The organism is Streptomyces buecherae (assembly GCF_014295035.1).
Lineage (GTDB): Bacteria > Actinomycetota > Actinomycetes > Streptomycetales > Streptomycetaceae > Streptomyces > Streptomyces youssoufiensis.
Map to the genome: position 1 here is coordinate 887,945 of NZ_CP060404.1, position 114,002 is coordinate 1,001,946.

At 73.5% G+C, this 114,002-nt stretch carries 99 protein-coding genes and 3 pseudogenes (2 of these 102 running past the window's edge); 49 read left to right on the forward strand and 53 right to left on the reverse strand.

The window, feature by feature from the left end; translation table 11 throughout:
- From H7H31_RS03080 to H7H31_RS03105, 6 genes are all read left to right on the forward strand, one after another.
- Positions 1-1,617, forward strand: partial view of a VgrG-related protein gene (locus tag H7H31_RS03080; protein ID WP_187060232.1) — the 3' portion only. It extends 210 nt beyond the left edge of the window; only the last 1,617 of its 1,827 coding nucleotides appear in the window; its start codon lies off the left edge, out of view; its stop codon occupies positions 1,615-1,617.
- A 105-nt stretch (positions 1,618-1,722) separates the two neighbouring features.
- Positions 1,723-2,043, forward strand: coding sequence for a PAAR domain-containing protein (locus tag H7H31_RS03085; RefSeq protein WP_187059974.1), 321 nt, complete (start codon positions 1,723-1,725; stop codon positions 2,041-2,043).
- Positions 2,040-2,462, forward strand: a complete 423-nt coding sequence (locus H7H31_RS03090; protein WP_187059975.1) for a GPW/gp25 family protein — start codon at positions 2,040-2,042, stop codon at positions 2,460-2,462. The genes H7H31_RS03085 and H7H31_RS03090 overlap by 4 nt, the downstream gene beginning before the upstream one ends.
- Positions 2,462-4,423, forward strand: a complete 1,962-nt coding sequence (locus H7H31_RS03095) for a putative baseplate assembly protein (protein WP_187059976.1) — start codon at positions 2,462-2,464, stop codon at positions 4,421-4,423. Before H7H31_RS03090 ends, H7H31_RS03095 begins: the two co-directional genes overlap by 1 nt.
- The gene (locus H7H31_RS03100; protein ID WP_187059977.1) at positions 4,420-4,989 is read left to right on the forward strand and encodes a phage tail protein; all 570 of its coding nucleotides are present in this window, start codon (positions 4,420-4,422) and stop codon (positions 4,987-4,989) included. The genes H7H31_RS03095 and H7H31_RS03100 overlap by 4 nt, the downstream gene beginning before the upstream one ends.
- Positions 4,986-6,194: a zinc ribbon domain-containing protein gene (locus H7H31_RS03105; RefSeq protein WP_187117727.1), complete on the forward strand. Its 1,209-nt coding sequence runs from the start codon at positions 4,986-4,988 to the stop codon at positions 6,192-6,194. The genes H7H31_RS03100 and H7H31_RS03105 overlap by 4 nt, the downstream gene beginning before the upstream one ends.
- 163 nt (positions 6,195-6,357) lie before the next feature.
- Here H7H31_RS03105 and H7H31_RS03110 read toward each other — a convergent pair whose 3' ends face one another.
- A complete protein-coding gene (locus tag H7H31_RS03110; RefSeq protein ID WP_187059807.1) occupies positions 6,358-7,665 on the reverse strand; it encodes a phytase in 1,308 nt (435 codons plus the stop codon).
- A gap of 496 nt (positions 7,666-8,161) precedes the next feature.
- Here H7H31_RS03110 and H7H31_RS03115 point away from each other — a divergent pair, with 496 nt between their 5' ends.
- The 3 genes from H7H31_RS03115 (at position 8,162) to H7H31_RS03125 (ending at position 12,619) form a co-directional block, all read left to right on the forward strand.
- On the forward strand, positions 8,162-8,656 hold the full coding sequence (locus tag H7H31_RS03115; RefSeq protein ID WP_187117728.1) for a YybH family protein: 495 nt from the start codon (positions 8,162-8,164) through the stop codon (positions 8,654-8,656).
- A gap of 244 nt (positions 8,657-8,900) precedes the next feature.
- Entirely contained in the window at positions 8,901-10,943 is a 2,043-nt protein-coding gene (locus H7H31_RS03120; RefSeq protein ID WP_187060842.1) for a hydantoinase/oxoprolinase family protein, read from the forward strand.
- Positions 10,943-12,619 carry a hydantoinase B/oxoprolinase family protein gene (locus H7H31_RS03125; RefSeq protein WP_187060843.1) on the forward strand — a complete coding sequence of 559 codons (1,677 nt, stop codon included), beginning with the start codon at positions 10,943-10,945 and terminating at the stop codon, positions 12,617-12,619. Before H7H31_RS03120 ends, H7H31_RS03125 begins: the two co-directional genes overlap by 1 nt.
- Here the strand turns inward: H7H31_RS03125 and H7H31_RS03130 are convergent.
- The 6 genes from H7H31_RS03130 to H7H31_RS03155 all read right to left on the reverse strand — a co-directional run bounded on the left by H7H31_RS03130 (position 12,576) and on the right by H7H31_RS03155 (position 18,774).
- Positions 12,576-14,315: a helix-turn-helix domain-containing protein gene (locus H7H31_RS03130; protein ID WP_187060844.1), complete on the reverse strand. Its 1,740-nt coding sequence runs from the start codon at positions 14,313-14,315 to the stop codon at positions 12,576-12,578. The two genes, H7H31_RS03125 and H7H31_RS03130, sit on opposite strands and share 44 nt — an antisense overlap.
- Positions 14,312-15,418, reverse strand: coding sequence for a DUF917 domain-containing protein (locus tag H7H31_RS03135; RefSeq protein ID WP_187060845.1), 1,107 nt, complete (start codon positions 15,416-15,418; stop codon positions 14,312-14,314). Before H7H31_RS03135 ends, H7H31_RS03130 begins: the two co-directional genes overlap by 4 nt.
- Positions 15,415-17,082 carry a hydantoinase/oxoprolinase N-terminal domain-containing protein gene (locus H7H31_RS03140; RefSeq protein ID WP_187117729.1) on the reverse strand — a complete coding sequence of 556 codons (1,668 nt, stop codon included), beginning with the start codon at positions 17,080-17,082 and terminating at the stop codon, positions 15,415-15,417. Before H7H31_RS03140 ends, H7H31_RS03135 begins: the two co-directional genes overlap by 4 nt.
- A 214-nt stretch (positions 17,083-17,296) precedes the next feature.
- A complete protein-coding gene (locus H7H31_RS03145; protein ID WP_232109657.1) occupies positions 17,297-17,938 on the reverse strand; it encodes an SMI1/KNR4 family protein in 642 nt (213 codons plus the stop codon).
- 54 nt (positions 17,939-17,992) lie between these two features.
- Positions 17,993-18,457 carry a hypothetical protein gene (locus H7H31_RS03150; RefSeq protein ID WP_187061682.1) on the reverse strand — a complete coding sequence of 155 codons (465 nt, stop codon included), beginning with the start codon at positions 18,455-18,457 and terminating at the stop codon, positions 17,993-17,995.
- Positions 18,458-18,627: 170 nt separating this feature from the next.
- Positions 18,628-18,774 carry a hypothetical protein gene (locus H7H31_RS03155; RefSeq protein WP_232109658.1) on the reverse strand — a complete coding sequence of 49 codons (147 nt, stop codon included), beginning with the start codon at positions 18,772-18,774 and terminating at the stop codon, positions 18,628-18,630.
- A gap of 6 nt (positions 18,775-18,780) precedes the next feature.
- Here H7H31_RS03155 and H7H31_RS03160 point away from each other — a divergent pair, with 6 nt between their 5' ends.
- A complete protein-coding gene (locus tag H7H31_RS03160) occupies positions 18,781-18,984 on the forward strand; it encodes a hypothetical protein (protein WP_232109659.1) in 204 nt (67 codons plus the stop codon).
- A gap of 71 nt (positions 18,985-19,055) precedes the next feature.
- Here H7H31_RS03160 and H7H31_RS03165 read toward each other — a convergent pair whose 3' ends face one another.
- The 6 genes from H7H31_RS03165 to H7H31_RS03190 all read right to left on the reverse strand — a co-directional run bounded on the left by H7H31_RS03165 (position 19,056) and on the right by H7H31_RS03190 (position 26,427).
- A complete protein-coding gene (locus H7H31_RS03165) occupies positions 19,056-19,523 on the reverse strand; it encodes a hypothetical protein (protein ID WP_232109660.1) in 468 nt (155 codons plus the stop codon).
- Between the two features lie 200 nt (positions 19,524-19,723).
- A complete protein-coding gene (locus tag H7H31_RS03170) occupies positions 19,724-20,662 on the reverse strand; it encodes a cyclase family protein (RefSeq protein ID WP_187061683.1) in 939 nt (312 codons plus the stop codon).
- Between the two features lie 127 nt (positions 20,663-20,789).
- On the reverse strand, positions 20,790-22,298 hold the full coding sequence (locus H7H31_RS03175; RefSeq protein ID WP_187061684.1) for a carboxylesterase/lipase family protein: 1,509 nt from the start codon (positions 22,296-22,298) through the stop codon (positions 20,790-20,792).
- A gap of 281 nt (positions 22,299-22,579) precedes the next feature.
- Positions 22,580-23,173, reverse strand: coding sequence for a hemerythrin domain-containing protein (locus H7H31_RS03180; protein WP_187061685.1), 594 nt, complete (start codon positions 23,171-23,173; stop codon positions 22,580-22,582).
- Positions 23,174-23,187: 14 nt separating this feature from the next.
- Entirely contained in the window at positions 23,188-24,390 is a 1,203-nt protein-coding gene (locus H7H31_RS03185) for a hypothetical protein (protein ID WP_187061686.1), read from the reverse strand.
- Positions 24,391-24,768: 378 nt separating this feature from the next.
- A complete protein-coding gene (locus H7H31_RS03190; RefSeq protein ID WP_187061687.1) occupies positions 24,769-26,427 on the reverse strand; it encodes a catalase in 1,659 nt (552 codons plus the stop codon).
- 738 nt (positions 26,428-27,165) lie between these two features.
- On the opposite strand from H7H31_RS03190, the gene H7H31_RS03195 reads away from it, so the two are divergent.
- On the forward strand, positions 27,166-27,366 hold the full coding sequence (locus H7H31_RS03195) for a hypothetical protein (RefSeq protein WP_187117730.1): 201 nt from the start codon (positions 27,166-27,168) through the stop codon (positions 27,364-27,366).
- Positions 27,367-27,486: 120 nt separating this feature from the next.
- Here H7H31_RS03195 and secD read toward each other — a convergent pair whose 3' ends face one another.
- The 3 genes from secD to H7H31_RS03210 all read right to left on the reverse strand — a co-directional run bounded on the left by secD (position 27,487) and on the right by H7H31_RS03210 (position 31,478).
- Positions 27,487-29,931, reverse strand: a complete 2,445-nt coding sequence (secD, locus tag H7H31_RS03200) for a protein translocase subunit SecD (RefSeq protein ID WP_187117731.1) — start codon at positions 29,929-29,931, stop codon at positions 27,487-27,489.
- A 75-nt stretch (positions 29,932-30,006) separates the two neighbouring features.
- Positions 30,007-30,579 carry a hypothetical protein gene (locus H7H31_RS03205; RefSeq protein ID WP_187117732.1) on the reverse strand — a complete coding sequence of 191 codons (573 nt, stop codon included), beginning with the start codon at positions 30,577-30,579 and terminating at the stop codon, positions 30,007-30,009.
- A 275-nt stretch (positions 30,580-30,854) separates the two neighbouring features.
- Positions 30,855-31,478 (reverse strand): LysE family translocator, encoded by a 624-nt coding sequence (locus tag H7H31_RS03210; protein WP_187087627.1) that lies wholly within the window; start codon positions 31,476-31,478, stop codon positions 30,855-30,857.
- Positions 31,479-31,907: 429 nt separating this feature from the next.
- Between H7H31_RS03210 and H7H31_RS03215 the strand changes: the two genes are divergently transcribed.
- From H7H31_RS03215 to H7H31_RS03240, 6 genes are all read left to right on the forward strand, one after another.
- The gene (locus tag H7H31_RS03215) at positions 31,908-32,966 is read left to right on the forward strand and encodes a FecCD family ABC transporter permease (protein ID WP_187087628.1); all 1,059 of its coding nucleotides are present in this window, start codon (positions 31,908-31,910) and stop codon (positions 32,964-32,966) included.
- Positions 32,963-34,027 (forward strand): FecCD family ABC transporter permease, encoded by a 1,065-nt coding sequence (locus tag H7H31_RS03220; protein ID WP_187117733.1) that lies wholly within the window; start codon positions 32,963-32,965, stop codon positions 34,025-34,027. Before H7H31_RS03215 ends, H7H31_RS03220 begins: the two co-directional genes overlap by 4 nt.
- 35 nt (positions 34,028-34,062) lie before the next feature.
- Positions 34,063-34,905 (forward strand): ABC transporter ATP-binding protein, encoded by an 843-nt coding sequence (locus tag H7H31_RS03225; protein ID WP_232109661.1) that lies wholly within the window; start codon positions 34,063-34,065, stop codon positions 34,903-34,905.
- Between the two features lie 244 nt (positions 34,906-35,149).
- Entirely contained in the window at positions 35,150-36,199 is a 1,050-nt protein-coding gene (locus tag H7H31_RS03230; protein ID WP_187117734.1) for an iron-siderophore ABC transporter substrate-binding protein, read from the forward strand.
- A 46-nt stretch (positions 36,200-36,245) separates the two neighbouring features.
- Positions 36,246-38,033 carry an ABC transporter ATP-binding protein gene (locus H7H31_RS03235; RefSeq protein ID WP_187117735.1) on the forward strand — a complete coding sequence of 596 codons (1,788 nt, stop codon included), beginning with the start codon at positions 36,246-36,248 and terminating at the stop codon, positions 38,031-38,033.
- Positions 38,034-38,221: 188 nt separating this feature from the next.
- Positions 38,222-39,844 carry an ABC transporter transmembrane domain-containing protein gene (locus tag H7H31_RS03240; protein ID WP_187118205.1) on the forward strand — a complete coding sequence of 541 codons (1,623 nt, stop codon included), beginning with the start codon at positions 38,222-38,224 and terminating at the stop codon, positions 39,842-39,844.
- A gap of 117 nt (positions 39,845-39,961) precedes the next feature.
- Here H7H31_RS03240 and H7H31_RS03245 read toward each other — a convergent pair whose 3' ends face one another.
- Together H7H31_RS03245 and H7H31_RS03250 are read right to left on the reverse strand one after the other, a co-directional pair.
- Positions 39,962-40,744, reverse strand: a complete 783-nt coding sequence (locus tag H7H31_RS03245) for a polysaccharide lyase family 7 protein (protein ID WP_232109662.1) — start codon at positions 40,742-40,744, stop codon at positions 39,962-39,964.
- A gap of 210 nt (positions 40,745-40,954) precedes the next feature.
- Positions 40,955-41,764 (reverse strand): FHA domain-containing protein, encoded by an 810-nt coding sequence (locus H7H31_RS03250; protein ID WP_187117736.1) that lies wholly within the window; start codon positions 41,762-41,764, stop codon positions 40,955-40,957.
- Between the two features lie 405 nt (positions 41,765-42,169).
- Between H7H31_RS03250 and H7H31_RS03255 the strand changes: the two genes are divergently transcribed.
- Positions 42,170-44,017 carry a serine/threonine-protein kinase gene (locus tag H7H31_RS03255; protein ID WP_187118207.1) on the forward strand — a complete coding sequence of 616 codons (1,848 nt, stop codon included), beginning with the start codon at positions 42,170-42,172 and terminating at the stop codon, positions 44,015-44,017.
- Between the two features lie 31 nt (positions 44,018-44,048).
- On the opposite strand, the gene H7H31_RS03260 is transcribed toward H7H31_RS03255, so the two are convergent.
- Entirely contained in the window at positions 44,049-44,372 is a 324-nt protein-coding gene (locus H7H31_RS03260) for a hypothetical protein (RefSeq protein ID WP_187117737.1), read from the reverse strand.
- A 228-nt stretch (positions 44,373-44,600) separates the two neighbouring features.
- Here H7H31_RS03260 and H7H31_RS03265 point away from each other — a divergent pair, with 228 nt between their 5' ends.
- The gene (locus H7H31_RS03265) at positions 44,601-45,467 is read left to right on the forward strand and encodes a calcium-binding protein (RefSeq protein WP_187117738.1); all 867 of its coding nucleotides are present in this window, start codon (positions 44,601-44,603) and stop codon (positions 45,465-45,467) included.
- Between the two features lie 195 nt (positions 45,468-45,662).
- On the opposite strand, the gene H7H31_RS03270 is transcribed toward H7H31_RS03265, so the two are convergent.
- A complete protein-coding gene (locus H7H31_RS03270) occupies positions 45,663-46,307 on the reverse strand; it encodes a TetR/AcrR family transcriptional regulator (protein ID WP_187117739.1) in 645 nt (214 codons plus the stop codon).
- A 157-nt stretch (positions 46,308-46,464) separates the two neighbouring features.
- Here H7H31_RS03270 and H7H31_RS03275 point away from each other — a divergent pair, with 157 nt between their 5' ends.
- Positions 46,465-47,427, forward strand: a complete 963-nt coding sequence (locus H7H31_RS03275) for a zinc-binding dehydrogenase (RefSeq protein WP_187117740.1) — start codon at positions 46,465-46,467, stop codon at positions 47,425-47,427.
- Between the two features lie 143 nt (positions 47,428-47,570).
- Here the strand turns inward: H7H31_RS03275 and H7H31_RS03280 are convergent, their stop codons facing one another.
- Complete coding sequence (locus tag H7H31_RS03280; RefSeq protein ID WP_232109663.1) at positions 47,571-48,374, reverse strand: NAD-dependent epimerase/dehydratase family protein; 804 nt, start codon at positions 48,372-48,374, stop codon at positions 47,571-47,573.
- A 354-nt stretch (positions 48,375-48,728) separates the two neighbouring features.
- On the opposite strand from H7H31_RS03280, the gene H7H31_RS03285 reads away from it, so the two are divergent.
- Positions 48,729-49,106 (forward strand): PaaI family thioesterase, encoded by a 378-nt coding sequence (locus H7H31_RS03285; protein WP_187118208.1) that lies wholly within the window; start codon positions 48,729-48,731, stop codon positions 49,104-49,106.
- A gap of 73 nt (positions 49,107-49,179) precedes the next feature.
- Here the strand turns inward: H7H31_RS03285 and H7H31_RS03290 are convergent, their stop codons facing one another.
- Positions 49,180-50,070 (reverse strand): MBL fold metallo-hydrolase, encoded by an 891-nt coding sequence (locus tag H7H31_RS03290; protein WP_187117742.1) that lies wholly within the window; start codon positions 50,068-50,070, stop codon positions 49,180-49,182.
- A gap of 186 nt (positions 50,071-50,256) precedes the next feature.
- Here H7H31_RS03290 and H7H31_RS03295 point away from each other — a divergent pair, with 186 nt between their 5' ends.
- Positions 50,257-50,682 (forward strand): MarR family winged helix-turn-helix transcriptional regulator, encoded by a 426-nt coding sequence (locus H7H31_RS03295; protein ID WP_187117743.1) that lies wholly within the window; start codon positions 50,257-50,259, stop codon positions 50,680-50,682.
- A gap of 378 nt (positions 50,683-51,060) precedes the next feature.
- Here the strand turns inward: H7H31_RS03295 and H7H31_RS03300 are convergent, their stop codons facing one another.
- Complete coding sequence (locus H7H31_RS03300; RefSeq protein ID WP_187117744.1) at positions 51,061-51,324, reverse strand: HU family DNA-binding protein; 264 nt, start codon at positions 51,322-51,324, stop codon at positions 51,061-51,063.
- Positions 51,325-51,620: 296 nt separating this feature from the next.
- On the opposite strand from H7H31_RS03300, the gene H7H31_RS03305 reads away from it, so the two are divergent.
- The 5 genes from H7H31_RS03305 (at position 51,621) to H7H31_RS03325 (ending at position 56,463) form a co-directional block, all read left to right on the forward strand.
- A complete protein-coding gene (locus tag H7H31_RS03305) occupies positions 51,621-52,505 on the forward strand; it encodes an SDR family oxidoreductase (protein ID WP_187118209.1) in 885 nt (294 codons plus the stop codon).
- Positions 52,506-52,876: 371 nt separating this feature from the next.
- A complete protein-coding gene (locus tag H7H31_RS03310; protein WP_187117745.1) occupies positions 52,877-53,800 on the forward strand; it encodes a Rieske 2Fe-2S domain-containing protein in 924 nt (307 codons plus the stop codon).
- Positions 53,797-54,339: a DUF1360 domain-containing protein gene (locus H7H31_RS03315; RefSeq protein ID WP_187087644.1), complete on the forward strand. Its 543-nt coding sequence runs from the start codon at positions 53,797-53,799 to the stop codon at positions 54,337-54,339. The genes H7H31_RS03310 and H7H31_RS03315 overlap by 4 nt, the downstream gene beginning before the upstream one ends.
- Positions 54,340-54,705: 366 nt before the next feature.
- A complete protein-coding gene (locus H7H31_RS03320; RefSeq protein WP_187117746.1) occupies positions 54,706-55,188 on the forward strand; it encodes an MSMEG_6728 family protein in 483 nt (160 codons plus the stop codon).
- 93 nt (positions 55,189-55,281) lie between these two features.
- Positions 55,282-56,463 carry a spore photoproduct lyase family protein gene (locus tag H7H31_RS03325; protein ID WP_372456005.1) on the forward strand — a complete coding sequence of 394 codons (1,182 nt, stop codon included), beginning with the start codon at positions 55,282-55,284 and terminating at the stop codon, positions 56,461-56,463.
- Between the two features lie 416 nt (positions 56,464-56,879).
- Here the strand turns inward: H7H31_RS03325 and H7H31_RS03330 are convergent, their stop codons facing one another.
- The gene (locus H7H31_RS03330; RefSeq protein ID WP_187117747.1) at positions 56,880-57,563 is read right to left on the reverse strand and encodes an SRPBCC family protein; all 684 of its coding nucleotides are present in this window, start codon (positions 57,561-57,563) and stop codon (positions 56,880-56,882) included.
- Positions 57,564-57,855: 292 nt separating this feature from the next.
- Positions 57,856-58,767 carry a LysR family transcriptional regulator gene (locus H7H31_RS03335; RefSeq protein WP_187117748.1) on the reverse strand — a complete coding sequence of 304 codons (912 nt, stop codon included), beginning with the start codon at positions 58,765-58,767 and terminating at the stop codon, positions 57,856-57,858.
- An 87-nt stretch (positions 58,768-58,854) separates the two neighbouring features.
- On the opposite strand from H7H31_RS03335, the gene H7H31_RS03340 reads away from it, so the two are divergent.
- Entirely contained in the window at positions 58,855-60,183 is a 1,329-nt protein-coding gene (locus tag H7H31_RS03340; protein ID WP_187087648.1) for an aspartate aminotransferase family protein, read from the forward strand.
- Positions 60,184-60,449: 266 nt separating this feature from the next.
- Positions 60,450-61,106: a TetR/AcrR family transcriptional regulator gene (locus H7H31_RS03345; RefSeq protein ID WP_187117749.1), complete on the forward strand. Its 657-nt coding sequence runs from the start codon at positions 60,450-60,452 to the stop codon at positions 61,104-61,106.
- Between the two features lie 69 nt (positions 61,107-61,175).
- On the opposite strand, the pseudogene H7H31_RS33635 reads toward H7H31_RS03345, so the two are convergent.
- Positions 61,176-61,457: pseudogene (locus H7H31_RS33635) on the reverse strand (hypothetical protein); the annotation flags it as partial.
- 249 nt (positions 61,458-61,706) lie between these two features.
- Between H7H31_RS33635 and H7H31_RS03355 the strand changes: the two are divergent.
- The gene (locus H7H31_RS03355) at positions 61,707-63,446 is read left to right on the forward strand and encodes a SpoIIE family protein phosphatase (RefSeq protein WP_187117750.1); all 1,740 of its coding nucleotides are present in this window, start codon (positions 61,707-61,709) and stop codon (positions 63,444-63,446) included.
- Between the two features lie 166 nt (positions 63,447-63,612).
- Here H7H31_RS03355 and rpsN read toward each other — a convergent pair whose 3' ends face one another.
- From rpsN to aztB, 6 genes are all read right to left on the reverse strand, one after another.
- The gene (gene rpsN / locus H7H31_RS03360; protein ID WP_187117751.1) at positions 63,613-63,918 is read right to left on the reverse strand and encodes a 30S ribosomal protein S14; all 306 of its coding nucleotides are present in this window, start codon (positions 63,916-63,918) and stop codon (positions 63,613-63,615) included.
- Complete coding sequence (gene rpmB / locus H7H31_RS03365; RefSeq protein ID WP_187087652.1) at positions 63,918-64,154, reverse strand: 50S ribosomal protein L28; 237 nt, start codon at positions 64,152-64,154, stop codon at positions 63,918-63,920. The genes rpsN and rpmB overlap by 1 nt, the downstream gene beginning before the upstream one ends.
- Positions 64,155-64,433: 279 nt before the next feature.
- Positions 64,434-65,636 (reverse strand): zinc metallochaperone AztD, encoded by a 1,203-nt coding sequence (gene aztD / locus H7H31_RS03370; protein WP_187117752.1) that lies wholly within the window; start codon positions 65,634-65,636, stop codon positions 64,434-64,436.
- Between the two features lie 90 nt (positions 65,637-65,726).
- Positions 65,727-66,689 (reverse strand): zinc ABC transporter substrate-binding protein AztC, encoded by a 963-nt coding sequence (aztC, locus tag H7H31_RS03375; RefSeq protein WP_187117753.1) that lies wholly within the window; start codon positions 66,687-66,689, stop codon positions 65,727-65,729.
- Entirely contained in the window at positions 66,686-67,924 is a 1,239-nt protein-coding gene (locus tag H7H31_RS03380) for a hypothetical protein (protein ID WP_187117754.1), read from the reverse strand. The genes aztC and H7H31_RS03380 overlap by 4 nt, the downstream gene beginning before the upstream one ends.
- Positions 67,925-67,934: 10 nt before the next feature.
- Positions 67,935-68,831, reverse strand: a complete 897-nt coding sequence (gene aztB, locus H7H31_RS03385; RefSeq protein ID WP_187117755.1) for a zinc ABC transporter permease AztB — start codon at positions 68,829-68,831, stop codon at positions 67,935-67,937.
- A gap of 14 nt (positions 68,832-68,845) precedes the next feature.
- On the opposite strand from aztB, the gene aztA reads away from it, so the two are divergent.
- Complete coding sequence (aztA, locus tag H7H31_RS03390; RefSeq protein WP_187117756.1) at positions 68,846-69,589, forward strand: zinc ABC transporter ATP-binding protein AztA; 744 nt, start codon at positions 68,846-68,848, stop codon at positions 69,587-69,589.
- A 167-nt stretch (positions 69,590-69,756) separates the two neighbouring features.
- Positions 69,757-70,227 (forward strand): annotated as a pseudogene (locus H7H31_RS03395) (permease); the annotation flags it as partial.
- 114 nt (positions 70,228-70,341) lie between these two features.
- On the opposite strand, the gene H7H31_RS03400 reads toward H7H31_RS03395, so the two are convergent.
- On the reverse strand, positions 70,342-70,980 hold the full coding sequence (locus H7H31_RS03400) for an HNH endonuclease family protein (protein ID WP_187117757.1): 639 nt from the start codon (positions 70,978-70,980) through the stop codon (positions 70,342-70,344).
- Between the two features lie 126 nt (positions 70,981-71,106).
- On the opposite strand from H7H31_RS03400, the pseudogene H7H31_RS03405 reads away from it, so the two are divergent.
- Positions 71,107-71,424: pseudogene (locus H7H31_RS03405) on the forward strand (transposase); the annotation flags it as partial.
- Positions 71,425-71,577: 153 nt separating this feature from the next.
- Positions 71,578-72,429, forward strand: a complete 852-nt coding sequence (locus H7H31_RS03410) for an NAD(P)H-binding protein (protein WP_187117758.1) — start codon at positions 71,578-71,580, stop codon at positions 72,427-72,429.
- A gap of 229 nt (positions 72,430-72,658) precedes the next feature.
- Here H7H31_RS03410 and H7H31_RS03415 read toward each other — a convergent pair whose 3' ends face one another.
- The 6 genes from H7H31_RS03415 to pqqA form a co-directional block, all read right to left on the reverse strand.
- On the reverse strand, positions 72,659-73,450 hold the full coding sequence (locus H7H31_RS03415; RefSeq protein WP_372456008.1) for an SDR family oxidoreductase: 792 nt from the start codon (positions 73,448-73,450) through the stop codon (positions 72,659-72,661).
- Between the two features lie 135 nt (positions 73,451-73,585).
- Positions 73,586-74,752, reverse strand: a complete 1,167-nt coding sequence (gene pqqE / locus H7H31_RS03420; RefSeq protein WP_187117760.1) for a pyrroloquinoline quinone biosynthesis protein PqqE — start codon at positions 74,750-74,752, stop codon at positions 73,586-73,588.
- Positions 74,749-75,087 carry a pyrroloquinoline quinone biosynthesis peptide chaperone PqqD gene (gene pqqD / locus H7H31_RS03425; RefSeq protein WP_232109664.1) on the reverse strand — a complete coding sequence of 113 codons (339 nt, stop codon included), beginning with the start codon at positions 75,085-75,087 and terminating at the stop codon, positions 74,749-74,751. Before pqqD ends, pqqE begins: the two co-directional genes overlap by 4 nt.
- The gene (pqqC, locus tag H7H31_RS03430) at positions 75,084-75,803 is read right to left on the reverse strand and encodes a pyrroloquinoline-quinone synthase PqqC (protein ID WP_187085171.1); all 720 of its coding nucleotides are present in this window, start codon (positions 75,801-75,803) and stop codon (positions 75,084-75,086) included. The genes pqqD and pqqC overlap by 4 nt, the downstream gene beginning before the upstream one ends.
- A gap of 92 nt (positions 75,804-75,895) precedes the next feature.
- Positions 75,896-76,951 carry a pyrroloquinoline quinone biosynthesis protein PqqB gene (gene pqqB, locus H7H31_RS03435; RefSeq protein WP_187117761.1) on the reverse strand — a complete coding sequence of 352 codons (1,056 nt, stop codon included), beginning with the start codon at positions 76,949-76,951 and terminating at the stop codon, positions 75,896-75,898.
- Positions 76,952-76,956: 5 nt separating this feature from the next.
- Complete coding sequence (gene pqqA / locus H7H31_RS03440) at positions 76,957-77,103, reverse strand: pyrroloquinoline quinone precursor peptide PqqA (RefSeq protein ID WP_187117762.1); 147 nt, start codon at positions 77,101-77,103, stop codon at positions 76,957-76,959.
- 919 nt (positions 77,104-78,022) lie between these two features.
- Between pqqA and H7H31_RS03445 the strand changes: the two genes are divergently transcribed.
- Entirely contained in the window at positions 78,023-79,225 is a 1,203-nt protein-coding gene (locus H7H31_RS03445) for a PQQ-dependent sugar dehydrogenase (RefSeq protein ID WP_187117763.1), read from the forward strand.
- 171 nt (positions 79,226-79,396) lie between these two features.
- On the opposite strand, the gene H7H31_RS03450 is transcribed toward H7H31_RS03445, so the two are convergent.
- From H7H31_RS03450 to H7H31_RS03480, 7 genes are all read right to left on the reverse strand, one after another.
- A complete protein-coding gene (locus tag H7H31_RS03450; RefSeq protein ID WP_187117764.1) occupies positions 79,397-80,920 on the reverse strand; it encodes an FAD-binding oxidoreductase in 1,524 nt (507 codons plus the stop codon).
- A gap of 220 nt (positions 80,921-81,140) precedes the next feature.
- Complete coding sequence (locus H7H31_RS03455; protein ID WP_187117765.1) at positions 81,141-82,550, reverse strand: cation:proton antiporter domain-containing protein; 1,410 nt, start codon at positions 82,548-82,550, stop codon at positions 81,141-81,143.
- A complete protein-coding gene (locus tag H7H31_RS03460; protein ID WP_187085158.1) occupies positions 82,547-84,331 on the reverse strand; it encodes an NAD(P)/FAD-dependent oxidoreductase in 1,785 nt (594 codons plus the stop codon). Before H7H31_RS03460 ends, H7H31_RS03455 begins: the two co-directional genes overlap by 4 nt.
- 3,563 nt (positions 84,332-87,894) lie before the next feature.
- Positions 87,895-88,497, reverse strand: a complete 603-nt coding sequence (locus H7H31_RS03465; protein WP_187117766.1) for a TIGR03086 family metal-binding protein — start codon at positions 88,495-88,497, stop codon at positions 87,895-87,897.
- A gap of 110 nt (positions 88,498-88,607) precedes the next feature.
- A complete protein-coding gene (locus H7H31_RS03470) occupies positions 88,608-89,948 on the reverse strand; it encodes an aminotransferase-like domain-containing protein (RefSeq protein WP_232109665.1) in 1,341 nt (446 codons plus the stop codon).
- Between the two features lie 3 nt (positions 89,949-89,951).
- A complete protein-coding gene (locus H7H31_RS03475; RefSeq protein ID WP_187117767.1) occupies positions 89,952-90,902 on the reverse strand; it encodes an alpha/beta hydrolase in 951 nt (316 codons plus the stop codon).
- 74 nt (positions 90,903-90,976) lie between these two features.
- A complete protein-coding gene (locus H7H31_RS03480; RefSeq protein ID WP_187117768.1) occupies positions 90,977-91,621 on the reverse strand; it encodes a TetR/AcrR family transcriptional regulator in 645 nt (214 codons plus the stop codon).
- A gap of 176 nt (positions 91,622-91,797) precedes the next feature.
- Between H7H31_RS03480 and H7H31_RS03485 the strand changes: the two genes are divergently transcribed.
- Together H7H31_RS03485 and H7H31_RS03490 are read left to right on the forward strand one after the other, a co-directional pair.
- Entirely contained in the window at positions 91,798-92,874 is a 1,077-nt protein-coding gene (locus H7H31_RS03485) for an alpha-hydroxy acid oxidase (RefSeq protein ID WP_187117769.1), read from the forward strand.
- 263 nt (positions 92,875-93,137) lie between these two features.
- Positions 93,138-94,574 (forward strand): class I adenylate-forming enzyme family protein, encoded by a 1,437-nt coding sequence (locus H7H31_RS03490; protein ID WP_232109666.1) that lies wholly within the window; start codon positions 93,138-93,140, stop codon positions 94,572-94,574.
- On the opposite strand, the gene H7H31_RS03495 is transcribed toward H7H31_RS03490, so the two are convergent.
- Positions 94,565-95,215: a 4'-phosphopantetheinyl transferase family protein gene (locus H7H31_RS03495; protein ID WP_187117770.1), complete on the reverse strand. Its 651-nt coding sequence runs from the start codon at positions 95,213-95,215 to the stop codon at positions 94,565-94,567. The two genes, H7H31_RS03490 and H7H31_RS03495, sit on opposite strands and share 10 nt — an antisense overlap.
- Positions 95,216-95,233: 18 nt before the next feature.
- On the opposite strand from H7H31_RS03495, the gene H7H31_RS03500 reads away from it, so the two are divergent.
- The 8 genes from H7H31_RS03500 (at position 95,234) to H7H31_RS03535 (ending at position 104,283) form a co-directional block, all read left to right on the forward strand.
- Positions 95,234-95,497 (forward strand): acyl carrier protein, encoded by a 264-nt coding sequence (locus H7H31_RS03500; RefSeq protein ID WP_187085145.1) that lies wholly within the window; start codon positions 95,234-95,236, stop codon positions 95,495-95,497.
- Positions 95,498-95,624: 127 nt separating this feature from the next.
- Positions 95,625-97,274 carry a class I adenylate-forming enzyme family protein gene (locus H7H31_RS03505; protein WP_187117771.1) on the forward strand — a complete coding sequence of 550 codons (1,650 nt, stop codon included), beginning with the start codon at positions 95,625-95,627 and terminating at the stop codon, positions 97,272-97,274.
- Entirely contained in the window at positions 97,271-98,569 is a 1,299-nt protein-coding gene (locus tag H7H31_RS03510) for a beta-ketoacyl-[acyl-carrier-protein] synthase family protein (protein ID WP_187117772.1), read from the forward strand. The genes H7H31_RS03505 and H7H31_RS03510 overlap by 4 nt, the downstream gene beginning before the upstream one ends.
- Positions 98,566-99,630 (forward strand): 4-hydroxyphenylpyruvate dioxygenase, encoded by a 1,065-nt coding sequence (gene hppD / locus H7H31_RS03515; RefSeq protein WP_187117773.1) that lies wholly within the window; start codon positions 98,566-98,568, stop codon positions 99,628-99,630. The genes H7H31_RS03510 and hppD overlap by 4 nt, the downstream gene beginning before the upstream one ends.
- 90 nt (positions 99,631-99,720) lie before the next feature.
- Positions 99,721-100,638 carry a phytanoyl-CoA dioxygenase family protein gene (locus tag H7H31_RS03520; RefSeq protein ID WP_187060372.1) on the forward strand — a complete coding sequence of 306 codons (918 nt, stop codon included), beginning with the start codon at positions 99,721-99,723 and terminating at the stop codon, positions 100,636-100,638.
- 175 nt (positions 100,639-100,813) lie between these two features.
- Positions 100,814-101,680 (forward strand): alpha/beta hydrolase, encoded by an 867-nt coding sequence (locus tag H7H31_RS03525; RefSeq protein ID WP_187060373.1) that lies wholly within the window; start codon positions 100,814-100,816, stop codon positions 101,678-101,680.
- 121 nt (positions 101,681-101,801) lie between these two features.
- Entirely contained in the window at positions 101,802-103,268 is a 1,467-nt protein-coding gene (locus H7H31_RS03530; protein ID WP_187060374.1) for a DHA2 family efflux MFS transporter permease subunit, read from the forward strand.
- A 43-nt stretch (positions 103,269-103,311) separates the two neighbouring features.
- Positions 103,312-104,283, forward strand: coding sequence for an acyl-ACP desaturase (locus H7H31_RS03535; protein WP_187060375.1), 972 nt, complete (start codon positions 103,312-103,314; stop codon positions 104,281-104,283).
- 44 nt (positions 104,284-104,327) lie between these two features.
- Here the strand turns inward: H7H31_RS03535 and H7H31_RS03540 are convergent, their stop codons facing one another.
- Positions 104,328-104,705, reverse strand: a complete 378-nt coding sequence (locus H7H31_RS03540) for an immunity 51 family protein (RefSeq protein ID WP_176165083.1) — start codon at positions 104,703-104,705, stop codon at positions 104,328-104,330.
- A gap of 276 nt (positions 104,706-104,981) precedes the next feature.
- On the reverse strand, positions 104,982-105,200 hold the full coding sequence (locus H7H31_RS03545) for a hypothetical protein (RefSeq protein ID WP_187062534.1): 219 nt from the start codon (positions 105,198-105,200) through the stop codon (positions 104,982-104,984).
- A 115-nt stretch (positions 105,201-105,315) separates the two neighbouring features.
- On the opposite strand from H7H31_RS03545, the gene H7H31_RS03550 reads away from it, so the two are divergent.
- Together H7H31_RS03550 and fabI are read left to right on the forward strand one after the other, a co-directional pair.
- Positions 105,316-106,179 (forward strand): alpha/beta hydrolase, encoded by an 864-nt coding sequence (locus H7H31_RS03550; protein ID WP_187062535.1) that lies wholly within the window; start codon positions 105,316-105,318, stop codon positions 106,177-106,179.
- Entirely contained in the window at positions 106,176-106,955 is a 780-nt protein-coding gene (fabI, locus tag H7H31_RS03555; protein ID WP_187062536.1) for an enoyl-ACP reductase FabI, read from the forward strand. The genes H7H31_RS03550 and fabI overlap by 4 nt, the downstream gene beginning before the upstream one ends.
- Positions 106,956-107,054: 99 nt before the next feature.
- Here fabI and H7H31_RS03560 read toward each other — a convergent pair whose 3' ends face one another.
- Together H7H31_RS03560 and H7H31_RS03565 are read right to left on the reverse strand one after the other, a co-directional pair.
- Positions 107,055-107,705, reverse strand: a complete 651-nt coding sequence (locus tag H7H31_RS03560) for a TetR/AcrR family transcriptional regulator (RefSeq protein WP_187062537.1) — start codon at positions 107,703-107,705, stop codon at positions 107,055-107,057.
- 132 nt (positions 107,706-107,837) lie between these two features.
- On the reverse strand, positions 107,838-108,731 hold the full coding sequence (locus H7H31_RS03565; protein ID WP_187062538.1) for an alpha/beta hydrolase: 894 nt from the start codon (positions 108,729-108,731) through the stop codon (positions 107,838-107,840).
- Positions 108,732-108,874: 143 nt separating this feature from the next.
- Here H7H31_RS03565 and H7H31_RS03570 point away from each other — a divergent pair, with 143 nt between their 5' ends.
- Positions 108,875-109,381, forward strand: a complete 507-nt coding sequence (locus H7H31_RS03570) for a hypothetical protein (protein WP_187062539.1) — start codon at positions 108,875-108,877, stop codon at positions 109,379-109,381.
- 163 nt (positions 109,382-109,544) lie between these two features.
- Here H7H31_RS03570 and H7H31_RS03575 read toward each other — a convergent pair whose 3' ends face one another.
- Entirely contained in the window at positions 109,545-110,990 is a 1,446-nt protein-coding gene (locus tag H7H31_RS03575) for a glyceraldehyde-3-phosphate dehydrogenase (protein ID WP_187062540.1), read from the reverse strand.
- 932 nt (positions 110,991-111,922) lie between these two features.
- On the reverse strand, positions 111,923-112,630 hold the full coding sequence (locus H7H31_RS03580) for a LuxR family transcriptional regulator (RefSeq protein ID WP_187062541.1): 708 nt from the start codon (positions 112,628-112,630) through the stop codon (positions 111,923-111,925).
- A 1,208-nt stretch (positions 112,631-113,838) separates the two neighbouring features.
- Here H7H31_RS03580 and H7H31_RS03585 point away from each other — a divergent pair.
- Positions 113,839-114,002, forward strand: the 5' end (the start) of a protein-coding gene (locus H7H31_RS03585; protein WP_187062542.1) for a helix-turn-helix domain-containing protein. The gene runs 709 nt beyond the window's last position; the window shows 164 of its 873 coding nt (coding positions 1-164); it begins with the start codon at positions 113,839-113,841; the stop codon falls past the right edge of the window.

A 114,002-nucleotide genomic window follows, 5' to 3' on the forward strand; every position in this document is an offset into this window, starting at 1 on the left:
CGGGTGTCGGTGATGACCGCGAAGAACCAGGCGCGCCAACCGCTGTTCAGCGGCGAGGTCACGGCCCTGGAGCTCGACCAGGACGGCACCGGCGCCTTCACCGTCCTGCGCGCCTACTCCAAGGCCCACCGCCTCCAGCGGGGCCGCAAGGTGGTGGCGTACCGGAACATGACGACCGCGGCGATCGTCCGCAAGGTCGCGGCCGGGGCCGGGCTCGCCTGCGGCAGGGTGCAGGCGCCGGCCATCACCCACCAGCAGTTGTCCCAGGCCAACGTCTCCGACTGGGATTTCCTGCAGTACCTGGCGCGTGAGAGCGGCGCCCACGTGCGCGTCGACGACAAGGGACTCCTCCAGTTCACCCAGCCCGCGAAGGCCGCCCGCGCGCCCGCGCCCACGACGTCGGCCGGGCACAACCCGTTGGTCTTGCAGTTCGGGAGCAACCTGCTGGCGCTGCGGGCCGGGCTCTCGGCCGCCGACTCGGCCGCCCGGGTGCAGGTCCGTGGCTGGAACACGACCACCAAGAAGCCCTTGGTCGCCGAGCAGCCGTCCGTGGTCAGCGGGACGGTGGCGCCCGGCCTGAAGCCGGCGACCGTCGCCACCAAGTTCGGCAAGGCCGCCCGGGTGGCCGTCACGGACACGCCGTACCGCACCCAGGCGGAGACGACGGCGGTGGCGCGGGCGACGGCGGAGCAGGTCGCGGCAGGGTTCGCGGAGTTGGAGGCGGTGGTCGAGGGGAACCCGGAGCTGCGCGCGGGCAAGCCGATCGCGCTGGGCAACGTGGGGCAAGCGTTCACCGGCCGGTACACGGCCACCGCTGTGCAGCACGTCCTGGAGCCGCACGGCGGGTACCGGACCACCCTGTGGGTCAGTGCCAGTCCGGACCGCTCGCTGAACGGCCTGGTGACCGGCGCCAACGCGCCCGACCGTGGGCCGCGCATGCCGGGGCTCGCCATCGGCGTGGTCACGGACGTCCGCGAGCCGAACCGGTCCGAACGCGGCGCGGTGCGGCTGAAGTTCCCCTGGCTCGACACCACGTACGTCTCCGACTGGGTGCGCACCGTCCAGTGGGGCGGCAAGGGCGGGGGCGGCGTCGTCAGCCCCGAGGTCAACGACGAGGTGCTGGTGGGGTTCGAGCAGGGGCTGCTGGACAGCCCGTACGTCATCGGCGGCCTCTACAACGGCGTGGACAAGCCGTCACCGCACGACGTTCCCCTCATCGACAAGGTCAGCGGCAAGGTCAACCGCCGCTCCGTCGCCTCGCGTTCGGGGCACCGCGTGGAGTTGCTGGACGCCCCGGCGCCCGGGCCCTCGGGGTTGCGCCTGGTCACCGGGGACGAGCGCCTGGAGGTGCGCATGGACGACCGTCGGGACCGGATCGAGGTGACCGTGTACGCGGGGCCCAAGCGGGCCGCGACCTCCGTCGTCCTGGACCGGCGGAGCATCACGTTGGACGCCGGGCAGGGAACCGTGACCCTCAAGGGCCGCCAGGTGGACATCAGCGGCAGCGCGGGCGTCAACATCGACGGGACCAGGGTCGGCGTGTCCGGCAGGACCCAGGTCACGGTCGACGGCGGTCTGCTCGGCGTACTCAAGGCGAAGCTCATCCGCATCAACTGAGGCCACGGCCCGACCCCTTCCGGTCCCCCGGCCCCGGCCCCGGCCCCCGTACTCCGTCCCGTCCCCTCCACCGGCCTCCAGCCTCTTCGACCCAAGGAGCACCCCATGCCCGCCGCAGCCCGCACCGGCGACGCCACCGTCCACGGCGGCCGGATCACCACCCCGCCGCCCCCGGCCGCCGCCACGGTGGTCCGCGTCCTGATCGGCGGCCGACCGGCCGCGGTCGTGGGCAGCCTGCACGTCTGCCCGCTCCTGCCACACGCGGCGATGGGCCCGGGCAACGTGGTCACGCCCGGACCGGGGGGCGCCGCCGGCGGCCTGGTGCTCATCGGCGGGCTGCCCGCCGCGCGGGTGGGCGACCGGACCACGTGCGGCGCGCAGATCATCACGGGCGCGCTGGACGTGCAGATCGGAGGGGCGCTGTGAGCGAGCGGTTCATCGGCCGCGGCTGGGCCTTCCCGCTGCGGGTCGGGCCCGCCGGGGGCATCGCCATGGTCGAGCGGGAACGGGAGATCGAGGAGGCCATCCGGCTCGTGCTCGGCACGGCGCCGGGCGAGCGTCCGATGCGGCCCGAGTTCGGCTGCGGCATCCACGACTACGTGTTCGCGCCCGGCGACGGCGCCACCGCCGGACGCATCGCCCAACAGGTGCGGGAGGCGTTGGAGCGGTGGGAGCCGCGGATCACGGTGACCGACGTGCTCGTGGCCTTCGACTCGGTGCGGGTCGGCACCCTCTACATCGACGTGCGCTACACGGTGCGCGCCACCAACGACCGGCGCAACCTGGTCTTCCCCTTCTACACCATCCCCTCCGACGAGGGCGCTGAGGAAACGGTCCCGAGCTGATGGCCCTGCCTTCCCCCAACCTCGACGACCGGCGCTTCCAGCAGCTCGTCGACGAGGCCAAGCGGTACGTCCAGCAGCGTGCGCCGGAGTGGACCGACCACAACGTCTCCGACCCCGGCGTCACGTTGATCGAGACCTTCGCCTACCTCGTGGACCTGACGCTCTACCGGCTGAACCGGGTGCCGGAGAAGAACTACCTGGCCTTTCTCGACCTGTTGGACATCCGGCTGTTCCCGCCCGGAGCCGCGAGCGCCGAGGTCGACTTCTGGCTGTCGGCGCCGCAGCCCGAGGCGGTGGTGCTCGCCGCCGGCACCGAGGTGACGACCGCGGCCGGCGAGACGGAGGAGGCCGTGGTGTTCGCCACCACGGACGAACTCCGCATCCTGCCCAGCGAGTTGACGCGCCTGGTGAGCGCGCCCCGCACGGGCGAACAGGCCGACCTGACCGGCGCGCTCGCGGAGGAACGCGACGTGCCCTGTTTCCAGGCCGCGCCCGAGCCGGGCGACGCGCTGCTGTTCGGCCTGCCGACGGCCGTTCCGCGCTGCGTGGTCGCCGTGCGGCTGGACAGCCGCGTCGAGGGCGTCGGGGTCGACCCGCGCCAGCCCCCGCTGGTGTGGGAGGCGTGGGACGGCGGACGCTGGCAGCGCTGCGAGACCGGCACCGACACCACCGGCGGCCTGAACCGGCCGGGCGAGGTCATCGTGTACGTGCCGGCCGCGCACACGGCCTCGGTGATCGGCGGCACCCGGGGCGGTTGGCTGCGCTGCCGGGTCGTGGAGCCAGAGCCGGGACAGCCCTTCTACTCGGTCTCCCCCACCGTGCGCGAGGCGACCGTGTTCACCGTCGGCGGCACCATGACGGTGGAGCACGCCGAGACGGTGACCGACGCGGCCCTCGGGATCTCGGAGGGGGTCGCGGGCCAGAGCTTCCGCCTTGACCGCCCACCCGTCCTGCTCGACGGCCCACCCCCGGTGGTCGAGGTCTCCACGGCCGACGGCTGGCAGCGCTGGGAGGTCGTCGACGACTTCGGCCGCTCGGGGCCCGATGACCGCCACGTACGCGTGGACGCCACGCGCGGTGAGTTCACCTTCGGCCCGGTGCTGCGCGAGCGGGACGGCACACTGCGCGCGTACGGCGCCGTGCCGCCCAAGGGAGCGCACCTGCGCGTGGCCCGCTACCGCACCGGCGGCGGCCCGGAGGGCAACGTGCCCCGGGGCGCCATCAACGTGCTGCGCAGCTCCGTCCCGTACGTGACGCAGGTCGACAACCGCGAGGCGGCCCGAGGTGGGGTCGCCGGGGAGAGTGTGGCCAACGCCCGGCTGCGCGCCCCGCAGGCGCTGCGGACGCAGGGGCGGGCGGTGACGGCGGAGGACCACGAGATCATCGCCCGCCAGGCGGCCCCCTCCGTGCGCCGCGTCCGGTGCCTGCCCGCGGCGGACTCGCCGGGGGCCGTCCGGGTGTTGTTGGTGCCCGACGCGGTCGCCGACGAGGGGGACCGGCTCAGGTTCGAGCAGTTGATCCCGACCGACCAGGTGCTCGCGTCGGTCACCAGGGCACTGGACGAGCGGCGCCTGATCGGCACCCGCCTCGTCGTCGAGCCCCCCGTCTACCAGGGCGTCACCGTGGTGGCCCGGCTGTCCGCGCGCGCCGGTGACGAGACCGACCAGGTGCGCGACGCCGCGCTCGCCGCGCTGTTCCGCTACCTCAACCCGCTGCACGGCGGGCCGGAGGGCGCCGGCTGGCCGTTCGGCCGGCCGGTGCAGTACGGCGAGGTGTTCGGCGTCCTCCAGGGCGTCGTGGGGGACGCGCTCGTGGAGGAGATCCGCATGTTCGCCGCGGACCCGATCACCGGGCGGCGCGGCGCGCCCGTCGACCGCATCGACATCGGACCGGGCGCGCTCGTCTTCTCCTACCGGCACCAGGTGATCGTGGGCCCCGCCGCGCCGGAGGGCCCGTCATGACCCGCGCCGCCGTGCCCGGCCTCCCCAGCCGGCACCCCATCGGAGCCCAACTGCCCGCCCTGTACGCCGACGACGACCTGGCCCAGCGGTTCACCGCCGGCCTCGACACGGTGCTGGCCCCCGTCTTCGCCACCCTCGACAACCTGCACGCCTACTTCGACCCACGGCTGACCCCGGCCGACTTCCTGAGCTGGCTCGCGTCCTGGGTCGGCGGGATCGACGACGTGAACTGGCCGCTCGCGTTGCGCCGCGAGGCCGCGACGCGCGCCGTGGAGCTGCACCGAGGTCGCGGCACGCGGCGCGGGCTGACCGAGGCACTGCGCCTGGTGCTCGGCGTGGGGTCGGACGTCGTGGGGGACGGCGGGGCGGTCTGGTCGCGCACGGCGGGCTCCGCGCTGCCTCCCCCGCCGGCCGCCGAGATCGTGGTCCGGGTGTGGCCTCGGGGAGCGGCGGCGGTCGAGGCGGAGCAGGTGCACGAGATCGTCCGGGCCCTGGTCCCCGTACACGCGGCGTACCGCGTGGAGGTCCTGGCCGGGCCGCCGTCGGACGAAGGAGGGTCAACGTGACGCGCGCGTGTCCGGCCTGCGGGGCCGCCAACGAGGACAACGACGACTTCTGCGGGAACTGCGGCGGCTACCTGGGCTGGTCCACTCCCCCACCGGCGGCGGGCGCGCGGAGCGCGCCAGGCGGTGCGGCGCCCCACGGCGCGGACGGCGCCCCCGGGGACGCGGACGCGGCGGCCCCGCCCCGCCCCCACGACCGCGACCCGGCCACGGACGCGGACGCGGGCCCGAACGCTCCCGACCCCGCTGCGCCCCAGGGGCACGCGGCCCCCGACCGCGCGGCACGGGCCGCCGAGTCCCCAGCCGGCTCGACGCCGTCGCGCCCCGGCCCGCCGCCCACGGACGCCCGACGCACCGCACGGGCGGCACGCTCGAACCCGGCGCCCGAACCCACCCGGCCCGGCCCGGCGAGCGCCCCGCCCGAGAGCGAGGCTCCCCGGCCGGTCAAGCCCGCGAAGGCGGTCGCACCGCGCCCCACCGTGCGGCCGGTCACGACGGACGACCCGACGACCGGCATCCCCTGCCCCGCCTGCCGCGCGCCCAACCCGCCCCACCGCCGGTTCTGCCGCCGCTGCGCGGCGCCGCTGGCCTCGGCCGCCGCGCAGGCCCCCCTCCCGTGGTGGCGGACCCTGTGGCCGCTGCGTCGTCGCAGCAGGGCGAGTTCGGGCCGACTGGTACGGCTGTTCGTGATCCTGACCGTGGTCGCGGCGCTGTGCGTCGGTGGCTACCTGCTGCTCCCCGTCGCACGGCACGTCTTCGAGGACACCCGCGACAAGCTGAAGAAACCCAAGGCGGTGACGCCGACGCGTGCCTCGGCCTCCGCGGAGGTGGCGGGCCACCCGGCGGGCAACACGACGGACGAGTTGCGCAACCGCTACTGGGGCGCGCCCTCGCCCGGCGCCACCGTCACGTACACCTTCGCCAAGCCGTTCCGACTGGTGGAACTGATGGTCACCAACGGCGCCTCGGCCTCCCGAAAGGAGTACACCCGTCAGGGGCGGGCGCTGCGCATGGACATGGAGGTGGTGGCCAAGGACGGTCAGATCACCCACAAGCGACTCGACCTGGCCGACAAGCCCGGGCCGCAGACGTTCCACGTCGGCGTCAGCAACGCGACGAGCATCCGCCTCACGCTCGCCTCCCCGGCCGGGCTGACCGCCGGCCGCCATCTCGCCCTGGCCGAGGTGGAGTTCTTTCGGCGCCCGTGACCGCGCTGACCCTCGGGTGCCGGCCGTCCGCCGCGCGCGGGCCCACCGCTGGCGCGGACCCGACCCACCGGGCGGGGCGCCGGCCGGTGTGCCCCGCCGACCGGTCCGGCGCACGGGTCGGTGCGCTGGCCGGCGGGGCGTCAGCCGGCCCGTGGTCCGTGGGTCAGTCGTCGAGCGCGTCGAGCACCGGGCCCAGGTCCACGAACTTGAAGTTGGTGGCGGGGCGATCGGTGGCGCCCGGTGTGTCGTGACCGTCCTGGACGACGAGCAGGCCGTGCGGGTACCGGCGGCCCAGCGGTTCGTTGAGCACGGCCGCGCCGTCGCACTCCTGCGAGCCGTCCAGCGTGGCGGAGGCCGCGCCGACGCGGAAGCCGCCCTCGTACTCGTTGCGGTCGGACAGTTCGCGGTCGTAGGCGGCGAAGGTGTCGTCGCCCTGGCTGGAGGCCAGCAGGTAGCCGTCGCCGTCCGCCTCACGCAGCAGCGTCAGGCCCTCGACGTCGGCCGCCAGGCGCTCGCCCCCGAAGCCGGGGTCGGCGCCCGCCACGCACTCCTCGCTCTCCTCGTCGTACGTGCCGGGCACGCCGTACTCGCGCACCTTGTCCACCAGGCGCGGCGTGCCGGTCAGGTCGGCACGCAGCCGCCAGATGCCGACGTCCTCCTGCCCGGCGTACAGCGTGCCGTTGGCCGGGTCCACGACCATGCCCTCGACCTGCGGCAGTTCGCCCGGCTCGGCGCACGGGGACCAGTCGGTGCCGTTCGGCAGCCGGAAGCTGGCCGGCAGGTCGAGCGTGCGCACCGGGCGGTAGCCGACCGTGCCGTCGGGGTTCGCGGTCAGTTCGAGGAGGCCGATACGGGTCCGCTCGCGCTGGCTGACCAGCGCGTAGCCACGGCCGGTGGCGGGGTCGGTCCAGGTCGCGAGGCCGTAGGCGGTGCGCTGCTCGTTGATCTCCTGCTGGGAGGCGGAGAAGACGGGCGGGGCCTTCGGGTCGGTGACGTCGACCAGCGGGCCGCCGACGCGGCGCGGGTCGACGCGGTAGACCCGCAGCCGGTCGCTGCCCCGGTCGCTGGTGACGGCCAGGTCCGCGCGGCCGGTCGACAGCCGCAGGCCGTGCACCAGGTCGACGTTGTTGAACCGGCCGGGCGCGTCGTCCGGACCGGGCGGCGGGGGCGCCGGCACCGACTGCACCTCGCGCGCGTCCAGGTCGTACACGCGCAGCCCGCCCTCCTTCGCGGTGGCGATGACCAGGCTGCGGTCCGGGTCGGCGGCGTTGCGCCAGATGGCCGGGTCGTCGGCGTCGGCGTTGCCGCCCGCCTCGTCGTCGTGGAGGGCGGGGGTCTCCGCGACCGGGACGACCGAGGGGAGCGCGGCGGCGTGGGCGCCCGGGGCGGACACGGTCGCGGCGAGCGCCGCGAGGGCGGCGGTGAGGGCGAGTCGGCCGAGGCGGGAGCGGGCTGCGCGGGTCTGGGCCATGGAGCGGAGTCCTTCCATGTCGCGAACATGACTAATCCACCCTGTGGTCGCCCCGTGAAGTCCTCGCGTCCGGTGAGGGGAGTTCAAGCTGTCCAGGGCATGAACGGCCGGCCCCTGCGATCCCGCCGCCGGCACGGTACCGGCAGCCGCTCCCGGAACCGCGCGGGCCGTGGGAGCGGCCGGCGGACGCAGCCCGGAGGCCCGCTGCCGGCGTTGGTAGGGTGCGCACCACCAGCGGCGGCAGCCCGTCGCCGGCCAGGCCCAGGGGCCCGGAGCCCCGCCCCGGATCGCCGGCCCCAGGCCGCACTCGGCCCCGGCCCCGACTGGCGCGTGCGACGGGTCAACGCCTCCCACGGACCGAAACGGGGACGTGGCCGACGACGCGGGCCGGCCGTCCGGGCGGTCGCGGCGCAACCGCCGGCCCCGCCTCGCGACGGCCTGCCGCCGAGCCCCCGAAACCCTGGAACCCCGAAACCCCCGACGACAGGTGCCAGCCATGCCCTCCGTACCCCCCGTGCCCTCCACACCACCCACCCCGACCACGTCATCCGCGCCGTCCGGGGAATCTCGCGGCGCCGCGCGCCCCGGCGGTTCGGCCGCCGACCTCGCCGCCGTGTGGGCGGTGTTCACCGACATGTACGAGGCGTACCTGTCGGGCGACCGGGCCCGGATCGACGCCCATCTCGACCCCGAGGCCACCATCTGGGACTCGGCCACGCCGCAACTCCTGCTCGGCAAGCCGGATCTCGACCGCATACGCGCGCGCCGGCCCACCGCCGAGGGGGCCGACGGCGGCCCCGTCGAGGCCGGACTGACCGCGTACGACCAGGTCGTCGACGTCTTCGGGGAGTTGGCCGTGTGCCGGCACTGGGTGCGCGTCGACTACCACGACCGGCCGTCGGCGCTGCTGCGCAACACCGCCGTACTGCGGCGCGCCGACGGGCGCTGGCTCATCACGCATCTGCACGAGGACCAGCAGGGCGCCGGCTGACCACCCCGCCCACCGGCGCGGGACACACGCCCCGCACGCCCCGTGCGCCCGTCGCGCGGGGGCGGCCAAGCCCCGGCCTGGTCGCCCCCGCGCCGGCACGGCCGCCGCCGGACACCCGTGCGAGCGTCCGCCGCGGGGGGTGCGGAGAGCACGGGCGGAGCCCGGCCGACTGTGCGGCGGGCACAGGGCGGCGTGCGAGGCACCTTCTAGCTTGCGGAGCAGGTTCCGCACTCAAGGAGGGTTCATGACCCGCTACCGCGTGTCCATGGACATCGGAGGAACGTTCACCGATGTCGTCACCTACGACGAGGAGACCGGCAGGTTCGCCGCGACCAAGGCGTCCACGACACCGGACGACCTCAGCCGCGGCGTCCTGTCCGGGCTGGCGTCGGTCGTCGCCTCCCCCGGCGACATCAGCTTCATGGTGCACGGCACCACCCAGGGGCTCAACGCCTTCCTGGAACGGCGCGGCGTGCGCGTCCTGCTGCTCGCCACCGAGGGGGCCGAGGACACGTACCACATCGCCCGCGGCCCGCGGGCGCGGCTGTACGACGTGCACTACCGCAAGCCGGAGCCGCTGGTCCCGCGCCGGGACGTGGTGGCGATCGGCGGGCGGCTCGCGCAGGACGGCTCGCAGGTGCGGCCACTGGACGAGGAGGCCGTACGGCAGGCCGCGCGCCGGGCGCGCCGCGAGGGGCACGGCGCGATCGCCGTCGCCTTCCTGTTCAGCTACAAGAACCCGGCGCACGAGCTGCGGGCCCGGGAGATCGTGGCCGAGGAACTGGGCGAGGACTTCACGGTCTCGCTCTCGCACGAGGCGGCCAAGGAGTGGCGCGAGTACGAGCGCACCTCGTCCGCCGTCATCGAGAGCTACACCGGGCCCGTGGTCCGCCAGTACCTCAGCCGCCTGGAGGAGGAGCTGCGCCAGGGCGGGCTGGCCGTCCCGCTGCACGTCATGCAGTCGTCCGGCGGCGTGCTCACCGCGCGGTCCGCGCGGCGGCGCCCGCTCCAGACGCTGCTGTCGGGCCCGGTCGGCGGGGCGATGGGCTCCCACGAACTGGCCCGGGTGACCGACCGGCCCAACCTCATCGGCGTCGACATGGGCGGCACCTCCTTCGACGTGTCGCTGATCGTGGACGGGGAGCCGGACGTGGCCGCCGAGGCCCGCCTGGAGGGCCTGCCGATGCTGATGAGCGTGGTCAACATCCACACCGTCGGGGCGGGCGGCGGCTCCGTGGCGTACGCCGAGGCGGGCGGGCTCCGGGTGGGCCCGCGGTCGGCGGGCGCGAGCCCGGGGCCGGCCTGCTACGGGCGGGGCGGCACCGAACCGACCGTCACCGACGCCAACCTGGTCCTCGGCCGGGTCGATCCGGAGGGCTTCGCCGCCGGCCGGATGACGTTGGACCAGGAGGCGGCGGTCAGCGCCGTCGACCGGCTCGCCGGCGAACTGGGCCTGGGCACCACCGCCATGGCCGAGGGCATCTGCGACGTCGCCAACTCGAAGATGGCGCAGGCCATCCGCACCATCACCGTCTCCCGTGGCACCGAGCCACGCGACTTCAGCCTGGTCGCCTTCGGCGGCGCCGGCCCCATGCACGCGGTCTTCCTCGCCCGCGAACTGGGCATCGCGGAGACCATCGTGCCCCGGTTCCCCGGCGCGTTCTCGGCCTGGGGCATGCTCCAGACGCAGATCCGCAAGGACTTCTCGGAGCCGTACTTCTTCCTCGACGAGGACCTGGACAGCGGCGACATGGCCGCCAGGCTCGCCGCCATGGAGGAGGAGGGCCTGGCCTCGCTGGCCGGTGAGGGCGTCGTCGCGGACCAGCGCACCGTCCAGCACGCCGTGGACATCCGCTACGCCGCCCAGGAGTACACCCTCACCGTGCCGCTCACCGACGCGGCCGAGCCCCGGCGGGAGGACTTCAGGACGGTGATGGCCGAGCGCTTCGCCGCGATGCACCACAGCCGCTACGGGCACGCCAACCCCGGGGCGCCGATCGAGTTCGTCACCCTGCGCGGCACCGCCCTCGGCGACCTCGGTCGCGCCGAGCCCGAGCCGCTGGAGAAGGCGGACGGGCCAAACTTCCCGCACCGCACCCGCCCGGTCGTCTTCGGCGGCCGGGAGACCGAGTCCGTCGTCGTACACCGCGACGACCTGCGGGCGGGGCACCGCTTCGAGGGGCCGGCGGTCATCGTCGAGGCCACCGCCACCAGCGTCGTACCGCCCGGGTACGACGTGAGCGTGGACGAGATCGGCTCACTGATCATCCGAGTGAAGGGCAAGTGATGACCACCACCACGGCAGTCGACCCGGTAACCGTCGAGATCATCCGCAGCGCGCTCAACTCGGCTGCGGAGGACATGAACGCGACGCTCATCCGCTCCGCGTACACGCCCATCATCTACGAGTGCGGCGACTGCGTGGTCGCGCTGCTCGACGCCCACCACCAGGTGCTCGGACAGTCGGCGGGGCTGCCCATCTTCCTCGGCAACCTGGAGACCTGCACGCTGGCCACCGAGGAGCGCTTCGGGCGGGAGGTGTGGCAGCCGGGGGACGTGTGGATCCTCAACGACAGCTACCTGGGCGGCACCCACCTCAACGACGTCACCATCTTCGGCCCGGTCTTCCACGAGGACCGCCTGATCGGCTTCACGGCCTCCCGGGCGCACTGGATCGACGTGGGGTCCAAGGACCCCGGCGGCTCGATGGACTCGGTCAACATCTTCCAGGAGGGGCTGCGGCTCGGCCCGCAGAAACTGGTGTCGGGCGGCGAGTTCGTCCGCGAGATCATCGACACGATCAGCACCAACGTGCGCTTCCCGTACCCCACCACGGGCGACATGCACGCGATGATCGCCTGCATCCAGATGGGTTCGGCCCGGCTGACGGAGATCGTGGACCGGTTCGGCCTGGACACCCTGGAGGGCGCCAGCGCCGAGATCTTCCGGCAGACCGAACTCCTGGAGCGCGAGGTGGTCGCCGCCATCCCGGACGGCGTGTACACGGCCGAGGGCGTGCTCGACAACGACGGCGTCGACCTGGCGACGCCGGTGCCGATCAGCCTGCGCGTCACGGTGGCCGGCGACACCATCGACTTCGACGTCACCGACTCGGCCGACCAGACGACGGGCCCCGTCAACTGCGGCGTCTCGCAGGCCGTCTCGGCGCTGCGGGTCGGCTACAAGCTGCTCGTGAGCCCGGACGTGCCCGGCAACGGCGGCTCGTTCCGCACCATGACCACCCAGGTGCGGGAGGGCTCGGTGCTCGGCGCCAAGGCCCCCGCCGCCTGCCAGTGGTACTTCTCGCACCTCGGGTTGCTCATCGACATGGTGGGCCGCGCGCTGGCGCCGGCCGTGCCCGAGCGCGTCGCGGCGGCCAGCCACGGCGACTCGATGATCGTGCTGCTCGCGGGCTTCGACCCGCGCGTCGCCCGGGAGTACGTCAGCCTGGAGGCCACGCTGGGCGGTTGGGGGGCCTGGCGCGGCTCGGACGGCGAGAGCGCGCTCATCAACAACGTCAACGGCTCCCTCAAGGACGTGCCGATCGAGGTCTTCGAGACCCGCTACCCGTTCCGCGTCACCTCCTACGGCATGCGGCCGGACAGCGGCGGCGCCGGCCGCTGGCGCGGCGGCAACGGCGTCGTCCGCGAGTACGAGGCGCTGGCCGACTGCACCGTGTCGCTGTGGTTCGAGCGCTCCCGGCAGCCCGCCTGGGGCCTGTTCGGCGGCGCCGACGCGATCGGCCCCGACGTCGTCATCAACCCGGGCCGCCCCGACGAGCGCCGGCTGCTCAAGGCCAACGGCCTGAGGCTGGCCCAGGGCGACGTCGTACGGTGCGCCACCGGCGGCGGAGGCGGCTTCGGCGACCCGGCCGAGCGGGACGCGGAGGCGGTACGCGCCGACGTCGCCGACCGGTACGTCAGCCCCGAGGCGGCGCTGCGCCAGTACGGCGTCGGCGACTGACACCCCACCCGGCCCGCGCGGGGCGGGCGCGCGGCACAGCGGTGACCCCCGCCGTCGGGCGCCCACCCCGCCGCCACACGGCCCGGCTGGCCGGCCGGCTACCGAGCCTGGCCCGGCCCGGTGGCGGGCGGCGGCGCCTCCGACTGCCGGGCGTCGCCCGGCCCGTCGGCCGCCAGCGCGTGGCACAGCACGTGCACGGCGAGCGGCCGGCCGGGTCGTCGTAGGCCAGGCCCAGTTCCTGCGCCCGCTTCAACCGGGCCAGCACCGTGTTGCGGTGCACCCCGAGCCGCGTCGCGGCCTGGTGCAGCGAGCCGCCGTGGTCAAGCACGGCCAGCACGGTCCGTACGATCTGCTCCCGGTCGCGGACACCCGCCAGGGCCGGGAACACCAGGTCGGCGACGGCCACCAGGCGGTCCACCGGCAGCGCGGCCAGCGCGGCGGCCACCCCCGCGTCGCCGAACTCCCGTACCCCACCCGGCCCGTCGGCCGCCGCGGCGCCCGCGGCCAACCGGGCCTCGCGCAGCGAGCGCAGCAGCCCGGCGGCGCCCGGCAGCGGCGAGCCGACGCCGACCGCCGCGCCGTGCGCGCGGGCCACGTCGCCGACGAGGGCGCGCAGCCGCTTCGGCGGCCCGCCGCCCGGTGCGCCGCGCGGCTGGTTCCACCAGCTCAGCCAGCCGCCCTGGTCGGCGACGAGCGGCAGGTCCGGCAGTCGCTCGGCCCACGCAGCGCGCACCATCGTGGTCCGCTCCGGTGCCGGCGAGCCCTGGGCGCCGGCGGGGTCGGCGATCCACACCGCCATGTTGACCCCCTCGACGCGCCACCCCAGCTCGCTGGTCCACACCGGCGGCTCCCGGTCGGGCGGCGCCGCGCCGGCGGACGGCGGCTCCCCGTCCACCGACCGCCCGTGCTCGGCGCTCTCCCGCAGCAGCCGGAACGCCGCCTGCTCCCGGGCGGTCCGCCGGGCCGTCTCGATACGCCCGCGGGCCGACGCCGCCAGCAGCGGGGCCCGCGCCAGCCGCAGCAGTGTGGGCACGTACTCGGCGTAGCCGTCCGACGGCTCGGGCACGGCGGCCACCAGCTCGGCCCAGCGCCGCCCGCCCGGCCCGGGAACGTCCACCCGTACGTCGGTACGGCCACGGCCGGGCCGCAGGGCGGCGGCGCGACCGGCGACGAGCCCGCCGTCCACGAGCAGGGCCACCGGAACGCCCGCCAACTCGGCGTTCAACACGCTCAGCACGCCGCGCACCGTGGACTCGCGCGCCAGCAGTTCGGCGCAGGCGGCCACCCGGCGGGCGCGTTCCGCCTCGGGCCGCGCCACCTCGGCGGCCAGGGCCAGCGCCACCTCCACCGGGTCCCGGTCGACGGCGAGCACGGTGATGCCCAGCCGCCGCGCCAACAGCGCGGCGGAGCGGCTGAGCGCGACCCGTGGGGTGACCACCGCCGCGGCATGGCGCTCCCAGGCCATGTGCAGGGCGCTGGCCAGCGACCAACCCCCGCTCGCCGCCTCGCCGTGCAGCACCACCACGGTGTCCGGCGCCAGCTCGCGCAGCCTCGGCAGCTCCCCGGCCAGCACCAGGTGCTCCACGGGGCCACCGCCGTCGGCCAGGAACACCTCCTCGGCGCCGCGCAGCGCGCCCACCGTCAGCATCTCGGCCACGGTCAGCCGGGCCCGCGGGCCGGTGGGGTGCGCCCTCACCGGGCCACCCGGGGGTGCTCGACCGGCAGGCCGAAGGCGCGCGGGCCCGCCAACGCGAGCCCCGCCGGGGAGTACCAGACCGGCGCCGCCGGCATCACCAACACCTCCACCACCTCACCACCGCCCAGGCTGTCCAGGCCGACGACGCCGCCCCGTACGGCGTCCAGCAAGCAGATCACGTCCGGTACGGCCGCCGTCAGCGCGCCGTCGGCGAGGACCAGCAGGATGTCGTTCTGCAACTCCAGTTGGAGCAGCCGCCCGGCCCCGCCGGACTCGGCCACCAGCACCGTCGAGGCGTGCGCGGGCTGGGCCCACTCCATCGGCCGGGTGAGCTGCTCGACCTCGACCACCCGGCCCCGCCCCACGCTGCGGCAGCCGGTGACGGCCGACAACTGGCTGACCACCCGGTCCACCGGGCCCCCCGCGAGCAGGACACGGCCCGCGGCCAGCAGCCGGGAGACCGTGCCGTGCAGGCCCGCGCGGCGCAGCTCGGCGGCGGCGCACGGGTAGCTGGCGGTGGCCGCCCAACCGCCCATCAGGTGCACCTGGGCCCGCAGCATCGTCTCCACCCGGTCGGCGGACGCCGCCTCCACGGTCAGGCTCTCGCCGGCCGGCCCCGCCGCGCACACCGGGCCGACCGGCAGGCCAGCCAGATGCAGCGAGGTGTACTGCACCAGCGGAAAGACCCGCCCCATGCCGTCGCTGTCGATCAGCGGCAGCCCGCGCAGGCAGGCCGCCACCAGCGGCGTCAGGGCGTTCAGGGCGGCGGCGGCGAGCGGGAACACGGCCTCGACCCGCTGGCCGAGCCGCCGTTCGATCCCGCTGAGCGCCGTGGTGAACTCGTCCCCGACGGGCGGCAGTTCGGCCAGCGCCGTGCCCGAGCCGACCAGGCCGAGCGCGGCGCACCGGGTGTCGGGCGGCAGGGCCTCGGCCCGTACCAGCGGGACGGGGCCGTGCTCGGCCAGCAGCGCGGTCACCCACTCCCGTAGCCCCTCGGCGCCGTCTTCGCCGAAGGCGGGGGCGTAGAACTGCGCGCCAGCCCACAGCGTGGGCACGTCCTCGGCGCCGATGGCCCGCACCGGCCCCGCCCCGCGCGCCGTCACCGGGACCCCCGCGGGCGCCGGCCACCGTGCGCGCCCTCGGCGGCCCGCGCGCCACGCCCCTCCCCCGCCCGGCGGGCCACTCCCGCCTCCCCCGCCTCCCGCGCCTCGCGCGCCCGCTGGCCGCCTACGCCTGATCGGCCCGCCACCCGCTCGTCACCGGCTCCGGACCCGTCTGGGGCGGCGTCGCGGGCGGCGTCGGGAGCGGCGGCCTCGTCGGCGGTCCACGGCTCGGCGTCACCGACGGCCCGCAGGTGGACCCGCATGGTGCCGGCCGGGCTGAACGGCAGCGCGACCACGGTGGTCTCCACCAGCCGCGCGCTGCCCGGCGCCGCGCCCTGCGCGGTGACCATCGCGATGGTGCGCTCCTCCGCGTCCCGCCGCACCGCCGCCAACTCGCGGGCGTCCTTGACCTGTACGACCTCGTCGACCCAGGCCATCGGCGGACACAGCGCGGTCCCGATCAGCGCCAGGTCGGCCGGCGGCGACAACGACACCCGCCCGTCGCGCCACGCCACCCGGTGGCCGGCCCTCGGATCGAGGCCGGAGACCGGCCCGGTCGCGGCGCCGGCGTCGGAGACCGGCCCGGTCGCGGCATCGGGACCGGCGGCCGGGGCGGGACGCGCGGGATGCCCGTTCCCGGCGGCGACCACCACCAGCGGTGGCTCGCCCCCGTCACCGTCACCGTCACCGGCCTCGGCACCGGCATCGGCGCTGTCGGCACCGCCGCCGGCCCCGTCCAGGGCCGTGCCCTTCGCGGAGAGGATCGCCATCGGCACCGAAAGACGCACGCCCCAGCCGGGCACCCGCCCCGGCCGCACCAGCGGCACCCCGTTGCGTACCTCGCCGAGCAGCGCGCCCTCCGGTCCCGGCAGCAGTACCCGGCACCGCTCACGTCCCGCCAGGCGCGCCGCGCCCAACAGCGCCGCGGCCTCGGCCGCGCCCACGGCCACGACCGGCAGCGTCCGCGCCCTGGCCAGCGGGGTGCGACCGCCGTCCCCGCGCGCGACGCCGTGCTGGGCCCGCGGGACGACCCGGCCGGCGGCGGCCTCGCAGGCGTCCAGCACTTCCTCGGCGACGTCGGCGAGCGCCGCGTTGAGCACGGCCGACGCCTCCCGGCCCGCCAGGTCCTGGCCGCCGAACTCGTGGGAGAGCGAGATCCGCAGGCCCGGGACGGCCGCCAGCAGCCGCTCGCCGACCGTCCGTTCGTGGGCCGGCGCGGCCAGCGATCCGCAGCCGGCGACGGCGACGGCGCGCGCACCGGTCGCGGCCAGCTCACGCGCCAGCTCCCCGACCCGCGCCTCGTCCAGCGCGGCCAGCTCGCGCCCCAGCAGGTCGTGGCCGCCCGGCAGGGTGACCGAGCGCGCCACCAGCCCGGCGATCGGCGCCGACGGGTGCCGGGCCAGGGCGGGATGCCGGGCCGGCCGGGGCGCGATCCGGACCGCGACCACCGGAACGGTGCGCGCGGCGCCCTCGCCCGACCCGTGCCCAGGACCGTCGGCCGGCTCCCGCACCGCCGCCAGCAGGGCGGGCCCGACGTCGAAGGTGACGTGCCGTACGGCCGCGGCGTGCGCGCCGCACACCTCGGCCAACACCCGGGTCAAGGCCGCTCGCCCGCGCCCCGGTGCCCGCGCGGCGGCCAGCACCCGGGAGCCGCTGAGCAGCACGGCGGAACACCCGTCGGGCCCCCACCTGGCTCCCACTCGCATGCCGCCGCGCGCCGCCTCTCCCTGCCCGTTTCCGCTCCCCGCCGTCCCACCCGGTGCGGGCGATCGTACCTTTCGGTGCGGGGCTGACCTGGTACGTCGCCGAGTACGCCGCGAAGGCCGGCGTCCGCGACCGGGCCCGCGCCGGCCGCGCGGGCCCGGGTCCGTCCCCGCGTCAGTGGAGGGGCCGCCAGTGCTCCAGCGCGTCGTCGAGCAGCGGCGCCTCGGGGTCGTCCCAGATGAGGCAGCCCCACACCAGGCCGGGCACGTCCGGGCCCATCGCGTCGGCCGGCCCCTCGGTGAGCGTGCGGTGCACGGCGTCGAGGTAGCCGGCGATCGACGGGTAGCTGGGCGGCCCGAAGCCCAGGTCGTCGGGGAGCGCCCAGGAGCCGACGCCGGCCGCGCCCACGTAGTGCCCGGACTCCGGGCCTGCCTCGTCGCGGGTCAGCCACGGCACCACCGGGGCGCCCCACACGTCGCGACGGCCGACCTCGGGCAGTCGCGGCCCGAGCGCCTCCGTCGGGCCGAGCAGGATCCCACCCGGCAGGAAGGCCCCCGAACCGACCTCGCCCTCCTCCTCGTTGGCCTCGATGTACTGGTGCTCCACACCACCGCACAGCCGCCACAGCTCGGCCAGCTCCGCGGGCAGCCCGAAGTCCGCGTGCCGTCGCAGTTGGGCGTCGGCGGCCTCGATGGCCCGCTCCGGGGCGGGCGGGAGCAGCGACGCGTACGAGAGCGGGGCGTGCGCCTTGAGCCAGGCGGTGAGACGGCCCCAGGCCGCCGCGGTGTTCCGGTGGTTGCTCATCCCGTCAGTCACCACGGCATCCTCCCCCACGCCCACCCAACGAGGGGGGTCAGCCCCGGGCGCCCGTCACCGGCCCCTGGCCAGCCGGGGGCTGAGCAGGTCGATGACCTCGTCCACGGCACCGAGCTTCCGGGACTGGTCGGTGGTGATGGTGTGTCCATCATGCGTGAGCCGGTACACGTACCGGTCGCCGCCGATCTCGCTGACGCTGCGCCGCGGCAGGTCGGCGAACCCGACCTCGCGCAGCAGGGCCCGCAGCCGGCTCAGTTCCGGGCCGGTGAGCCGGCCCTGGCCGCCGCGGGCGCCCTGGTGCTCGGTGCGCAGGGTGCCGTCGTCGTACACGGTGACCTGGTCCCAGTGGCCCGCGTAGCCACCCTCCCGGTGCAGGGAGACGAGTCCCCCGGAGTCGGCGGGCTCGTCCGCCAGGGCGCCGCAACCGCTCGCCGACACCGTGAGCAGCGCGGTGGTGATCAGGACGAAGAGCCAACGGAAGGGCACGCTTCCGGTCACGCGGGCGGTGGGTCGTCTCACGACAGCTCCTCAACCATGTGGTCCAGCGCTTCCGACACCGCGTCACCGCCCGGGTGGGGGCGTCCCTCGGGCCGTGTCCGCCGCGCGGTGGTGCGTCGTCCGCATCGTACGGGCCTGGGGCGGCGGGACGGGGCGGTTGGCGTGAAGGCGTGCCGACCGCCGCGCGGCCGTCACCAGATGGGACGCAGGGGCGGGACCGAGTCGCCCGCCATGATCCGGATGATGGCCGCGAGTTCGGCGCGCGGAACGCGCAGGCCCACCTCGTGCAGCCGCTCGGTCAGTTGCGCTTCCTGCTCGTGCAGGATCCTTCCGGCCACCGTCAGATGTTCCCGCGCCTGTTCGAGGCCGAGGTGGAGGGCAGGACCGAACAGGTCGGGGCGGGCCAGGCGCTCGTCCTCGGCGCCGGCGCGGTGCGGCGGCTGAGGACCGTCGGCGGCCCGGCGCAGGCCCTGGTCGCCATGGCCGTCGGCGGCCAGGCCACGGTGCCGGGCGGCGACGAGAAGATTCCGCTTCCCTGGGCGCGGTGACCGCGCCCTCCCGGCCGGGCCGCGCGGTGTGACGGATGCCGGCCCTCACGGCCGGACCCCGCGCCCCGCCGTCAGGTGTCGTCCGTGGTCGTCGGCATGCCCGAGGCGCGGGCGATGTTCTCCACTTCCCGCTGGTCAAGGGCGCGCTGGCGCTGCTGGGCGTCGAGGCGGTCGCGCATGGCGCGCAGGCGTTCGGGGTCCGCGGCGATGTCGGGGGGCACCAACGACATGGCACCCTTGGCGTGTTCGCCGTCTCCGAGCTGGGCCACCACGTGGTCGGCGCGGTCCTCGTGGCCGGGTTCGAGCGCCCCGATCAGCCCCATGAGGTTGAGCAACTCCTGCTGCATGGCCTGGGTGAACAGTTCCTTCTCCGGGCCGTCCAGGCTGAGCCGGATGGTGCCGCCACCGTGCTCGGCCCACATCCGGATCACCTCCATGAGGAGGTCGAACTGTTCCTTGGGCATGCGGGCGCGGAGCGTGTCCACGTAGAGCCGGTAGCGCGCCAACGCCACCTCGTGCGGGTCCTCCTGGTCCGCCACGACCGTCCCTCCTTCCAGCACCGTGCGGGGAACCGCGCCCTCCGGGCCCCGGGCCGATGCCGTCCTCGACGTCCCCCGACCGTACGGCACGACGCGCGGCACGGGTGCGGATTCGGGGGATTCAGGGGGATCGGGCACCGGGGCCTCGGGAGGGCGGCGGGCGGGCCCCGGTGCGAGGGCCCGCCGTGGCCCGGGTCGGGTCAGCGGTCCGCGTCGAGCAGGGCGTAGGCGCGTACCGGGAAGGTGCCCATGCCCTCGACGGGCGGCGGCACGGCGTGGAAGCGGAAGCCGCGCGGAGGCAGGTGCTCCAGTCCGCGCAGGTGCTCCACGATGGGGATGCCGGCCGCCAGCAGCGCGGTGTGCGCGGGGCGGGCGCCGTCGTCCGTGTCGTCGATGTTGAGGGAGTCGATGCCGACGAGGGCGGCCCCCTGTTCGACCAGCCAGTCGGCGGCTGCCGCGGTGAGGAACGGGTGGCCGCCCCCGTACTCCTCGGTGCCCCAGTGCCGCGCCCAGCCGGTGTGGATCAGCACGGCCCGGCCCGCGACGTCGTGCGGCAGCAGCGACTCGCGGCCCAGCGCGCGCCCTTCGTGGCCCGTCACCCGCACGACCACCCCGTCCAGGTCGGCCAGCTTCTCCAGCGGCAGGCCGGCGAGGTCGGGGCCGTCGGGGAAGCGGTGGAACGGGCTGTCGAGATAGGTGCCGGTGTTGGAGACCATCGTGATGCGGCCGATGGCGAACTCGGTTCCGGGCGCGTAGTGGTCGCGCGACGCCCGCCGCGAGAGGTGGTCGCCGATCTCGGGTCCCGGCAGGCCGGGGTAGGTGGTCATGCCGTGCCGGACGGTGTGGCTGAGTTCCACGAACCGGCGCTCCCCTGCCCGGCCCGCGCCCGTGGCCCCGCGCGCGTCGGCCGCGGTCCGCAGCCCCCGGTGCGGCTCGCGCACCGCCTCGCGTCCGCTGATCCGCACCTCGGCCACCATCAGCAGGCCGAGTTCGCGGACGAACAGGTCAGCCAGTGCCCGGTCGTCGATGTCCGGCGCCGGGACGTCCAACAGGAAACCCCGCGTCTGGAGGCCGCCCCCGTTACCGAAGGACACTTCGGCGTCGAACCGTACTCGCCACTGCTCAGCGCTCTCATCCATGATCCGATCCTCCGTGCGGGGCGGCGCGCGGACAAGCGTGTTTCCGGTGCTCGCCGCCGCACCGACCGCGTCCGGGGGCGGTGGGCGCGAGGGCGCCCACCGCCTCGCCCTGCCGTGGCTCCCTCTTTCAGCGCCGGCCCGCCCAGAGTTCGCGCGCGTCCGCGGCGGGGTCGTCGCACACGGCGGGCGCGGCGTCGCCCAGGAGCATGACCGACCGCCGCTCGCCGTACGCGGGCCAGGTCGGCGCCGCGTCGCCGCTGGTCACGGCGTCGGGGCGGCCGGTGCGGGCGAAGGAGATCCACGCCGCGCGCATCCGGTCACAGAGGTCGCGCGGGGCGTCGGGCCCGACGAGCGGGTCGGTGAGGTTGCCGAAGACGAAACCGATCTCCGCCATGTGGCACGCCCCGAGCGCGCCGTCCATGGCGGGGGACGGCCGGGTGAACTCGTACACGAAGGTCTCCGCTCCCGAGGCGGCGCGGGCCTCGGCGACGCGGACGGCGGGGACGCGGTAGGCGTGGTCGGTCATGGCGGCCGAGAACAGGTCACCGGGCGAGGCCCCGGGCCGGGCGGCGGCGTAGACGGCGCGGGCCTGGTCGGGGTCGAGGCCGAAACCGGCGAGGAAGCCGTGCAGCACCTCGTCCGTGATGCGCGACTGGATCCCCAGCGGGACGAGGAAGAGCCGGAACTCATCGGAGGTCGTTCCGGTGAGCACGTCGACGTCGCGGCCCGCGCCGGCGGCGATGGCGTCGATCGGCCGCTTGGGGAGGGTCGCCCCGTCCACCACGGGCAGCACGGTGGTGCCGCCGCCCGCCGACTCGCCCCACCGCGCCGGGTCCGTGTCCTGCGCGATCTCCCGGCTGAGGGCGGCGTCGGCGGCGACGAGGCGCTCGGGCGGCACGGCGGCCAGCGCCTCGCGCGTCGGCGCCACGCCGGCCAGGGCGGCCAGCCGCTCGGTGACGCGCCGGGCGATGTGTTCCGGGTGGCTGTGGTGGCCGGCGCCGCTCTGCGTGATCACGCGGCGGAACAGCCCGCGGGCCCGGGGCATGGTCAGGAGGGCGGTGATGCTGATGGCACCGGCGGACTGGCCGAAGACGGTGACGTTGTCGGGGTCGCCGCCGAAACCGGCGATGTTGTCCCGGACCCACTCCAGCGCGGCGATCTGGTCAAGCAGGCCCAGGTTGCTCGTGCCGTCGGGCAGCAGCAGGAACCCCTCGGCGCCGAGCCGGTAGTTGAGGGTGACGCAGACGACGCCGTCGGCGGCGAGCCGCGCTCCGTCGTAGCTGGGCAGCGAGCCGGCGCCGTTGCGGAACGCGCCGCCGTGCACCCAGACCATGACCGGCAGCCCGCCCTCGGCCCGGCCCGGGGACGGCGTCCACACGTTGAGGCTCAGACAGTCCTCGCCCACCTCCCCCGCCTCCCCCAAAAGGCCGACCAGCGCGGGGTGGTAGCCGGGCTGGGGTGCGGACGGGCCGGGGGCGAACGCGTCGCGCACGTCCGACCACGGTTCGGGTGGCTGGGGTGGCCGCAGCCGGCGCGGCCCGAACGGCGGCGCCGCGTACGGGATGCCCGCGAAGGCCGCGACCCCTCCCTTCCGGCGTCCGCGTACCGAACCTGCGGTGGTGGGGATGACGTCCATGGGGCCCTCACGGAGGAGACTGGTGCTTTCCCCGCCATCCTCACCACGCGCTCGCCGACGGGCAACACATTTACGCCGCTGACCAGGGCACATGCCCGGGCGCCCGGCCCGTACGCCGGAGCGCGGGCCGGCACGTGGGCCGAGCGCCGGGCCGCCGTGGGTCGGGCCGCCGTGGGTCGCCCCGGCGACCGCGCGGCCCCGTGGGCGCGCCGCGGTGGGCTTCGCGGTGGCGCCCCGCCGTCCGAGCCTGGCGTGGCGCCACCGCGAAGCCGGCGCTCGGGTCAGCCGTCCTTGCCCATGGCCTTGCGTACGGCGTCCTTCGTGCGGTCCATCAGGGCCGCGACGGGCCCGAGGGCCATGTTGGCCGCTCGGGACTCGACGCCGGGGTGCGGGCGGGTCGGGGCCATGGCCTCGGCCGCCTTGACGCCCTTGGCCATGGAGGCCAGGCGCGCAGTGTCGGCGCTGCGGCGGATGTGGGTGAACTCGTACCGTTCCTCGGCCCTGGCGTGGGTCTGGACGCTCTCGCGGAGCACGCGCAGCCGGGGGAGGAACTCCGGGTCCTCGGTGTCCAGGTCCTCCAGGGCCGCCAGGCTCTCCTTGGCCTTGTGCTCCTCGGCCAGGCGCTCGTCGACGACCTCCTCGGCGCCGGGGAAGGCGCGGCGGGCGAAGGGGTGGACCACCTCCTCCTCGGCCGTCTCGTGCACGGCGAGCAGGCGTACCAGGCGCCGGAAGGCGTCCTTGCGGTCATCGCCGGTCGACGCCTCGACCTCGTCGAAGAGGTTGCGGATATCGCCGTGCTGACGCATGAGGAGCGTCACCACGTCGGTGTCGGCGGCGTTGTCGTCGCCGGCGTGTGGTGTGTGGGTGTGTGTCATGGCGGGATCGCCCCTCACTGGTTCTCGGGCAGTGCGGCGACCGGGTGCTCGCCCTCGGTCTCCAGGCGGTACTGGCGGCCGAACACCTCCTGGTGCTGGTCCATGACCCGGTCGCTCGGCGCGGCCTCGCCCCCGTGGATCCGTGCCTGCATCTCCTCGAACCGCTCGTGTGCCTCACGGACGTACCCGGCGCCCAGGGTGGTGAGGTCGATCTGGGTGGCGAGCAGTTCCCGCAGGTAGCCCTTGTTCGGCTCGAAGGTGAGCACGTTGGGCAGCTCGGGGGCCAGCACCTCGGCCGGGTCGCGGTTGTCGTGGCGACGCATCAGGTCGCAGGCGATGTGCAGGTGCTCCAGTTCCATGTTCAGGTGCAGCTCCCACAGCGCCTTGACCTTCGGGTCGCTCTCCTGCTCCATGAAGGAGTAGTACAGGTAGCACTCGTTGTACTCGTGGTTGACGAGCTGCTCCCACCACGTCTCCCCCGGGTCGACCAGCGACTCGTAGTGCGTGACGTGCTCCTCCTCGATGAGCCCGATCTCCTGGTAGAGCTGTCGGGCGATCGGCTCCATGTAGGTGGGGCCGGTGTTCATGTAGAAGTTCATCGTCTGCTGCTCGGCGGAGAGGATCGTCAGCGCGTGCAGCTTGGAGAGCGGGTCGGTGCGCGTGCGGTCGTAGGGGTCGCGGACGTTGTCCACCGGGTTGCGGTGGTGGAGCCGGGTGGGCCGGCCCGGCATGACCTCCGTGAGGCCGTCGACGATCGCCTCGGCCTTGCGGTGCTCGATCATCTCGTACAGGTTCGCGTACCGGTACAGGTGGTCGAAGTCCTCCAGCACGCCGAACTGGTACGCCTGCTTCAGGTACGGGTCGGGCTCCATGCGTGCCACCCAGGCCGTCAGGTCCACGGCCACCTGCTCGTAGGCGATCGTCGTCTCCAACACCGACGACACCCCGGGGAGCAGCCAGTTGACCGCCTTCTGCTGCTGTGCCTCGACGTAGCGCGTCCGTGCCAGTTGCCGCTTGACCTCGGGGTCCTTCGTGTGGCGGGCCAACTGGTGGCTGAACATGATGGCCTCGACCTCGATGCCGTTCATGGTGATGACGCGGCAGCGGGTGTACGGGTCGCAGTGGTCCGGGTCGATCGGTTCGACGTTTAGCTCGCGCCAGCTTCTGACCTGGCGGTCCAGCGGGATTCCTCGATGCTCCAACGGGTTGAACGGCACCTGGATCTCCTCGTGGTGTGGGGCGGAATCTCCGAAGTACCCGCGAATGCCCGGCGGAACCGGCGGAGTGTGGGGGGACGCCGGGCCATCCTCGGTCTGGCCGACCACCCGGGCTCGCTGCCATGCCCTCGGGCCACGTCGACGTCACTCGACCGGCCCGCGTCCCCGCCTGGCCGACGGCTGCCGCCGCCGTCGGCCCGGGGTGGGGCCGCCGAGCGCGCGGTGGGCGGCCCTGGCACCGGTGGCCGGCCCCCGGGGCGCGGTCCGGCGCGGACGTGCCCCGGGCGGCCGGCCTGGCCGGGTCGCCCCGGCCGTGCGGCCTGACGCCGCTGGCCCGCCCCGTCGCGGCACGGGGCGGGAGCGGCGGCCGGTGGGTGGTTACCGGGTGACGACGTAGCGCTCGTCGGGGACGCAGTGGGTCATGGTGAGCCCGGACACGTCGCGCGGCGGGTTCTCACCCAGCCGGCTCAGGCGTTCGCGGTCCTCGTCCGTCAGGCTCTGGCCGGGCAGCGGTTCCAGGTGGGTCACGTCGGAGGGCCCGATGCCCAGGCCCTTGCCCACCCGGAGGCCGAGGTCGTTCTCGACCAGCAGGAAGTGCCAGACCATGCGTTCCTGCACCCGGCGGTCGCACTGGGAGATGAGGTTGACGAAGTTGGTGACCAGGTCGTCGCGCTCCCAGTCCTCCAGCAACAGGTAGCGCTGGCCGGCCTGCTGGTAGTCGTTGGCCAGCGGGATGCGCTTGCGGGTCAGCCGACCCCTGATCTCCGGGCCCTGGTCGTCGTGGGTGGGGTACTGGGCCTCGTGCAGTCCGCCGGTGATCGACGGCTCGTAGTTGACCTCGGGGTTCGCGTTGGCCGCGCGGTTGTCGTAGGCCATGAACCCGTCGCGCTGGTTGGTGCGCACCTCCGTGTTCTTGGCCTGGTTGACCGGGAGTTGCAGGTAGTTGGGGCCCACCCGGTAGCGCTGGGTGTCGCTGTAGGAGAACGTCCGGCCGACGAGCATCTTGTCGTCGGAGAAGTCGAGGCCATCGACGAGGACGCCGGTGCCGAAGGCGATCTGCTCGTTCTCCGCGTAGTAGTTGTCGACCGTGCGGTCGAGCACCAGGCGGCCGACGGGCTTGGGTGGGAAGTCCTGTTCCGGCCAGGTCTTGGTGTCGTCCAGCGGGTCGAAGTCCAGCTCGGGGTGGTCGCCGTCGGCCATCATCTGCACGAGCAGTTCCCACTCGGGGTACTCGCCCCGGCGGATGGCCTCGTACAGATCCTTCGTGGCGTGGCCCAGCTCGCCCGCCTGGACGTTCGCCGCGTCCTCCTCGGTCATGCTGCGCACGCCCTGCTTGGGCATCCAGTGGTACTTGACGAGAACGGACTGCCCCTCGGCGTCGATCCACTTGTAGGTGTTCACCCCGAAGCCCTGCATGTGCCGGTAGTCCGCCGGGATGCCGCGCGGGCTGAACAGGTTGACCAGCATGTGCATGCTCTCCGGCGTCTGCGACATGAAGTCGAAGATGCGGGCGGGCTTCTGCTCGTGGGAGACCGGGTCGGGCTTGAGGGCGTGGATGACGTCGGGGAACTTCACGGCGTCCCGGATGAAGAAGACGCCGAGGTTGTTGCCGACCAGGTCCCAGTTGCCGTCCTCGGTGTAGAACTTCACGGCGAAGCCGCGCGGGTCGCGGGCCGCCTCCGACGAGTCGCGGCCGCCGATGACCGTGGAGAACCGCACGGCCACGTCGGTGCGCTTGCCGCGCTCCTGGAACAGCTTGGCCCGGGTGTACTGGCTGATCGGCTCGTCACCCCAGGCCCCGTACGCCTCGAAGTAGCCGTAGGAGGTCACGCCCCGGGCGTGCACGACGCGCTCCGGGATGCGCTCCCGGTCGAAGTGGCTGATCTTCTCCAGGAAGTGGTAGTTCTCCAGGGTGGCCGGGCCGCGGGCGCCCACCGTGCGCTGGTTCTGGTTGTCGTAGATCGGGTGGCCCTGCCGGTCGGTGAGTACCGTCTGGGGGTCGTCCTCGGGTGAACCCAAGCTGGAAACGTCGGTCATGCCATTGGCTCCTCGGCGAGTGTCCGTGCGCCCGTACGCCCGCGTGCCGGACGGCGTACGGGCACGGTGGTTCCGTTCCAGTACCCACTTCGTCCGCGATCGCGCAGCGGATGTGAGCCCACGCGCCTGCCCGCGCGCGCAGGAGGCCGGCACCCGGCCCTGGGCTTACCGCAAGGCTGCGTCAGCGGGCCGGGGTCCGCATTCCGAGGACGCCGCGCCGATGGCCCGACCGGGGGGCGGGCGGAGGCGGTCGCACGGCCGGCGGAGGACGGAACCGGCGGGCGCGGGCGCCGGGGGCCGCGCGATCGGGAGGCGGGGGTACGGGCCCGTCGCGGCCGGCGAAACGGGCCGCCACCTGCGATCACGGCGGGTGGGGGCGGGCGCGGCAGGTGGCGGTGCGCGGGGCGCTGGCGGGCGCCGGGGACGCGGTCGCGGCGCGCCGGCAGCGGCCCGGCCGCGCGGCCTCGTAACGGCGCGGCGGCGTGGGCCGCGTGCCGCAATCGGGTCACGGCGGTGGCGCCGGGCGCGGGGTGAGGGCGGTGAGCGGGGTACCCGGGGTGGCCGGACGCGCCGGCCAACGCATCCGAAAAGCGCCGGCCGAAGTAGACCGGTGGCTCCAGCGGACGACGGGTGGCCTGCTGGTCTCGACCGGCCTCGCCCAGACGGCGTCCGGACGGCCCGACACGCGTCGTTCGTCCCCTGACCGGCGAGGGCACCCGGGGGCCGGAGGTGGTCGTCGTGCCGGAACCTGGAAGCAAGAAGTACGACACCCGGCGGGCGAGGCTGCGCAAGGACGCGGAGCGGTCGGGGATCTCCGACCAGGACGCCAACGAGGCGGCCAACGAGACCCTGCGACAGGACCCCGAGTACCGCAGCCGTGGCCCGCGCACCGAGCGGGGCCGGAGCCCCAAGGGCGAACGCCCCAAGGACACCGACTGACGCGCCCGCCGACCGCGCCGCGCGTCCGCGCGGAGGCCGGCGTCCGCGCGCCACGGATGGCGCGCGGACGCCGGCCTCATGCCACGGCAGCCGCGCCGTCGGGCGCGTCCCGCGCCGGTCTCAGCGCGGCAGGCCGGCGCCCGGTCGGGTGCGGGTCGGCGCCTTGGCGGCGTCGGCGGGCTCGCGGTCGCCGGTCTTCCCGTCGCCGCCGGGCGTGCGGGAGGTGGACAGGCCGCGCGCCTGGAGTTCCACCGCGAGGGGGGCCGCGGTGAACATCGAGGAGTACGTGCCGACGGCCACGCCGATCAACAGCGCGAGGGCGAAGTCGGTCAGCGAGTCGCCGCCCACCAGGGCGAGCGTGGCCAGGATGCACAGGGCGCCCATGCCCGTGTTGACGGTCCGTGGCACCGTCTGGACCAGCGCGGTGTTGGTCGTGCGCGCGTACGGCTGCTCCGGGTGGCTGGCCTGGAGCTGCCTGACCCGGTCGAAGATCACGACGGAGTCGTTCACCGAGTAGCCGATCACCGTCAGCAGCGCGGCCAGGAAGATCCCGTCGATGGGCTTGCCGAGCCAGGCGAAGGCGCCCACCACGATGAGCGCGTCGTGCACCATCGCCACCACGGCCGAGAAGCCGAGGGCGAAGCGGAACCGGATGGCGAGGTAGAGCAACTGGGCTCCCACCGCCAGCGCGAGGGCGATCAGCGCCCCGCGCCGCAGCTCATCGCCCATGCTGGGCCCGATGAGCTCGTCGCGGACTTTCTCCACCTTCTCCCCCGCGAGGGCCCCGATCGCCTCGCCGACCCGCGCTTCCTCGGCGTTCGACATCCCACCGGTACGTACCGTCAGCTCGCCGTCGCCCGACGCCTGCACGACGGCGCGCGGGAAGCCGACGTCGGCCACCGCGTCCCGGGCCCGGTCGACGTCCACCGGCTTGGTGGTCGCGTACTCCACGAGCCGGCCCCCGGTGAACTCCACGCCGAAGTCGAGGCCGCGCACCAGGATGCCCGCCGTGGCCAGCACCATGGCCACGGCCGAGCCGGCGAGCCAGCGCCGCCGGCGGCCCATCAGGTCCGGGTCGCGCCGGGTGAGGCGGGCGCGGACCGCGCCGATGTGGGCGATGCCGGTGATGCCCGGCCGCCGCCGCACCGCGCGCCGGGCCACCGCGAGGTCGGCCAGCGCGCGGGTGATCACCAGCGCGCTGACCATGGACGCCAGGACGCCGATGCCCAGCGTCACGCCGAAACCGCGGACCGGGCCCGAGGCGAAGAGGAACAACAGCGCGGCGGCGATGAGCGTGGTGATGTTGGAGTCGGCGATGGCGCTCAGCGCCTCGCGGAAGCCGGCCGCCAGCGCGGAACGCGGGGTCTTGCGTTGCCGTGTCGCGGTCGCGTACTCCTCGCGGGCCCGCTCGAAGACCAGCACGTTGGCGTCCACGGCCATGCCGATCGCCAGCACGAAACCGGCGAGCCCGGGCAGCGTGAGGGTGGCCCCCAGCCCGACCAGGGCGGCGTAGGAGATGACTCCGTAGCAAGCGAGGGCGATGACCGCCAGGCCGCCCAGGAGGCGGTAGACCGCCATGATGAACAGGCCGGTCAGGGCGGTGCCGATGATGGCCGCCCGCGCGCTCGCCTCGATGGCGGCGGCCCCCAGGGTGGGGCCGACGGTGCGCTGCTCGACGGCCTCGACCGGCACCGGCAGGGCGCCGCCGTTGATGAGCAGCGCGAGTTCGCGGGCCTCCTTACGGTCGAAGTCCCCGGTGATCTGGGTCGAACCCCCCGCGATGCCCTTGCCGCACTGGACACCGGGGTCCACCTGCGGGGACGAGATGACCTCGTCGTCCAGCACGATCGCCACCCGGCGGACGGGGTCACCCGGAGCGGCGCAGGCGGCCTCGCCGGTCAGGTCGGCCCACTTGCCCTTCCCACCCTTGTGGAAGTCGACGCTGACGAACCAACCGAGGCCCTGCTGCGGTTCGATGCGCGCCTCGGCCTCGGCGACCTCGCCCCCGTTCAGCGACGACGGGCCCAGCCGCAGCGGCCTGCCCTCCTCGTCGGGCAACACCAGCTCACGCCCGCTCCTGCCCGCCTCCTCGGCCTGCCCCGCCTTGCTCGCCTTGTCCGGCTTGCTCGCCTTGTCCGGCTTACCTGACTCACCCGGCTCACCCGGCTCACCTGGCTTACCTGATTCGCCCTTCTTGCCCGGCCGGTCCACGGTGTCGGGTGGCGCCTCGCCGAGTACGGGGTGGAAGGCGAGTTGGGCGGTGCGGCCCAGGACGTCGGCGGCCTCGCGCGGGTCCTGCACGCCGGGCAACTCGACGATGATGCGTTGGTCGCCGGAGCGGGTGAGGGTGGGTTCGGTGATGCCGAGCGCGTCCACGCGGCGGCGCAGTACCTCCAACGTCCGGTCGGTGGCCTCGGAGTCGGCCGTTGCGGTGGGTGTGTCACGGGTTTCGAGCACGATCTGCGTGCCACCCCGTAGGTCGAGGCCGAGACGGGCGGGCACGGTCACGGCGATATAAAGCGACAAAGCGACGATGGCGAGGGCGAGCAGGGCCCGCACTCGCATGGAGCGCGTCAAAGGATGCCTCCGGCAGGCATGCCGCGGCCGCGCGAGGCGGCGCGGAAAGGAAAGGGGAAAGGGTCAGCTGCCGAGTGGCGGCGGCGGTGCCCGTCCGGAGTAGGGAGTGAGGTGGCGCGTGTCGGGGGCGGTGTACGGCGCCGTCGGCGGCGCACGCCAGCCGACGGGCGGGGTGAACACCACCGGCACGGGCAGCAGCGTGGCGCCCGGGGGCGCCACGGTGTGCCGGGTGCCGGAGTGGTCCGCGTACAGCCGTGGCCAGGTGCCGCCGGGCCGGCCGTGCGACCCCCGCACCTCCGGCTCCGGCCCGCGGGTCTGGTCCGCGTCGCGCCCCACGGAGGCCGACCCGGCGGTGGGGCCAGCGGGGGCGGGGCCACCCGGGTTGGTAGCGCCTGGGTTGGTGGCGCCGCGTGGCGCGGGGGTCTCGACCGCGCCGGGTGAGCCCGTCGCGGCGGCGGCCTGCGTCGTGAAGGACGCGGGCGACAGCGCGGCGGAGGCATACGCGGGCTGGGAGGCCGACGACAGCAGGCCCAGGACGCCGACGAGGACGGCGACGACGGCCGCCCTCAGCGCCCGCGCCCGGTCCGCGCCGGCGCCCACCGGGCGGCGCGAGACGGCTGCCGTACGCCGTGCCATGCCGCCTCCCCTTCCGTCGGGCCCACCCGGTCGTCGCGTTGCCACGGGCCCGGGGACGGCGAACGCACGCGGGCTGACGAGGCTGCCGTCGCGGCCCCACCAGGTCAACGCCGCGGCGATCCGGGCGGCCATCGGCCCGGCCGCGCTGGTCGGGCCTGGGCGCTAGGTTAGCCCGCCGCCGGACGGCGGGGGCGCTACCACGGCCCCCGGCCGCTCTGGCACCGGGGACCGCCCCGCGCGGCCGGCTCCCGAGGTGGGCGCGCGGGGTGGCGGGGTCAGCGGCTGGCGAGGGCCAGTTGCAGGCCCAGGCCGACGAAGGCCGCGGCGAAGGTGCGCCGCATCCAGGCCAGCACCGTGGGGCGGGAGACGATGTGGTCGCGTACGGTCGCGGCGAAGGCGCCGTAGATCACGAAGACGACGAACGTCATGACCATGAAGACGGCCGAGAGCGCCAGCATGTGCGGCAGGGAGTTGTCGCTGTCGGCCGGGACGAACTGGGGCAGGAACGCCAGGAAGAACATGGACAGCTTCGGGTTGAGGAAGTTGATCAGAATGGCGGTCCAGGTGACGCGCGCCGCCGAGTTCTCCTTCGACGAGCCCCCGCCGTCCGTGTCGATCTTCATCGCCCCCTTCTCGCGCAGCGTCTGCCAGGCGAGGAAGAGCAGGTAGCCGACGCCGGCCCACTTGAAGCTCTCGAAGGCCAGCGCGCTGGTGTGCAGCACGGCGGCGAGCCCCGCGATGGCCGCGGCCAGGTGCGGGACGATCCCGAGGGTGCAGCCGAAGGCCGCCACGACCGACATGCGGAATCCGCGCGTCAGGCCCGTGCCGACGGTGTACACCGCTCCGGTTCCCGGCGAGACCACGATGATCAACGCGGTGATGAAGAACTCAACGCTCATGGGCAGGCGCTCCCTTGATGGCCCGGCAACTCGGCGGCGTCCGTCAGGGGTGACACTACTGCGGGTCTTCGCCGGTCGTTGGCGGGTACGCCCCCGGGGCGCCTGTGGCCCGGCGCGCCCGGAGCCCGCGCGCTCCGATGCCCACGCGCTCTAGGCCCGCTCGGGGCCCCACCGGCCCGGAGGGGTCATTCGGGCCGGCGGTCGACAGTATTGCGCCACTCGCTTAGGCTCGCCTAAGTTTAGTTGGCTCGCCCCGTCGGCGTGCTCGTTCCCCCTGCCCTCTCGCGGGTGGCGGGCTGAACACGGGCCCACTCCGCACGGCTTCGCCGGGCGGGCCAGCGCGCGAACGGTGGCGTGTCCCCGCCCGGTCAGGGCGGCGGGCGCCCAACTGGCGGGGCCCGGCAGACCGAAGGAACGACGAACCTCGACATGAGCACGACGACAGTGGAGCGCCCCGCTCCCAGCGGCCTCACGGCCGCCCGCCGACGGCGGAGCGTGGGCCTGGGCGCGCTGGTGGTGGTCCTCGTCGTCGCCGCGGGGCTCTCGTTGGCGGTCGGCGCACGCGCGCTCAGTCCCGCCGAGGTCTGGCACGGGCTGTTCGGGTCGCCCGACGCCGATCAGCGGCTCACCGAGATCAGGCTCATCATGCGCACCGTGCGGGTCCCCCGGACGGTGCTCGCGGTCGTGGCGGGTCTCGCGCTGGGGGTGGGCGGGGCGCTGATCCAGGGGTACACGCGCAACCCCATCGCCGACACGGGCCTGCTGGGGGTGAACGCCGGCGCCTCGTTCGCGGTGGTGACGGTGATCGCGGTGTTCGGGTTCACCGACCCGCTCCAGTACGTCTGGTTCGCCTTCGCCGGGGCGGCGGTCGCCGGCGTCATCGTCTTCGGCCTGGCGAGCATCGGCCGCGGGGCGGGCAACCCCCTGACACTCGTCCTGGCCGGACAGGGCATCACCGTCTTCCTCACCGCGATGACCACGGGCATCGCGCTGTCCGACCAGACGTCGCTGAACGCGCTGCGGTTCTGGAACTCGGGCTCGGTGGCCGGCGTCGGATTCGACGTCATCTGGCCGGTGGCCGGGTGCGTGGCCGCCGGCCTGGTGCTGGCGGCGATCACCCTGCCCGCCCTCAACCTGCTCAACCTGGGTGAGGACGTGGCGCGGGGGCTCGGGGTGAACATCGCGGCGAGCCGGACCCTCGGCATCGTGGCCATCACCCTGCTCGCGGGGGCGGCCACGGCGGCGTGCGGACCCATCGCGTTCCTCGGCCTGATGGTGGCCCACGTGGCGCGGTACCTGACCGGCCCGGACTACCGCTGGCTGGTGCCGTACGCGGGTGTGCTCGGCGCCGTCGTCCTGCTGGTCTGCGACATCGTGGGGCGCCTGGTGGTACGGCCGGGCGAGTTGGACGCGGGGGTGGTGGTCGCCCTCCTCGGCGCCCCGTTCTTCGCGGTGTTGGTGTGGCGAGGGAAGTTCAAGAGCGCATGAACGCGGCAGACGTGAAGACATCGGTGGCGCCGGGCGTGCGGCTCGGCCCCCTCTCGTTCGTGTGGCGGCCCTGGCTCGTACTGGTGACGCTGGTGCTGGCGGCGGCGACGTTCCTGCTGTTCTGCCTGTCCATCAGCGTCGGGGACTTCGCCATCAGCCTCCCCCGGGTGATCGCCACCGTCTTCGGTCGGGGCGAACAGATCGACGAGTTCGTGGTCATGGACCTGCGCATGCCGCGCGCCCTGGCCGGGGTCGTGGTGGGGATCGCGCTGGGGGTCTCCGGGGCGATCCTCCAGTCACTCGCGCGCAACCCGCTCGCCAGCCCGGACGTGCTGGGCATCACCGGCGGGGCCAGCGCGGTCGCGGTGTTCCTGGTGACGGTCTCCGGCGGCACCACGGCCGCGGTCGTCAGCTCGGTCGGCCTGTCGGCGGCGGCGCTCGCCGGCGGCCTCGGCACCGGGCTGCTCGTGTACTTCCTGGCCTGGCGGCGCGGGATCGACGGCCTCCGGCTCATCCTCATCGGCATCTCGGTGAGCGCCGTCATGGAGGCGGTGACGACCTGGCTGCTCGCCTCGGCAGACATCAGGGACGTGGCCAAGGCCCAGGCGTGGTTGGTCGGCTCGTTGGACAACCGCTCCTGGAGCGAGGTGCGGGTGGCGCTGTGGTGCACGCTCGTGCTGTGCGTCGTCGTGGCCGCGGTCGCCTTCCAGTTCAAGCCGATGCACCTGGGCGACGAGGTCGCCGCCGGCCTGGGCGTGCGGTACGGGCGGGTGCGGGCCGTCCTGATGTTGTGCGCGGTCCTGTTGGCCGCCGCCGCGGTGAGCGCGGCGGGACCGGTCCCGTTCGTCGCGCTGGTGGCGCCCCAGGTGGCGATGCGGCTGGCGCGCTGCCCGACGCCGCCGATGGTGGCCTCCGGCCTGGTGGGCGCGCTGCTGCTGATCGGAGCCGACCTGGTCGCGCGCACGGCCCTGCCGATCTCGCTCCCGGTGGGCGTGGTCACCGCCGCGATCGGCGGCCCGTTCCTCGTCTACCTGCTCGTACGGGCGAACCTCAGATCATGACAAGCGGCAATGGCGAAGCTCAGCAAGGGGGGCTTGTGGACGCTCAGTTCGGCACCACGACCGAGTCCGGCGCCGGGGGCGCCGTGCGGTTGGCCGCCAGGGACATCACGGTCGGGTACGGCGGCCAGACGGTCATCGACGGCCTGGACGTGGCGATCCCGCCCGGCGTGGTCACCACGATCATCGGGCCCAACGGGTGCGGGAAGTCGACCCTGTTGCGCACCCTGACGCGGCTGCTCAAGCCGGCCAGGGGGGCGGTCGTGCTGGACGGCGAGGACATCGCCAGGCTCAGGACCAGGGACGTGGCGAAGAAGCTCGGCCTGCTGCCGCAGGCGCCGGTCGCGCCGGAGGGACTGACGGTGTCCGACCTGGTCGCCAGGGGGCGGCACCCGCACCAGAGTTGGCTGCGGCAGTGGTCGTCGGACGACGCGGACATCGTGGAGAAGGCGCTGGCCATGACCGGGGTGTCCGAGTTGGCGCAGCGCCCGATCGACTCGCTGTCCGGCGGGCAGCGCCAGCGCGTCTGGATCTCGATGACCCTGGCCCAGGGCACCGATCTGCTGCTGCTCGACGAGCCGACCACCTACCTGGACCTGGCGCACGCGATCGACGTGCTCGACCTGGTGGACGACCTGCACGAGTCCGGGTGCACCGTGGTCATGGTGTTGCACGACCTCAACCTGGCCACGCGCTACAGCGACCACCTCATCGTGATGCGGGCGGGCTCGATCCTGGCGCAGGGGACCCCACGGGAGGTGATCACCGCCGAACTCCTGGAGGAGGCGTTCGGGTTGCGCGCCAAGGTGATCGACGACCCGGTGGGCGACCGGCCGCTCATCGTGCCGATAGGCCGTACGCACGTCCGGCTCGATCCGTAGGCCCGGCGCGCGGCAGACCGCACCCCGGCGGCCGGGCGCGCGAACCAGCCACCCGTACGACCGCCGCCGGCGGCCCATCCACGCCGACCGCCACCGGACTTGGCCTGGCCACGGGCCGGAACGAGCCCCCTGGGCGGGCCGACAGCGGAGGGCACCCGTTAGGCTAGGCTGGCCTAAATTAACGGCATATCGTATGGCCGCCCCGCGGGGTCGCCGTGGACAGTGCGAAAGCAAGGGATGACGCATGCCTTTCCCCCGAACGATGCTGGCAGGCCCACGGCGGCGGATAGCGGCGGCGCTGTCGGCCGCGGCCCTCGGCGTCACCCTTCTCGCGGGATGCGGTTCCGACACCTCGGACAAGGAGAGCGACGCCGGCCCGGCGGCCGGTGGCGGCACCTTCCCGGTCACCGTGGAGCACGCCTTCGGGTCCACGGAGATCACCAAGGCCCCGCGCCGCGTCGTGACCGTGGGCTACACGGACGACCAGGCCGTCCTGGCGCTCGGCGTCAAGCCGGTCGGCATGGTCGACCAGTACCCGAACCCGGCGGGCAAGTCCCCCGACATCAACACCCAGTGGCCGTGGGTGAAGGACAAGTGGGGCGACACCCGCCCCGAGGTCATCATGGAGAACGGCGACTCGGGCCCCAACTACGAGAAGATCGCCTCGCTCCGGCCCGACCTGATCATCGCCGTCTACTCGGAGATCGACAAGGCCGCCTACGACAAGCTCTCCAGCATCGCCCGCACGGTGGCCCGCACCAAGGGCGAGAAGGAGCCGTTCAGCGCCCCGTGGCAGGACAACGCGGTGCACATCGCCAAGGCGCTCGGCAAGGAGGACGAGGGCACCAAGCTGGTACGGGGCATCGAGGGCAAGCTCAGCGCGGCGAAGAAGGCACACCCGGAGTTCGCGAACCAGAAGGCCGTCGTGATGTCCTGGTACAAGGACTCGGTGGCCCCCTTCACCTCCACCGACGTGCGCGGACGACTGGTGACGGGCACCGGCTTCACGTACCAGACCGAGATCGACAAGATCGCCGGCGGTAGCTTCTCCACCGTGCTCTCCCCCGAGCGCATCGACCTGGTGAACGTCGACCGCATCTTCGTCATCAACGACAAGGCCGACACCGAGGCGCTCAAGAAGTTCAAGCTGTTCGCCAACCTGCCCGCCGTCAAGCAGAACAAGGTGTCGTACCTGTTGGACAGCGAGGGCCCGGCGGTCGGTGCCGCCATGTCCCAGGGCACGCTGCTGTCCCTGCCGTACGCGATCGACGAGCTCGTCAAGTCGGTCAAGTAGGGATGGCACGCCAACCCCTGGGCCGCCGGCCCGGCCCGGTGCGGGGATGACCGGCGCCGACCCCGGTGTCGCCGCGGCGACGCTGCGTACGGCGAGCGGGCGCGAGGCCACCCGTTGGGTGGCGGCGCACTGCCGACAGATCCCGTGGCTGACGGCCGCGACCGCTGCCACCACGGTGGCCGGGGCCGCGCTCCAGGTGCTGCCGCTGCTCCTGCTGGGCCGGGTGGTGGACGGGGTGGTGGCCGAGGAGTCCCGCTCGGTGCTGGTCACGGTCGGGGGCCTGATGGTGGCCGCCGCGCTGCTCGGCGCGGCGGCCACGGCCGCCTCGACCTACCTGATCGGGCGGTTGGGCGCCGATCTGCTCGCCCACCTACGTGAGGGCGCTGTCCGCGCGGTGCTCGGGATGCCGAGCGCGCGCGTCGAACAGGTCGGCCGGGGCGACGTGCTCTCCCGCGTCGGCGACGACGTGGCCATCCTGTCCAAGGGCATCCGCACGGCCGTGCCCACGGTGTTCTCGGCCGGCGTGCTGGTCACCATCGCCACCGTGGGCATGTTCGGGTTGGACTGGCGACTCGGCCTGGCCGGCGCCGCCGCGCTGCCCGCCTACGCCCTGGCCCTGCGCTGGTACCTGCCCCGCTCCGCGCCGCTCTACCGGCAGCAGCGGATGGCCCAGGCCGACCGCGCGCAGGCGTTGATCAGCGGCCTGAACGGGATCGACACGGTCCGCGCGTACCGCCTTGAGGACGCCGTCCGCGAGGAGGTGACCCGCGCGTCGTGGCGGGTGCGCGACCTCGGCGTCGAGGTGTTCCGCTTCTTCGGCCGGTTCGTCGGCCGGGAGAACCGCGCCGAGTTCATCGGCCTCACGCTGATCGTGGTGGTGGGTTACGCCCTGCTGGAGGCCGACGCGGCCAGCCTGGGCGAGGTGTCGGCGGCCCCGCTGGTCTTCCACCGGCTCTTCACTCCGCTGGGCGCCATCATGTTCACCTTCGACGAGGCGCAGAAGTCGGGCGCCAGCCTGACCCGCCTGGTCGGAGTGGTCAAGGAGCCCGCGGCGGACCGGTTGGTGGGTCACGCCGCACTCGCGCCCGCCGACGCCGGGCCCCAGCCGGTGACGGTACGCGGGCTGACCTTCCGCTACCCCGACACGGAACAGCCGGTGCTGCGCGAGGTGAACCTGACCATCCCGGCGGGCGGTTCGCTCGCCCTGGTGGGGGCGACGGGCGCGGGCAAGTCGACACTGGCCGCGCTGGTCGCGGGCATCGGCACCCCGCAGCACGGTTCGGTGCGCGTCGGACCGTACGACCTGGCCGAGTTGGACGAGGCGGGGGCGCGGGCGCTGGTGAGCATCCTGACGCAGGAGACGCACGTGTTCTCGGGCACGCTCGCCGACGACCTGCGGCTCGCCGCGCCCGAGGCCAGCGAAGCCCGACTGCTGGCCGCCCTACGCACGGTCGGCGCCGACGGCTGGGTGGACCTCCTCCCCGACGGGCTGCACACCCTGGTCGGCGAGGGCGGCGAACGCCTCGACGGCACCAAGGTCGCCCAACTCGCCCTGGCCAAGCTGACGTTGAACGACTCCCCGGTGGTGGTGCTCGACGAGTCGACCGCCGAGGCCGGCAGCGAGGGCGCCGCCGGCCTTGAGCGGGCCGTACGGGCCGCGTGCGCCGGCCGCACCGCGCTGTTCGTCGCGCACCGGCTGACCCAGGCGATAGCGGCCGACCGGATCGCCGTCCTCGACGCGGGGCGCGTGGTGGAGGAGGGCACGCACGACGAGTTGGTGGCCCTGGGCGGCCAGTACGCGCGGCTGTGGCGCGCCTGGCGCGAGGGCGGCTAGGTGCGGCCCCCGCGCACAGCGCCACCGAAGGCCGGGCCCGCCCGGTGGCCCGACGCCCGCACCCGACCCACACCGCGCACCCCGCACACCCTGGAGGCGATGGCCCCGTGCTGAAGACCGCTGCCCGCCGGCGGCCCCGACCCGGGGCGGACATCCTGCGGACCGCGCTGCGCCGCAACCTGGGCGCCATGGCCGGGGGCACCGTCCTGATGGGCCTGTACCAGGCGGGCGAGACGGCCTTCCCGATCGCGCTCGGCCTCATCGTCGAGCACGCGCTGCGGGACCGGAGCCCGGCCGCGCTCGGCCTGTCGATCGGCGCCCTCGCGGTGATCATCACGACGGTGTCGCTGTCGTGGCGGTTCGGGATGCGCGTCCTGCAGAAGGCCAACACGACCGAGGCCCACCACTGGCGCGTCCGGGTGGCCGGCTGCGGGCTCCAGCCAGTGGCCAGGGACGTGGACCTCAAGTCCGGCGAGGTGCTGACCATCGCCACCGAGGACGCCGACCAGACCGCCGACATCATCGAGGTGGTGCCGCTGCTGGTCAGCTCCCTGGTCGCGGTGGCGGTCGCGGCCGTCGCGCTGGGCCTGGCCGACCCGCGACTGGGCCTGCTGGTGATCGTGGGCACCGTCGCGATCCTGTCGATCCTGGCCGTCATGTCGCAGCGGATCGGCGCCAGCACCCGGGAGCAGCAGACGCGGGTGGCGCGGGCGGGCGCCAAGGTCGCGGACCTCATCATCGGCCTGCGCCCGCTGCACGGCTTCGGCGGCAACCACGCGGCGTTCGCCTCCTACCGGAAGGTCAGCACCGACGCGCGGGAGCAGGCGATCACGGTCGCCAGGGTGCACGGCGCCTACGAGGGCGTGGCACTGGGCCTGAGCGCGGTCCTGGCCACCGCCGTCTCCCTGACGGCGGGCTGGCTGGCCTTCGGCGGCCAGATCACCATCGGGGAGCTGGTCATGGCGGTGGGCCTGGCGCAGTTCATCATGGAGCCGCTCAAGCTGTTCTCGGAGATGCCCAAGTACGTGATGATCGCGCGCGCGTCGGCCGAGCGGATGGCGCTGGTGCTCACCGCGCCGCCGGCGATGGTGCCGGGCACCCGGCGCCCGGCCCCGGGTGGTGGGCTCGCCGTCGACGCCGTGCGCTACGGGTCGCTGCGCGGGCTGACGTTCGAGGTGCCGGCCGGCGACTTCGTGGCCATCGCCGCCTACCAGCCGCGCGCGGCGGCCGAGTTGGCGTCCGTCCTCGCGGTGCGCGTCGCGCCGGGGGCGTACGAGGGGGTGGTGCGGGTCGGCGGGCAGGCCCTCGCGGACCTCTCGATCGAGGCGGTCCGCGCGCACCTGCTGGTGAACCCGTACGACGGGGAGGTCTTCGCCGGCACCCTGCGTACGAACATCGACCCGTCGGGCACCAGCGCGTTGGTGGCCGAGGCCGTCGAGGCGTCCCTGCTGACGGACGTGGTGGCCCTGCACCGCGACGGCCTGGACTACGCGGTCCGCGATCGCGGGGCCAACCTCTCCGGCGGTCAGCGGCAGCGGCTGTCCCTGGCCCGCGCGCTCGCCGCCGACGCCGACATCCTGGTGCTGCACGACCCCACGACGGCCGTGGACGCGGTCACCGAGCAACTCATCGCGCGCAACCTGGCGCGGTCGCGCCGCGGCCGTACCACGATCGTCATCAGCGGTAGCCCGGCCCTCCTGGACGTCGCCGACCGCGTCCTGGTCCTGGACGACGGCGTCATCGCCGCCGAGGACACCCACCGCGCCCTGCTCGCCAACGACGCGCGGTACGCCGCGGCCGTCGCCCGCTGACGTACCCGTGTTCCTCGGGGAGTTGGCCGGGCTTGGTCACCAGGGCCGCCGCGCGAGGGGCCCCGCCGCCACCGCGGGTGGCGGCGGGGTGGTTCCCGCGAGCCGGCGGTCGGGCGGTCAGTCCTGGTGCCTGACGCGCACGTCGCGGATCTCGACCTCGCCGTAGTTGTCGTCGGCGCACGGGGACGAGTTGCCGCAGTGCGCCTGGGTGTAGGCGCCGGTCTTGAAGTAGTTGCTGGGGTCGGAGTGGGCGATGGTGGTCTCCAACCTGCCGTTGAAGTACACCTTGACCTTGCCCTTCGCGACCACGTAGCGGACGGTGAAGACCGTGCCGAGCTGGTAGTCGTCGGTGATCAGGTGGTGGTGGGTGGTGTCACCCTTGGTGACGTAGAGCTTGGTGCCCTCCAGGCGCAGGGCGGTGACATCGTCGTCGCCACCGTGGATCTGGGCGCCGACGACGTGCGGCTTGTCCTCGGGCAGGTGGGTGAAGGCCTCGCGGACGGTCATGGTGTGCTTGCCGGAGGTCGATGACCACTCGATCTCGTCCGAGCCGTCGCTCTCCATCTCCCGCAGTTCGGTACGGGGGTTCTTCGACCCGCTGGTCGTCACGCCGTTGACCGGGGCGCGGAACCTGACCGCCTTGCCGGACCTGGTGACCGTGAAGTATGGGTCCTTGGAGTAGCCGTCGAGTTCGGGTTGGAAGATCTCCGTGGGCTTCTCCTCCTCCCCGATGGGCAGCGTCACCTTCCAGTTGCCGAGGTCCAGCACCTCGGACGGCAGGTCGGCACGGCCGCCTTGGGTGGTGGCCCGCGCGCCGGGGCCGGCCGGCGCGTCGGCGGCCTGCACGGACACCGGCGCGACGAGCGCCGTCGTGAGGGCCGCGACCGGCAGGGCGGACACGAGAGCCAGCCGGCCGCGCCTGCCCCACCCAGAGCGTGCGGAGTCGTTGTGTGTCACGGGGTCTGTCCTCCGTCGTTACGAGGGGGATGTCGCCCCGGGTGGGCCTGCGCCAGGCCCACCCGGAACGTGTCGGGGGTGACGTTAGGACCGGGTGGTGGGGACGGGTCCCAAAACGCCGACGCCGTGGCCAAGGTGACCGGTGCGCGGGCGTCAGCCGGCGCCGGGGGCCTCACCGACGCGGGAGCTGGGCCACCCGAACTCGTCCTCCATCAGCTCCAGGTCCGGCGGCACCAGGGTGGTCGAGGCCACCAGCCCCCGGAGCAGGTTGTGCAGGAGGCTGTTGTCGGACGGGCGCTCCTCGGGGTTGTCGTGCATCAGCGGGTACTTGAAGCCGGTGCGATGCAGCCGGCGGCGTACGGCCTCCACCCGGTACTCGATCTTGCGGACGGTCCACCCGGCGTCCGGGCGCAGATAGGCGAGCTGCTCGGCGGCCCGGCCATACGTCAGCGGGCGCGGGTCCGGCTCGTACTCCAGGTAGTGCTGGCCCAACACGACCAGCAGCAGCCGCTCGTCGTCGCTCAGCGCCCACCGCTCCGGCTGGACGGTGTCCGCCGACCGGCTGGAGACGGGCCCCCGGTCGTCGTGGTCGGTGACGTACAGCTCGACGAGGTGTTCCCGATGGCCCGAGCCCTGTACGAACAGGGGCGTGTAGCCGGTGGCGAGCGGGATCGGCTCGGAGGTGGCGTGCATCATCCGGCCCCGGGGCAGCCGCACGAGCTGTTGCCCGATGTTCCGCAGCCACCAACCCCCCTGCCGGTACGTCAGCTCCCCGTGGCGCCGGCTCACCCGCCGGTCGTCCACGCCCACGCCCAGGTCCGTGCCCGGCTTGTCACCGCGTCCGAAGCGCACGGTCAGGCCCAGCCGGGGCGGGGCGGTGAGGTCGCCGCTGACCGTCCGCGCGTGCAGGGTGCCGGGCCGCCCGGGCGGGACACCGCGCGCCAAGCTGTCAGAGCCGCTCATCGCCCTCTCCTCAAGGTCGTCGTACCGCCTGAGCAAGGCGTCCGGGTCATGGTCCACCCGCCGTCGCGGGACCCCTCCCGACGGCGCGTCTCCCGGCCGGCGGACCCCACCCCTGACGGCGAACAGGGGTGTCCCCCTCGCAGTGTGCCAGCCGATCATGGCCCCGGGTGAGGGCCTGTTCGCCACCATGTGAGACACGCTCCGGGCCGATTGGGACAGGTGTGCCCAGGCACGGTGCGACAGCCCGGGGAATTACGTCGGAAACGGAGAGTGCCGCGCCCTGTACGCAGTACATTCGGTCCGCACCCGTGGCCCGCGTACCGGTCAACACCAGTGGTTCCGGCCTTTCGTGAGGGGAGTGTCGCTGTGCACCCGGGGGAGAAGGTGGGCAAGTACCGGCTCACGATGGGACCCGTGGAAGGCGGTCGGGGGGCCGTCTGGTTCGCCGTCGACACGGAGTTGGCCCGCAGCGTCGTCCTCAAACGCGCCCGGCTGGAGAACAGCGGCCCCGGGGCCTTCGAGGAGTTGCTGGCCGAGGCGCGCGCGCTGGCCAAGTTCAGCCACCCGCACGTGGTGACCCTCTACGACGCCGTCCGCACGGGCCGGGACAAGCGCGCCACGTTCTGGCTGGTGATGGAGCACGTGCGGGGCGGCAGCCTGGACGTCCCGGTGAAGCTGGCTCCCGAGCACGCCGCGGCCATCGGCGCGCAGATCGCCGACGCGCTGGCCGCCCTGCACGCCAAGGGGCTCGTGCACTGTGACGTCAAGCCGGGCAACATCGTGCTGACCGAGGACCGCGTGGCCAAGCTGGCCGACTTCGGCGCGGCGCACCGGGTGGACTCCAGCGCGACGATCACCCCCAACGGGCCGCTCAGCCTCACGCCCGCCTACGCCGCCCCCGAGGCGTTCCGTGGGGCTCCCGAACGGGCTTCCGACGTCTTCTCGCTCGGCGTCACGCTGTACGTGCTGACGACCGGGACCCCGCCGCTGCGCGGCCCCGGACACGTGGTGCGGCTGGAGGCCATCAGCCCGCACATCGGGCCGCTGAGCGCCCTGATCACCGCGATGCTGCACACCGACCCGCGGGCCCGGCCCACCGCCGCCGCGGCGCACCAGGCACTCACGGACCTCGCGGGCGGAGCGCGGGACCTCGCCACCCTCCCCCTGGGCCTGGTCGCCAGGGACTGGCCCGACCCGCCCGACGGGTCCACCCTTCCCGCACCGCCCCGCCTGCTCCCGCCGGCCGCCCTACGGCGCAACCCGCTGCTCGCGTTCGGCGCGCTGGCCGTGGCGGCACTCGCCGTCGCCGTTCCCCTGCTGTTGCTGAGCCTGTCCGACGGCGACGGCAACGGCGCCGAGGCCCAGGCCGCGCCGTCGCCGAGCAGTCCGTCCGCCACCGACCCGGCCTTCCTCGGCGAGCCCCGGACGGCCGACCCCTGCGCACTGCTGGACGCCAGGGGGTTCGACGCGTACGAGGCCACCGAACTCGACCGCCACCAGGGCAACTTCAACCGCTGTGACGTGCTCCTGCTTGAGGGCAACGACGACGTCGTGGACGTCCGGGTGGAGCTCGACGCCGACGAACTGCCCGAGGGCGAGAAGAGTCGCACCACGGGCCGGGTCACCGTCGTGGAACCCGCCGTCGAGCGGGACAAGTGCGAACGGGCCCTGTCGGTCACCGGCGCCCGCGACAGCAGCCTGCGGGTCACCGTGGCCGCGCGGGAACCCGACCAGGTCAAGCAACACCTGTGCGACACCGCCGAGATCGCCACCCGGTACGCGGTCAAGGTGCTGAACGACGGGGAAGTCCCCCGACGGGACGGCGACTTCGCGGCCAATTCACTGGCCCACCAGGACGCGTGCACGCTGCTCGACGTGGCGGCCCTGGCGAAGGTGCCCGGCGTCGACGCCGGGGACCCGGACGCCGGGTTCGGCCACTGGGCCTGTCAGTGGAAGTCGACTACCGCGGACATCGAGGTGGACCTCCAGTTCGACCAGGGCAGGCTGCCGAGCGGCAAGGACACCGAACGGACCAAGGTGGGCGACCGCTCGGCCGTCGTCCTGCCGGACTACGACGGCGCCGGCTCCTGCCGCATCGAGGTGGTCCACCGCCCGTACATGGGGCCGGATCGCATGGAGGGTACGGAGCGGGTGGCCCTCACCGCCAAGGGAGACGACCTCAAGGGCTCCGCCCCCTGCACGCTGGCCAAGGACCTGGCCCGTTCGGTCGTCGCGTCCCTCCCCCCGGCCTGACACCCCACGCGCCCGCTCCCACCCGCACGCCTCACCCCGTCACGGGCAGGGTCACCTGCCCGCCGCAGCGGTCACACCTCGGCAGGTAGGGGTTGTCGCTGGCCGCCAGCGCGCACGCGGAGCAGAGCAACTGACCGCACGCGGTGCAGATCAGGGCCACGCCCTCCAGCGCGCCGTCGTGGCTGACCGTCACGGACGACGCGAACTGCGGCGCGACCCTGAGCGTCCTGGCGCACCGGCCGCACTCCACGGTCTCGCCGTCGGCCAGGCCGTGGTCGACCCACGGCCTGGACCCGGCCGTTTCCCCGGACGGCGCGGGGCGCCTCTTCTTCCCGTTCCTCCGAAACAGGCCCATGGCTTCCTCCACTTGGTCGGGGGCCCATCACAGCCGCACCCGCTCGGGACCGGTCCGCAAGCCGGTCCCCCGCACTTCCGCGCACTCCCCCGAAACCCTCCACGCCCCGGCCACCGCTCGGCCGACGGCTGTTCACGAGCGGGGGCACAACTGTGCCGCTGGACAACTCGTCTCACCGGGTGACCACGAGCACCGTCGCGCACCGCATCCTCGAAGGGGCCCCACCGCATGCGCACTCACCGCACTCTCGCCGCCACAGCCGCCCTCACCCTCGCCCTGGCCGGCGCCACCCTCGCCGCGTCGGCCGCCGCCCAGGCCACCACGGCCACCACGGCCACCACGGCCACCACGGCCAGCGTCGTCCACCGGGACGGCGAACTCTGGTACAAGGCCACCCCCGGGCAGCGGAACGAGCTGACGGTGCGGGAGGAGATCGAGGACCGCGGGGAGTTCGAGTCGTACTACGTGCTCACCTTCCACGACCGCTACGAGATCGCCATCGACGCGAGCGCCGCGAGCACGGACGAGTGCGCGTACCCGACACCGGGCGACCGGACCACCGTGCGCTGCGCGGTCCTGATCCCGCAGAACTCGGACGACTCGGACAGCTACGACGTCAGCCTCGGCGACCTGGACGACACGGCCACCCTGGAGCCGGACAGCCACGCGTGGGCCGGGGTCTACGGGGGTCAGGGCAACGACGTGCTCAGGGCCTCCGCGTCCGCCATGCTGTACGGCGAGGAAGGCGACGACCGCCTCGACGGCGGCGGCGGCCCGTTCGGCTTCGGCTCCGACGGCGGCCCGGGCGACGACACCCTCACCCGCTGCGGGCAGGACTGCTTCGGCGGCCCCGGGAACGACGCCCTGACCGGCACCCACGAGGAGAACACCCTGCACGGCGACGACGGCGACGATGTCCTGCGCGGCGGGGGCGGCGCCGACGTCCTCTACGGCGGCAGGGACGACGACCAGCTCCACGGCGAGGCGGGGAACGACACGCTGTGGGGCAACAGCGGTGACGACGTCCTGTGGGGCGGCCAGGGCACCGACAAGCTCTCCGGCGGCCCCGGCCGCAACGAGCTGCACCAGGACTGAGCGACGACGACCGACGGGCGGGCGGTTCGCGGCGGGTGTGCTCGCCGGTTGGCGGATGTCGGCTGCCCCCTGCCCCTTCCTGCTTCCTGCGACCCGTAGCCCGTCCCCCGGCCGCCTCCCGCGTGGCCGCGGTCACGGGCTACGGGTGATGGGCTACGGGTGATGGGTTACGGGTTACGGGTTACGGGTTACGGGTTACGGCAGGGTGGGCGGGGACGCGGGGTGTAGGCGCGCGGCCGGCGGCAGCGGCGCGGGGGTTCCCGCGTCCGGCGCGGCGCGGAACGCCTCGACCAGGTAGGCGGCGAAGCGGCGGGAGGCCGCGAGGCGGGTGGCGGGCGGCGCGTCCTGGACGCCCCGGTGGGCCATGAGCATGAGGACCAGGTCGTCGACGACGAAGTCGGGGCGCAGTCGCCCGGCCCGCTGGGCGCGGCGGGCCACCTCGGTCACCGCGCGCAGCGTGTGCTCCCGGTCGGCGGCGAAGTCGGCGGCCTCCGGGAAGGCCGTCATGAAGGCGTCGGCGAACCCCCGGCTGTGCGCGTGGAGTTCGCAGATCCGCTCGACCAGCTCCCGGAACCCCTGCCACGGGTCCGGGTCCGCGAGGGCGTCCCGGACGGCGGTGTGGCAGGCCCGGCGTTGCGCGGCGAAGGTCTCCGCGATCAGCGCCCGCTTGGTCGGGAAGTGCCGGTAGAGCGTGGCCGGGCCGACGCCGGCGCGCCGGGCGACCTCGCGCATGGGCGCGCCCAGGCCCTCGTCGCCGAAGACCGCGCTGGCGGCCTCCACCATGCGCGCTCGGTTGTCGCGGGCGTCGGAGCGCGCCGGGTGAGACAAATGACCGGTCATCCCTTCTCACTTTAGCCAACCGGACGGGGGCGCCGGTTACGTTCGCGGCGCGGTGCCACCCCGCCCGCGCCGTGCGGTGCCGGGGTAGGACCGACGCGCTCCGCGCACGACCCTCTCGGCCGTGCGCCGCCCCCTTCCCCCGCTTCGAGGAGTCGCCATGCAAGCCGTCGTGATCAGGACGTTCGGAAGCCCGGACGGTCTGGAGGTGGTCGACGTACCCGTGCCCGACCCCGCGCCGGGCCAGGTGCGGATCGCCACGGAGGCGATCGGGGTGGGCGGCGTGGACGCCGTGATCCGCCGGGGAACGCTGGCCGCTCACGGCTTCCGGGCGGGCCACCTGCTCGGCAGCGAGGTCGCGGGCCGGGTGAGCGCCGTGGGAGAGGGCGTGGACGCCGCGTGGACCGGGCGGCGGGTATGGGCCTTCACCGGCCTGTCCGGTGGCTACGCCGAGCAGGCCGTCGCCGCGGTCGAGGAGGTCCTCCCGCTGCCCGCCGGCCTGACCTGCGCCGACGCGGTGACTCTGGGCGCCTCCGGCGTGGTCGCCCACTTCGCCCTGGACCGGGCCCGCTTCGCGCCCGGCGAGACGGTGTTGGTGCGCGGCGCGGCGGGCAGCATCGGGCTCACGACGGTCCAGCTCGCGGCCGGCGGCGGGGCCGGTGCGGTGGTGGTCACCACCGCGTCGGCCGAGCGCGGGGCCCGCCTGCGGGAGTTGGGCGCGACGCACGTCCTGGACCGGTCCGGCGCGGGAGGTCCGGACGCGCCGCACGGCTTCGACGTGGTGATCGACGTCGTGGCGGGCCCGCGACTCCCGCACTTCATCGACCGGTTGAACGCCAACGGGCGGTACGTGGCGGTCGGCGTGGTCGGCGGGCAACCGCCGGCGGACTTCGGCGGGCGGCTGGTGGACGCCTTCCGCAGGTCGCTGTCGTTCGCCACGTTCAGCTCCGACACCGTGCCCGGCCCCGCCCGACAGGCCGTGCGGTCGGCCCAGTTCGCCGATGCCGCCCGCGGGGTACTGCGCACGGTCGTGCACGAGGTCCTGCCGCTGAGCCGGGCGGCGCTGGCCCACCACGCGATGGACGCGGGCACGGTGTTCGGCCGGGTGGTGCTGACCCCCTGAGCGCGGCCGACGCGGCCCGTACGACCCGCGTCGTGCTCGGCCGGGCCACCACGGGTGCGCGTACGGCGTCTCGGCGACTCTTCGGAGGGCCCGGAAGAGACGCGGGGCCGCCGGGGAGTTCGCGGGCTCGCCGCCGGCGCGGGTCAGGGGTCGAGGTGTCGGAGGGTGAACTCGGGCAGGGCGTACGGGCCGGCCTGGGGTGCGGTCGGGTCGGCGGGGAGGTCGGCGCCGGGGATGTGCTCGCGGTAGCGCTCGGCGTCGTCGACGGGGACGTAGTCCAGGACCGCCGGGTCGGGCAGTTCCCAGAATCGGCGGGTGTTGGCGGACACGGCGTACACCGAGGCGAAGCGGGTGGTGGGTGGGGCCGTGAGCGCGGCCCGGACGTAGCCGACGGCGTCGCGCGGGCTCAACCAGGTCGCCAGGTGGCGGGGCTCGCTGGGCGTGGTCTCGAAGCTGCCGATCCGCAGGCAGACGACGGACAGGCCGAACTTGTCGGCGTAGAGCCGCCCGAGCGCCTCGACGGCCACCTTGCTCACGCCGTACAGGCCGTCGGGGCGCACCGGCTCCCCCGGGCCCGTGTGGTGGCCCGTGGGGTAGAAGCCGGTCACGCGGTTGCTGCTGGCCAGCACCACCCGCTCGATCCTCGCGTGCCGGGCCGCCTCCAGGACGTGGTGGGTGCCGAGCACGTTGGCCTCCACCAGGTCCGGCAGGGGCGCCTCGTCGGGGACGCCCCCCAGGTGCAGCACGCTGTCGGCCCCCGCGAGAGCCGACCGCATGGCGGACGCGTCGCGCAGGTCGACGGTGCGCACGTCCTCGTGCGGGCGCTCCGCCCGCAGCGGGACGCGGTCGATGAGGACCAGGCGTCGCGCCTCGTCCCGCAGGGCTTCCCGTACCACGGTCCCGATGGTCCCCGCGGCACCCGTGATCGCCACCGTTCCCAGTTCCACCGCGCCTCCCGGCGTTCGACACCTCCCGCATCCTCGCCGCTGGCGCGTTCGCCGGCAAGGCGGGCGCGGGGCGAAACCGGCAGGCTCGGGCCGGGCGGGCACGCGCATCAGCGCATGTCTGACACCGTCGACACCGTCTGCCGTGGCGCCGCACCCCGATGCCATGATGATCGGCTACGGCGGACCTCCGTGGGCGGGCGCCCGGCCGACCGGCGGTGGCGCCCGCCCACGCGCCCGCCTCCCGGACCGTGCCGCCCGACGGAGGAGAGCTACGTGACAGACCTGAAGCGACAGGAAGCGGCGAGTCCGGAGGTGCGGCGGCGCGTCCAGGAGAGCTTCGACCGCCAGGGGTTGATGAGCCACCTCGGTGCGCGGATATCGCACATCGCGCCGGGCCGCGTGCACATCGTGCTCCCGGCCCGCCCCGAAGTCACCCAGCAGAACGGCTTCTTCCACGCCGGAGCCACCAGCGCCATCGCCGACAGCGCCGGCGGCTACGCCGCGTACACCCTGTTCCCCGAGAACGCGGACGTGCTCACCGTCGAGTACAAGGTCAACCTGCTCGCGCCGGCCACCGGCGACCACATCGAGGCGGTCGGAACCGTCATCAGGTCCGGACGCACCCTGACGGTCTGCCAGTTGGAGGTGTTCGGCGTCCAGGGTGACGGCGAGCGAAAGCCCGTCGCCCACGGGCAGCAGACACTGATCCGGCTGGATCGCCCCGCGGAATAGGCGGTCGGCGCGGGCTGGGCAGGTGGGCGCCCGGCCGTGGGGCGGACTCCCGCGCGGGCCGAAGCGCCGTGGGTCACGCGTCGACGGGGTGCCAGGTGGGGCCGTCGTCGCCCGGGCGCACGCGTCCGAACACCACGTCGGCGAAGTGGACGCCGAAGCCGATCGTGCCGGGCTCCTGGAGTTCGGCGACAAGTTGGCGGCGGAAGTCGGCGGACTGCGCGCTGTCGTGGTCGGACCAGACGGACCACTCCGGGTGGCCGATCTGGATCGGCGAGTGCATGGCGTCGCCGAAGGCGATCAGCCGGCGTCCGCCCCCGCTGACGACGTAGGCGGTGTGGCCGGGCGTGTGGCCGAGGAGGAAGCGGACCCGGACGCCGGGGAAGATCTCCTGGCCGTCCGTCACCGTGCGCACCCGCGGCTCCAGCGCGGCCAACGTCTCGGGGCTGGTGCCGTGCGCCGCCAGCAGGTCGCGCTGGGCCCACTCGGGCTCGGCGACCAGGTAGTCGGCCCCGGTGAAGGCGGGCCGGTCGGCGCCCGGCGCGCGGTGCGCGGCCCAACCGAGGTGATCGACGTGCAGGTGCGTGAAGGCCACCGCCTCGATGTCCGCGGGGCGGTGGCCGAGGCGGGCCAGGTTCTCCAGGAGGGCGCCGCCGTACGTGGCGCCGATCGGGCCGTCCGGCTGGGCGGGCAGCGACCGAGGGCCGAATCCGGCGTCGATCAGCAGTGCGCGGCCCTCCGCCTCCACCAGCAGCCCGCCGATTCCGGCCACGAGGTAGCCGGCGTCGTCCAGGTACCCGGGGTGGGTGGCCCACACGTCCTCGGTGGTGTCGGGCAGCCAGCCGCGCGGGGCGAGTTGGACCGCCCCGTCCGGCACGTACGTCACCTTCGTCCCGCCCAGCTCCAGCGAGCGGAGTTCGGACGGCCGGCGCAGCCGCTCGGCCTGGTGCGATGCGGTGGTGCTCATGGGTGCTCGTTCCTTCCCGCGGACGACGTCTCCGCGAACGACTTCTGCGCACACGACAAGGGCGATCACCGCCGGCCGTTGGCCCGCTGGGCATCGGCCGGCGACGTCCCGGAAACCGTATGCATCAAGCTTGAACTATGCAAGCTTGCAATATTCAGGCTGGATGCTTTTGCTACGATTGGCCGCATGACACACCCGGAGACGCAGGCCATCGCCGAGCGGGAACTGTGCGGCCTGATCAACGGGATGGCCCACCAGATCGCGGAGCACGTACGGCAGCGCGCCGTCAGCCTGGGCCTGACCGCTCCCCAGGCGACGGCGCTGCGCGAGTTGACCGGGCCGATGACGATGCGCGAGCTGGCGGAGCGCATGAGTTGCGAACCCTCCAACGCCACTTTCGTCGTGGACAAGTTGGAGAAGCGGTCGCTGATCGAGCGCCACCCGCACCCCACCGACCGCCGCGCCAAGCAACTGGTCCTCACCCCGCAGGGCACCGCGCTGCGCGAGCGACTCCTCGAACTGCTCAGCTCGGAATCCCCGCTCGCCGGCCTGTCGCAGGAGGAGCGAGCGACCCTGCGACGCCTGCTCGCCCAGGCCACCACCCACCCCTGACACGACGCCGCCAGCGACGTCACGAGCGACGTCGCGAGCGAGCGCCGCCAGGTGGCCGACGCCAGGAGTCGCCGACGCCGCCGGCCGCGCCCGGGCGGCCGAGATCGCCGCCCGGCCGTCCGCGGCGCCCAACCCCGGCGACGCCCACACCTCTTCCGTGGATGTGCGAGGTCCCCACGGGCCCGCGATAGTTTCGGGATGTTCCCCCGCCCGCCCCAGAGGCCGGGGGTGGTGAGCGCCCGACCACCGGTCCGTACGGCCCCTTGGCGTCGACGCCGAGGGGCGCACACCGGTCCGGTAGATGCCCCAGACGTCCTCCCCTTCACCGACCTCTAGGCGCCTCCGGGGCCGTGCGGTCGAGCGGTCGTGTGCGTGGCGTCAGCCGGTCTCGTCGTGCAGGTATTCGGTGAGCGCCTTGCCGGGGCGGAAGGCGGCGGTTCCGTTCTGGTCGTGGAAGCTTCCGAAGCTCCCGAGGGTGACCGTCTCGCCCTCTCTGAGCGCGCCGGCGATGACCCCCGGGCGGTCCATGGTCCCGAAAACCGTGTCGAGTACCCGCTCGACCTCTTCCGGAGCGAGCCGCCGCCCGCCGCCGTCAGCGGCCGTCTCACCCGTGGTGGTGCTGACCAACTGGGACTTGTCCATCCGTGGCACCCGCTCCCGATCCGTCGTAGCCGTACGCCTTGCGCTCCACGATCGCGGCCGACCGGCCGCCGCGCACCTTCGACCGGGCGTGCGGTGGGACGCCAGGGCCACGAACGACGCCCGGGCCGGGCACGCCCCCGCCCGTGTCCGGCCGCGCGACGATACCGGGCGCGGGCGGGGCCAATCGGCGGATGTCGCGATGCGGGACCTTCCCCGGTGTGGCCAAGGTGGTCGTGTGCCGCCGGGGTCGGGTGGCCCGGTCGCGGAGCGTGGAGTGGGAGTCGCCGGTGACGAACATGAGCCCCTTGCGGGGACGGCTGGCCGTGGTCACCGGCGCCGCGCGCGGTGTGGGGGCCGCCACCGCGCGCGCGTTGGCGCACCGCGGCGCCCGGGTGGCGCTGCTGGGCCGCGAGGAGTCGACGCTGGCGGCGGTGAGCGGACCGTTGCCGGGCGATGTGCGGTGCTGGGAGGTGGACGTCACCGACGACGCCGCCATGGCGCGGGTCGCCCAGGACATCCGGGGCCGGATGGGCCCGCCGTCGGTGGTGGTCGCCAACGCGGGGATCGCCGAGGGCGGACCGTTCGTGACCTCCGACCCGGTGACCTGGCGCCGCACGGTCGAGGTCAACCTCATCGGCAGCGCCGTCACCGCCCGCGTGTTCCTGCCCGCGCTCCTCGACACCCGCGGCTTCTTCCTCCAGATCGGCTCCCTGGCCTGCTTCGGCACCTCGCCCCTGATGAGCGCGTACTGCGCCTCCAAGGCCGGCGTGGAGGCCATGACGCACGCGCTGCGCGCGGAAGTCGCGCATCGCGGAGTGGACGTGGGCATCGCCTACCTGAACTGGACCGACACCGACATGATCCACGACGCGGACCGGCACGCCGTGCTGCGGGAACTCCGAGCCCACATGCCGCGCCCGGCCCGACGGATCCATCCCGTCGAGGTGGTCGCCGCGCGGTTGGTGGGGCAGATCGAACGGCGGTCGGCCACGGTGTACATCCCCGCCTGGCTCCGGGCCGTACAGGTGGTGCGGGCCGCACTGCCCCCCGTGGTCACCTGGGTCTCCCGACGGGAGCTGCCCCGGCTGGAGCGGGAGTCGCACCTGGAGGCCACCGGCCCGCTGGGCCCCGGCGGTCACGCGGCCCGCGAGCGCGGCGGCTCCCCGGCCCCGCGCGGATGACGGGCCGCAGCGGCCCGGCCGGCCCCTGCGCCAGACCCCGGGCGCAGGCGCGCCCGCACGGGCAACCCGCGGGTTCCGCCAACCGGTGACAGGAGGAGCCCCACGCGAAAAGGGGAACCCGCGGCGTGTCCGGCCCGTGGGGCAGGAGGGTCCTGGCCGGGCCGACCGGGCCGCTCGTGTCGGGCGCGGTCGCCGTGCTGGTGCGCAAGCGCTGCTGAGCCGGTGGGTCAGCATCCGTGGGCGTCCCGTTCGCGGACTACGGCACCGTCAGGGCGCCGGACGGTGCCGCGGCTCCCACCCGACTGCGTTGTTTGCGGTGTGACCGGGCGGAAACCCGGCTGCCCATGACTACATGGCGACATCACCCTCGAATGCGGCAGAACCGTCTGCTGTGGCTGCTGGACCGTCTCGAACGGGAGCCACGGGCCGACCCGCTGATCGACCTCCTCGGCCGGGCAGTGCGTGCCCTGCCGCTGGGGCGCGGCCGGGACGCGCTGCACGGCACATGGCTCGGGCACCCGGTCCATCCGCTGATGGTCCAGGTGCCGATCGGTAGCTGGCTGTCCGCGGCCGTGCTGGACCTGCGGCCCGGCCGCTCCCGCGAGGCGGACCTGCTCGTGGCCGTCGGACTCGCGGCGGCCGCGCCCGCCGCGCTGACCGGCTCCGTCGACTGGGCGCGGCTGCACCGACAGCAGCAGCGCGTCGGACTGGCGCACGCCCTGTCCAACACCACGGCCGTCGCCCTGTACGCGGCCTCGCTCGCCTGTCGCCTCCGCGGGCGGACGGGACGCGGCCGGACGTACGGCTTCCTGGGGCTGACGGCGGTCGGCGTCGGCGGCATGCTCGGCGGCCACCTGGCCTATCGGCAGGCGTCCGGCGCCAACCACGCCGAGGAGGTCCCGCACGTCATCACCGAGGGCTGGCACCGGATCGGGACGATGGACGAGTTCCCGGCCGGCCGGCCCGTGCGGCGCAGCGTGGACGACGTGCCGGTCCTGGTGGTGCGCGAGACCGGCGGTACGGTCCACGCGCTGGCCGACCGGTGCAGCCATCTGGCGGGGCCGCTGTCCGAGGGCACGGTGGACGACGGGTGTGTGCGGTGCCCGTGGCACGGCAGTGTCTTCCGGCTCTCGGACGGCTGGAACGTGCGCGGCCCGGCGACCGCGCCCCAGCCCGCCTTCGACACCCGGGTCGTCGACGGCCACGTCGAGGTGCGCCTGCGCCGGCAGGACCGGGCGGAGCGGGCGAGCGACGATCGGGAAGCGGGCCGGGGCGGGAGCGTGGTGGCGCCATGAGCACAGGCACTGACGGCCGCCTCCGACGACGTGTGCGCGGGGCCCTCCGGCGCACCGAGCAGGACTACTCGGGTGCGCGCGACCGGCCGTTGGGCGGATACCTCGCGGCCATGGCGGGGTTCGGGGTGTACACCGCGGCCTGGGCGACAGCGGTGCGGCTCCGCGGGCGGCCCGTACCCGACCGGCCCGAACCCTGGGACGTGGTCCTGACCTCCGTGGCCACGTTCCGGCTCAGCCGGCTGCTCAGCAAGGCATCGGTGACCAGCCCGCTGCGGGCCCCGTTCACCAGGTACGTCGGTCCACGGGGCCCGGCCGAACTCCACGAGGAGGCGCAGTCCGAGGGCGGCAAGGACACGGTCGGCGAGCTGGTGACCTGCCCCTTCTGCGTGAGCGTCTGGGTGGCCTCGACGCTGACCGCCGGCCAGTTGCTCTGGCCGCGCGCGACCCGCACCACCATGGGCGCGCTCGCCGCGCTGGCCGGGTCGGACGCGTTGCAGCTGGCGTACGCCGCGCTGGTGGACAAGACCACCGGAGACTGAACTCGTCGCGGCGCGGTCGACGGTCCCGCGCCGCGGCGGCTGCCGGTGGAGCCCGCCAGGAGGGCCCGGGCGGCCTCCCGAGGACGTCGGCGGCGATCTCCGCCAACGTCCGCCCGGTGCGGAACGCCTCGGCACGCACGAGAGCCAGCGCGTCCTCGGGACCGACCCCCGGGTGCTCCGCCGCGAGGCGCTCGGGGGTGGCGCGGCAGTTCCCCTGGCCGCCGTCTCCCGCCCCGCCGGGGGGGAGGGCTCCCCGTACGTGACACGGCCGGAAGAGCGCGCCGCGTCTCCCGTCGGCCCGACCGCGCTTCCCGCCCCGGGTGACGCCTGGGTGAGTGGGCGCCCCGTCGTGGGGACAAGAGACGTATGCAGACATTTCTCCCCTATGCGAACTTCTCCGACTCCGCGGCCGTCCTGGACCCGAGGCGTCTTGGCAAGCAGCGCGTCGAGGCGCTCCAGGTGTTCCGGGGGCTGACCGTGCCGACGTACGGGTGGCGGCGGCACCCCGCGGTGCGGATGTGGGCCGGGTACGAGGAGGCCCTGGTGCGGTATGGCCTGGATGTCTGCGACACCTGGACGGCCGAGGGCCGGGCCGACACCTGTTCCCTCACCCTCGTCACCGACTACCGCGCCTGGCGCCCGTCGGCCGAGGTGCGCGAGCAGGCCGGGCTGGCGGCGGCGGGTGAGCTGCCACCCTGGCTCGGCGACCCCGCGTTCCACCGCAGCCACCAGTCGGCACTGGTGCGCAAGGACCCCGCGTACTACCGCCCCCACTTCCCCGACGTACCGGACGACCTTCCCTACCTCTGGCCGGCCTCCGACCGAGCCGGCGACGGCCAGGCGGAGTGATGGCGGAGACTTCGTAGACTGGGGCAAACGCCTCGGTATCGGTCACGGCTCAGGAGGCCGGGGAGGCGCGCGAGGAAGCGGAGTGGAGTGAACATGGGACGACCTCCCCAGGAGCCGGCCGGCGAGTCCGAGGGCCTGTTCGGCATGGCGGAGCTCATGGCCGCGGCCACGCCCACCCGAGCACGGGAACACCGGCCGTTCCGCGACGGACCCAAGGCGCGCGAACTGCTGCGGGTGGGGGAGATCCACGCGGAACCGGCCGCCGCCGCGTCCTGGCGGGGCCGGCAGATCATCGCGCGCTTCCCCGACGCCCGGGTCGTCGAGACGGACTCCCACTGGCGCATCCCGCACCTCCACGGCAACCAGGGAAACGTCGAGCGTTGGGTCAGGATCAAGCGGGAGACACTGGTCCTCGGCGAACGCACCTCCCTGGCCGTCCGCCCCAACGGACGGTCCGCCGACTGGATCGCCCCCGGCCTGTCCAACGGATGCGCCATGGCCTGCGCGTACTGCTACGTCCCGCGCCGCAAGGGGTTCGCCAACCCCATCACCGTCTTCACCAACGTCGACCGCGTCCTGAACGCCATCGGCCGTCACCTCGCCGCCACCGGGCCGAAGAAGGAGCCCAACCAGTGCGACGAGCGGGTCTGGGTCTACGACATCGGCGAGAACGGCGACTGCTCGGTGGACGACCTGATCAGCGACAACACCGCCGACCTCGTCCGCGCCTTCCGCCGCTGGCCCACGGCCAAGGCGTCCTTCGCGACCAAGCTGGTCAATCCCGACCTGTTGCGGCTCGACCCGCAGGGTCGCACCCGCGTCCGCTTCTCCCTCATGCCGCCGGACGACTCCCGCCTCCTCGACATCCGGACCAGCCCCGTCCCCGCCCGCGTCGAGGCGGCCGCCGACTTCCTGGACGCCGGCTACGAGGTGCACTTCAACCTGTCCCCGGTGGTGATCCGCCCCGGCTGGCGCGCGGCCTGGGACGACCTGCTGCGCATGATGGACGATGTCCTCCCGCACCGGGTGAAGGAGCAGGCCGCCGCGGAGATCATCATGCTCACCCACAACCAGGACCTGCACGAGGTCAACCTGGGCTGGCACCCCCGCGCCGAGGACGTCCTGTGGCAGCCGGACCTCCAGCAGCCCAAGAGGTCCGAGAACGGCGCCCTGAACGTCCGCTACCGCAGCACGGTCAAACCCCAGGCCGTCGAGACCCTGTCCCGCATGATCCGGACCCGCGCGCCCTGGCTGCGCGTGCGGTACGCCTTCTGACCACCTGGGAGAACCGGGCCCCGACCGCACACCCTCGGCGCGTCACACGCACGCTCCCGTAGCGAAAGCCCACGTCGCAGGGGTGGTCCCGCCGGCCGTCGGTGACCATGGTCGCGAGCGCGTCGACCGCCTCGGCCGCGGCCACCGAGGCGGGAGGAAACCCCGGGTCAGCGCGAGCCCGATGGAAGTGCCGCCCCTTCGTGGCCCCCGGATGGCCCGGAGTGACCAGGTCAGGGCGGCGAACCGTCGAGCCGGCGGGCGTTCCTCGCCGGCCGACGAGAGAGCGGCCGAGCGAGGGCCAGGCGGCCGGCCACCGTCGCGGGGTTCTCCGGCGTCCACCACGTGAGCCGAGGCGTGCCCGGTCCCCCGCCCCCGAGGGGCGAGGTGGGGCGGCGGCGCCGGGCCCGGTGGCCGCGTCAGCGCGGCCCGCACCCGCCACGAGCCTCGGCGGCGACCTTCAGGTCGCTCAGCCACGCCTTGAGCCCGGCCCCGAGGAGCGCGGTCGCGGTGGGGACGTCGGCCTCGACCTGGGCCCCGGTGTGGGTCTCCGCGGTACGCACCAGGACACCGCCCCTGACCTTGGTGAAGGTCCACACGTGGACGCCGTTGTCGATGCGTAGCCCCTCGCCGACGGCGGGGCCGGTCCAGCGGATGCAGGAGTGGCGCTTGAGCTGCTCGACGGTCGAGGTGATGCCGAGGGTGGTGTCGGGGATCGAGGGCACACCGCGTACGGGTGTCATCCAGTGGAAGGCCGAGCCCTCCCGGAACCGGCCGTGGTCGAGGCGGTCGGCGGTCTCGACGGGGCGCTGCCAGGACGGCCAACGCTCCACATCGGTCTGCACCTTCCAGATGGTGCTGAGCGGCGCGCGGATCACGGTCTCGGCCTGGTAGCGCACGACGGCCTTGGGGTCGACGCCCGCCCCGCGACACGTGACGGCGGCGCCCGGGCGCGACTCGCCGGACGGGGCCGCACCCGACTGGGGCGCGGTCGGCCGCGACGCGGCCCCGGCGGGCGTCGCGGCGGCGGCGAGGACGCCCGCGACGGCGAGCGGGAGGGCGAACAGGGCGGTGCGGGTACGGGTGTCGCGCGTGCCGGGCATGGTGGTCCCCTTGTCAGGTTTCGGTGCACAGGACTTGCGGGCGCGGGCGGGGCCACGGGGCGTCGATGACCGCCCCACCACCACCTACGGAACGCGCCGGGCGACCCGAGGGTGAGCCGCTCTGCCGTTCGTTATAAGTTCTAACTTCCGCGAATGGCTCACGTCAAGGGGGTGGGTGAGAACCTCTCACGGGAGCGCAGGCCCGTCACGCGGGCGGGCGGAGACGGCACGAGCCACGCCGTCGACTCCGCGGCACCGCCCCCGACTCCGGACGCCGACAGCCGACAGCCGCTCAGGCGTGGTCCCGCGGCACCGGGCCCGGGTGCTGGCGCAGGGCGTCCAGCACGGCGCGGACGGCCGGGCGCGGGGGCGTGCCGCGCCGGATGGCCGCGGTGATCGTGCGCGTCACGGGGGTGGCGAGCTGCCTGGTGGCGACGCGGTAGCGGCTGTGGTCGACGGCCAGGCCGGGCAGCAGCGCGATCGACAGCCCGGCCTCGACGTGTTGCAGGGTCATCAGGTAGTTGCCGAAGCGGCACCGCACCCGTGGCTCGAACCGGGCCTGGCGGCACAGCCGTAGCGCGAGGTTGGCCATGTACGACTGCGGCATGTCGAACGACCAGGGTTCGTCCGCGTACGCCGCGAGGTCCACGACCTCGTCCTCGGTCGCGGGATGCCCGGGCGGGACGACCAGCAGGATCGGGTCCGTCGCCAGCGGCACCAGGTCGAGGTCGGGCCCGAGCGGCAACTCGTCGAAGTCCGTGGTGGTGATGATGAGGTCCGCGTCGCCGCCGCGCAGCGCGGGCATGCTCTCGTGCGGCTCCAGTTGCAGCAGTTCCACGTCGAGGTGCGGGTGGGCGCGCGCGAGCCGGGTCACCGCCGGCACGGCCATGGTGTGGATCGCGCTCTGGAACGATCCGAGCCGCACCAAGCCGGCGGGCTCCGCGCCGAAGCCGCGCAGCTCCGCCTCGACGGTGCCCATGTGGTCGATGATCGCCCGCGCCCGCCGCGCCAGGATCAGCCCGGCCGGGGTCAGCCGCACGCGACGGCCGGTGCGCTCGATGAGCTGGGTGTGCGTCTCGGCCTCCAGCACGGCGAGTTGCTGGGACACGCTCGACGGGCTCAGGTTGGCGGCCTGGGCGACCGCGCGCACGGTGCCCAGCGCGTCCAACTGGCTGAGCAGCCGCAGCCTCCAGGGGTTCAGCACTCCGCCATTGTTGTGCGGCTTCGCCGAACAGGACAGTCGGAAGGCTGAGATGGACGCCCCGTGGGCCCCGCGCCTACCGTCGGCGGCATGGCTGCTACGACCCCCACCCCGTCGCCCACCGAGACCTTCTGGACCGACGCCGAGCGCCACCTCGTACGCTACGGCGGCGAGTTCACGCCCGAGATCATCGAGCACGCCGCCGGCAGCTTCCTGCGCACCGCGGACGGGCGGCGGATACTCGACTTCACCTCCGGTCAGATGAGCGCGATCCTCGGGCACTGCCACCCGGAGATCGTGGCCACCGTGCGACGACAGGTAGCGGACCTCGACCACCTCTACAGCGGCATGCTCAGCCGCCCGGTGGTCGACCTCGCCCGCCGCCTGGCCGGGACGCTGCCCGCCCCGCTGGAGAAGGTCCTGCTGCTGACGACCGGCGCCGAGTCGAACGAGGCCGCCGTCCGGATGGCCAAGCTCGTCACCGGTCGGCACGAGATCGTCTCGTTCGCGCGCTCCTGGCACGGCATGACGCAGGCCGCCGCGTCCGCCACCTACAGCGCGGGACGGAAGGGTTACGGGCCGGCCGCGCCCGGCAACTTCGCCATTCCGGCGCCGAACACGTACCGGCCCGACTTCACCACGCCCGACGGCGGGCTGGACTGGCGCCGCCAGCTCGACTTCGCCTTCGACCTGATCGACGCCCAGTCGACCGGCAGCCTCGCCGCGTGCCTGGTCGAGCCGATACTCAGCTCGGGCGGCATCATCGAGCCGCCGGTCGGCTACTTCGCGGCCCTGCACGAGAAGTGCCGGGAGCGCGGCATGCTGCTGATCCTCGACGAGGCCCAGACCGGCCTGTGCCGCACCGGGACCTGGTACGCGTTCGAGCGCGACGGCATCGTCCCCGACATCCTCACGCTCTCCAAGACGCTCGGCGCGGGACTCCCGCTGGCGGCCGTGGTCACCAGCGCCGAGATCGAACGGGAGGCGTACGAGCGCGGGTTCCTGTTCTTCACCACGCACGTGGCGGACCCGCTGGTGGCGGCCGTCGGCAACACCGTCATCGATGTCCTGGTCCGTGACGGGCTCGACGCCCGCGCGCGGGCGCTCGGGGACCTGCTCCGCCAGGGCCTGTGGGACCTCGCCGACCGGCACGCCGTCGTCGGCGACGTCCGTGGCCGGGGACTGCTCGCCGGGCTCGAACTCGTCGTCGACCGCGAGACCAAGGAGAGTTCGAGCGAGCTGGGCGCGCGGGTCACCCGGCGGTGCCTGGAACTCGGCCTGCACACCAACATCGTCCAGCTCCCCGGCATGGGCGGAGTCCTGCGCATCGCGCCGGCGCTGACCGTCACCGAGGACGAACTCGCACTCGGCCTGGACATCCTGGACCGGGCGATCGGCGCGGCCACCGCCACCCGCTGAGCCCGGCCCGCGCCCGCCCGCCCCGCACTCTCTCGCTGCCGCCGAGCCGGCCGGGGCGACCGGGGCGGGCGGCGCCCCCGCTCCCGCTCACAGCGGTGGCGACCAGGCCCTCCGCCACCGGGGCGCCCCCTTCCGCGCCGCCGGTCGGTCTATCCGTCGTGATCGTGCGAGCGGTAGCTTCTCGACCCCGAGCCACGAGCAGGCCGTGATAGCTTCTCACCCAAGCTTCAGCTTGTAGCTCCATGGGACCGGGAGGGTGGCAGGCCATGGCGGAGACCCACGCGACGACGACCCCGCGCGAGCGCTACCGCGCCCAGGTGCGCGCGGAGATCAAGGAACGCGCGTGGGAGCAGATCGCCACGACGGGGGCGTCCGCGCTGTCCCTGAACGCGATCGCCAAGCAGATGGGTATGAGCGGGCCCGCGCTCTACCGGTACTTCGCCAGCCGCGACGACCTGATCACCGCGCTGATCCGGGACGCGTACCGCAGCCTGGCCGACGCCTGCCGGCTGGCCGCCGAGGCCGGACCCGGCCCGGACCTCGCCGCCCTGGCGCACGCCCTGCGCGGCTGGGCCCTGGCCGACCCGCAGCGCTACTTCCTGGTCTACGGCACGCCCGTGCCCGGCTACCACGCGCCCGAGGACACCACGGCGATCACCCACGAGATCATGACCCTCATGCTCGACGCCTGCGCCGCCCTCCCCCCGAGCGGGCCCGCCTCACCGTTCGACGCGCACCTCGCGGACCACCGCGCGTGGACCGGCGACCATCCCGCGCCCCCGGCGGCCCTGCACCGGGCCCTCTCCTTCTGGACCCGCCTGCACGGCCTCCTCTCCCTGGAGCTCGCCGGCCACTTCACCGGCATGGACTTCGACCCCGCCGAGATGTACGCGGCCGAACTGGACGCCCTACTGGCGGGCTAGTTTTACCGCCCCGTGAGGTGGGGAAAGCGGCTGGCGGGTGGTTGGCCGGCTTCGCCGTGGATCCCGTGTCCACCGCAGGCGGATCTTGATGATGATGCGCCGCTCGGCGCGGGTGGGGGCCGGCGGGGGCGGCCGGAGCGGTCTGTCACGCCCGCCTTGCCCAGTCGGCCGGTAGCGCTCGGCCCACCGCTGCGCGATAGTGGGAGAAATCTGGAGGCGTTCAGCGGCTCGCCGTAGCGGCCAGTGCTCTTCGACCAGGCAGCGGGCCAGACGCAGCCGCCCGGTCTCGGTCAGGGGGCATGACGGTGGGGCACGAGGGCCTTTCCGGTCGGTGTTGACGGCGCGATCCACACCGAACCCGGAAGGCCCTCACCCATTCAAGATCGGTTCGCGCACGCGGTCGCCGTGCTGAGGGAGACCGGCCACCGCCTCGTACACTCTGTCGTCGCCCCCTTGGACCGGCTACGGCCCGCCTCCGCCGGGCATAACGTGGGCAGGCCCGGCGTCGGGGGGCTCGCAGCAGAAAACACGCGCCTTTCGTGCATGCCGGACACAAGACGGGGTACTCGGCTCCATTCGACGCGTGAACAGAGGAGGGACATGGACGACGTCGCCGCTCTCGGCAGGGACAGTGCTTCCCGGTCCGGGCATCAGGCGCGTTCTCACGCCCTGCTCGGCGGAACGCTGGAAAACCTACGGGCGTCCGCCATCACGGTCGATGACGATGGCCTCATCGTCGCGGTCAACAACGCGGCCCAGAGCCTGCTGGGCAGGGACGCCTCGGAACTCGTGGGTCAGGACTTCCACGACCTGCTGCACCGGGACAGATACGGGCACTCGGTGCCGCGCACGCGCTGCCAGATCAGGGAGGCGCTCCTCACGGGCGACACCAGGCATGGCGACGCCGAGTGGTTCGCCCGTGGGGACGGCACTCTTGTCCAGTTGTCCTGGCTGATGATGCCCTACTCACCCGATCGGGGTGGGACAGGTGGGCTGGCGCTGCTGTACGAGGCCAAGCAGCCAAACGATCGCCACAGCGACGGTGGCCACTCCGCGCCGCTGACGGAACTGGACCGACTGGCCCTGCTCGCCGAGACGACCACGCAGCTCACCTCCACCCTGGACGTCGACGAGGCGCTGCACCGGCTCGCGGCCCTGACCGTGCCCCGGCTCGCGGACTGGGCGGTGTTCGACCTGCTCACCGAACGTGACGAAGTGCGACGTGTTCTCGTGACGGAGCACAAGGACGGCATTCTCGTCGAGCGGGACGACCTGCAAGGCCCTATGCCTCCGGTGCCGACGGAATCGCCGATGCCCCTGTCACGGGCCCTGCGCGGCGCCGCCTCCTCCCTCGCCGGTCCCGCCACCTACCAAGGTCCGCCCGACTCCGGCATCGCCGTCGAGCAGCAACGCCTGTTCACCGCGACGGGTATGCACTCCGCCGTCATCGCGCCCATTCGGGGCCTGCGCGACGTACTCGGCGCCCTGACCCTCGGCCGCGCCCAGCGCCACGACGCCTTCACCTCTGCCGACCTGCCGCTGCTGGAGGACCTCACCCGCCGGGCGGGCCTGGCGCTGGACAACGCGCGCCTGTACCAGCGCCAGCGCAAAGTCGCCGAGACCATGCAACGCCACCTGCTGCCCCAACTGCCCGTCCTGCCCGGGCTGGAGATGACCGCGCGCTACCAGCCCGCTCCGGACGCCTCATCCGTTGGGGGTGACTGGTACGACGCCTTCGCCCTCGGCGCCCACGCCCACGCACTGGCCATCGGCGACGTCGTCGGACACGACCTCGACGCCGCGGCCGGCATGGCACAGGTCCGCAACATGCTGCGCGCCTTCGCCTGGTCCCATCCCGAGGCCCCGCCCAGCGCCGTCGTCACACGGCTCGACGACGCCGTGATGCACATAGCCGAGGTGTCCATGGCTACCATGATCTTCGCCAGGCTCACCCTCGGGAACGACGCACTGTGGCGCCTCCGCTGGACGAACGCCGGCCACCCGCCGCCCCTGCTCATCACCGACGACGGTCGGACCAGCTACCTCGACGGGGCTCACGGCATACTCCTCGGGACCGGAGTCACCAGACCCCGCCCCGACGCCGTCACCGTCCTGCCCCCACGGGTCACCCTCGTCCTCTACACCGACGGGCTGGTCGAATCCCCGCACCACTCCATCGATCACGGTCTTGACCGCCTGCGCCGACACGCGGCCTCCCTCGCCCACCGCCCCCTCGACTCCTTCTGCGACTTGCTGCTGGACCAGGTCCGCCCCAGCGACAACGACGATGACGTCGCCATGATCGCGCTGCGCACGCCCCCTTCCCCTGAACCTGTCTGACCCGCGTGGGGGGCAGATCGAGGAGGCGGAACGGGAGACAGGCGAAGCTCCTGAGCCGGTGGGCTGAGCGCCCGCCCCGGCATCCGCAGGCGCACTCAGCGGCCGGTCCGGCCGTGACTGCGCCGAGTCACGGCCTGACTCGCGGCCCGTCGCGCGAGCGGAGCGATCACCAGGAGGACTTGGTAACCCCGGGCAGGAAGCCGGCGTGGGCCTGCTCACGCACGCGGACGCGCGAGAGTCCGAACTTCCGGAGGTGACCGCGCGGTCGCCCGTCCACGCTGTCCCGGTTACGTACTCGGGTAGCGCTGGCGTTGCGGGGCTGGCGCCGCAGTTCGTCCACTGCGGCCTGGCGTTCGGTTTCGCTGGAGGACGGCCGACGGATGATCTCCTTCAGCTCCGCACGGCGGGCCGCGTATCGCTCGACGACCGCCCTGCGCTTCTCGTTCTGCGCGATCTTGCTCTTCTTGGCCATCAGACCTTCCCCCCTCGGGCGCGAATACGGGCCACGGCGGCCTCGATGCCGATGCTGTCGACGGTCTTGATCGCCTTAGCGCTGAGCGTCAGCCGGACATGCCGCCCCTCGCTGGGCAACCAGTAGCGCTTGCGCTGGATGTTGGGGTCGAAGCGGCGCGAAGTGCGCCGATGCGAGTGGGAGATGGCGTTGCCGAAACCCGGTTGGGCGCCGGTCAGTTGGCAGTGGGCGGACAAGGTCGCACCTACCTCTCATCTGGAACGGTAAGGAGAACGCCTTCACCAGGCGCTCGAAAACCTCTGCTGCGCCGCGGCCCGCAGCCGCGGACGGTTCTGGCTCGCCGACCGCCCCGGCACCCTGCTCGCCTGGGACGCGGCGCCGGGGGGCACCGGACATCCCCGGTGGCCGGGTGAGGGCAGGGGGTGGGCAGAACGGAACGCCCGCCGGAACACGGCTCGGCGGGTGTTCCCCCCTCGGACCGCTCGGCAGTCCGTGGAATCCTGGAGCGGGACCGGTCAGTGACCGACCACCGTGCCGGACAGTTCGTTGGTGCCCTTCGGCAGCGTCACGGACTTCCGCTTCTCGCCCGACTCCAGGTCGAAGGAGTGCAGTTGGCGCTTGCCCGGGTCGGAGACGTAGGCCGTGTGGTCACGGACGAACAGAGTGGGCCTGGGCTGCTGCCAGTCCAAAGGCTCGGTCCAGTCGCCGACGGCGTCGATCTTCTTCTCGACCTTGCCGGTCTCCGGGTCGATGACGTGCAGGACGCCGTTGGTGCCGAGCACGAGGGCCTCACCGTGCGGGCCTCGGGCGAGGGAGCGGAAGGAGTAGCTGGTGCCGAGGTCGACCAGCTTCATCTTCGCGGTGCGGGTGTCGATCAGGGATATGCGCGTCGGCCGCTCCAGCTCCGCCTCCGGGTCGGTCTTGTAGTCGCCCAGGAGGATCGGGGAGGCGTCGCTGCCCGCCTGGTTTCCGGTACGGGCGTAGTCACCCGGCGCGTCGACCTTGGTGAACCTGCCGTCCTTGTAGAGCAGTACGCCGTCCTCGCAGCCTAGGCCGACCACCTCGCCCTTGGCCGCGGCCTCGCCGTGCACGCCAGGGCAGTCCTCGGAGCGCGCGATCTCCTTGTCGCCCTTGTCCAGGACGAGGGCGCCGGTGCGCTTCTCCTCGGTGCCGAGGGTGGTGACGAGTTCGCCGTCGGCCAGTTCGATCGCCACACCGTGGTGGGGCTCGGCGGAGGTGTAGCTCCGGGTCTCAGGCCGCTTACCGCCGGCCAGCTCGGCGGGGTCGAGGACGTTCACCTCGCCCGTGCCGTCGGTGAACAGGGCCGTCTTGCCGCCGTGCCGCACGACGTGGCCCGGTTTGGCCCCCTTGAACTCGGCGTCGGTGAACTCCTGCCGGGCGGCGTCGAACACGCGGAAGCCGGTGTCGGTGGAGATGACGACGTGGTCCTCGTCCCCGGCCGGGTTGACCCGGTTGAATCCGGGCAGCTCGATCGTCTTCGCCAGCTTGAGGGTCTCGCCATCGATGACGTAGAGCCCCCCGTCGTAGGAGGCGACGACCGGGTTCTCGACGGCGGCGGCCTCGCCGCTCTTCGGCTGCTTCTTCGGCTCGGCGTCGGACGAGGCGTCGTCGTTGCCGCCGCAGGCGGTCAGCGCCATGGCCGTCGCCAGGGCGAGTGCCGTGCCCGTGAGCGTTCTGGCGCGTGTCGACCTGTTCATCGCGTGTCTTTCCTCTCCGGCCCTGAGGGCGCGGGGTTGTGTGGTGGATCGGTCGGCGTGTTCGGTTCGCCGGTCCGCGGGGACGCTTGTTCAGTCGCCGGTGAGGCCCTCGGCCATGGCCGAGGTGTTGGCGCGCATCATTTCCAGGTAGGTGCCGGCGCCCTTGCCCTTCTCGGTCAGCGACTCGGAGTAGAGGGAGACGACGTCGACATCGCCGCCCATCTCCTGGCGGAGGACCTCCGCGAGCTTGGTGGGCTGGGAGGAGTCGGCGAAGACAGTGCGCACACCGGCCTTCTCCATGGCCCGGGTGAGGGAGCGCAGGTCGGAGGAGCTGGGTGAGGCGAGGGTGGTACCGCTGGGGATGACGGCACCGATCACGCGAAAGCCGAAGCGGTCGGCGAGGTAGCCGAAGACGTGGTGGTTGGTCACCAGGGCGCGCCGGTCCTCGGGAACGGCGGCGAAGGACTTCTCCATCCAGGTGGTGAGATCGGCGAGTTGTCCGTCGTAGCGTGCCGCGTTGTTCCGGACGGCCTTCTCGTCCACGCCGTCCACGTGTTCGGCGACCTGGTCGGCGATCAGGCCGGCGGCCTTGCGCACCCGGTCGGGGTCGGTCCAGAAGTGCGGGTCGGGTTCGCCGGCCTGCTCCTCGGGGCCGCCCTCCTGCCCGATGTGGAAGGTGAGCGGGTCGGCCGCCTCGCCTGCCGCGAAGGTGGCCACCCCTGACTCGCGGGCCGCTTTCACGTGCCGCAGTACGTTCTCCTCCAGTCCCAGCCCGTTGTAGACGACCAGGTCCGCGTTCTCCAGCTCCGCGGCCTGCACGGCCGACAGGCCGAAGGAGTGCGGGTCGGCGTTGGGCTGCATCAGGACACTGACGTCCGCCTCGTCCCCGACGATCTCCCGGGTGATGTCGCCGAGAATGTTGGTGGTCACCACGATCCGGGGCCACGCGTCGTCGCCTCCCGCGCAGCCGCTGGTCGTGGCGGCGAGAACAGAGAAGCTGATCAGTGTCACCAGCAGGGCGCGGACCCGTGCCGCACCCACGCGCACGCTCATCGGCCCGTCTCCACCATCAGAGACGGCCGGACGTCCAGGTCGAACGTGCGGGCCACCCGGAGGTCGTCGTTGTAGTCGATCTCGTACACGCGCCTGCCCTCGGGGTCGTTGAGGTAGGCGCGGCTGCGGTCCACCTCGATCAGCGGCACCGCGGTGGCTCCGGACCCGGCTTCGGGGACGTCCTTCAGCAAGGGATCGGTGACCGTGATCTCCTTGCCCGCGGAGACGTCGTAGCCGTGCAGGGCTCCGTCGCTCTCCAGGACCAACAGTGGTGCGCCTTCGCCGGCCGTGTTGGCGGCGACCACCCGGCCGGTCTCCACCCGGGTCCAGGCACCCTCGGTGACGTCCAGGACCCAGACGGCGTCCTCACCCGCGGGCGCCGTGAGCGTGCTGCTGCCCGGACGGTGCCTGAACTCCGCGGCACGCTCCGCCTTCGGCACGTCCTCGCCGTAGGGGATCTTCTCGGCGGTGAAGGCGCCGTCGTCCTCGTGGACGAGCAGGGCGCCGTCGGCGCAGCCGAGGACGATCCCGCGCCGGGTGACCGCGTCACCCCCGGGGTCCTCGCACTCCGCCTGCGGGGTGGCGACGCGCTTGCCGGACCGGTCGAGCACGGCGACCTCAGCGGGGCCGCCGCTGTCGCCGGTGAGGGCGATCAGATGGTCCGCGTACGGCACGACGGCACCGGCGTAGGTACCGGGGAGCCGGGCGGGGGCGCCGAGGGAGCCCTTCTCCAGCTCCGCGCGCGGGTACACGCTCGCCTTCCCGTCGGCCGACGTGACCACGGTGACGCCCGCGTCGCCACGGACCTCCGTGCCGGTGCCGCCCGGAAGCTCGCCGACCTCCTGGATCTTCGCGCGGTAGTAGTGCACGTGGTCTCCGTGGTCGACCATCCACGCGCCGCTGTCGATGACCTGGATGCCGTCCGCGCCGTGGAAGTAGCCGAAGCGGCCGTCCGTCGTCAGTGCGGTGACACCGGCTCTGCGGGCGGAGTCGTGGACCTTGCCGGTGGTCAGGTCCAGCACCTGGGTGTCGCCGCTTTCGGGGTCGCCGAGCAGGAGTCGGGACTGCGGTTCGGCCGCCTCGGTGGCACCTTCCACGTAGCCGTGCGGGGTGGCGGAGGAAGCGGGGCTCCCGGCGCCGGACTTGGCGTCGTCCTGGCCCCCGCATCCGGCGGCCAGGATGGCCACGGCCACGAGTGCCGGGGCGAGCAGTGTGACGTTTCTTCGGACGAGCAACGGGATCGCCTCAGGTTTCGTTCGGTCGGGACGTGGTGGCCCTCGGGGCCAAGGGGGCCGCCGGGGCGAGGACGCCGTCACGGCGCGCACGGCGGCGGTGCTGGAGTCCGGACGCTAGGTGGGACAGGAAGAAGAGGCAGACGGCGAGGGCGGAGACGGTCGCTCCGGCCGCGGTGCTCAAGTGCCAGGAAAGGAGCAGGCCGCCGAAGGTGGCGGCGGCGCCGACGACCGCGGCCAGGACCATGACGCCGCCCACGCTGCGCGCCCAGGGCAGGGCCGCCGCCGGCGGGGCGATGAGCAGGCCCAGGACGAGCAGGGTTCCGACGACATGGAAGGAAGCGACGATGGCCAGCGCCAGCAGCCCCAGCAGGACGGCGTGCGCGAGCCGGGGGCGCAGACCCAGCGTCCTGGCCTTGCGCTCGTCGAACGCCAGCGCCAGGAAGGCCCGGTGCCCGAACGCCGAGACGCCCAACGCCAGCAAGAAGGCCACACCGAGAAGGGTCAGGTCGCTCTCGCGCACGGCGAGGACGTCGCCGAAGAGGAATCCGGTGAGGTCCACCGCGAAGGACTGCGAGCGGGACACGATGATGACGCCGAGCGACAGCATGCCGACGAACAGCAAGCCGATGCCGGTGTCCTGGGACAGCCTCGGAGCGCGTCCGATGACTGTGACGCCCGCGGTCATCACGGCCGCGCTCACTACCGCCCCCACCAGCAGGTTGCCCCCGAGCAGCGAGGCGACCGCGACGCCGGGAAGCAGTCCGTGGGACATGGCGTCGCCCAGGAAGGCCATCCCCCGGAGCACCACCCACGTCCCGGCGAGGGCGCATATCGCCGACACCAGGATCCCGGCCCACAGGGCCCGCTGCACAAAGGCCACCTCGAAGGGGACCGTCAACCACTCCATACGAGAACCTTATAATGACAATCATGTTCAACAACAACCCCCTGTCGCCGCCGGACGGCGAACCGAGGAACGAGCGCGTACGGTTCCACGAGCTGAACGCCGGCTATCCAGGCCGCCCCGTGCTCCACCAACTCAGCGCGGGAGTACCGGCTTTGGCCGTGACCGCACTCGTCGGGCCGAACGGGAGCGGCAAGTCCACGCTGCTGGGCGTCCTGGCCGGAGTGATCGCTGCCACATCCGGGCAGGTGCGGTACGCGGAGGGCTCGCCGCCGGCTTTCGTCCCGCAGCGCGGCGCCGTCGGTGACACGCTCCCCCTCACGGCGCGGCAGACCGTGGAGATGGCCCGCTGGGGCGAGCGTGGACTGTGGCGGCGGCTGGCCCGGCAGGACCGGACCGTGGTCGACTCCGCCATGGAGCGACTGGGCGTCGCCCACCTCGGCGCCCGTCAGCTCGGCGAGTTGTCGGGCGGCCAGCGCCAACGGGTCCTGATCGCGCAGGGCCTCGCCCAACAGTCCGACCTGCTGCTCCTGGACGAGCCGACCACCGGGCTCGACCCCGAGGCGCGGGAGCGGATCACGGCCCTGCTCACCGCCCTGGTCGCCGACGGCACGACCATCGTCCAGGCCACGCACGATCTCGAGGCCGCCCGCTCCGCCGACACCTGCCTGCTTCTCAGCGACGGACATCTGGTCGCGGACGGCCCGCCCGCAGCGGTACTCACCCCTCAGACGCTCTCCAGGATCTGGCAGCCGATGTGAGGACCGGGACCGGACGTGTGGCGGTCGGCAGGTGCGGATCACCGCGGCCTCGGCAGGCTGGGCTGGCCGGTGCCGCACGGTGGTCGTCGAACGGTGGAGCGCGTGACGTACGCGATCAGAAGTACGCCGGGGGGCGGGGCGGGCTCGCCGGCGCCGTACGCCTCACCGTGCGGGTGAGGGTGGATGTCCTGCTGGGCGGGGTTCGCTCCGCACGATCGTCACGGTCGCCGGCGTGCTCGGCCCGATGCTCGCCCTCGGTCTCCACACGCCTCCCGTAGCGGCCTGGTGGACGGTGTTCACCGCCGCCGTCCAGGGGGTGCCGTTCCTCCCGCTCGCTGCGCTGGCCTCCGCGGCCGTCGGCACGCTGGTTCCCGAACGGGCCTTCGCCCGCTTGCTGCCGCGCGGTCCCGCTCTCTCGGTACCCGTGGCGGGTGCGGCCGGGATGGGGCGGCCCGGGGTGCGAGTGCGCGTCCGTGCCAGTGGCCGGCGGTCTCCTGCGGCGCGGAGCGGCCCCGGCGGCAGCCCTCGCCTTCCCGTTGTCCGTGCCTGCGGTCAACCCCCTGGTGCTCGTCGCCGCGTCCCTCGCCTTCCCCGGTGCACCGATATCGGTGGTGGCCCGGTTCGCGGCCTCGCTGGTCCGCGGCTCCTGGGACCACCAGTACGTGAAGTAGCCCCCGCCCAGGGCGACGCGGCCCCACCCCACCCGGCGGACCGGGCGGGGTGGGGCCGCGTCGCGGCCGGCGGGTGCCTGGTCAGCAGCCGTTGAGCACCGAGGCGAGGGCGTTCTTGTCCGTGGCGTCGACGGACAGCCCGTAGTCGTGCTTGACCTGCACCCACGCCCGGGCGTACGTGCAGCGGTAGGCGGTGCGGGAGGGCCACCAGCTACCGGGGTCCTGGTCTCCCTTGGACTGGTTGACGTCGTCGGTCACGGCCAGGAGCTGGGGGCGGCTGAGGTCGTTGGCGAGGGCCTGCCGCTTGGAGGTGGACCAGGACCAGGCGCCCGAGCGCCACGCCTCGGCCAGCGGTACGAGGTGGTCGATGTCCACGTCGGAGGCGGCGTACCAGGTGGCCCCGTCGTACGGGGAGTACCAGCTTCCCGAGGTGGCGGCGCAGGAGGAGTCGGTCACCACTCCGCTGCCGTCGCGCTTGAGGACGGTCTCGCGGGTGTTGCACGCGCCGCTGATGGTGATCCAGTGCGGGAACAGGTCACGGCTGTAGCCGGTGAGGGAGTGCTCGGCGGTGGCGGGCATGGCCGCCAGGTAGGAGCGGGCGGTGGCGGCGCTGACCGGGGTGGGCAGAGCGGCGTGCGCCGTCGGGGCGGTGGCCAGCAGGGCGGCGGCCGAAGCCGTGGCCACGGTCGCGGCGAGGACACCGCGGCGGAATATCTGCATGAGGGTCGTCAACTCCCGTACGTCGAGGGTGGGGAGGCGGCGTCGCTCATCGTGGCCCCGCTGGGTCTATGCGGGTAGAAACGCCCCGGTGAACTCTTCATGAGCAGTAGCCCCGGCGGGGCGGCGGGCCGGCCGCGCGTCCGTCCTGATCGCGTGCGCGCTGACAAGGCGTACGCCTCCCGCAGGAATCGCGCCTATCTGCGCCGCCGCGGGATCCGTTGCACCATCCCCGACACGGCCGACCAGGTGCGCAACCGCCAAAAGCTTGGCTCCCGCGGCGGCCGGCCGCCGCGTTTCGACCCGTTCGACTACCGGGAGCCTCATGCGGTCGAGTGCGGGATCAACCGCCTCAAGAGGCATCGTGCCACCGCCACGCGATACGACAAGCTCGCGGTCCGCTACGAGGCGACCGTGCTCATCGCAGCCATCAACGAGTGGCTGTGACGCTCGGCCGTCACACGGGGGATCCACGTTCCACCACCGCGGGCAGATGGCCGGCTGGAACAGCACCTGACGGCCACTCCGGCCGCTGCTTGACCTGAACCTTGGTTGATGTACGAGAGTCGTGTCATCGAACGGCGAGACGAGGAGATTCCGATGACACAGCCCAGGATCCTGGTGACCGGCGCGACTGGAAAGGTCGGCGGCGCGGTGGTGGCCCAACTGCACGCGGCAGGCGTGCCCGTGCGGGCGCTGGTGCGAGGGGAGGCGGACTTCCCGGAGGGTGTGCAGGCGGTGCGCGGCGATCTCGGTGATCCCGCGTCGCTGGGCACGGCCCTGGAGGGCGTCGATTCGGTCTTCCTGGTGTGGCCGTTCCTGGGCGCTGAGGGCGCGTCGGAGGTGATCGACGCGATCGGGAAGCACGCTCGACGGGTGGTGTACCTGTCATCCGCCGGGGTCGGGAGCGAGCAGGAGAAGCCCGGCGAGGCGGTCACCATGTTCCACACGGAGCTGGAGCGGCTGATCGAGGCATCGGGCCTGGAGTGGACGGCGCTGCGGCCCACCGGGTTCGCGAGCAACACGCTGGGCTGGGCGGAGGAGGTCCGCACCACCGGTGTGGTACGGGCGCCGCTGGCAAGGCTGGCCCGCCCGCTGATCCACGAGGCGGACATGGCTGCGGTCGCCGTTCAGGCGCTGACGACCAACGCCCTGCTCGGCGCCCGCCCCTTGATCACCGGCCCCGAACTGATCACCCAGGAACGGCAGGTGGCCCTGATCAGCGAGGCGATCGGGCGACCGGTGCGGTTCGAGGAGGTCGCGCTGGACGAGGCCATCGAGCAGATGAAGGCCGCAGGCTACCCGGCAGAGCTGGTGGAGGCCGTGTTGCCGGCCCAGGCGGAGATGCTCGACAATCCGGAGCCGGTCAACGATGAGGTGGAGCGCATCACGGGCACCCCGGCCCGATCCTTCCAGGAGTGGGCGGTGGACCACGCGGCGGACTTCCACTGAGAGGGACGTCAATACACGTTGACATAGGCGACCGAAGCACCGGATCTCGACTCCGTCGCCCACACGCTTGACGCCGAGGTCGAGCCCCTGCTCAGGGAAGCCCCGAGCGGTCGAACCGTACAGGTCGGCACGTCATCTCATGGCTATGGCGTGCCGTCACTCAGAAGGATCCGCACCCATCCCAGAAAGCCATCTCCGCAAGAGTTCTTGAGCACTTCCGACACAGGCCCTAAGCGGAGCCGCCGTTGCTCTGCAGCAGTTGCCCGTTCATCCACTGGCCGCGCGGCGAGCACAGGAAGTCCACCAGGTGGGCGGTGTCCTGCGGGGTGCCGAGGCGGCCGAGCGGTGTCTCCGCCGCGCACGCCTCGCGCAGTTCCTCGGACATCCACCCGGTGTCGACGGGGCCCGGGTTGATCACGTTGGCGGTGACGCCGAGGTGGGCGAGTTCGTGCGCGGCGGCCAGGGTGACGCGGTCCAGGGCACCCTTGCTCGCGCCGTAGGGGAGGTTGCCCACGGTGTGGTCGCTGGTGAGGCTGATGATCCGACCCGTTCCGTGGGCGCCGCCAAAGCGCCGCCCGTACTCGCGGATCAGCAGCCAGGTGGCTCGCGCGTTGACGGCGAAGTGGCGGTCGAAGCTCTCGACGGTGGTGTCGAGCAGGCCGGAGTCGACCGATTCGCAGTGGCACATCACCAGGGCGGTGACGGGGCCGAGGTCGCGCTCCGCCGCGTCGAAGACGCGCGCGGCGGCCTCGGGGTCGGCGAGGTCCGCCTCGACGGCCACGGTGCACGCGCCGCACGCGGTCAGCGCGCGGTCGATCGCGTCGGTCGCCCCGGACTCGACGCCCCAGCTCATGCGCTGGTCGTACGGGTGCCAGTAGGTGAAGGCGATGTCCCAGCCCGAGGCGGCCAGTTGCCGGGCGACGCCCGCGCCGATGCCGACGGTGCGGCCCACGCCGGTCACCAGCGCGAGCGGGCGGGGCGTGCGGGGGGCGGTCGTCTCGTTCTCGTCGATGGGGTGCACGGGAGGAGATCCTCCAGCCCGCGGCCGGAGCGGGCAACCGCGTTTCATCCGGACGCCACCGCCAGTCGCCACTCCCCCACCGCTGGCGCCACCGCCCCGGCAGGGCGGCAGCGCCAGCGGCGGGGACCGACCCCGTTACGGGGCGCGGCGGCCGGCGGCCGGGGTGCGGTAGACGTACGGCACGCTCGCCGCGGACGCCCGGGCGCGCTGGCCGGGCGCGGCGAGCGGCAGGGGCTCGGTGGTGGGCGCGGCGGTGTCGCGGGGCGCGTCGACAGCCGCGCGGACCAGGGCGTGGTCGGGCGAGAGCGCGCAGGCCGGGTCCGTGCGGGCGGCGTCGCCCGTGAGCGCGTACGCCTGGCAGCGGCACCCGCCGAAGTCGATCTCGCGGCTCGGGCAGCTCCGGCACGGCTCGGGCATCCAGGCCGTGCCCCGGTACCTGGTGAACGCCGGCGATGAGTCCCAGATCCACTCCAGCGACCGGTCGCGCACGTTCGGCGGGTCCAGGTCGGGCAGCACCGAGGCGGCCGGGCAGGGCAGCACGGTGCCGTCCGGGGCGACGGTGAGCGAGACCGCGCCCCAGCCACCCATGCACGGCTTGGCCACGCCGTCGAAGTAGTCCGGCATCACCCACACCAGCTCGATGGTGCCGGCGAGTTCGGCGCGGCGGCGCTCGATGGCCGCGCCGGCCCGCGCCAACTGCTCCCTGCTCGGCAGCAGGGCCTCCCGGTTGCGCAGGGCCCAGCCGTAGAACTGCGTGTTGGCCAGCTCGATCCGCTCGGCGTCCCAGGCCACCGCGAGGTCCACGATGGCGTCCACGGCGTCCAGGTTGTCGCGGTGCAGCACCACGTTGACGCCGAGCGGCAGCCCGGCCGCGCGGATCAGCGCCGCGGCCCGTTCCTTGGCGGCGAACGCCCGGTGCCCGGCGATCCGGTCGGAGCGGGCGGGGTCGGCGTGCTGGACCGAGAGCTGCACGCTGCGCAGCCCGGCGTCGACAAGGGAGCCCAGCCGGTCCTCGGTGAGCCCGACGCCGCTGGTGACCAGTTGCGTGTAGATGCCGGCCGCGTCGGCGGCGGCGACGATCTGCTCCAGGTCGACGCGGAGCAGGGGCTCGCCGCCCGACAGGTGGGTGTGCACCACGCCGAACTCGCCGGCCTGCCGCATCACCTCACACCACTCGTCCGTGCTCAACTCCGCCGACCTGCGGACGAGTTCGAGCGGGTTGGAGCAGTACGGGCAGTGCAGCGGGCAACCGTGGCTGAGTTCGGCCAGCAGGGCCCAGGGGCGCTGCGGTGTCTCGCTCATCGCAGCCACCCCTGTTCACGCAGCCTGGCCAGGAACGCGGGCACCTCGTCCGGCACCGGCGCGCCCGGGAAGCGGTCCGCCAACTCTCCTACGATCGCGGCGACCTCGCGCCGCCCGTCGCACAGCCGCACGATGTCGGCGGCCCGGCCGGTCAGCACCACCACCCGCTCGGGCAGCACCAGCAGGTCCGCCTCCCGCACCCGGTCCCGGCGCAGCATGATGCCGGGGGACAGCGCGGGCCGCCACGCGGGGTCGACGGCGGTGGTGACGGCGGGTCCGGCGGCGGGGGCGGGCCGGGCGTCGGTGCGCGTGCTAGCGCCGGGTGTCCGGCTCACGGCCGCCACCTGACCCGGTCGGGGCCGGTGACGGGGTCGGCGGTGTCGGCGTGCGCCACCGCGTCGAGCAGCGACCAGAGCACGTCGCACTTGAAGCTCAGCGCCGCCGCCGCCCGGTCCTGGTCGGCGGCGGTCGTAGCCCAGGACAGCACGAGGTCCAACGCCTCCCCGCTGTCCCGGCGCCCCTCGCGCTCGCGGTTGCGGAAGTAGGTCAGCCCGGCCGGGTCGATCCAGCGGTAGTGGCGTTCGAAGGCGTCGATGCGGGTGAGCATGATGCCGGGCGCGGACAGTTCGGTCAGCGAGGCGGCGACCGCTTCGAGCGGCGAGCCCAGCCGACAGAAGTTGACGTAACCCTCCACCGCGAGTCGTACGCCGGGCAGCACCTCGTCGCCGGAGAGCAGCAGGTCGCGGTCGAGTCCCACGGCCTCGCCGAGCCGCAGCCAGTTCTCGATGCCGCCCTCGCCCTCGGCCCCGCCGTCGTGGTCCCGCACCCTGCGCAACCACGTCCGGCGGTGCTCGCGGGTGTCGAACTTGGCCAGGACCAGCGCGTCCTTGATCGGGATGTGGCGTTGGTAGTGGAAGCGGTTGAGGACCCAGCGGCGCAGTTGGTCGGGGGTCAGCCGGCCCTCGTGCATGGCCACGTTGAACGGATGCCGGTCGTGGTAGCGCTCCCGGGCGATGGTCCGCAGCCGCGCCTCGAAGGCCGCGGTGCCCACTCCCCCAGCGCCGGCCTCCGGGCCCGGCGCCGGTCCCGTTCTCTCGTCCTCGGTGGCTCCCGGCCCGTCGCCGGTGCGCAGCGCGGTGTTGCTCACAGCTCGATCACCATCCCGTCGGCGGCTACCTCGATGCCCCACTCGGCCAGCCGGCGGTGCTCCGCCGCGTCCGGGTCCACGAGGGGGTTGGTGTTGTTGAGGTGGGTGTAGAGACAGCGGGCGCGCAGCGCGGCCAGCCGTTCGGCCGTGCCGCCCGGCCCGACGATCGGCAGGTGTCCCATGCCGGTGGCGGTCCGTGGGCCGATGCCGGTGCGGATCGGTTCCTCGTCGTCCCAGAACGTCCCGTCGACGATGAGGCAGTCGGCCTCGGCCGCCGCGTCGGCCAGCGCAGCGGACCAGGTGGCGACGGCCGGGGCGTACAGGGCGGTGGCACCGCTGGCCCGGTCGGTGATGCGCAGGGCGACGGACCACCCCGCGCCGTCGTGGCCCGGGTCGGCGCTCCCCGGCCGCGCCGTCTCGCCCGGCGCGGCGTGCGGGCCGCCGGCGCCGGGGCCCTGCCCGCCGTCCGCCGCCGCGTACCGCGGGCGTTTGCCCGACACGGGGATGGCGCTGACCTCCACCAGGGGCTTGCCCGTGGGCGCGGCGGTCGGGACTGCTTCTGGTCGCACGGCCGGTCGCGCGGTCGGCTGCCCGGGTTCGGGCCACGGTTCGGGCCCGAGGGCGATTGGGCCCGTGTGGGGCAGGTCGCGCCAGCGCACCTCGGCGTAGGGGGCCAGCGTGGTCCCGAGGTGCAGCCGGGTGCGCAGGGCATCGCGTACGGCGGCGGTGGCCAGCACCTCGAAGATGTCGGCCTCGCGCAGCCGGGCGATGCCCAGGGTGTGGTCGAGTTCGGCGTCGGTCAGGATGATCCCGGCCACCGGGGTCTGTCGGGTGCCGGGTCTGGGCAGCAGGGGTGGGCAGTCCTCGATCTGGTCCCCGATGTCGGGGGTGGCGTTGACGACGTACCAGCGGTCGTCCGCGGCCTGGACGGCCAGCGAGGCGTGGCGGCGACGCCGGGCGGGGTGGGCGCGTGCCCCGGTGCAAATGGGGCACGCGCAGTTCCACTGAGGTATGCCTCCGCCCGCCGCGGTGCCGAGTACCCGCAGCAGCACGCCGGTTAGCGCTTGCTCAGCGAGTACGCGGTGACTTCGAGCGCGGTCTCGACGACCGTGTAGTCGGGCGTCTGCCACCCGCCCGGGCCCTCGGCCGCCGGGTCAACCGGTCGCGACTGCTGCTCGACCGCCTGCTGTACGGATTCGGTCATGATCCATACCTGCCCTTCTTCGCTTGCGCTGCGGTTGCCGTACGTTCTTCGCTCTGCTCGCTCGGTGGTGCCCCGTCGCCGCACGCCCGGGTTCGCGGGCCCGGCCCCGGGTGGGTACCGGGTGGGCTCCGCCGCGCTTCGCGCGCGTCGCGCCCCTGGTCCGCCGCCCGCCGTGGCGGCCCGCCCGGTCGGCGTGGGCCGTTGGGCGGGTGCGCGCGGATGGGCCGTACCGCACGGGCCCGCGCGGGAGCGGCGGGTGGTCACTGGTGGCGGACGCCGCGAACTCGTGGCGGACCGGGGCGCGCCCGGACCGCGTCGTGGCGTGTGCGGGCGTGAGCCCGTGCGCGTGCGCGGAGCACGGAGCACGGACGCGTGCCTGCTGGACGGACCCCGTTGACGGTGCGTGAGGACGGCTCGGCTGATGCCGACGTACGGTGCTGCCCGGCCGGGTGTGACGTGTCGACCGGACCGTTACCCATGATGCGGGTCGGGTTCAACTGTGCCTAGGGGGCCTGGATTTCACGCCGGATGCGCCCAGGGGGCTCCCGTTGCAGAATCGCGATCCGTGTGACGCCAGTCAAGTGCTGTTGACGGTCAGGGAAGCCTTCCTTACATTTCCCACGACCGCACACTCGCACGCCCGGCGCCCGCCCCGGTGGTCGCCGGCCAGGCCCGAAACGTCGTCACCCAACGGCCCACCAGCGCCACCTCGGGCCGCGCCACCCACCCGGTCAGGGCAGGTACGACGCCCGTCCAGGCGGTGCCGCGGGCCAGCGCACCGCGGCGGTACCCGGCGCACGCGGCCGTGTCCCGTGACGACGTGACGAGCCGTTCCGGCACCGCCCACGAGCACATCGCCACCGCAGCGCACCGCCCCCGCCACCGTGCACGAACTCCCATCCGCTAGGAGGAACGTTCCATGGCCAGGGCCCCCCATCCCTTCCGGCAGACCCGCCGGCGCACGCTGCTCGCGCTGACCGCCACGACCGCGCTGTCCGCAGGGCTGCTCACCGCCACCACGGCGACCGGCAACGCCGCCACCACCCACCGGTCCGCTGGTACCAGCCACGCGGCCACGGCCGGTTCCGGCCAACTTCCGTCCACGGCCGACGCCGGGGCGGTCACGCTCCCGGGTGGCCACCACGGCCGCTCCGTCCCGTCCGCCATCCGCACCGTCTCCGAGGGCTGGTCGATCCCGTGGGGCCTTGACTGGCTGCCCGACGGGTCGGCGCTGATCACCGAGCGTGAGACGTTCAAGCTCTTCCGGCTGACCCAGGCGGGCAAGCGCGTGGAGATCGGCACGGTCCCCAACGTGGTGACCACCAAGGGCGAGGGCGGGCTGCTCGGCCTGGCCGTCTCGCCGAACTGGAAGCGCGATCACCACATCTTCCTGATGCACTCGGCCGAGGGCGACAACCGGATCGTCCGGATGACGTACGACGGCACCACGCTCGGGGAGTACACCCCGCTGGTCACCGGCATCAAGAAGTACAACTACCACAACGGTGGCCGGCTCCAGTTCGGCCCCGACGGCTACCTGTACGCGACGACCGGTGACGCCTTCCAGGCCGCGCTGGCCCAGGACAAGACGTCCCTGAACGGCAAGATCCTGCGCATGACCACGGAGGGCAAGCCCGCCCCCGGCAACCCGTACGACTCCCTCGTCTACTCCATCGGCCACCGCAACCCGCAGGGGCTGACCTGGGACGCCCAGGGGCGGCTGTGGGAGGCGGAGTTCGGCAACAACGCCTTCGACGAGCTCAACCTGATCAAGCCGGGCAAGAACTACGGCTGGCCCACCTGCGAGGGCCAGTGCAGCACGCCGGGGATGACCAACCCCGAGCGGCAGTGGAAGACCAACGAGGCGTCGCCGAGCGGTCTCACCTACGCGGACGGCGCGGTCTACCTCGCGGCCCAGCGCGGCCAGCGGCTGTGGCGGGTGCCGATCACCCGGACCGGAACCGGCACGCCCGAGGCGTACTACACGGGCGACTACGGCCGGTTGCGCACGGTCGAGAAGGTGCCTGGCGCGAAGGCGCTGTGGCTCACGACGACCAACGCGGACCTCGGTGGCGGCCAGCCGGCCGGCTCCGACAAGGTGCTCCGGGTGGACCTGCGCTGATCCTGACCCACACGGCTCGGGAGCCCGGTGCGCACCCCGCCACCGGGCTCCTTCGCCTGCCGCCGGGCCTGTCCGGCAGTCGCGGCCCGGCCCGCCGACCGGCGCCGGTCCGGGCCCGTCCGGCAGCCGCGGCGCGGTCCCCTGGTGGGGGCGCGCCGCGCGCCGGGTGGGTCAGTCGGTGACGGGGCAGTAGCGGCCGGGGGCGATGACGCCGGCCGGGTCGAGCGCGGCCTTGAGCTGGCTGATGACGCCCCACGGCGCCGTGTCCTGTTCCGTCAGGAACTCCATGGCGTCGATGCCGACCCGGTAGAAGCGGAAGCCCTCCGCGTACAGCCGCCGGTACAGCTTGTCGTTGCAGGCGTGTGCCGCCCGCGTCTGGTCCGGGTCGGTACGGTCGAAGTACAGGTTGATGACGACTTCGGCGTAGTCGGCGTTCATCGGGTTGATGGCGAGGGCGGGCACGATGGCGTACTCCGCGCAGACGCCCTCCACCAGGGCCACCAGTTCCTGGGCCGCCGCGCCGTCCACGGCGATGACCGGCATGCAGGCCAGGTAGCCGATGGTGGAGTCGTCGAGGGCGTCCACGGTCGCGGCGTCCGGCACCGTGGTGGCGCCCGTCGCCTGGTGCAGGCCCTCCAGGAACGCGGTGGACGGGCGCCCGGAGTGCACCGCGTACATCGCGCCCAGCAGCGGATCGGCCGCCTCGCCGGCGACCGTCTCCGCGCTGACCTCCCGGGGCGCGGCCCCGGCGGCGGCGAGCGCCGCGCTGGCTTCCGCCACCGTGAGTGCCACCTGGGCCCGCGACCCGTCGATGGCCACCACTCCGGTCCAGGTGGGCACCTGGGTGCTGGCCGACATCGACAGGATGCGCTTGTCGTTGAAGACATGCGTGATCGACCGGAGCACGTCCGCGGTGAACAGCTCGCCGACCGTGTCGAAGACGCCCGCCAACACCTCCTCGGAGAAGGAGAACATCAGCAGCCGCAGCTCCTCGCGGCGCGGCAACAGGTCCACCACGGCGGCCGTCACGACGCCCAGGTTGGACTGGACGAACAACCCGTCGAGCCCGGGGCCGAGGCCGTGCCGGTAGTGGTGCGCGTGGCGCGCCCCGGGGTCGGCCCACAGGCCGGTGCGTACCAACTCGCCCAGTCCGATGACCGCCTCCAGGCCGCGCACCTCGTCGGCCCGGTGTCGGCGGAAGCCCGTACCGCGCTCGAGGAGGTTGCCGATCACCGAGGAGTTGGGGGACGAGCCGGTCACGTTGGCGACCAGCGTGGGGGCGTGCGTGGCCAGGTGGTCGGCCAACTGTGCCTGGGTGACGCCCGGTTCCACCACGGCGTACCGGCCGCGGGTGTCGACGGAGCGGATGCGGTTCAGGCCGGACAGGTCCAGCAGCGCGCCGCCGGGCCGGACCGGGAGCTTCGAGCCGAGGCCCCAGTTGCGCCCGGTGCTGATGGGGTACAGCGGCACGCGGTGTTCGCGCGCCACCCGGACGACCTCGGTGACCTGCTCGGCCCGCGTGGGGCGCAGGATGGCGACGAGGTGGCGGGGCGGGAAGGCCGAGGTGTTGCGCTCCGCGGCGGCCAACTCCTCCGGCGCCCGCACCAGCGCATCGGTGCCCAGGATCTCGCGCCACGCCGCGATCGCCTTGTCCTGGTCCGTGTGGTCCAACGTCTCCCCATGGGGGTGATTCATCTGCTCCGCTCCAGATCCGTGAGTGAGGGGGCGGTCGGGGCCCGGTGTGGGGCGCCCGTCCGGATGTCGGGGCGCCGGGGCCCCGGCGCGGCCCGGCGCGCGCGGCCCCGGCGGGGTGGGTCGCCCTCGGCTGGCCGCCTGGTCCGCGCCGGGTGGCTTCGGGGCGGGCCGGCGGCTGCCGTGGGGCGGCCCGGGCGCTGGGTGCGCCCGGGCCGGCCCGTCAGGTCCTGGCGGGGCGCAGCACGCGAAGCAGCCGCAGCCCCGGCCCGGTCATGGCAGTGGTGACGAGGGTGACCACCACGAGCGCGACGAAGAGCTGGGTGCCGATCACGCCCGCCTCGTGGCCGATGCTGAGGACGACCAGTTCGGTCAGGCCTCGCGTGTTCATCAGGATTCCGAGCTCCAACGCCTGGGTGCGCGAGAGCCCGGCCACATAGCCGGCCAGGCCCGCGCCGACCACCTTGGAGACCGTGGCCAGCACGAGCAGGACGACGAGCAGCACGGCGCCCTCGGCGCTGAGGGAGAGGTCGCCGAGGTCGAGGGAGAGGCCGAAGCCGAGGAAGAAGAACGGCAGGAGCAGTCCGGCGATGGTGGCCACCGATGTCAGCGCCGCCTCCCCGTTGCCCCGCTTGGTGGCGCGCGGCCAGGCCAGACCGAAGACGAACGCGCCGATCAACTGGTGGATGCCGAGGGCCGCGGTCAGCCCCGCCGAGGCCGCCACGCCCGCGACGCACAGCGTACTGACGACGGCCGGCGAGTACCGTACGGGACCGTCGAGCACCCGCGCGAGCCCGGTCCTGACGGGGCCGAGCAGCATGGCCGTGGTCCCCGCGAAGACCAGCAGCTTCCACCACTGGTCGCCCGCGCCCTCCCCGGTGGCGAGCGCGAGCGCCGCGGTGAGCACCACCCAGCAGGCCCCGTCGCCCACCGCCGCGGCGTAGAGGCTGAGCCGGCCGGTGCGGCTCTTGAGCAGGCCGAGTTCGGTGAGCACGCGGGCGAGCACCGGGAAGGCGGTGACGCTGAGCGAGCACCCCAGGAACAGGGCGAAGGCCAGGGGTTCGCCGGCGCTGCCGCCGTGCTCGTCCCACAGCCACAGCGCCGTGGCGGTCCCGATGGCGAACGGTACGAGGAAGGAGGAGAGGGTCACCAGGGTGAACCCGCGCTCGATCCGGGACTGCTGCACCTGGACCAGTTCCTGCCCGACCCCGAACATGAACAGCACCAGGCCGAGTTGGGCCAGCGCGTCCAGGCCGGTCACGACATCGGGCGGGAAGAGCCAGTCGGAGACCTCGGGGCCCAACTCGCCGAGGACCGAGGGGCCCAGGGCCAGGCCCGCGCAGATCTCGCCCATGACCCGCGGCTGGCCGATGCGGGCCGCGAGCGCCCCCGCGCCGAGCGCGACCGCGAGGACGCCCGACGCGGCGAGCAGCAGGGTGGCGGTGGAACTCTTCGCGCTGTGCCCCGCCGCCGCCGCGCCCGAACCTCCGGGCGCGGCGACGAGCGCGATGACGCAGCCCACGACGGGGAGCGCGACGAGGACGACATAGGCCAGCACGCGCTGGCGCCTGCCGACCCGGCGGCCCCCGTCGGGGTCGGCGTCGGTGGTCTCGCTGGCCTCGGTGAGGCTCATGCGGCCACGCCCGCACCACCCAGGTCGAGCATGCCGGCGTGCAGCAGACGACGGACGAACCGCTGGCCCGCGTTGTCCAGCGAACCGATGAGTTCCTGCCACCCGACGGGTCCGTTGTTGAGCCGCTTGGCGATCTCGGCCGCGCCGTCCCAGGTGTCGATGCCGCGCACCTGCGGGCCGTCGGGGTCGTTCTGGAAGAAGAACCGGTGGCACGGCAGCGTCCGGCCGAGCGAGGACGGGGTGATGTCCGCGTAGCGGACCGGGTCGCTCCAGTACGTCGCGGCGGCCTTCTGCTCCTCCTCGCTCATCAGCTCGGGGATCGGCGGGACGGCCGCCTTGAACCCGGGCACGTCGAGCCCGAGCCCGGAGGTGACCGTGACCCCGGCGGCCAGCCTGACCTTGGCGTCCGGGCCCAGGTTGAGCGAGTTGGCCTCGGCGTACGCGGTCATGAACGGGCCGTCGATGTCGAGGCCGTCCACTCCCTCGCCGTCCGAGAGCACCTGGAGCAGGTCCGGCGTGAAGGCCGTGTTGAGCAGGGCGTGGAAGGTCTGGTCGGTGGTGAGGCCGAGCGAACCCGCCTTGCCGCGGCTGTTCCAGTAGACGCTGTCGGGGTTGTCGCTGCCGATGGCGTAATACCACTGGTCGATGGAGAGCGCGAAGGTGGCGGCCATGCCGTGCCACTCGGAGTCGTAGTCCCGCCACATGCCGCGGACATCCTGCTCCGGCACGTCCCCGCTCGCCGTCTGGCCCAGCAGCGTGGCGGTCGCCACGGCCTGGTTGGTGGCGAAGGCCACGCCGGAGGAGAAGAGCGGGTCGACGAAGTAGGAGGCGTCGCCGAGCAGCACCCAGCGCTCGTCGAGGTTGGCGAACCTGTCGTTGATCATCGAGTAGTTGGTGGCCGTGAGCATGCGCTCCGGATCGACCGCGCGCACGTCCTGGATCAACTCCCGCAGCTTGGGCACCTCCTTGACGGTGCGCAGGAACAGCTCCGGATCGGTGAAGTCGCAGTCGGGACGCTTCAGGATGGCCGGATCGGTGACGATGCCGATGGAGTGCGTCACGACGCGCTCGCCGTTGATCACCTTCGGAACGGGGATGTACCAGGCCCAGCCGTCGCGGAAGGCGAAGCACCCGATGGGCGAGATGTCCTTGTCCCGGAAGATGTTCCAGTCTCCCGGCAGCGACTGGGTCGTCTTCCCACCCAGGTAGTGCTGCCAGATGGCGATGTTGCGGTAGCCCGACAGCCAGTCCCGCTTCTTGTTGGTGACGATGCTGTTCCGCCGCCCCGAGGCGTCCACGAACCAGCCGGCGCGCACCGTGCGGCCGTCCTTGAGGGTCACCTCGCGACCGGTGCCGTCGGGCAGTAACTCGCACTTGGTCACGGAGGCACCCTCGAAGACCTCGGCGCCAACGTCCGCCGCGTGGTCCAGCAGGATCTTGTCGAATTCGGAGCGGTTGACGTGCATGGCCCAGCGGTGCACGCCGTCCCGGACCGTGTTGACGTGGTCGAAGTAGGCGACGTGCGGGTCCTCACCGCGCCACTGGAAGATCCCGCCGAACTTCTTCACCCAACAATCGCTGGCGAGGACCTTGTTAAGCGCCCCGCTCTCCTCCAACACCGGTATGAGGGGGTGCGCGAAGGACTCCCCGATGTGCTCCCGGGGGAAGTGCTCCTTCTCCATGACGGCGACACTCAGTCCCCCCTGCTTCATGAGGAGCGCCGCGAGGGTCGAGCCGCCAGGCCCACCACCCATGATGACCACGTCGTAATAGGGCTTCATTCGGTCATGCCTCTCTTACGGTTCTCAGGTGCTCGTACGGGATACCGGCCGCGCGCGCCGCGCGCGCCGGTCCCCGCCGACGGCGGCAGGCCGCACGGCGGGTGGTCAGCCAACGGGCAGGGCGGAGCCCGACCCGAGCCGGGCGCGCCGACTCCCGTGGCGCGCCACGGCCCGACCGCCCCACGGTGGGGCGGGGCGGCCCGCAGCGCCCGCGCCCGCGTCGGGCTCGACGGGCGCGGCGAGGCCAACGGGTCGCGCGGGCGCGTCCGTTGGCCGCTGTACGGCCGGCCGCCGCCACCGTCGGCACGCGGTCCGCCCGGCCGGATGGCGACCCGGGCCGGGGCGGTGGTCGGACGCGGGGCGTCGTACGGAATGGCGATGATGACCCCCTTGGTCTCGTGTTCTCTCAGCCACGGGCCTGTGGGCGGCGCGGTGGGCTACGCCGCGGGAGCGGCCGAGTATCGGGCGCGCCCTCCCCGTGCGTCGGGAGGCGGGCGGCCCGGGAGGGCGGGGCGGGGCGGCCGAGGGAGTCGGCCCGGACGGGACGGCTGGAACGGTCGGGAGTTGCGCCGTCGGCCACGGGCCCGGGGACGTGAGCACGCCGATGTGCACGGCCCAAGGGGTTGCGTGGTGGAAGCGGGGGCAGGACGGCGAACGGTTCGGGAACGCGGCCGGAGGGACGGACGGAGCCGCGGGGCGGGCTCAACGAGAGCCGTGCACCGCGAGGTTGGCGCCGGGGTCGGGTCGCCGAGGTGGGAGGGGCGACGAGCGACCACCGGTACGGCGACGCGCGGCCGGCGCCGGAGGGGGTCGGAGGGACGGACAACGGGTGTGCCACGGCGCCACAGCGAACCGACACGGTTCCCGCCGGCGCGACGGAGCCCGACCGGGGACCACGGGCGCGCCGCGCGAGCGTTCTCGCTCGTCCGTCAGCGGCCGGGCGTCGCGGGCCCACGGAGCCGGGTGCCAACGATGTCAGCGAAGCGTCAGACGGCGCGACCGCCGCCGGGATCGCGATCGGGGCGCGCGGCGAGGGCAGCCGTGAGGCTCGTGGGGCATCCCTTCTCGATTGACTGGCGCATAACTTTATGCTCAACAAATGGGTACCACACTTTTCTGCGCTGCGGGAGGACCATTCGTCAATTCACCGCCCCACGACGTCGATTCGATCGAGTTCCGATGAGTCCCAGTGAACGCAATGCTACTGCGCCCGGGTCACGGTGCGCGTTGCAGCTTCTTGCCACTACCGGGGAGCGGAATTCCCGCCCCCATATTCGGCACCTAGGTGACACATCCCGGCCACGACTCAACCAGGCCAACAGGAACGGAACATTCAGCTTCCACCGCGCCAGTTCGGCCACGCCCGGGAGAGCGCGATCCCGCCGCCCCACCGGCGGGAAGTGATCGGCCGTGCCCCGCCTCGTCGCGAACATCTCGATGGCACGCACCACGCGGTTCCGCAACCCCGCGTATAAAGCGGAATCCTCCGCCTTCCCTGTGGATTGACGATGGTGAGCGGAATTCCCCTTTCCGGGAAGAAAAACCTGCGCGATGATGACCGGTTCGGGTAGCGCACACGGACCGATACGTTCCGGCGCCGGCCCGCCCCGGCTTGGTCCGCTCCCCCTCCGGGGCGCCGCCGGCGACGCGGGTGGTGGGCGAACGCCTCCGAGCCCCGGCGCGGCCAGCGCGAACGGCACGTACCGAGCGGCGCGGCGCCCGGGTGGCGCGTATGGGCCGGTAGGGCGTACGGGCGGCGCCGGCACGGTGCGGCCCATGGGCGACGGGGCGGACTCGTACGGGAGGGGCGGTCCGGCGGGGCCTGCCGGCTGGCCCCGGCCGGTCGCTTCGGGGGCAGCGGAGTTCCTTCCGGCGCGCGAACGGGGCGATTGCGTGGTTTCCACACCTCATTCCGCTCCGCTTTTCGGGAGCGGGCGATACCCACGCCGTATCGCGCGGCCGAGAGGGGCAGTCATTCCACGAGCCGCCAACGGCGGCCCCATACGCCCCTCGCGTGCAGCACTCTCAGTGCGGCGCGCGGACGAGCGCTACTCGAATTCGCTTCGCGGTGTGAGAGATGTGGTGTGGCGGCGCTCGGTACGCACGCTTCTCTTCGTACGGGCGGCGAATCGGGTGGCCGGCAGAGCGGCGCGCACGCGAACGAATGAAGGCGCGTCACCGTGATCAGCCCGCCGAAGGGAAACCCAGCGAGAGGGGCGAACGCCCCTTGGTGGGAATTCGCGTCGGCCTCGATTCGGTGGCGTCGTTCACGTCACTTCCGCTGCCGCCTCTCGGGCCTCGACCATCGCATTCCCTCTCGGGAACTGACTGTATGGACCACCCGGTGTCGCGCTCACTGCGCTCGATCGCCGTTCGGTATCGGGCGGGTGGCATCCCCGTTGCGCGCGGCGTACTCATGGGCGCGCTCGCCGCCGTACCGCCTGACGGCGCGCGAGGCTACCCCGCGTAACCCTTCGGACGCGGTGCGGAAGGGCCCGCCGGGCCGGGCTCGCACCGGGCGCGGCAACGCGACCGCGAGGCTCGCGATCCTTCCGCGCGCTCCCTCCGGGCCAGCGGCGCAGAGCCTTTCGGTAAGCGCGAGGCCCCCGATGTGGTGCCGGTATCCGCGTCTACTCATCCCTGCGCGGCCCGCGCACGAAAAGCCAGCCGGGCTCCCAATCCCCCGCAATGCGGCTCCCGTTCGACGCCGTCCGACATCGGCAGGGCCGGTCGCCTCCGGGGCGCGCACCGCGACATAGCCCTTTCCTGGGCGCATCGCGGGCATCGCCCCGCATCGTGGGTTACCCGACTCATCACAATGGCCGCGCGCACCCGAAGAAACGTGCGAAGGAAATATCGAAAGAGCACGCCACACCGCGCGGCGAAGGACGCACGTCGGGCGAACAGCCAGCCCGTTTCCCGGGCGTGACGTGCACGCGAACTCGCGCCCACCACACGGGTTCTCCGGTGTGCGCGTGTCGATGCCCGGCCCCGGAAACCCCGTACCTATACGTCGGATACCGAACGCGTTATCCGGACTTCCCACGCGGATTCGGAGGAATCCGCGAGATGGGCACGAGAGCGACCTCCTCCGGATGATCCACCCGCCGCTTCCCCCGATACCGAATAAGCCCTCGCCGCCCCGGAGTTCTCGCCACTCCCGCCGCCGCCCGGTGGGCCCGTGGTGGCGAGCGGCGGCAGGCGGCAGGCGGCCGTCGGGCGCCGCGCGTCGTGACGTGCCGGCCGGGGAGGTGGCGGCGCACCGCGCGGCTGGCGGTCCCGGGCGTGCAGGCCCGCAGCGTATGTGCGGGCCGCTGCCGCTGTGCGGGCTGCTGCCGCGCTCCAGGTGCGGCGGGAGTACGGCCAGTTCGTCAGGGGCATCCGCGCCGGCGCGGCCGTTCGGGCGGCCCATGGTCACGTGCGCGGCCGGTCTCCTCCACACGTCGCACGACGCGCTGACCCGGCATGAGCCGGCGCCGGACGCGACGGCGTCCGGCGCGTCGATGCGCAGGCCCTACCGGGGCGGGATCGACGGGCCGAGGGCCGGCCCCACCGGGTCCCCCTCAGCGGGACGCGGTGGCGGACCACTCCGGGGATCGGCCGAGCGATGTCAGGACGAGGTCGAGGGCCGATCCGTCCGGGCGGGCGGGCAGCGCCGGCCGGAAGAGGGCCCCGGGGCCGGTGCGCCCTTCGTCGTCCGGCACGCGCTGCGCGATGGCCCCCGCGGCCCGTACGGTCTCCTCGTCCAGATCGAGGGGCACTCCCAGCGCGCGGGCCACGTCCCAGCCGTGGACGACGTAGTCCAGGAAGTGGAAGCCGATGGCGAGGGACGCGGGGAAGCGTCGGGTGGCGCTGATCTCGGGCAGGAGGAACTCGGCGCTGAGCACGCCGGGGCGGGCGAAGGCGTGCAGCACCGTCTCGGCGGCGGCGCAGTACGTCGCCAGCGGGTCGTCACCGAGTTCGCTGGGCTGCCAGTCGGCCAGGTCGGTTCCGCCACCGGTGGCCGCGGCGGCGAACCCGTGGTGCTGGCCGGCCATGTGAGCCACCAGCTCGCGCAGCGTCCACTTAGCGCACGGGGTCGGCCGGTCCCAGTCGCGCGCGGACGCCTGGCCAAGCACGCGCACGGTCTCCAGGACAGCCGTCCGGTCGAGCTTGCGGATATCCATCCTGCCCCCTTGGTCGAGCGGTTGCCTCGTGGAAAACATTAGCACGACCGTACGTTTAGTTATGAGTGGCCGAACGGCCCGACCGCCGCCGGCCGGGCCCCGGCGCCGCCTCACGCGTCCGCCGTCGCCACCTGCGCCTCGATGAACCGGGCGAGCCGTCCCACCCCCTCGACGATCTCCTCGCGGCTCAACGCGCTGCACGAAAGGCGTAGTTGGTGCTCGCCGCCGCCGTCGAGGAAGAAGTCGGCCATCGGCGTCCACAACACGCCGAAGTGGCGCGCCGACCGCTCCAGCGCCTTCGCGTCCGCGACGAACGGCACGTCCACGACGAGGAAGAAGCCGCCCGCCGGCTCGTTCCACCGGACGCCCAGCGCCCGCCGCCGCTCGGCCGGAAAGTGCCGCGCCAACTCTTCGAGAACCGTGGACAAGTTGGTGCGGTAGTGGGCGATGGAGGCGGCGTTGGCCTCTCGCAGCCGACAGCCCGACTCCACGAGCAACCCGCCGATGACCGCCTGGCTGACGGCCGAGGTGTTGACGGTGGTCATGCTCTTGATCTTGGACAGCTCGTCGGCGAGCAGCGAACGCCGCCCCGCCGGGTCGATGACCTCCTGGTCGGCGACGACGTACCCGACCCGCGCGCCGGGCAGCGCGGTCTTGGCGAACGAGCCGAGGTGCAGCACCCGCCGCTGCCGGTCCAGGGCCTTGAGGGTGGGCCGGGCCGAGCCCGCGCGCACGAAGAAGCCGTACGGGTCGTCCTCCAGGATCAGCAGGTCCTCCTGGGCCGCCACCGCGAGGAGCCGGCCGCGGGCCTCGACGGTCATGCTCGCGCCCGACGGGTTGGCGAAGTCCGGCACGACGTACAGGGCGCGCGGACGCCGGCCCGCCTCCCGGGTACGGCGCACGGCGGCCAGCACCTCGTCGGGGTCGGGGCCGTGCGCGCCCTCCGGGACGGGTTCGACCGCGATGTCGAGCAGTCGGGCCGCGCCGGTGACGCCGACGTAGCAGGGCGAGCTGACGAGAAGGGTGTCGTCGGGCCGGGCGAACAGGGCCCGCAGGGTGATGAGCATCGCCTCCTGACAGCCGGTCGTCACCACCACCGACTCCGGGCTCACGTGGATCCGCTCGTCGTTGGCCAGGGTGCGGGCGATCAGGTCGTGGATCACGCCGTTGGTGCGCCCGTACTGGAAGAGTTGGGTGCGCACCCGCTCGGGCGACCAGCCAAGCTCGCCCTCCAGGTAGTCGGTGTAGGAGCGCAGGTAGTGCGGCAGGTCCGCGACCTCGAACGTCCCCTCGGCCGGTCGGCCGGGGGCGAAGGACAGCGCGTCGGGGAAGCGGGCGACGACCTCGTTCAGGAAGTTCATCGCGTCGAGCAGCGGGTCGGTGAGCGAGGCGTGCAGGTCGCCAATGGCCAGCGGTTGTAAGGACGCCACGGGCGCGCTGGGTTCGGTCACGGCTCAGTCCTTGGTCGCGGGGTCGGCGAGGGCGGTACGCAGGTACGCGGCCACCCTCGTGAGGGCGTGCCGGCCGGCGGGAACGGTGCCGGCCATGGCGAAGAAGCCGTGGGTGACGCCCGGGTAGCGGACGGCCTCGGCGCTCACCCCGCACTCCCGCAGCCGCGCGGCGTACCGCTCGCCCTCGTCGCGCAGCGGGTCGTACTCGGCGGTGATCACCAGCGCCGGGGGCAGGCCGGCGTGGTCGGTGGCGCGGAGCGGCGATGCCAGCGGGTGGTCCCCGTCCTCGGCGGCTGGCAGGTAGTTGTCCCAGTACCAGCGCACCGACTTGTCGTTGAAGAGCAGCGGGTCGGTGATCTCGCGGCGGGACGGGGTGTCGGCGCGGTGGTCGGTGTTGGGGTAGACGAGCACCTGGGCCCGCAGGTCGGGACCGCCGGCGTCGCGGGCCAGCAGGGTCACGGCGGCGGCCAGGTTGCCGCCCGCGCTGTCGCCGGCGACGGCCAGCCGACCAGGGTCGCCACCGAAGCGCGGGGCGTGCTCGGCGGCCCAGCGCAGGCCGGCGAAGCAGTCGTGGGGCGCCGCCGGGAACGGGTGCTCGGGCGCGAGCCGGTAGCCGACGGCGACCGTGAGGCAGCCCGCCGCGTTGGCCAGGCTGCGGCAGATCGCGTCGCTGGTCTCCAAGGAGCCCAGCGTCCAGCCGCCGCCGTAGAAGTAGACGAGCACCGGTAACGGCCCCTCGCCCGCCGGGCGGTAGACGCGCACCGGCAGCGGGCCCGCCGGACCCGCCAGCGAGGCGTCGACGATCCGCTCGACCGGTTCGAGGTCGCCCGCCTCGGCCTGGATGGCGGCCAGGTCGGCCGCCCTGGCCTCGGCCAGCGTCATGGCGTACAGCGGGCGGACGTCCCGCGCGGCGCGCCGGTCGTACAGGGCCTGCGTGTGTGGCTCAAGGGGCATGGTCTCTCCGTGTCGTGGCAGCGGCCCGGGAGCGTGGGCCGTAAGGGCGCGGTGCGGTGCGGTCGCGGGGCGCGTCAGGGTGTGTCGGGGAGGAGCGTCGGGTCGGTGGCGACGCTGAGCAGGCGGTTGCGGATGCCGTTGGTCGCCCGTTGGTAGCAGGCGAAGTTGTGGTGCAGGACGGATTCGGCGTTGGCCGTCTCCAGCAGGGCGACGAGTTCGAAGGCGAGTTGGGGAATGTCGGTGTCCGTACGGACCTCGCCGACCTCTCGGGCGTCGGCGATGACCCCCTCCAGCAGGGAGAACCAGTTGCCGTGCGCCGCGGTGACCGCGTCGCGCACCTTGCCCTCGCGCGCGTCGTACTCGGCCGAGACCGAGTAGAAGAAGCAGCCTCCGGGAAAGACGCGCTGTTCGGAGTAGGTGAGCCAGTTGACGCACAGGCGCCATATCTGGCCGATGCCGGCGGGCAGATCGCGCGCCGGCCGCACCACGTGCTCGACGTAGATCTTGATCGCGGTGCGCACGGTGGCCAGTTGCAACTCCTCCTTCGAGCCGAACAGGGCGAACACGCCGCTCTTGCTGAGCTGGAGCTCGCCGGCGAGCCGGCCGAGTGAGAGCCCCTCCAACCCTTCGACCGATGCGATGTTGACGGCTCGTTCGAGGACCAACCGCCGCGTCTGGTTGCCGCGTTCGATCCGTCCGTCCGGGTGCGTCGTCGTCAAGGGAAACCTCCTCGATGCCTCCCACCGGGGCTGCCGCTGCGTCCCGCCGAGCGCCCACCCGACTAAGTGGACGACCGTGCGGACATGTGGGAGAGTTCGGTTAGTGTACGCACGTGCGGTTAGTTGGCGTACAGGGTCGCAGCACGCGAAGCGAGTGACGGCGGGGGGATGCGCCAGTGGAGTCGACGCTCTACGACTACGAGACCGCAGCCAGGGAGCGATTACCGCGTCCCGTATGGGACTTCCTCGCCGGCGGCAGCGGGACCGAGTCGATGCTGGCCACCAGCCGCGAGGCGCTCGACCGGCTCACGCTGCGCCCGAGGTGCCTCGTCGACGTCTCCGACTGCCGCCCCGACACCGCGCTCCTGGGCTCCCGGCTGCCGGCCCCGCTGGGCATCGCCCCCATGGCCTACCACCAACTGGCGCACTCGGAAGGCGAGTTGGCCACGGCACGGGCGGCCGGCGTGTCGGGCACACTGCTGACGGTCAGCATGTTCGCGAGCCGCACCCTGGAGGAGATCGCGGCGGTGGCCGGTGGCCCGCTGTGGCTCCAGCTCTACTGGCTGCGGCGGCGGGAGCCGATGGTCGATCTGATCCGGCGGGCCGAGCGGGCCGGCTACCGCGCGCTCGTCCTCACGGTCGACGCGCCCCGGATCGCCCACCGCCCGCGCGACGTACGCAACGGCTTCGCCCTGCCGGCGGGCATCCGCGCGGCCAACGTCGACCCCGCGGTCATGACGGCCACCCACAGCGCCGCCGCGGGCCAGTCCGCCATCGCGCGCCACGCCCGGGAACAGTTCGACTCCTCGATCACCTGGAAGGACCTGGCCTGGCTCAGGGAACGCACCGAACTGCCCCTGGTCCTGAAAGGCGTACTCACCGCCGAGGACGCCGAACTCGCCGTGCAATACGGCGTTGATGCCCTCGTCATCTCCAATCACGGCGGCCGACAACTCGATTTCGCGACGCCCGCACCGGACGCCCTGCCCGAGATCGCCGACGCCGTCGCCGGGCGCTGTCAACTCATCCTCGACGGAGCCATCCGCCACGGGGCGGACATCGCGAAGGCGCTGTGCCTGGGGGCCGACGCGGTGTTTGTGGGCCGCCCGGTCCTGTGGGGTCTGGCGCACTCCGGAAGCGACGGGGTCGCGGCCGTCCTGCGCACCCTCATGTGCGAGTTCGACGAGGTCATGGCCCTGATGGGGGCGCCTGACGTGCAGGCGTTCCACCGCTCGGGAATTGCGCGGAAATGAACTGACAACCCCGGAGGGTCAACCATCCCGCATTCCCTTTCACCACCTGGTGAAAGGGAGTTTCGGGCTGCCCGCTTATCACTACCCAATCAAGCAAAGGGGTTCGCGGAGAACTTCGCTTGATTACTGAAAGGTAGTGAGCAACGATGAATCTGCCGCCGGGTGGGGAAACATGGCGGCGCACGCATCCGTATTCGCCAAAGGACGGCGTTGTCCCCTGGCGGCTCGGATAGTTCGACATCTGCTACAGGGGAGAGATTCCGGTGGGGGAAGCTGATAGATCGGCGTCCGAACTGCCTGTTGGTGGTGGCGGGGAATGGGTCGATGACGTACTGCTCGGGGGCAGTGGGCAGGACGTCGCCCTCCACCTCGGCGGCCCGGTCAGCCGAGCGGAGTTGCGCCGGCTGGTCGCCGACGAGCAGCGGCGGCTGCGCGCCGCCGGCCTGGCGGCGGGCGGTTCGCTGGCCGTCCGACTGCCGCCGTCGTTGAGCTGTGTCGTCACCATGCTGGCCGGGTGGCGCTCCGGTGCCCAAGTGGCCTTGCTCGACTACCGGTTGACGCGTCACGAGGTGGACGAGGCGCTCGCGCTGCTCACCCCGCAGGTGGTCGCGGAGCCGACCGACCCGGTCACCGGCACGCTGCGCGGGTACGTCGACGTCCGCTCGCGGATCGCCACGCCGGCCACCGGCCGCCCGGCCGCCACGCCGCACGCCCTCCTCCAGTTGAGCTCCGGCTCGACCGGCCCGTCCAAGGTCATCGGCCGCACGGTCGAGAGCCTGCTGACCGAACTCGACCGGTACGCACGGCTCGACGGCTACCCGGCCCGGGGCGAGCGCACCGTGGTGCTGGCCTCGATCGTGCACGTCCTCGGGCTCGTCGGCGGGTTGCTGAGCGGGCTCGCGGCCGGGTCGCAGGTCGTCCTGCCCCGGACCCACACGCTCGACGGCATCGTGCGGGCCGTCGCCACGGGAGAGGAGCCGACGACCCTGCTCGGCGTCCCCTCGCAGGCCGCGATGCTCGCCGCGGCCGGGGCACCGCCGAGACTGCCGCGGCTGCGCCGGATGATCGTGGGCGGCGAGCTGGTCAAACCCGGCGTGCGGGAGCGCTTCACCCGCGCGTACGGCGCCGAACTCGGCGTCATGTACGGCATGACCGAGGTGGGCGTCATCGCGACCGACGTGAGCGGCGCGCACACCCCCGGGCTCGTTCCGGTGCACGGCATGCGGGTGCGGATCGAGGACGGCCAGATCCTGCTGGGCCTGCCGGCCAGCCCGTACGTGGGCCGCACCGATCGGACCCGGTTCGTCGACGGCTGGCTGCGCACGAGGGACGCGGGCGGCATCGACCCGGCCAGCGGGCTGCTCACGGTGCACGGCCGGCTGGACGCGCAGGTCTCCGTCGGCGGCCTCAAGGTGGACCTCGCCGAGGTGGAGGCCACCCTCGCGGCGCTGCCCGGCGTCATCGACGCGGTGGTGGTGCAGGGGACGGGCATCGAGGGCTTCGTGACCGTGCGCGAGCCCGGCGCGTTCGCGGCCCTCGCCGACGCGCTCGCCGCGCGCCTGGCCCCGTACAAGAGGCCACGCACGCTGCACCTGCTGCCCGCGCTCCCGCGCACCGCGACGGGCAAGCCGGTGCGCGACGCGGAGGCGCTGCGCGCCGCGGTGCGCGCGGCGGCCTCGGTCGGGGCGGCTCAGGCGTAGTCGGCCGCGTCGACCCGGCGTACCCGGGTCCGGACGGCACCGGCCCGCACCGCTCCCACCCACGCCAGCCCCAGGACGTAGCGCCCCTCCCCCACGATGACCGCCGACGAGGTCAGGTGCGCGGCCCCCAGCAGGGGGCGCGGCGTCAGCGACGCGGCGGGCGGCCACCGCTCGGGCAGCGGCACCGGTCGGCTCATGCCGCCGCGCCGCAGCCCCTGGCCCCTCGCCTTGCCCACCGACTCCTTCTGCGTCCACAACCACAAGAAGGCCACCGACCGTTGCCGTTCGGGCAGGCCCGCGACCCACTCCGCCTCGGCGGGGTGCAGCCAGGACCGGGCCAGCGCGTCGGCGCGCAGCTCGCGCACCACCTCCACGTCCACCCCCACCGGGGTCCGGTCGGTCAAGGCGACGGCCAGTGCCCCGCGCGCATGAGCAAGGCTGACCCGCGGCGCCTCGGCGACCCCGCCGATGACGGGGCGACCGCCGGGTTCGTGGTCCAACCGAAGCCCGGACACCGGGACTCGCAGCGTCCGCGCCGCGGCCCGGAGCAACAGGGTGTGCGCCGTGCGGCGCTCGTCCCCGTCCGTCGTGCACCACAGCACCGTCACCGTGTCCGGGGCCGGCCCCGGGTGCCCATCCATGAAGAGGGAGTCAATCAAATGTCCGCAGAGGTTGAGAAGTTCGTCATCGAGGCCCTCGACAACATGAACTACGACGTCACCGGCGTGACCGCCGAGACCCCGCTCGGCCCCTCCGGCCTGGACCTGGAGTCCCTCTCGGTGGCCGAGATCGCCATTCAGGTGGAGGACACCTACGGCGTGAAGTTCGACGAGGACGAGATGGAGTCCGTCGCCCTGCTGACCGTCGGCGGCCTGGTCAAGGAGATCGTCCAGCGGGCGTCGGCCGCGACCGCGACCAAGTGAGCCCCGCCCGCCGCTGACCCGCGCGACCCGACGTGCCCGCCCTCCCGGCCCAGGCGCCCTGCCGCCGGCCGGGAGCGGCGGCAGGTCGTACGCGATCCGTCCGATCGAGAAAGCGAAGACACCGGCAATGAATCCCCAGAACGAGCGCGCGGAACTCGCGGCCGACCAGCGGTTGGGTGTCGGCAACGTCCTGACCACCCTCGTCGAGCGCGGCACCGGCCTGGCCGCGCCGACCCTGACCTTCGACACCCCGGTGGACGGCCACCCCGCCTGGCAGGCCCTGTCGCTGGCCCAGCTCGGGCAGCGGGTGGCGGCCCGGGCCGCGGCGCTGCACGCGCTGGGCGTACGCCCCCGGGACCCGGTCGCCGTGTGGGTGGGTGCCGCGGCCGACCAGGTGCTCAGCTATCTGGCGCTGGTACGGCTCGGCGCGATCCCCGCGCTCGTCAACGGCCGGCTGCCCGCCGAGCAGGCGGGCGAGTACATCGCGCGGCTGCGGGCCGTGGGGGTGATCGCCGACGGCCCGCACCGCGAGGCGCTGTCCCAGGTCGGCTGCGCGACGGAACACCTGGCGGACCCGGCCACGTTGGGCGCGGGCGAGGCCGCCGCGGCGCCCGCGCCCTACCGGCACCACGGCAGCGAGCCCGTGGTGATCACCCACTCCTCGGGTACCACCGGCCTGCCCAAGGCGGTGACCCACTCGCACCACAGCCTGTTCGCGGCCATCCGGCACCGCCTCTCGCTGCCCAAGGGCCAGGGCCTCGACCGCATGTTGGGCGTCCTGCCGTCGGCGCACGCGGCCACCGTCATCGCCGTCAACCTCGCGCTGACCAACCGCAGCCAACTCGCCCTGCTCTCCCAACAGGACGGCGGCCCGGTCCTGGACGCCGTCGAGCGCTGGCAGCCGCACAGCGTCCTCGGCTTCGCCACCACCTGGTCGGAGCTGGCCGGCGCGGACCTGGCGGCCCGCGACCTGGACTCCGTACGCACCTGGTGGAACACCGGCGACTGCGCGCACGAGGCGCACATCCGCAAGTTGGTCGCCGCCGGCGCGCGGGAGGCCGTCACCAGTGCGGGCCGGGTGCGCCGGCCCGGGTCGTTCTTCGTGGACGGCCTGGGCTCGTCGGAGATGGGCCACTCCCAGTTCTTCATCACCCACACGCCCGACACCAGCCGCTACGGGCGCTGCATCGGCAAGCCGCACGCCTTCTCGGACGTGGCCGTCGTCGATGACGCGGGCCACAAGCTCGGCCCGGGCCGGGTGGGCCAGTTGGCGATCAACGCGCCGACGCTCTCGCTCGGCTACTGGAACGACTCGGTGACCACTTACCGCACCCGCCGCGACGGCTACTTCCTCACCGGTGACCTCGTCTTCCACGACGCGGACGGCTACTACTACCACGTCGACCGGGCCGTGGACGCGGTGGACCTGGGCGACGGCAACCGGCTCTACACGATGCTGTGCGAGGAGCGGGTCCTCGCGGGCTGCGCCGACGTGTGGGAGTGCACCGTGGTCGCGGTGCCCAGCCAGGGGCGGGTCATCACCTCGGTGCTGCTCGTGCTCGACCCGGGGGCCGACCAGGAGGCCGACCGGGCGCCCGAGGTGCTCGCCGCCCTCGAACCGCACGTCGCCGACACCGTCGAGCGGGTCGTGGTGGTGAGCCCGGAGCGCATCCCGCTCGGGGCGACCGGCAAGGTGCGCAAGTTCCTGCTGCGCCAGCGCTTCCTGGACGGCGAGTTGCTGGGCCGGGAGAGCGTCGCCGGGCAGGTGACCGCGTGAGCGCGGACACCGGGCGGGCGCGGCCCGTCGTCACCGGGCTCGGCACCTTCACCCCGCTGGGCCGTGGCGCCGACAAGCTCTTCGACGCGCTGTGCCGGGGCGCGTCCGGGCTGCGCAGGCCGCCGCCTGGCCACCTCCTGGACGGCACCGTGGGCGCGGCGGGCATCGCCCCGGAGATCGCGGCGCGCGAGGTGCTGCCGCCCAGCGAGGGGCGGCTGGTCGACCGGTACGTCCTGATGGCCATGGCCGCCGCCGACGACGCGGTCGCCGACGCCGGCCTCACCGTCGGCCGGGACGTGGACCCGCACCGGGTCGCGGTGGTCATCTCCAGCGGCGCCGGCGGGCTGACCACCTACGAGGAGCAGACCCGGGCACGGGCCGAGCGCGGCCCGACCGCGGTCAGCCCCTACCTGCTGCCCGGCATGCTGCCGAACATGGCCGCCGCCCGCATCGCCATCAAGTACGGGGCGCGCGGCTGGAGTTCGGCCATCGCCACCGCCTGCTCGGCCGGCGCCCACGCGGTGGCCGAGGCCGCGCGGCTGATCCGCTACGGCGAGGCCGACGTCGTGATCTGCGGCGGCGCCGAGGCCCCGCTCAACCCGACGTCGGCGCTGGCCTTCGCGCACGCCCGGGCCCTTGCCAGCGGCTGGGACGACCCGGAGCGAGCCAGCCGGCCCTTCGACCGGCGGCGCAACGGCTTCGTGCTGGCCGAGGGCGCGGGCGTGCTGGTCGTGGAGCGGGCCGAACACGCGGACGCGCGGGGCGCGGCGGGCTACGCCGACCTCGTCGGCTGGGGCGCGACCACCGACGCGTACCGGCCGACGGCGCCCCGGCCCGACGGCGAGGGGGCGGCGCACAGCATGCGCGGCGCGCTGGCCACGGCCGGGCTCACGCCGGCCGACGTCGGCTACGTCAACGCGCACGGCACGGCCACCAAGCTGGGTGACATCGCGGAGACCAAGGCGGTGCGGGCGGTCTTCGGGGACCGTTCGCCGGCCGTCAGCAGCACGAAGTCGATGACCGGTCACCTGCTCGGCGGCTCCGGCGCGGTGGAGGCGGTCGTCTGCGCCCTCGCCCTGACCCGGGGCGCGCTGCCGCCCACCCACAACCTGGACGAGGTGGACCCGCGCTGCGACCTGGACCACGTGCGGGGCGCGGCCCGGCGGCAGCGCGTCGAGGCCGTGATCTCCAACTCGTTCGCCTTCGGCGGCCACAACGTCAGCCTGCTCCTCGCCACCGCGAGCACCCGGAAGAAGCACCCGGCCACGACCTCAGAGAAGGGCTCACCCGCGTGAACATCGGAGCTGTGGACCACGTCGAGTTCTACGTCGGGGACGCGCAACAGTCGGCCTTCTACCTCTGCACCGCGTTCGGGTTCCGCCTCTGTGGCCAGTCGGGGCCCGAGACCGGCCGGCCCGACCAACGCTCCCTGTTACTGCGCCAGGGAGGCATCGACGTCCTGCTCACCTCGGCGCTGACCCCGGGCCACCCGGTGGCCGAGTACGTGGCCCGGCACGGCGACGGCGTGGCCAACATCGCCTTCGCGGTGGACGACGCGGCCCGGGCGTTCGCGACGGCCACCGAGCGGGGAGCGGTCGCCGTCGAGGAACCCGCCTCGCACCGGCGGGGCGACACGGAGGTGGTGACCGCCGCCGTGCTCGGCTTCGGCGACGTCATCCACCGGTTGGTGCAACGCACCGGCGACCGCACCGACTTCCTCCCCGGCACGCTGGACATCTTCGCCGAGGACCCGGACCCCAGCCAGCAGTTGCTGACCACCGTGGACCACGCGGCGATCTGCGTGCCGGCGGGCCGACTCGGGCCCACCGTCGCCTTCTACGAGCGGGTCTTCGGCTTCCGCCAGATCTTCGAGGAGTTCATCGAGGTCGGCGAGCAGGCCATGGACTCCAAGGTGGTGCAGAGCCCGTCCGGCCAGGTCACCTTCACCATCATCGAGCCGGTGCCCGACCGCCGGCCCGGCCAGATCGACACCTTCCTGGCCAGCCACGGCGGCGCCGGCGTGCAGCACCTGGCGCTGCTCACCGACGACATCGTGGCCACCGTGCCCGCCCTGAGCGCCCGCGGCGTCAGGTTCCTGGACACGCCCGACGCGTACTACGACGACCTGACCGGCCGCCTCGGCAGCCCCGACCTGCGCGTCGAGGACCTGCGGCGCACGGGCGTCCTGGTGGACCAGGACCACTGGGGTCAGGTCTTCCAGATCTTCACCCAGTCCCCGCACGTGCGGAAGACCTTCTTCTGGGAGGTCATCGACCGGCACGGCGCCCGCACCTTCGGCAGCGGCAACATCAAGGCCCTCTACGAGGCCGTGGCCCGCGCCGAGGTCACGGCCTGAACCGGCCCGCCACGCCCCGGCAGCGCCCCGCCGACCCCACCGCGCCCGGACCCGCACCCGCACCCGCACCCGTCGTACGTTAGGAATCCCGTGACTGTTCAGGACGCAGCCGAGTTCACGCTGACCGACGAGGAGCACGCCCTCCTGCCGTCGGACGAGGACGTCGCCGCCTACGCCGAACACGGCTGGTACTTGTCAAAGAAGCTGTTCACCGACGAGGAGACCGACCTCCTGGTCTCGGCGAGCGAGCGCTTCTACGGCGGCCACCGCGACCGGAGACTACCCGTCCGGCCGCCCAGGCTGGCGTACTGGGAGCCGGCGGACGGCCCCGTACAGCGGCACAACGACTACATCCACTACGAGGACGACACGATCGGCCGCGTCCTGCGCAAGCCGCTGCTGGGCGCGGTGGCGGCGCGCCTGGCCCGGGCGGAGGCGATCCGGGTCTTCCAGTCCACGCTGATCTACAAGCCGCCGGTGGCCGGTGAGCCGTCGAACGTCGTGCCCTGGCACTTCGACCGGCACTACTGGGCCACCTCCACCTCCGAGCGGATGCTGACCGCGTTCATCCCCTTCCACGACTGCGACGAGGAGATGGGCACGATCACGATGGTGGACGGCAGCCACCGGTGGCGCGAGACCGCGGCCAACGACGCGACCTCGCTGCACTTCGCCGACCGCGACCGCGACGAGCTGGAGGCCATGTTGGAGGAGAACGCCCGCTACAACGGCGTGCGGGTGCGCAAGGTCCCGATGCGCATACCCAGGGGCCACGTCAGCTTCCACCACTGCCGCACCTACCACGGCAGCGGCCCGAACGTGAGCGACCGCCCCCGACGGGCCGTCTCCCTCCACCTCCAGGACACCGAGAACCGCTACCGCGCCTTCACCCGCTCGGACGGCACGCCCGTCTCGTACAACCACGACGTGCTGGTGCGCAGGACGGCCGACGGCAGGCCCGACTACGGCGACTCGGAGTTCCTGCCGCTGCTGTGGAGCAGCCGCTGACGCGCGCCGTCGGGCGGGGCGGCGCCGGCCCCGCCCGCGCGCCGGAACGGCCGCCCCGCACCGACGCCCCCAGGCCATCGCGAGATCGCAGCACCACGACGTGACGAAACGCCGCACCCAACGAGGAGAGAGCTGAACCGATGCGGAATCCGTCCCCCACTCCCGAGGCGCGCGCGTGAGCCGCGCGGCGCCGCTCGTCGGCGCGGCCCTGAACGCGCTGGCGCGCCCGGCGCCCGAGCTGGCCGGGCGGGCGGCGTACGCGCTGTTCCGCCATCCGCTGCGGCGCGGCAAGGTGCTGCCGCGCGAGCGCGCCGTCCACGAGCGGGCCGCCGTCGAGGAGTTGGTGGTGGCCGGCAAGCGGGTGCGGTGCTATCGCTGGGGAGACGGCGGCGCGCCCGTGCTGATGCTGCACGGGTGGCAGTCCCGGGCCTCGCGGTACGCCGGGTTCGTGCCGCGCCTTGAGGCGCTGGGGCTGACGGGGCTGTCCTTCGACGCGCCGGGCCACGGCGCGTCGGCGGGGCGCGACACGACCGTGCTGGAGTACCGGGAGATCATCGGCCAACTCCAGGAGCGGTACGGCAGGTTCCACGCGATCGTCGCCCACTCGCTCGGTGCCACCAGCGCGTTCCTGGCGCTACGCGGCGGCGCGCGGGCCGAGCGGCTGGTGACGGTCGCGGCGGTGCGGGACTTCGACCACTTCCCCGACGCGTTCGCCCGGCTGCTCGGGCTGTCGCCGAGCCTGCGGCAGGACCTGCGCGAGCGGATCGAGCACCGACTGTTCGGGCACGTGGCCGACCCGTGGGCGCTGTTCGACGCGGTGCGGGCGGCCACGGAGATCGACGTGCCGGTGCGCCTGATCCACGACGCGGACGACGACCTGGTCCCCCTCGCGCAGGCGCACGCGCTGCGCGCGGCGTACGGGGCGCGGGCGGAGTTGGTCGTCACCCGTGGCCTCGGCCATCGGAAGGTGCTGGGCGAGCCGGCCGTGATCGACAGCGCGCTGGAGTTCATCGGGCCGGCCGCCCGGCGGACCACCCTTTAAATTGAACGCACGATCGTTTAGTTTTATCGGGCGTCGGCGGCGCCTCGATGACCGCAGCGGCGCTCCGATGACCGCCGCGCGTCCGACGACCACCGCGCGTTCGATGGCGAAGGGACCCCGCATGACCACCGCCTCACCCCACTCACCAGACGCCAGCCCGCCACCGGAGGCGGCGCCGCGCGACGAGCGGCTTCGGCCGGGCTCCGCCCAGGCGGCGGCCACGGCCAGGCTCGCGCTGCTCGTCGCGTCGGGGGCCACGTTCCTCGCGGTACTCGACACCACGATCGTCAACATCGCCTTCGCCGACCTGCGGGCGGACTTCACCGACGCCTCGCTGTCCCAACTGACCTGGGTCATCACGGCGTACACGGTGGTCTTCGCCGCGCTGCTCGCGGTCGCCGGGCGCACCGCCGACGTGCTCGGGCGCAAGAAGCTCTTCGTCTGGTCCACCGTGCTGTTCACCCTCGCCTCCGTGCTGAGCGGGCTCGCGGTGGGCGTGCCGATGCTCGTGGCCGCCCGCGCGCTGCAGGGCGTGGCGGCGGCGGGGATGATCCCCTCGGCGCTCGGCCTGGTGCTCCAGCACACGCCGGCGGAGCGCCGACAGGTCGCCGTCGGCGTCTGGGGCGCGGTCGGCAGCATGGCCGCCGCCGTCGGCCCGAGCCTGGGCGGCCTGCTGGTGGACGCGTGGGGGTGGCGCAGCGTCTTCCTGATCAACCTGCCGATCGGGCTCGCCATCGCGGCCGTCGCGGTGCGCCTCACCGGCGACGCGCCCAGCGGGCGCCGGCTGCCCGACCCGGTGGGCACCGCGGCCCTGGCGCTCGGCATCGGCGGCATCGTGTTCGGCGTGACGCAGGGGACGGAGTGGGGCTGGGGCAGCGGCCGGGTGCTGGCCCTGCTGGCGGCCGGCGCCGTCCTCCTCGCCGCGGCCCTGCTGGTCTCCCGGCGGCACGCCGCGCCCGCCGTCGAGTGGGACCTGTGGCGCAGCCGCGCCTTCGCCGCCACCAACGTGGCCTCGCTGCTGTTCGGCGCGGCCATGTACGCCTATCTCCTGAGCACCCTGCTGTTCCTCAACGCCGTCTGGGGCTACTCGGAGTTGAAGGCGGGCCTCGCGGTGACGCCGGGCGCCTTCGCCGCCGCCGTCGGCGCCACGGTGGTCGGGCGCCGGGTGGGACCGCGGGCCCAGTGGGCCGCCGTGGCCATCGGCTCCGCGCTCTTCGCCGCCTCCTGCGCCGCGATGTACCTGCTGCTGGGGACCGAGCGCGCCTACCTGACCCTGTGGCTGCCCATCGGCGTCCTGGCGGGGCTCGGCATCGGGGCGGCCCTGACCGCGATCTCCAACGCGGCCACGGCGTCGCTGGAACCCCACCGTTTCGCCTCCGGCTCCGGCCTGCTGATGACGACACGCCAGGTCGGCGGCGCGCTGGGGATCGCCGCCCTGGCCGCGATCCTGGAGCGCCACGGCCCCCGGGACGACCAGGGCTACCTGCACGTGTTCCTGGCCTGCGCGGTCGGCTCGGTGGCCGCCATGGCCGTCGCGCCCACGATCCGCGCCCGGGCCACGGGGCACCGTCCACACCCGGAGCGCTAGCGGGCGACCCCCGCCGCGCCCGCGACGCGAGGAAGCGAGCACCATGCCACCCATCGACCGATCCGACCGCACCGCGGCCCGCGCCGAGCACGCGCTGCTCGCCGAGCTCCAACCGGTGGTGGAGCACAACCTCCACCGCCATCTCGACGTGGCCAGGGAGTGGTTCCCGCACGAGTACATCCCCTGGAGCGCGGGCCGGGAGTTCGACGGGCCGCTCGGCGGGCGCCCGTGGACGGCGGACGAGGCCACGCTGCCCGAGGTGGCCCGCCTCTCGCTCGTGGTCAACCTGCTGACCGAGGACAACCTGCCCGGCTACCACTTCGCGGTGGCCGAGTTCGGCAAGGACGGCCCCTGGGGCACCTGGGTCGACCGCTGGACGGCCGAGGAGGCCCGGCACGGCGCGGCCCTGCGGGACTACCTGCTGGTGACCCGCGCCGTGGACCCCAGGGCCCTGGAGCGCGCCCGGATGGCGCACATGTCGGCCGGCTACACCCGGCCCGACGGCTACAGCGCCCTGCACGCCATCGCGTACGCCGCCTTCCAGGAGCTGGCCACCCGCATCTCGCACCGCAACACCGGCCAGGCCAGCGGCGATCCGGTCTGCGACGCGCTGCTGGCCAGGATCGCCACGGACGAGAACCTGCACATGGTCTTCTACCGCAACCTGGTCGAGGCCGCGTTCGAACTGGCCCCGGACACCGCCATGGGGGTCGTACGCGACGTCGTCGTCGGCTTCGAGATGCCCGGCTCGACGATCAAGGACTTCGGGCGCAAGTCCGCGGAGATCGCCCTGGCCGGCATCTACGACCTGCGGCTGCACCGGGACCACGTGGTCCTGCCGATCCTGCGCAAGCTGCGCGTCTTCGAGCGGTCGGGCCTCGGACCGGCCGGCGAGGCCGCCCGGGAGGAACTCGAAGCCTTCCTCACGCGGTTGGAGGCCAAGGCGACCTCCTTCACCACGCGGCGCGAGGGCATCCGGGCGGCGCGCGCCAAGCGCGCGACGACCACTGTCTGACCGGCCCCGTTGGCGGCGCACCCGCGCGGGTGCGCCGCCAACGGTCAGTCGAACCAGTCCGGGTCCGCCGCCTCCAGGTACGCGGCCAGCACGGCCGGATCGCGGTGGGCCTCGCTCAGCAGCGCGCCCAGGCGGCGCAGCGCGCCCGCGTCCGTGCCGTGCGCGGCGAACATGCCCGCCTCACAGTCGTACGCGACGCGCTCCGCCAACTCCGGGGCGCGCGAGCGTATCGCGGAACGGGCGACGGCCTCCCAGTCGTACCCGCCGCCCTCGTGACCGCGCTCGCCGAAGGCCGCGGCGGTGGAGACCATGTGGTCGTCGCTCAGGATCAGCCCGTAACTGCCCGGCGCGGAGTCGTACTCCAGGAACATCAGCGGAGCGAAGCTCTCGCGGTCGGTCGGCTCGGTCGGCTCAGTGCTCATGTGGGCATCGTAGGCAGGGGGTACGACAACGCCGGCGCCTCGCGAGTAGGCGCGGGCCGCGAGTGGGGGTCAGCCGATCGAGCGCCCCGGCAACCCCCCACCCGCGCCCCTACCGCGCGGGGCTCGCCCCCCGGTCGAGCCCCGCGCGGGCGGCTCCCCCGCCCCGTACGCGCGCGCCCGCCCACCGCGCCCGCTCGACGCCGGCCGGCGCGCCGTGGTCGCGGGCCCCCTCGGGCGTCCGCACCGCGACCGCGCCCCGGGCGTGTCCGACCGCGCTCACCGTGGCGTCGCCGGCTCGGGCCGCGCGAGGTGGCCGCCGCGGGCGTCCGCGAGGAGTTGGGCGTCGATCACGGAGTCGAGGTGGTCCTTGAGCCACTGGTTCGGGCCCGGCGGGCGAACCGACTCCTGGTCCGCTCGGGGACAGGGCTGCGCGAGCGCCATCTCGCCCTCCAGGGATGAGAGTTGACCGGTCGTACGGAGACTGAATACTAGCACGACCGTGCGTTCTCTTTTATAACCCGTGACGCCTTACCGCCGCCGAGTGGAGTAAATATAAGCGAACGATCGTGCTAGCATCTCGTTCACTGTGATCGCATCGGGAAGGCGTGCCATGGACCATGCGACGCCCCGCGTCGAGGCGCCCCTCAGCGACGAGGGACAGCGCCTGTTCGACCTCTTCCGCCGGCCCCAGGGGCGCAGCAGGCCGCGACCCGGCGAGCGCGCGGCCATGGAGGGCGCGCGGTGGGGCCGGCTGACCGTGGGCGACACCGCGGTGGCCACCTACCGGTGGGGCGACGGCGCACGCCCGGTGCTGTTGGTGCACGGCTGGGAGTCGCGCGCCTCGCGGTACGCCAAGGTCGTCACCCGCCTGCTCGAACTGGGTTACAGCCCGCTGGCCTTCGACGCACCGGGGCACGGTGAGTCCGACGGCGACAGTACGACGTTGATCGAGTACCGCGACGCCATCGGCCAACTCCACGAGGCACACGGCCCGTTCGAGGCCGTGGTCGCGCACTCCTTCGGCGTCACCGCCTCCTTCCTCGCCCTGCGCGACGGGGTGCGCGCGCGGCGGGTGGTGGCGATCAGCTCGGTGCCGGACTTCGGCTACGTGGTCGACGCGTTCTGCGCCCACACGGGGCTGACGCCGCGTCTGCGGGACGAGTTGCGGCACCGGATCGAGCGGGACCTGTACCCGGGCGAGGCCGACCTGTGGGCGCGCTTCTCGGTCCTGACCGGGGTCGCCGACCCGCGCCCACCGCTCCTGTTGGTGCACGACGAGGACGACGAGGCGGTCGGCCCCGAGCAGGCGCGGCGCATCGCGGCGGCGTACGGCGAGCGGGCGCGGACGCTCACCACCCGCAGGTTCGGCCACCGGCGCATCCTCGGCTCGCCCCAACTCGTGGCGGCCGTCGGCGACTTCGTGAGCACGGGCGCCGTCAGCGGCGGGCTTCCGGGCGCGGAGGCGGCGCGGTGAGCGGCCTGCTCGCGGGCAAGCGCGTCCTGGTGACCGGCGTCCTGCTTGAGTCCTCGATCGCCTTCCACACCGCCCGGCTGTGCCAGGAACAGGGCGCCGACGTGGTGCTCACCGGCCACGGGCGGCTCAGCCTGGTCGAGCGGATCGCCCGCCGGCTCCCCGAGCCCGCTCCGCTGATCGAACTCGACGTCCAGAACCAGGCCCACCTGGACGGCCTCGCGGACCGGGTACGGGAGTCGGCGACCGGCGACGCACGCCTGGACGGCGTGGTGCACTCGATCGCCTTCGCGCCGCCCGACGCGCTCGGTGGCGACTTCCTCGCCACCCCGTGGAGTTCGGTGGCCACCGCGGTCGAGGTGTCCGCGTACTCGCTCAAGGCCCTGGCCATGGCCACACTGCCGCTGATGCGGGAGCGCGGCGGGGCGATCGTGGGGCTGGACTTCGACGCGCGGACGGCGTGGCCCGCGTACGACTGGATGGGCGTGGCCAAGGCCGCGCTCGAGTCGACCTCGCGCTACCTCGCCCGCGACCTCGGCCCGCACGGCATCCGCTGCAACCTGGTGGCGGCCGGGCCGATCAAGACGATGGCGGCCCGGTCCATTCCGGGGTTCGAGACGTTCCGCGAGGTGTGGCGCACGCGCGCGCCGCTCGACTGGGACCTGTCCGACCCCGAACCGACCGCCCGCGCGGTCGTCGCGCTGCTCTCGGACTGGTTCCCCCGCACGACGGGCGAGATCGTGCACGTGGACGGCGGGGTGCACGCCATCGGAGCGTAGAGCTGTCGGGACGTGACGCGCGGCGGCCGAGCGCACGGCGACGGCGGCCCACCCCCGTGGTGCGGGCCGCCGCGCCGGCTCGGCGTCGCCGTGGGTGCGCTACGGCGCCTCGGGGAGCAGCGCGGGGTCGGTGACCACCGCGCGCAGGCGGCTGGCGATCGCCTTGGCCGCCATGTCGTAGTACGTGGACTCGTCGTGCAGGACCGACTCCGCGTTGGCCATCTCCAGGAGCGCCACGATCTCGAAGACGAGCTGCGGGACGTCGGCGTCGGCCGCGATCTCACCGGCCTGTTGGGCCTCGCGCACGGTCTGTTCGAGATAGGCGAACCAGTTGGTGCGGGCGGCGGCGAGGGTGTCGTGGACCTTGCCCTCGCGGGCGCCGTACTCGGCGGATACCGAGTAGAAGAAGCAGCCGCCGGGGAAGACCCGCTCCCGGGAGTAGGTGAGCCATCCGGTGCACACCCGCCACAGCCGGTCCACGCCGGGCGGCAGGTCGCGGGCCGGCTGGACGACGTGCTCCAGGTAGACCTTGATGGCCGCCCGCACGGTGGCCAGTTGCAGGTCCTCCTTGGAGCCGAACAGGGCGAACACGCCGCTCTTGCTCAGCTTGAGTTCGCTCGCGAGGCGGCCCAGCGAGAGCCCTTCGAGGCCCTCGACGGAGGCGATCTCCACCGTGCGCTTCAGAATCGTCTGACGGGTCTGGTTCCCGCGCGCGATCCGCCCGTCGGTATGTGTCGCCGTCGCTGCCATGCCCGCGTCTACCTACTTTCCGGTGCCGGACCCTCGTGGTCACCAGAGCCGCGCACGTGCTGGTGGGGGGACCGCCCAGTGTAGCCAATGTGCGGACGATCGTGCGGTTTGCGTCACACGGGCCCGCGCCCCTCAGTCCGCGGACGCCGTCCGCGCCCGCGCCGTGCCGATCGCGCTCGGGCCGTGCTCGACGAAGTCCAGCACCGTGCGCACCACGTCGGCGTCGCCCAGGATGCGCCGGTGCCCGAGGTCCCGCGTGATGATCAACTGGGCCCGCTCGCCGAACGCCGCGGCGATCCGGCGCCCCTGGGAGACGTCGATCCGCGTGTCGCCCTCGTCGTGGACCACCAGCAGCGGCGCGTGCACGGAGCCGACCGCGTGCGTCACCGAGAAGGGCGTCCGCTCGCTCGGCACGTCGGGGAAGAGCCGCCGGTCGACCTGGTGGCGCAACCGCTCCGTGAGCTGGTCGCGGAGCCGGAGTTCGGAGCTGAACTCCTCGATGAGGAAGTCGAAGTCGCACACCCCGCTGACGGTCACGATCCGCTCGGCGCGCACGCCGTGGTGCAGCGCGTAGAACGAGCCCAACACACCCAGCGAGTGGGCCACCAGGCCCTCGAACGTGCCGTACCGGTCGTGCAGGGCGGTGACGATGGCGCGGTAGTCGAGGATGGTGGTGCTGCGACCGGTCGCGTCGCCGTGGCCGGGCGCGTCGAAGGTGATGACGCTGTAGCCCCGCTCCAGGAGCCCGGGGACGAACTCGGACAGCCGCGACCCGCGCGACTGCCAGCCGTGCACCAACAGCACCGGCCGGGTCCCGTCGCCCCACCGGTAGGTCACCGCGCGCCCGCTGTCGACCGCCAGGTGTTCCACCGTCGCCGTCGCGAACAGCTCGCGCTCGAGGCCCCGCAGCTTGCTCCGCGCGAACGGCATGTGGAAAAGGCGGAACGCACCGGCACCCGCCAGCCGCCCGGAGACCCGGGAGACGACGTTGAGGGTGGTGCTCGCGACTGCCTCGATGGGCTGCATCCCGCTACTCCTCGATCGACGCCTGGAGCCTGCTACGTTAGCACGACCGTCCGTGCAGTTTTATGCCCGAGCGCCCACCCGGCGTCCGCTCGGGCGAGGGGCCGCCCAGCGGCTCAGCAGCCGAGAAGGCCAAGGAGGCCGCCGTGTCGAGCACCATCTGGTTCGCGCCGTGGAAGCCCGGCCCGGCCGACCTCCCCCGGTCGGCGGGGGCGGGGGGCGGCCCGGTCCTCGTGAGCGTGACCGAGTTCACCGCCCACCGACCGTGGACCGCGCCCGGCGTGGCCCTGGCGGGGCTGGCCCTGCGCCGGTCCTGGGACGGGTTGGAGGGCGCGGTGGGCCTGTGGCTGTGGGCGGCCTCCGACGTGGCGCGCCCCCGCTCGGGCTCGGTCTCCGTCTGGCGCGACGCGCGGGCCCTGAACGGTTTCGTGGCCCGCCACGACCACGTACGGATCATGCGCGCGTACCGGGACCGGGGCACCCTGCGCTCGACCAGTTGGCGGGCCACCACCTTCGAGCACGACGCCACCCTGCGGGCCGCCCGCTCCCTGCTCACCGGGGAGTCGCCCTGGCCCACCCAGGAAGCGACGACCGACCCCGGGGCCGCGGGGCCGACCCACCCGGGCCAGTGCTCCGGCCGGGCCGACGCCTGACGCGGGCCGGCTCCTCGGCGGCGGACTCGGTCGGCCTTGGCGCCGGGACCGGTCGCGGGGTTACGGGCACACGCCCGAGCGGCGCCCGACGGGGTACGTCGGGCGCCGCTCGTGAGGGCTGTGCGAGATGGCGGGGCGCGGGATGGCGCGCCGCCGGGTGGGGCTAGACCTGCGGGGCCGGGTAGGTCGGGTACTCCACCCCGGAGACGTGCTGGACGACCCGGATGACCTGGCACGAGTAGCCGAACTCGTTGTCGTACCAGAGGTAGAGGATGGCGTCGTCGCCCTCGACCTTGGTGGCGCCGGCGTCGACGATCGAGGCGTGGCGCGAGCCGATGAAGTCGCTGGAGACCGCGTCGGGGGCGCTGATGAAGTCGATCTGACGCTTGAGCGGCGAGGTCAGCGACACGTTGCGCAGGTAGTCCAGGACCTCCTCGCGGGTGGTCTCGCGCGCCAGTCGCAGGCTCAGGATCGCGATCGACACGTCCGGCACCGGGACGCGGATCGAGCTGCCGGTGATCCGCGCGTTGAGGTCGGGCAGCGCCTTGGCGACGGCCGAGGCGGCGCCGGTCTCGGTGATGACCATGTTGAGCGCGGCGGAACGACCACGTCGGTCGGACTTGTGGTAGTTGTCCAGCAGGTTCTGGTCGTTGGTGAACGAGTGGACGGTCTCCACGTGGCCGCGCAGCACGCCGTACTCGTCCGCCATCGCCTTCAGCGGCGGGACGATCGCGTTGGTGGTGCACGACGCGCAGGACAGGATCCGCTCGTCCGGCTTGACCGTGTCGTGGTTGACGCCGTGCACGATGTTGGGGACGTCGCCCTTGCCCGGCGCGGTCAGCACGACCTTGGCGACGCCGGGGCGCAGGTGCTGCGAGAGGCCCGCGCGGTCGCGCCACTTGCCCGTGTTGTCCACGAGGATGGCGTCCTTGATGCCGTACGCCGTGTAGTCCACCGAGGACGGGTCGTCGGCGTAGATCAGCTTGATCTCGTTGCCGTTGGCGATGATCTTGCTGTTCGCCTCGTCAACGGTGATCGTGCCCTGGAACTGGCCGTGGATGGAGTCCCGGCGCAGCAGCGACGCGCGCTTGACGATGTCCTGGCCCGCTCCCTTGCGGACCACGATGGCGCGCAGCCGCAGGCCGTTGCCCGAGCCGGCCTTCTCGATGAGGAGGCGGGCGATGAGGCGGCCGATGCGGCCGAAGCCGTAGAGGACGACGTCGCGCGGCTCCCGGCACTCGATCTTGTTGTCGCCGGTGGCCCCGGCGACGGCTTCAGCGGTGAACTCCGCCACCGACAGACCACGGTCGTCGGTGCGGTACAGCGCGGCGAGCATGCCGATGTCGATCTGGGAAGGGCCGAGATCGAGCGCGGCGAGCGCCTGGAGGAACGGCAGCGTCTCGGTGACCGAGAGCTCCTCACCGGCGATCTGCCGAGCGAATCGATGCGTCTTCAGGATGCTGACGACCGATTTGTTCACCAGGGAGCGGCTGTGCAGCAGGACGGTGACGTCCCGCTCGCGCTGCAGCTTCCCGATGATCGGGATCATCGACTCCGCGATCTCCTCGCGGTTCTTCCAGTCAGTGAACGAGTCCTCATTGACAGTCACAGATTTATCTTTCGAGCTAGGCGGTGCTCACATGTTAGCCCTCCGCCGTTTGGCTGGTTCATTCGGTGCTAGTGACATGCGCCATGCCGCCGCGCAGCCGCCTCTCGCGTACGGCGTACGGGGCGCGTACGGCGTACCAGGCTGGTGAGAGCGCCACACTCGGGCCGGCCGGGGCTCTCGCCGCAGCGGCCGGCGGTGCGCCTGAGGTGCGCGCGGTGCGCGCGGTGCGCGCGCGAAGCCTGGGGCGACCGGTTTCGGTTGGTCGCCGGCGCTCGGGTACGTGGGGTGGGCTCGGGCGGCGGGTCGAGGGCGCCGGGGCACTGGTCCCCAAGCGGGAAGTCCGCGTCCGGCGCCACGGAGACGCCGCCGTTGGTACCCAGCACGAAAAGCGTGCCAGGCCGAGCGGCGGGGGCCGTGCGACTGAGGCTTCCGATGACCTGGGGCAGGACGCCGACCTTGCTCGTCATGGCGTGAGCCCTTCCTCGTCGACGGCCCCGACCCTGGGCAGAAGACTCGGGGAGGGGGCCCGAAACGCCACCGCGCCGCTGACGTCCATCGGGTACGGCGCCGAGCCCGCCCAGCAGCCGGTGGCTCCCCACGTGCCGCGGATCACCGGGCAGCAGCGACTCCGCCGGTGCTCCCCTCCGCCGTCCCCACGCCGTACGCGATCGACCGCGGAGCCGTCGTCTCCCGCATCGGTCACCCCACCAACTACGCTCCCCCACAAGGACATTGCCGGCTGTAGCCGGATGTCGGGCGCGGCGGGACGGCCTGGTGCGGTGACCGGTGGCGGTCACGACGCCGGGCGGCCCGCCGGGCGCGGCGCCGCCCCGACGGCGGGTGCCTGCCGTCGGGGGCGCGGCCCGGGCGTGCGCGGGGCGCGCCCGGGTGCCGGGCGCGCCCCGGCTGGCGCCGCGCGCGGGGGCGGGTGCTCAGGAGCCGCCGGGTACCGAGGGCAGGAGTCCCAGCTCCACGGCCCGAGCGCCGGCCTGGAAGCGCGAGTTGGCCCCCAGCTCGCGGATGATCTCGGCGACGTACCGGCGGTAGGTACGCACCGAGATGCTGAGCCCCCGGGCCGCCGCCTCGTCGGTGCGTCCCGAGCTGAGGGCCAGCAGTATCTGGCGGGCCGTGTCGCTGCGCACGTGGTCGCTGAGCCGCCGGTAGTCGGCGAGGGTGGGGCTGTTCGTCCAGGAGACCTGGAAGAGCGCCCGCAGGTTGCGCAGTACGTCGGGGGCGCGCACCACGGCGAGGCCGCCGATCGACGGGCCGGTGCGCGACCAGGCCACGCCCACGGTCCCGTCGGCGAGCACCGCTTCGTGCAGCGACTCGCGGACCAGGCGCACGCGCACGTCGGGCGCGTAGGTGTCGAGCAGTTCCATGAAGAAACGGTGCTCCAGCAGGGCCATCCCGGCCAGCAGCCGGACCTCGACGCCCCGCGTAGCGGCCTGTCCGAGTCGCGGGACGAGCCGGGCGGCTTCGCCGTCGCCGCATTCGGAGAGGATGACGACCAGCGACCGCTCCGCCGCGTCGATCGCGCGGGCCACGGCCCCGGCGCCCTCGGCGGGGTCCAGTGTGGCCAGGAGTTGTTCGTCGGCATCGCGTCGATCGGCGACGGATTCGAAGAGTCCGCGGGTCCGCACCGCCGTTCGCTCTCGCCCAGCGGCGGGCATTCGGCCCGCCGTGGGTAATTCCGCGCCGCCGGGACGCCGTGGGCCGGGAACGGTGGGGTCAGGGCCTCCGGAGGAATCCGTAGCGCCGTTGACTTCATTGACAGAGATGCTTGGCACAGCTCCCCCTAAAACATGGCCATTTCTTCGCCGCAACGTTCCGTTGCCGAGGTAGGGCCACCGTCTCGGACGCATTCCGGGGTGCGGGGTCCCATGAAGAGAAGGGGCGCGAGTTGACCGGCCGCCCGGTTTTCGCATTGCGGCAGGACCACGTTCACACTTCCCCCGCTCCGCACGCATGCCATTCACGGAGAGCACGACCGGTAGTTGCCGTGACCATTTCCGCAAACCCCCTCACCATGGCGGCGACGCTACTCAGCGAATATATGAAAAGTCAAATACTTCGCCGCGCGGCAGAAATACCTGCCGAATAACATGCGATCGGGCAGCTCGAATAGCCGCCGACACACCACACCGCAAGGCGTTCGATCATCCGGCGCAATCGCTCGCGACGCGGCGTTCACGGCATTCACGACAGGCCCGCCGAGCACGACGGGGCAGCTCCGTACGTGCTTACGTGAGTGGACGCGTAGGACGACTCCCATTGGCTCGAAGGGCACGTTCCGAGAATTTCCCCCGTCAACTGGCGAAAGATCGGGAACACCGATGACCATCCGGTTCGCGGAGCACGTTCCGGCCGCCTCGCTTTCCGTAACCAGGCCGCGTGGAAGACGCCCCGCCCGGGGCGTCCGAGTGGCGTTCAATTGCACTCTGCCGAGCCCGCTCCCATGGAAACAAGGGTGGGATAAGGGCCGAAAATGCGCCTACCAAACTGCCCGAACGGGCGCTGAAACCCACCCGTTGCGAGGAATGACGCCGAGCTGGGTTCCGCTTTTTGCCCGAACCGGGCAGCCAGGGCGGGGGAACGGACACAGTCCCCCTCCGAAAAGAGAGTGACATACCTCACACTCGCCAGGGCCCTCCCCGCTGAGCTGGGCTTTTGTCAAAACGGACGGTGACAGAAAGCTGTCACAAACTGTCACCGCAGCGGACTGACCACCACACCGCGCGCCACACGGTGCTCACACACCACTCACGAGCCGCCCGTTCGACGCCCGTTCCCAGGCCCCGCGCTTCCGCCCGCGGCACCCGACCCGGGCCCGGGTCGGATACCGGAAGGCGTGAGTGCCTCACACATCAAGCCGCACCCTCGGTGCCCGCACGGCAGCGGGACCGACCTCGACCACGCGGTGGTCGAGCGGTCCGTGGAGCGCGCCGCGGGCACCTCCGACCTCGCTCCGCCACCGGCGGGCCCGCCGCCGCACGTCCTCGTGGTGCACACGGG

Bases quoted from the DNA above. Each gene is read 5' to 3' on its own strand.
- H7H31_RS03085 (WP_187059974.1), top strand. From the start codon at position 1,723: ATGCCCGCCGCAGCCCGCACCGGCGACGCCACCGTCCACGGCGGCCGG.
- H7H31_RS03095 (WP_187059976.1), top strand. From the start codon at position 2,462: ATGGCCCTGCCTTCCCCCAACCTCGACGACCGGCGCTTCCAGCAGCTC.
- H7H31_RS03100 (WP_187059977.1), top strand. From the start codon at position 4,420: ATGACCCGCGCCGCCGTGCCCGGCCTCCCCAGCCGGCACCCCATCGGA.
- H7H31_RS03110 (WP_187059807.1), bottom strand. From the start codon at position 7,665: ATGGCCCAGACCCGCGCAGCCCGCTCCCGCCTCGGCCGACTCGCCCTC.
- H7H31_RS03115 (WP_187117728.1), top strand. From the start codon at position 8,162: ATGCCCTCCGTACCCCCCGTGCCCTCCACACCACCCACCCCGACCACG.
- H7H31_RS03120 (WP_187060842.1), top strand. From the start codon at position 8,901: ATGACCCGCTACCGCGTGTCCATGGACATCGGAGGAACGTTCACCGAT.
- H7H31_RS03125 (WP_187060843.1), top strand. From the start codon at position 10,943: ATGACCACCACCACGGCAGTCGACCCGGTAACCGTCGAGATCATCCGC.
- H7H31_RS03160 (WP_232109659.1), top strand. From the start codon at position 18,781: ATGTTCCCGCGCCTGTTCGAGGCCGAGGTGGAGGGCAGGACCGAACAG.
- H7H31_RS03170 (WP_187061683.1), bottom strand. From the start codon at position 20,662: ATGGATGAGAGCGCTGAGCAGTGGCGAGTACGGTTCGACGCCGAAGTG.
- H7H31_RS03175 (WP_187061684.1), bottom strand. From the start codon at position 22,298: ATGGACGTCATCCCCACCACCGCAGGTTCGGTACGCGGACGCCGGAAG.
- H7H31_RS03180 (WP_187061685.1), bottom strand. From the start codon at position 23,173: ATGACACACACCCACACACCACACGCCGGCGACGACAACGCCGCCGAC.
- H7H31_RS03190 (WP_187061687.1), bottom strand. From the start codon at position 26,427: ATGACCGACGTTTCCAGCTTGGGTTCACCCGAGGACGACCCCCAGACG.
- secD (WP_187117731.1), bottom strand. From the start codon at position 29,931: ATGCGAGTGCGGGCCCTGCTCGCCCTCGCCATCGTCGCTTTGTCGCTT.
- H7H31_RS03205 (WP_187117732.1), bottom strand. From the start codon at position 30,579: ATGGCACGGCGTACGGCAGCCGTCTCGCGCCGCCCGGTGGGCGCCGGC.
- H7H31_RS03210 (WP_187087627.1), bottom strand. From the start codon at position 31,478: ATGAGCGTTGAGTTCTTCATCACCGCGTTGATCATCGTGGTCTCGCCG.
- H7H31_RS03215 (WP_187087628.1), top strand. From the start codon at position 31,908: ATGAGCACGACGACAGTGGAGCGCCCCGCTCCCAGCGGCCTCACGGCC.
- H7H31_RS03220 (WP_187117733.1), top strand. From the start codon at position 32,963: ATGAACGCGGCAGACGTGAAGACATCGGTGGCGCCGGGCGTGCGGCTC.
- H7H31_RS03230 (WP_187117734.1), top strand. From the start codon at position 35,150: ATGCCTTTCCCCCGAACGATGCTGGCAGGCCCACGGCGGCGGATAGCG.
- H7H31_RS03235 (WP_187117735.1), top strand. From the start codon at position 36,246: ATGACCGGCGCCGACCCCGGTGTCGCCGCGGCGACGCTGCGTACGGCG.
- H7H31_RS03240 (WP_187118205.1), top strand. From the start codon at position 38,222: ATGGCCGGGGGCACCGTCCTGATGGGCCTGTACCAGGCGGGCGAGACG.
- H7H31_RS03250 (WP_187117736.1), bottom strand. From the start codon at position 41,764: ATGAGCGGCTCTGACAGCTTGGCGCGCGGTGTCCCGCCCGGGCGGCCC.
- H7H31_RS03255 (WP_187118207.1), top strand. From the start codon at position 42,170: ATGGGACCCGTGGAAGGCGGTCGGGGGGCCGTCTGGTTCGCCGTCGAC.
- H7H31_RS03260 (WP_187117737.1), bottom strand. From the start codon at position 44,372: ATGGGCCTGTTTCGGAGGAACGGGAAGAAGAGGCGCCCCGCGCCGTCC.
- H7H31_RS03265 (WP_187117738.1), top strand. From the start codon at position 44,601: ATGCGCACTCACCGCACTCTCGCCGCCACAGCCGCCCTCACCCTCGCC.
- H7H31_RS03270 (WP_187117739.1), bottom strand. From the start codon at position 46,307: ATGACCGGTCATTTGTCTCACCCGGCGCGCTCCGACGCCCGCGACAAC.
- H7H31_RS03275 (WP_187117740.1), top strand. From the start codon at position 46,465: ATGCAAGCCGTCGTGATCAGGACGTTCGGAAGCCCGGACGGTCTGGAG.
- H7H31_RS03285 (WP_187118208.1), top strand. From the start codon at position 48,729: ATGAGCCACCTCGGTGCGCGGATATCGCACATCGCGCCGGGCCGCGTG.
- H7H31_RS03290 (WP_187117742.1), bottom strand. From the start codon at position 50,070: ATGAGCACCACCGCATCGCACCAGGCCGAGCGGCTGCGCCGGCCGTCC.
- H7H31_RS03295 (WP_187117743.1), top strand. From the start codon at position 50,257: ATGACACACCCGGAGACGCAGGCCATCGCCGAGCGGGAACTGTGCGGC.
- H7H31_RS03300 (WP_187117744.1), bottom strand. From the start codon at position 51,324: ATGGACAAGTCCCAGTTGGTCAGCACCACCACGGGTGAGACGGCCGCT.
- H7H31_RS03305 (WP_187118209.1), top strand. From the start codon at position 51,621: ATGAGCCCCTTGCGGGGACGGCTGGCCGTGGTCACCGGCGCCGCGCGC.
- H7H31_RS03310 (WP_187117745.1), top strand. From the start codon at position 52,877: ATGCGGCAGAACCGTCTGCTGTGGCTGCTGGACCGTCTCGAACGGGAG.
- H7H31_RS03315 (WP_187087644.1), top strand. From the start codon at position 53,797: ATGAGCACAGGCACTGACGGCCGCCTCCGACGACGTGTGCGCGGGGCC.
- H7H31_RS03320 (WP_187117746.1), top strand. From the start codon at position 54,706: ATGCAGACATTTCTCCCCTATGCGAACTTCTCCGACTCCGCGGCCGTC.
- H7H31_RS03325 (WP_372456005.1), top strand. From the start codon at position 55,282: ATGGGACGACCTCCCCAGGAGCCGGCCGGCGAGTCCGAGGGCCTGTTC.
- H7H31_RS03330 (WP_187117747.1), bottom strand. From the start codon at position 57,563: ATGCCCGGCACGCGCGACACCCGTACCCGCACCGCCCTGTTCGCCCTC.
- H7H31_RS03340 (WP_187087648.1), top strand. From the start codon at position 58,855: ATGGCTGCTACGACCCCCACCCCGTCGCCCACCGAGACCTTCTGGACC.
- H7H31_RS03345 (WP_187117749.1), top strand. From the start codon at position 60,450: ATGGCGGAGACCCACGCGACGACGACCCCGCGCGAGCGCTACCGCGCC.
- H7H31_RS03355 (WP_187117750.1), top strand. From the start codon at position 61,707: ATGGACGACGTCGCCGCTCTCGGCAGGGACAGTGCTTCCCGGTCCGGG.
- rpsN (WP_187117751.1), bottom strand. From the start codon at position 63,918: ATGGCCAAGAAGAGCAAGATCGCGCAGAACGAGAAGCGCAGGGCGGTC.
- aztD (WP_187117752.1), bottom strand. From the start codon at position 65,636: ATGAACAGGTCGACACGCGCCAGAACGCTCACGGGCACGGCACTCGCC.
- aztC (WP_187117753.1), bottom strand. From the start codon at position 66,689: ATGAGCGTGCGCGTGGGTGCGGCACGGGTCCGCGCCCTGCTGGTGACA.
- aztB (WP_187117755.1), bottom strand. From the start codon at position 68,831: ATGGAGTGGTTGACGGTCCCCTTCGAGGTGGCCTTTGTGCAGCGGGCC.
- aztA (WP_187117756.1), top strand. From the start codon at position 68,846: ATGACAATCATGTTCAACAACAACCCCCTGTCGCCGCCGGACGGCGAA.
- H7H31_RS03400 (WP_187117757.1), bottom strand. From the start codon at position 70,980: ATGCAGATATTCCGCCGCGGTGTCCTCGCCGCGACCGTGGCCACGGCT.
- H7H31_RS03410 (WP_187117758.1), top strand. From the start codon at position 71,578: ATGACACAGCCCAGGATCCTGGTGACCGGCGCGACTGGAAAGGTCGGC.
- pqqE (WP_187117760.1), bottom strand. From the start codon at position 74,752: ATGAGCGAGACACCGCAGCGCCCCTGGGCCCTGCTGGCCGAACTCAGC.
- pqqA (WP_187117762.1), bottom strand. From the start codon at position 77,103: ATGACCGAATCCGTACAGCAGGCGGTCGAGCAGCAGTCGCGACCGGTT.
- H7H31_RS03445 (WP_187117763.1), top strand. From the start codon at position 78,023: ATGGCCAGGGCCCCCCATCCCTTCCGGCAGACCCGCCGGCGCACGCTG.
- H7H31_RS03450 (WP_187117764.1), bottom strand. From the start codon at position 80,920: ATGAATCACCCCCATGGGGAGACGTTGGACCACACGGACCAGGACAAG.
- H7H31_RS03455 (WP_187117765.1), bottom strand. From the start codon at position 82,550: ATGAGCCTCACCGAGGCCAGCGAGACCACCGACGCCGACCCCGACGGG.
- H7H31_RS03460 (WP_187085158.1), bottom strand. From the start codon at position 84,331: ATGAAGCCCTATTACGACGTGGTCATCATGGGTGGTGGGCCTGGCGGC.
- H7H31_RS03465 (WP_187117766.1), bottom strand. From the start codon at position 88,497: ATGGATATCCGCAAGCTCGACCGGACGGCTGTCCTGGAGACCGTGCGC.
- H7H31_RS03475 (WP_187117767.1), bottom strand. From the start codon at position 90,902: ATGCCCCTTGAGCCACACACGCAGGCCCTGTACGACCGGCGCGCCGCG.
- H7H31_RS03495 (WP_187117770.1), bottom strand. From the start codon at position 95,215: ATGGATGGGCACCCGGGGCCGGCCCCGGACACGGTGACGGTGCTGTGG.
- H7H31_RS03500 (WP_187085145.1), top strand. From the start codon at position 95,234: ATGTCCGCAGAGGTTGAGAAGTTCGTCATCGAGGCCCTCGACAACATG.
- H7H31_RS03505 (WP_187117771.1), top strand. From the start codon at position 95,625: ATGAATCCCCAGAACGAGCGCGCGGAACTCGCGGCCGACCAGCGGTTG.
- H7H31_RS03530 (WP_187060374.1), top strand. From the start codon at position 101,802: ATGACCACCGCCTCACCCCACTCACCAGACGCCAGCCCGCCACCGGAG.
- H7H31_RS03535 (WP_187060375.1), top strand. From the start codon at position 103,312: ATGCCACCCATCGACCGATCCGACCGCACCGCGGCCCGCGCCGAGCAC.
- H7H31_RS03540 (WP_176165083.1), bottom strand. From the start codon at position 104,705: ATGAGCACTGAGCCGACCGAGCCGACCGACCGCGAGAGCTTCGCTCCG.
- H7H31_RS03550 (WP_187062535.1), top strand. From the start codon at position 105,316: ATGGACCATGCGACGCCCCGCGTCGAGGCGCCCCTCAGCGACGAGGGA.
- H7H31_RS03560 (WP_187062537.1), bottom strand. From the start codon at position 107,705: ATGGCAGCGACGGCGACACATACCGACGGGCGGATCGCGCGCGGGAAC.
- H7H31_RS03565 (WP_187062538.1), bottom strand. From the start codon at position 108,731: ATGCAGCCCATCGAGGCAGTCGCGAGCACCACCCTCAACGTCGTCTCC.